Below are 113,300 nucleotides of genomic sequence, written 5' to 3' on the forward strand. Positions count from 1 at the left end.
CACGGCATCGACGTGGTGCAGCCGAAGGGGGAGGGGTGCTGCGGCGCGCTCGTCCACCACATGGGCCGGGACGAGCAAAGCCACGCCTTCGCCAAGCGCAACATCGACGCCTGGATCGCCGAGATGGACGGGGAGGGGCTGGACGCCATCGTCATCACGGCATCCGGCTGCGGCACCACGATCAAGGATTACGGCTTCATGTTCCGTGAGGACCCGGCCTATGCCGAGAAGGCGGCCCGGGTGTCGGCGCTTGCCAAGGACGTCACCGAATACGTCACGTCCCTGACGCTCATGGAGCCCGTGCGCGAGACGGACCTCGTGGTGGCCTATCACTCGGCCTGCTCCATGCAGCATGGCCAGGCCATCCGCACCGAACCGAAGACCCTGCTGAAGAAGGCAGGATTTACCGTGAAGGATGTGCCGGAAGGGCATATCTGCTGCGGCTCGGCCGGCACCTACAACCTGCTCCAGCCGGAGATCGCCGCCCAGCTCCGGGCCCGGAAGGTGGCCAATATCGAGCGCACCAAGCCCGACCTCATCGCCACCGGCAATATCGGCTGCATGACCCAGATCGGCCAGGGGACCGGGATCCCCATCGTCCATACGGTCGAGCTTCTCGACTGGGCGACCGGCGGCCCGATGCCGGAGACCCTGGAGGAAGCCGGCTTCGGCAAGCGCTCCGATCATCCGTTAACCATCGCGGCAGAGTAAGGCTGCTACACTCTTACGCAACGAAATTTTGTTTCCAAACAGCCCCTGCTTGGGCTAAAAGTTAGGAAAGTGTGAATTTCAGGACGTAAGAGCCGGCATCATGTCTTCGGGATGGACGTCTTTCAGGAACCGTTTTGGCAAAAAGCAGGATGAGGCCGAGGCTGTGTCTCTCCCGCCGCAGCAGGGTGGCGGAGCGGCTGCCGCCCCGGCGCTTCCGGCTTCCGCTGCCCCGGAAAAGGCCGAGCCGATCATCGTCCGGCCTAACGGCATGCTCGACTCCGTCGGCCAGAAGAACGAGCTGATCCGCGTTCGTTTCGCCAACATGATCGACCGGCTGGAGGAGCTTCGGAGCCTCAAGAAGGACTTTGCCCTCCTGAACGAGCCGGTGAACGATCTGATCAGGCACTATCCGCAGCTCCAGTCGCGGCTCATGGAAACCGAGGCGGTGCTCAAGCAGGAAACCGAGACGGCCCAGTCCCTGCGCCGCGAGCTGGGGGATCTCGGCAGCGTCCATGCCCGGACGGTGGACGACCTGAACGCCGCCGTATCCCAGCTGCGCAAGGCGGAATCGAAGATCCGCGAGCAGGACAGCTTCATCGAGGACCTGCGCCTCAACGTGAAGGACAAGGAGGCGATTGTCGCCGACTTGGAGAATCAGCTCGCCATCGAGACCGAGCGGGCCCGCAACATCACGGAAGAGAATCAGGCCCTGCGCCTGGAGGCCCAGGAGGCCGACCAGACGGTGGCCCGCGCCGAGCGGGAGCTCATCGAGACCCGCGAGCGCAATGGCTTGCTCGACCATAATCCATCAATTGTGCGACCACAGGAACCAACACACGATACTTCGATCACTGAAAAACGCTTCGGGTGTTGTGAGCACAATCTATCCGGTGAGTGACAACAGCCATATTGGATCAGTCCGGTCTTCTACTAACAGACATTCTTACTCACCATCTGATTTAGGACGGTTGGCGGCTGATCGAACCTAAAAGACCGCGAGACATTTGTGTTCCAGACCATGTGGTTGCCGAGCAACAGCGGTGATTTCAGCAAGAAAGTGACCGCAAACCTTGTTGATCTCTAGTTGTGATGGTGTTGACGGAAACTACGCTTCCACTAGCTTGGCCGCCGCACAAAAGTGCTTACAAACTTTTTGGGGGCTACATGGCTTTCGACGATACCCTGACCAGCGGCGCGGCTGGCGACACACTGCGCGGCGGCTCTGGCGACACGCTTTATATCGTCGATCACACAGGCGTGTTCACTATCGAAGAGATGCAGTACACTAGCAACGATACTGTTAGGACTTCACTGAACACCTACGATCTTGATCAAGGGCAGGGCTGGAATATTGAAAACCTTGAGTTCTCCGGTTCGGGAAACTTCAATGGTTCCGGCAGCATGAACAACAACAGCATCACTGGTGGCGTCGGCAACGATACGCTGATCGGTGATATGGGCTCTGATACTCTTGTTGGTGGCAAAGGCGATGACCGTCTGATCGGGGGCAGCTACTTCCCTCCGATGCCTCCCAACCCAAATGAGTCCTATAATGACGATGGTACTGTTGACCGCCTCGAAGGCGGCGAGGGCAACGACAGTTACGTCGTCGGTCGCGGCGATGTGGTTGTTGAGGGAGCAGATGCCGGTATCGACACAGTCGAATATCGCGCTACCACCTACGATCCTTACAACCCGGTCACCAGCTATACGCTCACTGACAATGTCGAGAATCTGACCTATTTCGGGATTGGTCCGGGCATCAGACTCGTCGGAAACGATCTGGACAACGTGATCAAGGTCGACACCGGTGCCAGTGGGTCTGTGACCCTCGACGGCGGCGCAGGCGCTGACACCCTCATCGGCGGCAATGGTTCTGACACTTATATCGTGAACAGTGTCGACGATGTCGTGATCGACAATGGCGAGCAGTGGAGTGGCGACGACACAGTTATTACTACTCTTAACGAATACACCCTCGCCGATGACGTTGAGAAACTGACATTCAATGGCACTGGCAATTTCATCGGGCATGGCAACGAGAACGAGAATACGATCACGGGTGGTGACGGCAATGATACGCTGATTGGTGGCGGCGGTTGGGACAAGCTGATCGGCGGAGCAGGTGATGACACCTACGTCGTCGAGAGCAATAGTGAGATTTCAATCACGGAAGACGTGGACGGTGGAACCGATACAGTTGAAATCGCTGGCTCTGGTGGCGATTTCTGGCTGAACGAGAACGTCGAGAACGCTATCGCAAAGGATCAAGGTGTTTTTCGCCTGTTCGGGAACGATCTCGACAACGTCCTGACTACGGGCGACGGTAATGATGAAATCCGTGGCGGTTTCGGTGACGATACTATGTCAGGTGGTATGGGCAACGACATCTACTATGTCTCCAATGTAGGCGATGTGGTCGTTGAAGGTGCCAATGGTGGGGTTGATACTGTGATCTCCGCTTTGGAGAATTACACTCTGGCAGCTACCATCGAAAATCTCATCCTTGCTGGTGGGGATTACTCTGAGGGCGTCGTTGACGGACTAATCAACTCCAATGGCAACGGCAACGATCTAGCCAACGAGATCACTGGTAATAATGGCAACAACGTTATCAACGCTCTTGGTGGCAACGACACCGTTTTCGGTCTCGGGGGAGACGACACGATAAACGGCGGGTCTGGCGACGACAAACTCTATGGTGGCGATTACTATAGTGGCTTCGGGTTTGGCAACGACGTGATAAATGGGGAGGACGGAAACGACTCTGTCTTCGGCGGCTTTGGAGCCGACTCTCTGAGCGGGGGAACTGGCAACGACACACTTACCGGTTTCGATGGCAACGACATGCTCGATGGAGGAGAGGGCAATGACTGGCTCTATGGCGAATCCGGTAACGACGCCGTTACCGGCGGGAATGGGGATGATGGCCTTCTCGGTGGGAACGGCATTGACATTCTGAAAGGTGGCGATGGAAGCGATACCCTTTCAGGAGGCAACGGCAGCGACTCCCTCGACGGTGGAGAGGGCTACGATTACGTAGACTTCAACGGCGCTCGGACTGACTTCACTTTCACCAAGAACGCCGATGGATCGCTTACCATTACCGACACATGGACGTTCGACGGCGACTTGGGGTCGGATACAATCACTGGGGTTGAAGCCCTCCACTTCCGCGATGGCATCCTGACGATTTCCGACCTTCTGAAGATGCCAGAGGGCCAGATCACGTTCCCACAGGGTCCGAAAGGCGATCCCGGTCCGCAGGGGCCACAGGGTCCGCAGGGACCACAAGGTCCACAGGGTCCGACTCCGGCTCCTGCCAAGCAGTCCGATTTCATCGGCAACAGCCGCAGCAACTCGATCTACGGCAACGAGATCGACAATGCGATGCATGGTATGAAAGGTGACGACAAACTGTTCGCCTATGATGGCAATGACACTATGATCGGCGGCAACGGCAACGACGCTCTGTACGGCGGTGACGGAAACGATGCCTTCGTGTTCGATTACAGGCCGAATGCAAATACCAACAAGGACGCTATCAAAGACTTTGAGGTTGGTCAGGATGAAATCTGGCTCGACTCTGCCGATTTCGAGAAGGTCGGCAAAGACGGTGCCCTGAAGGCTGGCGCGTTCTGGACGGACAACACCGGCAAGGCCCATGATAAAGATGATCGGATCATCTACGACAAGAACAGCGGTGTTCTTTATTATGACGCCGATGGATCGGGCAAAGGTGCAGCGGTGGCGTTTGCCACGATCAGTAAGAACCTGAGCTTATCCCATAAGGACTTCCTGATCATCTAACGACAGAAAGCCCCGCTTCGGCGGGGCTTTTTCAATTCAAGGGTTCCAAGACAAAGGCGCGGCTACTGTTGCCGCCTGCCCTTCAGTGACGAGGTGGTAGCAGGCGTTCTTGCTTATGAGCCGTAGGAACACTTGTCGGGACATCGGTCATCACCATCGCGAATCAACGGGCACAGATCGGCTGACCTCCTGCGACCACAGGAAATCGCTTCGTGATTTTCGTCTAACAGAAAAGCCACACCTGCCTTCCTGACCACGATCCGTCAAATAAACGACCGCGCGATTACTTGGCTGCCTGACTTTCGGCTGAACAGAAATTTCCCTTTAAGGACAATATGTTACCTGAAATGTGACCCTTGGCAGGGGGCGTCTCCAAGCCTATGATTTTGGCTTGCCCGCTGGTGGGCATGAGAGATGCAACAATGTGACGCGCATAGCAAAACACCCCTGAAAGCCGCCGTAGGAAGCGGTTCGCAGGGGTGCTCTGATTTTGGGGCCTATCTGAATTAAGCAATCAGAGATTAGCCCCAACATCAGAGCCTGCCAACCCCCTTTCGGGGGGAATAGCGGAGCTTTGCCTGCTCGTCGCCGAAAGGTGACTGAGATGGCCTACACTTCCCGTTGGAGTGGCAATTTCTGGATTCCACGCCCGGCCCGTGAGCGGATGGAAGACCTGATCCAGCGTTACATCCCTACGAAATGGTGCGAGGACGCACGCAAGCTGGTGATGTGCCTTGCTGAGAACCACGCCCTGCGTGATCCCGACGAACCGTTCATGATCTGCCGTGAGGGTCTGGCCAAGAAGCTTGGCATCAAAGATTGGACTATGCGCAAGCTGATCCCGCTCTTGATGCGGGCAGGCTTCGTGGACCGGCTTGAGCACGAGGGTCCAACCCATCGCCCTCTCTACGATGGTAAGGGTAGGCCGGTGATCGGCAGGAACGGCAGGCCCGTGGTGCACAAGGTTGCCTATGTCTACCGGTTTCAGTTCACCTTCAGGCAGATGTTCCAGCGCGCCATCGGCTGGCTCAAGGCTCGGAAATCGAGCCCTCCGAAAAATAGGGTAGGATTATCCTCTACAGTTAAGGATAAGGCTCCAAGTAATAATCTTTCAGGGAATAATCATTCCCTGTCTTTCGGAGGAAATAGACGGAGCCCGTTGACGGAGCCCGATGTTCCCGAAAACGAGAAGGGCATGAGCGAGCGTTTGGCTGAGGCGTTGCGCGGGTTCAGGGGCAGACTCTAACGCGATGTCAGAGGCTGATCACCCTCTCCGCTATTGGATCGACCGGCGTTGGGCGTGCGATCCCAAGCTCGTCGGCCTGCGCGAAGGTGACCCGGTTGGCCTTGGCCAAGCGGCTTACGACACCATAGAGGTGCGCCCCTGAAGTGCAGGGGGCACCGGCTCTGGCTCGCGACGGAAGGGCGCGGGTAAGGGACGGAATGAGCGTGTAGCCGGGGCGGGTCTACTCGATCCGACAGACCTGTCAGACGAAAGAGGGAGCACGGCTCCCTTATTCGCCTCTTGGGTTGTCGCTTCGCAGCGACCGAAGCTTAGTGTCGCCGAGCAAGCAGATTAGTCACTGCAACACCTTGGTCGATTGTGTCGATAACAGCGTCGATCTCCATGCAGATTCCAGCGGGCATCCGGCTTGCCAGCGCACACAGACGGGTCCGCAGAGCGGTCACAGTGCGCATGGGCACGCTCGCAGCGATTCTGCTATCCCTGAACTCAAAATCTCGGAGGTATGTTTTTCCGCGCCCGAGCCACCGGGCAGCAAAGTCACGCTTACTACGTGTTAGACCGATTTCACGCATTCTGATGTAAATTCTTAGCAACATATAGCCCGTCATGGATACCCCTAGATAAATAAGTGTAGGCGCAAAGCATATTCATTGAATTCAGCGGTGCCACAACGAAGGAAGTTACTATGACATATGCTGAAGTTAACACCGAAAATCAATTGATTGCATCGAACTTGATCCTCAGATATTTAGCGGATGATCGGCAAAGCGTTTGGACTATTCATGAGGCGTGCGTATCCGCGCGAACCATGGCGAATCGCACGAACGTCCCACCCGATGCCCTCACCAAGCGATATTTAATCGAACACCCGGATCGGGGCTTTTCATTCTCGGTGCGAGCAGTGTGGCGTTGCGGCACGCTTATGCAGCCTACCGCCACCCACGTTGCATTCGAGCAGTATTGGGATAACAGTGACACTCTCGGCGGTCCGGATGGAGCGCGGCTTGCGGTAAACGAGTGGCTGCGATCACTCCCTCTATGAGAGGTGAGGTGGAAAGCTAAAGATCACTCTTTTCAAAGCTCAGATCGAAGGTCACTAACCTTCTTGGCACAGGCCGATTGTGCATCGCGAATTTTTGCCTGCGCCTTTTTCATTTTCTCGGCGCGTTTGCGAGAGTCAGAGAGAGACATGGGCGGGATTGGCTTCGTGGTACCTGCCGAAGGAGATGAGGGTTTCTGAGGCTTCGCCTCAACGAGTTCAAAGTAGCGCACATTGTATTTAGGCTGCGCAGCGGATCGAACATGCGTCTGAGAGCGATAAGGTGATGATTATCTTGGTGTGGCAAGCCTCCCTGATTGCCACACCATCTGAGGCAGGGAGCATCATTGAACCCATCATCCTACGCGATGTTACTGTCGCCATCGAAGCTCGATCAGTTCGACCTCACAACCCGGTTTCTGGCGACGCAATTCCTGTAGGACGAGAGTTTCCAAGGCTTGCAGAGGACGGCCTGACCATGTGCTGTGGGTCCATGCGCCGCCTGCGTTGCGGCGGTAACGGTACCGGACGATAGCGAGAGGTCTGATTGTCACGAGGCACGTCCGTTCACTGTGCAGCGGCTTCTGAGGACTCACTAACCCTCTTAGCAATCTTTGACACCGTAGCGCGGCTGCACCCGGTTGCAGCTTGAATTTGTGACCATGACGAGCCAGCCTTGAGCATGGTAGCAATGCCGCTATTTCGGGCGATGTTCTCCTTGCGCCCCTTGTAGAGGCCCGACTCTGCCGCGCGTTTCTGGCCTTGCATCTGGCGACGCCTGCGGTCCTCGAAGTCCTTGCGGGCTACAGCCGCGAGCATATCGAGCATCATGCCGTTGATTGCGTCGAACATGCGGGCGGTGAAGTCGTCGGAGTTCGCCTTCGCCATCATCCATGAAGTCGGTAGGTCCAGTGCCACAACCCGAACACGACGGGCGGCGAGTTCAGCCTTCAGTTTCTCCCAATCAGCAGCGTTTAGACGACTTAATCTGTCCACCTGCTCCACGAGCAAAATATCCATTGGTCTCGCATCGGTAAGCAGGCGGAACAGTTCAGGGCGGGCAAGCTTCGCGCCACTTTCATTCTCGACGTAGAACGCCGCGACGGAAAGACCATGTTCGGCTGCGAAGGTTTCGATGTGCTGTCGAGCGCGGTTTGCATCTTGCTGGTCAGTGGAAGCCCGGAGATACGCCCGCACAAACATGAAGTCCTCGACCGGTTCACTTAGTATAGTTCACATATATTCGGTTCACTTTGAATGGTCAAGCTTCCGATATTGAACCAGTTCTAGGCCAGTGCAGGATAGGGTTGCCCAAGTTGAACCAGCCGTTCGGCAGATCATCGCGAGCAATAACGAATACAAGCCAATATACGTTCGCCATAATGCTTTTCGGTCAATTGCGGGGTGCTCGAAGCGGACACCACAAATTGCTAAGACATGAGTTGGCGTAGAGCGTATGTCGAGCGCGGCTATTCCAAGTGTCCTTTAGGCATCGCAGTGTGTATCCTGAGCCGAACGATGCCTTCCACTACAAGCTATATCGGCAGGGGCGGGGTAGATAAGTGGCAAGTGATATTGGATATGGCATTCTCGGCCTTGGCGCTCTCATCCTTGTCTTGAATGTTGCTTCCTGTTTCAAGGGCGAGAAGCCTCCTCCGAAGCCACCAACAGCCGAGCAGTTTGCGGAAGCCAAGCGGCAAGGCGAACTTGCCACGAAGGTGAACGACTACACGATCAAGGTCGCCGAGCAATGTCCGCTGAAACAGATCGGATGCATCGAGGAAGTACGTAAGGAATTTGACCTGAATTGGAATTACTATAACGACAACCGGAGTGTATACGACTGCGCGAAGCCGTATACCGATCTTTGCGTGTACGTGACTGCGCGCCATGCAGCTTCAGAACATTTGTCACAAAAAGCGGAGCACGAACGCCAAGAGGAGTTGGCTTCCATCGAGCGCAAGCACAGAGAGGAAGCCGCAAACCGACATCGCATCACAAGAGAAGCCACTGACCAGTACCTGCGTGACAATCCGCAACTTTATGATCGCATGTTCAAATTCCAAGTGCAGAGGCATTTCCTTTGCTCCGGTGATGTTGGTCGGAGCTTTGGGCGAAAGGACTGCTCAAAGAAACTGGCAGAGACATTTGGGCTCGACTGGGACCTGTTTCGTACCAATCCATGCGACAGTGATTTCGGGCGTGCGACGCCCATGCAGTGCGCGCAAGCCGAAGTTCTTGAGGCAACAAAGGAGGCGGTCGGAAAAGAGATCAGAAAGCGCGAAGCTCAAGATTAGTGCTTCAGGTGGAAGCGGACCACCCTGCCTGAGTTGTCAGGGATAATCGCCTGAATTCGTGAGATTTCAAGCGGACTGGATTTAGGCCGAACAGGGCACCATGAATGGGACTATCGGGCTTCGGACTCCTCAGTGTCGGACATATCGCACGTGCCATTCAAAAGGGCTTGTGCCTGCGTGATCCAGTCGATGGCGGCTTGTGTCAAACGGCTCGCTTGGTCGGGCTGGTTGTGGCGCGTGAACCAGTCGAAGACTCAAACGGTCAGATAGAGTTTCCGGGGCTTTGGCCATCATGAACTGGATTTGCCGAGTGGACCTCTGATACTGGGGCGAGCGCCATGTAGTTTATCATGCTGCCGCGCCAGTTTGTACCCAAGGTCACTTCTGTCCATCCGACATAAAAAGGGGCGGTTCTGGCCGCCTCTTTCTCTTTGTCTATTGTATAAGATTCAGCTTCTCGGCTGGCGCAACTGAGCCCCATACTTCGTGACGATAGTTTGGACTACATTGCTGCACTTTTCCCACCTCTCTGCCATTATCTGCCGGACCAGCACCTCGGGACCACTCACAGTACGCATCTCGTGTCCGCAGGAATAATAGATGTCGTTAGAGGCTTCTCTGTGCAGCCGAGCTACGGCGTGCCGAAACTGGTCCAGACGATTTACCACCTTGACGAGTTCCGACTGTAATTGGGACATGCTCATTCTTTGGAAATCAAGCACAGGGAGAACTGGGACCACCTCAGCCGCTAACGCATGCTGACGATTGATCTCCTTGTGGTAACCATCTAAAATTTCCAAGCGAGCTTTTGCGAATTTGATCACCAAGCTCTTCGCATACTCAATCCCTGTATCATCCAACTTCGGTAGTGCGTATTCTGCGAGAATCCTTCCGGCAGTTTCAGACCCATTTAAAGTCGCTAGCAGGCCCCATGCTACCGCTACAGGGAGGTCAACTCTCGGTTCGTCATTGTACGACATCCCGGTATACTGAGGTGACGGGAAGTCAAATCTGTACTTGTTGTAGTGAAGAACACGAGCCATCATCATCTCTTGAGCTACAGGCTGGTTGAATAATGCTCCTGCCTGTACCAGAGATGCCGTTATGAAAGGGAATTTCTCGACTTCTTTTTGCGACATCTTGCCGTTCAGAAAGTGTTCGTACCTTGCATGAGGGTCAATAAAGTTTTTGCAGTCAAGAGTTGCGATCCAAAACTGATACTTGATGAAGTCGCTCACATCATGATCGAGATCAAACCTTTTTGGATCAAACTTAGGGATCACCCCATAATCTTTTCTTGACCGCTCGGCTTCCCATCCGCTGATACTATTGAAGCGAACGCATTCGGCTTTTGCTTCTTTCGTGATCGCGATAAGGTCTATAGGGAGTGGCCGATCACTTTTTGCTTTAAAGGTAGGGTCGGACAACACTTGCTGGACAGATGGATGCAGCGCTAGTTCCTGCTTGAGCGAGTTGACACGCTTCAATGCACCCATATCCAGTTCGGGTTTACTACTTCCATTCACTCCATTGCCAGCAACTATGCTGACGCGATCTCCACTTTCTGCGCTCAAGTCGCCCACAGATTGACCCGGCATTCCTCTAGTATCGGTATTCAGGGTGCCTGAATGACTCGCGCTAGCCTTCGGCTCGGTTTCCGCAAAACGCTGCACTGCTGGCTCAGGGATTGTAAGTGGCGATGCAGCTTTGGCATCTGGAACAAGAGCAGGCGCGACTTGACCTCTAGCTTCAAGCGATTGTGTTGGTCTCTGGACCGCTACTGAGACAGTTATGTTTGATTCTGCCGAACGATTGCTCGGCACGAGGTTATTTGGCCTTGCCGCCACCGCTACAGACTTCGTCTGATCCCAAACCTGCTCAACATAGACCTCGCCCTTGGAGAGGTACATATCTGCCGGAACTCGTCCAGAATTGATCATGTCTTGCTTGAACCGCTTAGCATCGGCAACATGATGGGGACCGCTGACAATCGCAAACCACCCATTGCTCGACCGAATTACCCGTACATCAGGAAGAGACCCGGTATAGGATCGGGCAAGCTCAATTGCTTCGTCCTCGTCCTGCCTTCCGGCTACAACAACCCAACGGGATGAGCCAGACAACTGAAGCCCGTTACCGGGCAGGACCGGAGCCAATGTGCTTGCCGATGGAAGCGCAACCTGTTTGGTATACCGGCTATGGACCCATCCGAATAGACAAGGCCCGGTGTACGCCTGCCGAGCGAGCCAAGGGGTGGCAACGTTGCAACTCTCCTTAGACTGCGGTGCTCGCGGGTAGACTACCGCAAGCCAAGGGCCTGTCTGGTGGCAAACGTATATCCATTGCCCGTTATGGACCCTATCAACCTCATAGTACGGCTTTCCGCCGGGTCCGCTTCTTACCGAGAGAAAACCGTCGCCATTTGGATCAAGGCCCACAATCTGTCCGCCCGCCTTACAGGCGAACGCAGACGGATCACCGCCTGCAACAACTGGTACGTCCATCGTCGGACCGCCCATAGCCGCAAATGCTTGTGCCGAATACAATAGCGCGGCAGAAGCCGCTGATGCGAAAAAATTTATTTTCATATTTGCCCCGCGTCCGGCCTGTTTAGCCGTTACTTTTGACCGCAGGGTAACCCTTCAGGGTTTTATAAACGGTGAACTATTTTCATCCACGAGTTTTTGACGCGCCCTTGAGAATTTTCTTCAATAAGAACCCGGCCCATCGACAAAACTTCAAAGCCCAAACCGCTGGTTCTTCATAGCGAAGTTGGTGGAGCCTGCTCAATGCAGGCGAGCACTTATATCTGTCCTGTGGGACGATTGTGCGTGACATGATGTACTTCCAGTCAGCCTTCGGGGTCTGTGTGCCCCGTGAGACGACCCCTGCCCAAGTTGCTCGCGTTCTCCTGAACTTTCTGAACGATCACCCGGAGCGTCACCATGAAGAAATTCGTATCTTAGCGATTGATGCGCTCCGCAGGGTTTGGACGTGCAAGCAATATTTCCCGGAGCGTCAGGCTTAGGGCCTAATTGATCAGGGCCACGGCAGAACTAAGGGACGCCTATCTGTTTGAGGATGACTCATTACATCAGGATTGGAACGGGCTTCACGAATGCTGTTCCTTAGACTCGCTTTCTGCTCAGTTCGTGTACAGGCGTGGAGATTGGGGAATAGTCGGTCAAAAGGTTCGATAGACCTGTCGGGGTTCAACTTCTCAGGATACTTTGCGATGTACCAAGCTTGGTGGGCCTGAGCTTCAATGGGCATTGTGCCTGTGGCTAGGAAATAGTCGTGCCATCCAATATACAGAACGTGATCATTCTGCTCATCCGTGAATCGAGTTAGAAGCTCTTCGTCGTCTCGCTCCACCCATTGCTGTCCACGACGGCGCGTCGCGTGCTTAAATGCGTTCCAATACTGGCGCTGGAGCCGGCGCAACTCCTCAATGTCGAGATCAGAGGCCGTTGCGAGAATATGGTTCTTGAACGGCTGCCTCCCCGACTTTTCGGCATAGAACTCGATTACCTCACAGCCGCCACCAGCAAGGCAGTGGACGGATACAGGATCGAGGTCGTCAAGATACAGGGCAAGTGCGGACCCAAGCTGCCGTCTGGCTCCTTCGAATTTCAGCAAGACTTTACCTCCGCTGGCTCTTAGCATCGTCATTGCTCAGAACCGCTGACATGACTCTCTAGCTAAGAGCCGGATGCTTGTGTGTGAAGGACGTGGTAAGCCTAGAATGCGCGTTGCGGCGGCTTTTGTATTTCACATTGTCCATATTCAGTTCCGTTGACCGATTTGATTGTTCGAGAAAATTGGAGGTTCGTTCGATCAATCATCCATCTAACAGTTCTTTCATCAACTAAAACACGGTCGGGCGTAAAGGCAGCATTCACTGTTCTGCTATGACCCGAGCTAACAATATGGATTGATACCGTTCCAGCGGATTCATCAGTAGTGAAGTTTATACGAACCGGACCTACGGAGCCGCCGTCTAAGACACAAGCAAGATAGGTTGGCTGAGCCAGCGCGACAACTGGCAGAACTCCCAAACCAACGGCTGCGAAAACGGCAATGAATATCTTCGTTTTCATGATGTGTCCCCTCGTTTGGCGAGACTATCATAGCGGTTTCATACACCTGAGTTCGGGCTGAAAGTTGTTCGCATAAACGCACAAGGGTGTTCGGCCTAGTGCTTGATCTTTATGCCTGATCTGTATCATCGGGTACAATATTCTTTTCACGCTTTCTCAGATGCTCGTATGCATCCTTGAGGAAGAGCGTCCAGTTGGCTTCGACATCGGCTTCTATGATCTGAGCACGGTACGACCTTGGCGCATCGGGATACCAGCCAGTGCGGGTGATGATCTCCCTGACCATCTGCATGGCCAGCGCCTTCACCTCATCGTCGGTCGGCATTCCCGTGTTCCTCATATGTTCACGTGTTCCGATGTGGATCGGGGCGGCGCGTTTTTCAATCTTTCTTTCGACCCTGAGCACAACAATGTCTCGCCCCTGACCTTTACCCTGACCACCTTGGCTTGAGCGAAGCGAAAGCAAATTCATTTTTATTTTGAGTTCTTGAGGTGCGAACTGATATGGGTAGCAAGACCTGATTTCAGGTCAACAAATGGACTTCGTCCTTATTGTATATATACAATTGTCTCTATCTCTATCAATTCTTTAATTATTACAATAATGACTTCAATTAATAAGAAGTGATATAAGTAAGAATATCATTTTATAAGAAAGTTATTTCTAATGACGCGTAGGTCCAAGTTCTTCAAGTCAATTGAGAAATCAAAAAAGCGCACTGGTCCCTTGCCCGGTGTTCCTGAGCACGACAAGATTGGCGTGATCCAATTTCAGTTCATGGACAACGGGCCGAAGCCCGGTCGTGGCAAGAGCGAGCACGTGCTCAAGCTGGAACTCTATTGTGAGGGTCGGTTCGTGATCGAGAAGCCGACCCGCACCCTCACATCGGGGCTCTATGACCCGCAGGCTGTGATCGACTGGGCGGATGACAAGGTCGCTGAAGGCAAGCTCGATGATGCTCAGCGTGGGTTCTACAAGAACCTGTACGATGCTGCGGTGAAGGCCATCAATGACCCTGACACACATTGGGTGAAGCTCGGCTACATCGAAGACCGCACCTACAAGCACTATCGCCATCCCGGTCAGGCTGTGATGGTTTGGAAGAAGTTCAGCGGCCCGCTGGAAGTGGCGTTGCTCGCCAATGATCGGACGTACGAGCCCGACGCGATGATCTTCGACAAGTATCGTGAGAAGGGATCGTCTAGGCGCGTCGCCTACGGCTTCTATGACCCATTCAAGCTTTATGACCAAGCTCAGGCCGAGAAAGCTTTCCAGCAGGCCGCAGAAGCGAAAGCTGAGGCCATTGATCCTGCTGAGGCTGCCTTCCAGCGTGACATCGCGGGGTTCATGCAATGAACATGAGCAAAGATGAATTCGACCGCAAGTGGAACGGGGGCGAGGCACGCCAGAAGAAGCGTGAGGCGACAATCATACGGAAGCTGCGCATGGAGGGTTTTGGCTATGTCGTCACCGTGCCCGTGCCCAAGTATGACATGTCGAGCTTTCAAGCGATGCAGAGGCTGGTCGAGGGTAGGATCGTACGAAACAATGAGATCACAGCATGGTTGCAAGAGCACGTTGCTGAGAATGCCGTGACGAGCCGTGGAGCGCATTATGGTTCTAAAAACGAGAACGATGCCTTCATGTTCAAGCTGAGGTTCGGCTAATGACCCAAGACGAAATCCAAGCCATGCTCGAACTCATGGCCGAGCTACAGGCTGAGAACGAAGACCTAAAAGCGAAGCTGGCCTATGCTAATGCGCGCCTCAACATGGGCGTGCCCGTAGAGCAGCAGAAACCGGCCTACAGGCCCGTTTACCTGCCCGATGGCACTGAGCGACCTACTGGCAACGCAGGCCAGCCCTTGCTCACGCCAGAGGAGTTATATCGCATCGTGAACGGCAGATAGTTTGAAATCGTCAACCCACATCGTATCTGCGATAGTAACAGACATTGCTTACTAGTAATTTTTGTAAAGCGTGAATTTTAGGGAGGATTTTTGTATAGTGGATATTCAAGGACCTAAATAATATTCGGCTTCTGTTCTTCCGACGAATTCTATGCCTGATGCGCGGAGGTTCAGGTTCACGCCATCCTTGCGGGTCTTCAAGCCCTTACGCTCGAACCGGTAGCGTACCTTGCCACCGACCATAATCACGTCGATTGTGCCCGCAACTTGATCAAAGTCTGTCCGCTGAACGAATTGCTGAAGCGCGATGCTGAGCTTGGCGCGGATGGGCAGCATGTCCCGGTGGTTCTGCTCAATCGCTTCTTTCCACCGTGCTTTGTCTTCATCGGTGGTGGCTGCGTTCAGCCATTTCCTGTGAACGCTTTCGTCCCACTGCAACACCCTGAGCTTGGCTCGAAGCTTGATGATGGTTTTCTCCACATCGTCGCGCTGATCCTGCTGCGCCAACAGTTCGGTGTGGTGCTCCTTCAGAAGTTTCGCTTGATCCTGATGCAGCCGGATTTCCGACCGCTGCTCTCGGAGCACCTTGTGAAAGTCTTCCAAGATCGGATCCTCTTCGTCGAGGATGGCGACCTGACGCAGGATATTCTTCTGCTGCCGTTCGAGTTCTCCAATCCTCTCGGCATAGGCAACCAGATTGCTCTCCACATCCCGAAGCTGAGCGTCGGTCTCAGGGTTGGCGAACAGTTCGTGCAACCTGTATTCTTCGACGTGATGAAGGAGTTGGATTTCGACTGACCGGGCATTGAAGTAGGTTGAGCCAAGGCTGTCACATTTGATGCCGCTGGCGATCCCGGTGCTGGCATTGGCGCAGCGATAGTAGATTTGGGTTTGGGTGGCATTGTGGGCCAGCCGCATCGGACCACGGCACCGGGCACAGAAGGCCAGCCCAGCGAACAGGTTGCTGTAGGCTGTTCCTTTCCGGCCCTTTCTGCCGGTTTTCCTGCGAGCAGCCTGAGCCCGTGCAAACAAGGCGTCGTCGATCACGGCGGGGTAGTGATTCCGAATTGGATCACCGGCAGGAATTTTGCCGTGGCCCTCTCGGTGATAGGGCTGCAACTCGCCCAATACGGCCCGAGACGTGAGCAAGTCGCGAACCGATGCGGCGTGCCAACCACGGGCTTCACGGCCCGCACGGGGTTTGCCTTTGAGCTTCTTGGAGAATGGCGGCTCGGCCCGTTCGTTCAGGATGCGGGCGATTCCGGATGTGCCGATGCCGTTGGCGCTCATCTCGAATATTTCGACCAGAACCCGGACCCGGCTCTCGATGGGCTCGTAGCTCTGACCGTCCGAACTCAGTTTAAGCCAAGCCGGGCACAAGGCATGCCGCAAACCCTTCTCGCGTCGGGTCTTCCAAGCTTCTTTCGTGCGATGTGATTTCATTGCGCTTTCTTCGTGCGCACGGCTCATCACGATCAAGCTGCCGACAAGCTGCATCGGGTCATCGACCGACCGTTCATCGTAGATGCGCTTGTCCTGTAAAGTTGCAACAATGATGCCGGATTTGAGCAGGTTTAGGAATTCGGGCAGGGCCTCGCCGATCCGGTCACGGCTGATTCGGTCGAGTGATTCGACCAGCAGCCACGAGCCGCGCGGAATGCGGCCATCTTCAACCGCGTCCAAAAACCTGCGCAATGAGCCCTTGTCGCGATTCTTGCCGCGAAAGCCCGACATACCCAAATCGGTGTAGGAAGTGCGTAATGTCAGCCTGTTCTCAGCAGCAAAAGCCTCAGACATGCGGGTCTGACGCCGTAATGAGTCACCCTTCATCTGCTCAGGGGTGGAAAATCTGACATACGAAAATGCATCGGGCATAGCCAATCCTTGAGGAAAGTCTGCTGTAGCATATTCGGAGAGTTATGCGATCACGAGGTCAAGCGCCTTCAGAAGGTGGCCGAGGAGCAGAACTACCGTCTCTCCAGCCTCGGCAACCGCTATGGAGAGCTGGAGACGCAGCTCGAATCCACCCGCCAGCGCGCCTCCGAGCTCGAGACCAAGCTCATGGCCGAGCAGGTGCTGCGCCAGCGCCTGGAAACGCAGATCGATTCCGAGCGTTCGGCCCACCAGACCGATCTCTCCTCGCTCGACATGAAGATCGAGGGCCTGACCTCGCGTCTGTCGGCCACCGACAAGATCCTGGCCCACACCCGCGACCAGCTGCGCGACAAGAACGAGGCCCTGCGCGGCGTCGAGCGCAATCTGAAAGAGACCACCATCGAGAAGAACACCCTCGACCGGCGCCTGGAGGCAACCCAGCAGGAGGTCGAGCGGCAGGTGGCCGTGGTCAACGAGCTGCAGCGCTCGCGCATCGAGCTGCAGGAGCGTGTCGAGATGCTGGGCAAGGCCATCGCGGCCAAGGACTTCCAGATCGAAAGCTCCGACAACAAGGTGGCCAGCCTCTCCGAGCGCATCGACCAGCTCACCAAGCGCTTCGAGCAGGATCGCAGCGCGCTTGAAGCTGCCAACCGGCGCCTCACGGAAGAGCTGCAGAACGAGAAGGCCGAGCGCTCCCTCGTGCAGGGCGCCCTCGAGATCGCCCGCGAAAGCCGCACCAAGATCCAGAAGAAATACGTGGCCCTGCGCAAGAAGACCCGCCTCGACACGCAGGAGGATGATCCGACCCTCTTCGACGAGGAAGAGGTCGAGACCAATGTCCGGCCGCTCAAGTCGCCGGACGCGGAATAATCAAGCTACCTCCAGGCCCCGCAGCGATGCGGGGCCATTCTTTTTCAGCGGCTGCATCCTGTCCATGCGCGACGCGCCCTGGCGAATGATCCAAGGTGCTCCAGTTTGGGTCCATTACGGAATCTCATCGGCTCCGAGGCCGAACAAGGATCATCGCGATGGCCCAGCATCCAGCAATCGAGTCCGGCCGTGTTGCCGTCGTCACCGGAGCTGCCAGCGGCATCGGCCTTGCCGCGGCCAAGCGCTTCGCGAGTCTAGGGATGAAGGTCTGCCTTGCGGATCTCGCGGGCGATGCTCTTCGGCGCAGCGCCGAAGAGGTGGCAGGCGTTGCGGAGAAGGCCGAGAACGTTCTGGCCGTTGCGGCCGACGTCAGCCGGCGTGAGGAAGTCGAGCGCCTGAAGGACACGGTATATAAGGCTTTCGGCGAGGTCGCCGTGCTGATGAACAATGCCGGCACCGAAGGCGGCGGGCAGATCTTCGGCGATCCGCAGCGCTGGCGCGCCATTCTGGAAACGAACCTCTGGGGCGTGATCAACGGCGTGCAGGCTTTCGCCCCTGCCATGATCGAGCAGAAGAGCCCATGCGCCATCGTCAATACCGGCTCGAAGCAGGGCATCACCACGCCGCCCGGCGACACCGCCTACAATGTTTCGAAGGCCGGCGTGAAGGTCTTCACCGAGGCGCTGGCGCATGAGCTGCGCAACACGCCCGAGGCCCAAGTGACGGCGCACCTGCTCATCCCCGGCTTCGTCTATACGGGCTTCACCAAGGCCAGAGGCATCACCGAGAAACCCGCCGGGGCCTGGGCCCCGGAACAGGTCATCGATTTCCTGCTGCCGGCACTGGAGCGGGGCGATTTTTACGTGCTGTGCCCGGACAACGAGACCACGCGCGAGATGGACGAGAAGCGCATCCGCTGGGCCGCCGAGGATATCACCGAAAACCGTCCGCCCCTGTCGCGCTGGCATCCGGACTACAAGGATGCCTTCGCCCAGGTGATGAAGGGCTGAGCGGCGGTGGATGCCTCATCTGCGAGCTTCGACGCTGCGGCCTTCCGGGAGCATGTAAAGACGATCCTGGATCGGCATGCGAGTGCTTTCGACGTGCCTGAGGAACGTCATGCCCTTCTGCGGCGGCAGATCGCGAGCGGCGATGAGATTCATTCCCGCCGCACGTTCCCAGGCCATGTCACCACATCGGCGTTCATCCTCGACGCGAGGGGCGAGAGGATTCTGCTGATCCATCATCGGTCTCTCGGTCGCTGGTTGCAGCCCGGCGGGCATTACGAGGCACCGGAGGATCTGGCTGTTTCGGCCGTGCGCGAGGCCGTGGAGGAGACCGGCATGGCGGTGCTCGTGATCGATCCCTGGCATCGCACCTCCGGGCTTCCCATCGACATCGACAGCCATCGCATTCCTGCTCGTCCCGAACGGGACGAGCCGGAGCATTGGCACCACGACATCCGTTATGTGGTGAGAGCCCATGAGAGCGCGGCCCTCAGGCCCGATCTGCGGGAGGTGCATGGGGCCGCGTGGCGTGAACTCCAGGAACTGGAGGCCATTGCGCCGCAGGCCTTGCGGAATATGCGCAAGCTCGGTCTCGCGCACCCCTAACAAACCCGACCGCCATGCTTACATCTGTCTCCGACAACCCTTGAAGGAGGCTTGCCATGAACGATCAGGAACGCCAGGTCATCAGCGACATCTTCCGACGGCTCGAACAGGTGGCGAACCAGCCGCGCGATCCTGAGGCCGAGCGCTTCATCGCCGAGAAGCTGCGCGAGCAGCCCTACGCGCCCTACGCGATGGCGCAGGCGGTCTATGTGCAGGAGCAGGCGCTCGCCAATCTACAGGCCGAGAACGAGCACCTGCGCACCGAGCTCGATCAGGCCAGCCGGCGGCCGCAGCAGGGCGGCTTCCTGTCCAGCATCTTCGGCGGCGGCTCCCGCCCGCCGGGGCCGGCCTACAACACCCCGCCGACCCGCCAGGCTTCGCCCTGGGGACAGCCGCAGCATCATCCGCACCCGCATCATGGCGCGCCTCAGGGCGGCATGATGGGCGGCGCGCCCGGCCCGTGGGGCGGTGGCGCGATGCAGCGCGGCGGCGGTGGCTCGTTCCTGGGAACGGCGCTCACCACGGCGGCCGGCGTTGCCGGCGGCATGATGATCGCCAACGCCCTGACGAGCGCCTTCAGCGGCAACAGCAATCCGGTGAGCGATGCGGCATCTGCGGCCGGCCTCGGAGGCGCCGATCAGGCTGCCGACGCCGGCAATGCGGGCATCACGGATTCGCTCTACCAGGATGCGAGCAGCCAGGATTCCGGCCAGGACTTCGCCGATTTCGGCGGCGATGGCGGAGATGCGGGCGATTGGGCCTGATCGGCTTCCAAGCACTATGCGCCCTCTGACCGGGCGCTACACTCAGAAGCAAACGGCCGGGGAAGCCCGGCCGTTGTCGTGAATGGATGATGTCGCCTCGCGCGATCAGAGCACGATCACGCTCGCGCCGACCTTCACGCGGTTGTAGAGGTCGACTACGTCATCGTTGAGCATGCGGATGCAGCCCGAGGAGACGGCCTGCCCGATGGTGTGCGGCTCGTTGGTGCCGTGGATGCGGTAGAGCGAGGAGCCGAGATACAGAGCGCGAGCGCCGAGCGGGTTGTCCGGACCGCCCTCCATGAAGCGCGGAAGGTCGGGGCGGCGGCGCAGCATCTCGGCCGGCGGACGCCAGGACGGCCATTCGCGCTTCATGGAAACAGTCTGGCGCCCGCTCCACTCGAAGCCTTCGCGGCCGACGCCGATGCCATAGCGGATGGCGCGGCCACCGTCCTGCACGAGGTAGAGGAACTTGTTGTTGGTATCGACCACGATCGTGCCAGGGCGTTCTCTGCCCTGGTAGGACACGATCTGGCGCTGGAACTGCGGTGCGATCGCATAGTCGATGCTGTTGTCGTAGCCCGTGCCGTTGCCGTAATCCTGCGGCAGGGATGCGGTTACGCTGCCGGTGGTGCGCACGTCATACGGGTAACCGGTGCGCTCGCTGCGATAGACTTGGGTCCGGGACGAAGGACGCGTGACGAGCGGATAATCCTCCGCATAGCCGTCTTGGGCGCGTGCGTAGGGATAGCTATCGTACTGGGAGGAGATGTAGGTGTTGCCGTAGAACTGTCCGGCGCGGCCCATCGGCTGCGCCGAGGCCGTGGCCGGCAGGAGGGCGGCCAAAAGCATTGCAGAGCAAGGGATCCAAGCACGCATTGAAGTGTCCTATAGCTGTGTTTTGCTGAGTAAACGGCAAGCGCGGCTTTTGTTTCCGTCAAGCTCGCATGAATTTAAGCGCCGAAGTCAGGACCGGTTTCCTGTCGATGCCGAGAAAAGAGAGATGAAGCTTTGAGGAAAGTGCTGTAAGAGCCTTCGCTTCAACGGCGCTCATCCCGGACGCCGCTTCTCACATCGTCGTGAAATCATGAAATTCGGTCCCGCCCTGCGGGCGGCCTCGGGCATCGCGGTTCTGTCCATCATGGATGCGGTCATCAAGGGAATGGCCGCCTTTTACCCGATCTTCCAGGTGGCTTTCCTGCGCTTCGCCTGCGGCTCTCTCATCGTGGCCGCCGTCGTGTCCGTCATGCGGCCCGGCTGGCCGAACCGCGAGACGGTTCTGGCCAATTCCCTGCGCTCGGTCATCGCCGTCGTCACGGCCGTCAGCTTCTTCTATGCGCTGGGCCAGCTGCCCCTGGCCGAAACCCTCGTCCTGTCGTTCCTCTCGCCCATGTTCATTGCCCTCTTCGGGCTCCTGATGCTGAAGGAGCGGGTGGATATCCGGATCATCGGGGCCATTGCCATCGGGTTTGCCGGAACGCTCATTGTGGTCCTAGGGCAAACCGAGGAAGCGAATTCCGCGCGGTCCTGGACCGGCGTCGCCGCAGCGCTGACATCGGCCGTCACCTATGCGCTCAGCCTCGTGCTGCTGCGCCAGCGCGCGCAGCGGGACAAGTTCCTGCACATCGTAGTCTTCCAGAATATCGGCCCGGCGATCCTCGTTGCGCCCTTCGCGCTCTTCGTCTGGCAGCCGCTCGATCTCATGCACCTGGGCTGGTTCATTCTCATGGGCCTGTTGGGCTTCACGGGCCATATGCTCATGGTCACGGCCTATGCCAAGGCCGAGGCGGCGCGGCTGGCGCCGCTCGAATACACCGCCCTGATCTGGGCGGTGCTGATCGGCTATGGAGTGTTCAGCGAGATCCCGACCTGGGCGACCCTCGGCGGCGGCCTGTTGATCGTCGCCGCGGCTGCGATGACGTCCAAGCGCTAGCTTAGAGACTGCGCATCGAATGGATCCCAAAAGTGCAATCCACTTTTAGGTCCGATGCTTTAAGCAGCTTTCTGCGCTGCTGCACCGAAGATCATGCAGGTCTCGGTGCCGTGGGCGAGAAGGCGCCCCTTGGCATCGAAGAGCTTGCCCTCGGAGGTAGCCAACGTTCCGCCGCGGTGGATGAGGGTGCCCTCGCAGGTGACCTTGCCCATGTTCGGCAGGATCGGGCGCACGAAGTTGAGCTTCATCTCCACGGTCGTGTAGCCCTGGCCCGCTGCGAGCGTGGTGTGGACGGCGCAGGCCATGGCGCTGTCGAGGATGGCCGAGGTCCAGCCGCCATGGATGGTGCCGAGCGGGTTGAAGAAGCTTTCCGTCGGCTCGCCCTCGAAGGTCACCCGGCCTTCCTCCACATGGGTCATGTAGACGTTGGTCGATCGCGAGAAAGGAGGCGCCGGATAGCGGCCCTCCAGCATCCCGCGCAGGAAGGCGAGGCCGGGCTCCGCCGTCAGCACATCCCGCGATACGATTCCATGAACCCGCTCGAGCATCGCTCTCTCCTCTCTGTGTAGATACACGATACGGGAAGGAGCAAGATCCTGCAACGGCTTTCAAGCCGGGTGGGAAGCCTTCCTCAGGGCCCGCATCGCCTTGCGGGCCTCATCCCCTTCAACGTCCTTGAGCCGAGCCTCCACTTGGGACTGGGCCTGCTGCCAGAGGGGGATGGCAGCCTCCAGAAGGGCTTGGCCCACAGGGGTGAGCCTGTGCCGGACACCGCGTCCCTTGTCGGAGATCGGCTCAATCCAACCATTCTGGGTCAGGACCTTCAGGTTGCGCACGAGAGTGGTGCGCTCCAGGCCCAGTCCCTCAGCCAGAGCGGTCTCAGACGCTGTCGTTCCATGCCCGATGGCCCCCAGGATGCCGAACTGGGGCAGCGTCAGGCCCAGGGGGCGCAGGGCTGCCTCGTAGGTGCGGCTCAGGAGACGCGCCGTCATGCGGGCGTGAAGGGCAAAGCAGCTCCGGCCAATGGCTTCCAGATCGGTCATGAAATGATCATGACCCGCCGCTATAGAGCGTCAAGGCTTCTTTTCCGGGCTTGACCATGAGTCAGGTCTCTTGACTCCCCATTGGCTTATGCCTATCTCGCGGCCAGCGTTAGCACTCACCAAGAGACAGTGCTAACAGCCGAGAGACCAGGGTACGGCCAGAGGGGCCGTGCCAACAGTCAAAGGGGAAGTTCCATGAAGTTCCGTCCGCTGCACGACCGTGTCGTCGTCCGCCGCATCGAAGCCGAAGAGAAGACGGCCGGCGGCATCATCATCCCGGACACCGCCAAGGAGAAGCCGCAAGAGGGCGAGATCGTCGCCGTCGGCCCCGGCGCCCGTGACGAGAGCGGCAAGGTTGTCGCCCTCGACGTGAAGGCCGGCGATCGCGTCCTGTTCGGCAAGTGGTCCGGCACCGAAGTGCGTATCGACGGTCAGGATCTCCTGATCATGAAGGAATCCGACATCATGGGCGTCGTCGCGAAGTAAGTTCGCCAAAGGCCCTTTCCTGAATTTTTTGAACATACCTGGAGGCAAAGCCCATGGCTGCCAAAGACGTTAAGTTCTCCTCCGATGCCCGCGACAAGATGCTCCGTGGCGTCGACATCCTCGCCGATGCCGTGAAGGTCACCCTCGGTCCCAAGGGCCGTAACGTCGTGATCGAGAAGTCCTTCGGCGCTCCGCGCATCACCAAGGACGGCGTCACCGTCGCCAAGGAGATCGAGCTCGCCGACAAGTTCGAGAACATGGGCGCCCAGATGGTGCGCGAAGTGGCCTCGAAGACCAACGACATCGCCGGTGACGGCACCACCACCGCGACGGTTCTGGCCCAGGCCATCGTCCGCGAGGGCGCCAAGGCTGTGGCCGCCGGCATGAACCCCATGGACCTCAAGCGCGGCATCGATCTTGCCACCGCCGAGGCCGTGAAGGACATCCAGGCTCGCGCCAAGAAGGTGAAGTCCTCCGACGAGGTTGCCCAGGTCGGCACGATCTCGGCCAACGGCGACAAGGACATCGGCGAGATGATCGCCCATGCCATGCAGAAGGTCGGCAACGAGGGCGTGATCACGGTCGAGGAAGCCAAGACCGCCGAGACCGAGCTCGACGTCGTGGAAGGCATGCAGTTCGACCGCGGCTATCTCTCGCCGTACTTCATCACCAACGCCGAGAAGATGGTGGCCGAGCTCGAGGATCCCTACATCCTCATCCATGAGAAGAAGCTCTCCTCGCTGCAGCCCATGCTGCCGATCCTCGAGGCTGTCGTTCAGACCGGCAAGCCGCTGCTGATCATCGCCGAGGACGTCGAGGGCGAGGCTCTCGCCACCCTGGTGGTCAACAAGCTCCGTGGCGGCCTGAAGATCGCCGCCGTGAAGGCTCCGGGCTTCGGCGACCGCCGCAAGGCCATGCTCGAGGACATCGCGATCCTGACCGCCGGTCAGACGATCTCCGAAGACCTCGGCATCAAGCTCGAGACCGTGCAGCTCCCGATGCTCGGCCGCGCCAAGCGCGTCCGCATCGAAAAGGAGAACACCACGATCATCGACGGCGCCGGCCAGAAGGCCGACATCGAAGCCCGCGTGGCCCAGATCAAGGCGCAGATCGAGGAGACCACCTCGGACTACGACCGTGAGAAGCTCCAGGAGCGTCTCGCCAAGCTCGCAGGCGGCGTCGCGGTGATCCGCGTCGGCGGCGCGACCGAGGTCGAGGTCAAGGAGAAGAAGGACCGCGTTGACGACGCCCTGAACGCCACCCGCGCTGCGGTGGAAGAAGGCATCGTCCCCGGCGGCGGCACGGCTCTGCTGCGCGCCAAGGGCGCTGTTGCGAAGCTCAAGACCGACAACCCGGACGTCCAGGCCGGCATCAAGATCGTGCTGCGCGCTCTCGAGGCTCCGATCCGTCAGATCTCCGAGAACGCCGGTGTCGAAGGCTCCATCGTGGTCGGCAAGATCAACGACAACACCTCGTCCGACACCTTCGGCTTCAATGCCCAGACGGAAGAGTTCGTGGACATGCTCCAGGCCGGTATCGTCGATCCGGCGAAGGTCGTGCGCACCGCTCTGCAGGACGCCGCTTCGGTGGCCGGCCTGCTCGTAACCACCGAGGCCATGGTTGCCGAGGCTCCCAAGCGCGAAAGCGCTCCGGCAATGCCGGGCGGCGGCATGGGCGGCATGGGCGGCATGGACTTCTAAGAAGTCCAGGCACCACAGCCTGAGAATAAAAGAAGCCCCGGATTTCTCCGGGGCTTTTTTGTTGTCTGAATATTTCAGATCAGCTTCAGGCTGCCTTCTTCACCAAGCCTTCTGCCTCGAGTGCCTGCTGCACGGCGGGACGCGATGCGACACGGGCCTGGAAGGCCTGGAGGTTCGGGAAGGACGAGATGTCGATGGCGTGGAAGTTCGTCCAGTTCACCACCGTGAAGAGGTAGGCGTCGGCAATGGTGAACGTGTCGCCCATGAGGAAGGGCTTCTTTGCGAGCGTCTCGTCGAGATAGGCGAAGCGGCTGGCCAAGCGTTCCTTGGTGGCGGCCTTCACGGCGTCCGGGGTGGCCGGGTTCCAGAGAGGACCGAAGCCCTTGTGGATCTCGGTGCTGATGAAGCCGAGCCACTCGAGCAGGCGGTAGCGCTCCATGCTGCCCGGGGCCGGGGCAAGGTTCTTCCCGGGCTGGTGGTCGGCCAGGTACTGGATGATGGCGCTGACCTCGGTGAGCACCGAGTTGTCCTCCAGGCCGAGGGCCGGAACATAGCCTTTCGGGTTGACGGCGAGATAGTTCGTGCCGGCCTCCGTGGTGCGGTTGGCCAGGTCCACCTTCTCGATGGCGATGGCAACACCGGCCTCGCGGGCAACGATGTGGGGAGCGAGCGAGCAGGCGCCCGGATAGTAGTAGAGCTTCATGGGTTTTCTCCAGGGTTGAAGAGGGTTCAGGCGGTGGCCTTGAGGGACGTGGGAGCAGTGGCGAGCGCCAGCGGGCGGGAGGGCTTCAGGGCATAGGCCCCGTCGCCGAGAAGGGCTTGTGCAACGGAGAGCACGATCAGGTAAAGCGGATATTCCCACCCGCCGCCTGTGGCTGAGAACACCCAGCCGTTGCCGATATGAACCCAGGCGGCGCCGATGAGAACCGGCAGCAGACCGAGTGCGACCCAGCGGCTCTGGACGCCGAGGACGAGGAGGATACCACCGATGAGTTCCGCCCAGAAGGTGGCATAGGCGAGGGCGCCCGGCAGGCCGAGGGATTCGAAGTACTGCGCCGTGCCGGCGAGGGTGAAGGTCATCCACTTCAGGATGAGGCTGTGGGCGATATACATGATGCCCAGCGACACCCTGAGAAGCAGGGCGGCGTAGTCGGAATTGGTCGGTTGAACGTGTGACATTGCAAATCTCCATGCAAGTGCATATGATTTGATGCAGATGCATGAAACTGTCAATCTTAATGCAATTGCATTGAAAACAGGAAAGCTTTGCGGCAATGCAAGAACCACCTCCGGAGCCATCCGCCTCCGTCATCAGAGCCTGGGGCCGCCTGATCAGGGCCGAGCGCATTGTGGTGGGGCGCATCGAGGCGGAGTTGAAGAACGCCGGCTTCCCGTCCCTGCACTGGTACGATGTGCTGCTTGAGCTGAAGCGGGGACCGGAAGGCCGGCTCACGCCCCGCGAGATCGAGGAGGCTGTGCTCTTCGAGCAGTACAATCTCTCCAGGCTTCTCGACCGGATGGAGAACGAGGGGCTGGTGCGCCGCATCCCGTTCCCGGGCGACAAGCGGCGCCAGCTGATCGAGATCACCGAAGAGGGCAAAGCCCTTCAATGGCGCATGTGGAGCGTCTACGGGGCGGCGATCAACCGCTTCATCAGCGCCAAGCTCACCGACAAGGAAGCCGGACAATTGTCGGCTCTGCTGCTCAAGCTGATCCAGGAATGACCTGACCGCATAGCTCAACCGTTCAGCCCATCACAAAACGATCTGCCGCGCTGCGCGTTCATGTGTATACGGCTAAGCGATAGCTGGCTAAGCGAGGGCGTCACGTGAGTGCAGGACAATCGATCCAATCGAAAGGACGTCAGGTTTTTCTGGCGGTGCAGCTGATCATTGCCTGCTTCGGGCTCTCAGCCTTGTTGCCGGCGGCTGCCGACACCGAGCCCCGTCCGAGTTCGGCCTCGATCCGCACGCCGGATTTCGACGAGAGCGTCCGTTGGTACCAGGACAAGCTGGGCTTCCGGCTGCTTGGCAGCCAAAGTCTCGTGCCAGGACGCAAGGCGGTGCTGGAGCGCAGCGGCTTCCTGCTGGAGGTCTCCGAGGCCGACCATATCCTGCCCCAGGAGCCCGACTCGACGGCCTCCGTCCAGGTCACTCCGGTCCCCGTCGTCAGCCTGCTCGTGCCGGATGTGGACCGTGAGGTGAGGCGCCTCGACGAAGCCGACGTCGACATTCTCCAGCCGCCGCAGGACGACTTGGACGGAACCTACAGGACGGCGCAGATCCGCGACAACGGCCGCCACCGGATCGAGCTGCGCGAGCCCCTCGACGACCCGTCGCGGTTCCACCCGATGGGCCGGTGAAACACAAAATACCGTCAAGCTTCTGGGAATAAGAGGCTCCGGCCGGTGTCTTAGAGTGTGTGGTCACACCTGACCTCGGAGGACACCCATGAAACAGATCCTGCGCCCTGCCATCCTGGCCGGAGCCCTCATTGCCGCGTCCGTTGCTCTTGCCCAGACGGCCGCACCCGCGAAGATTGCGGATACCAGCAAGGGCAAGGCCCTCGTCGATGCCAAGGGCATGACGCTCTACACCTTCGATCGCGACACGGCCGGCAAGTCGGCCTGCAACGGCCAATGCGCCCAGAACTGGCCGCCGCTGATGGCTGCAGCGAACGCCTCCGCATCCGGCGATTGGAGCGTGGTGACCCGTGACGACGGCTCCAAGCAGTGGGCTTACAAGGGCAAGCCGCTCTATCTCTGGGTGAAGGACACGAAGCCCGGCGAGGTCACGGGCGACGGCGTCAACAATGTCTGGCACGTCGCGATGCCGTGACGCTTGCCGAGACCGGCGGTTCATTCTTGAATGATGCCGCCATGTGAGAGCTGACCTTGGACGAGATCGCCTCCCTGCTCGAACCGCAGATCCCGGCCCTGAGGCGTTACGCCTGGGCTTTGCTGCGCGACCATGAAGCGGCGGACGATCTCGTTCAGGATACCCTCGAGCGGGCGATCAGCCGGTGGGGCCAGCGCCGCCACGAGGGCGACCTCAGAGCGTGGCTCTTCACCATCGAGCGCAACCTGTTCCTCAACGGCTTGAGGCAGCGAAAGGCACGCGGAACCCAGGTGGGCGAGGACGCTCTGAACGACGTTCAGGCTCCTGGGACTAACCCTGAGAGCCATCTGGGCCTGCGCGACGTCCTCATGGGCCTTGATGCCCTGTCCGAGGAGCAGCGCTCGCTTCTGCTGCTGGTCGGCGTCGAGGACCTGTCCTATGAGCAGGCCGCAAAGGTGTTGGGAATTCCCCTTGGGACGGTCATGTCGCGCCTGAGCCGGGCGCGGGCACGGCTGCGGGAATTCATGGAGAACGGGCGTAGCACCGTCTTGAGGAGAGTGAAGTGACGGGCGAGCGACCCATCGGAGAAGACGATCTGCAGGCCTATGTGGATGGGAGGCTCGCGTCGTCCCGGCGCGAGGCGGTGAAGGCTTATCTGGACGATCATCCCGCCCTGGCCGATCAGGTGAAGCAGGAGATCGACCTGCGCGAGGCGCTGCGGGCCCGGCTGGCCTTCAAGGCCGCGGAGCCTGTTCCCTCGCGCCTACGAGTCGCCAATCTTGTGGCCGCGCAGCGCCGTCCGATGCACAGGCGTGCTGCGGCAGTTGCTGCTGTGGTGGGTCTTCTCATCGGCGGCATCCTGGGGGCGGCGGGTGGGGTCTGGTGGTCCGGCGCAAGTCATGTGGCGGGGGCGAGCGTTGCCGGCAATGCCATTGCGGCGCACCGGATCTATGTCAGCGAGCGTTTGCACCCCGTTGAAGTGCCGGCCGAGCAGGAGGCGCATCTCGTGCAATGGCTGTCCCGTCGCGTCGGCAAGCCATTGACCGCTCCGAACCTGACAGCGCAAGGCTACCGTCTTATCGGCGGGCGGCTTCTCCCGGACAGCGGCGAGGCGGCCGCCCTGTTCATGTACGAGAATGCGGGCGGCAACCGTCTCACGCTCTATGCGCGGTCCGGCGGAGCCGAAGCGCAGACGTCGTTCCGCTTCGAGTCCCGCGACGACGTATCCGCCTTCTCCTGGATCGATAACGGCCTGTCCTACGTGGTCACCGCAAAAGCGGAGCGCGCGCAGCTGCTCCCCATCGCGGAGACCATCTATCAGCAGTTTGAAGCTCCAGGCGATCCGGCGAAAGGACGCCTTTAGCATTCCTTCTCGATGATCAGGCGAACACCGCCGGGTCAGGTCCGACGCGGCCCGAGGCGCTGTCGAGGCGCTCGATAGCCTGCATGTCGTCTGCATCGAGCTGGAAATCGAACACGTCGATGTTCTCGCGGATGCGCGATGGCGTCACGGATTTTGGAATGACGATGAAGCCGTTGTCGAGGTGCCAGCGCAGGATGACCTGAGCGGGCGTCTTGCCGTATTTCCGGCCGATGGCCGCGAAGGTGTCTTCCGCGAGGATCTTGCCCTGCCCGAGCGGGCCCCAGCATTCCGTGGCGATGCCGTTCGCCTTGTGGAAGGCGCTCAGTTCTGTCTGCTGGAACCGCGGATGCAGCTCGATCTGATTGACGGCAGGGGTCACGCCGGATTCGTCGATCAGGCGCTGCAGGTGCGGCACCATGAAGTTGGAGACGCCGATGGATTTCGCCCGCCCGTCCTGCTGCAGCTTGATCAGGGCACGCCACGTGTCGCGGTAGGCCTCGCTGCCCGCCACCGGCCAGTGAATGAGGTAGAGATCCACGTAGTCGAGCTTCAGGCGCGCCAGGCTCTCGTCGAAGGCGCGCAGGGTGCTGTCGTAGCCCTGGCGGTCGTTCCACACCTTGGTGGTGATGAAGAGCTCCTCGCGGGCAACGGAGGTCGAGCGGATGGCCTCTCCCACGCCTTCTTCGTTGCCGTAGATGGAGGCCGTGTCGATGGAGCGGTAGCCGGCCTCGATCGCGCCTGCGACAGCGCTCTTGGCTTCCTCGTTGGAAACCCGCCAGACGCCGAAGCCCACTTGCGGCATCGCGCTTCCATCGTTCAGGCGGATCATGGGGGTGGTGGACATCAGCTGCTCCGTGGATCGTGCGGCAGGGAGGTAGGGCCTCAAAGCCGATAAGCAAATAGTGATGATTCAGCCCCGCCGACAGTCCGGAACCGGCATGGATACCCTGCGTTCCAAGCTTGGCAACCATGCCGCGACGCAGGAGCTGCGCCTTGTCCACTCCAGAAGCACGGAAGGGCACGCCCGATCCGACCCTCGATGAAGGTGAGTTCCGCAGACGGTTTCTCCAGCAGTTCCAGGATCCGGCTTTCGAGCCGCTTTCGAGCGAGTTGCAGCGGATCACCGATGCGGCCTGGGATGCGTACAGCCATCATCGCAAGAGCCCGAAGACCCGCAAGGCGGGACCGGGCTTCGCCGATCCGGATTACGACCTCGCCGTCGATTGGATCGCCGCCAAGGACGCCATCGACGTGGCCCAGAAACGGCATGAGGACGCGAACGGTCCGGCCCGCTTCCTCCTGATCGCAGCCTCGTCCCGCAGCGAGCACACATGCCCGGGCGAGATGTCCAAGAGCTATCGTCTCGTGGAGACTGCCTATCAGGTTCTCGCAAGCGCTGAGAATGCGGAGGTCGAGGTGCTGGAACTCAGCCGGCTCACGGCGGAGTACGGGCGCCACATCCATCCCTGCAAGGCCTGCTTCTCCACGGCGGCGCCTTTGTGCCACTGGCCGTGCTCCTGCTATCCCAACTACTCGCTCGGGCAGACGCATGACTGGATGTACGACATCTATCCGAAATGGGTTGAGGCTCATGGTGTGATGATCGTCACGCCGGTGAACTGGTATCAGGTCTCATCGCCCCTGAAGCTGATGATGGACCGGCTCGTCTGCGCCGATGGCGGCAACCCGGACCCGACCTCGACCGAGGGCAAGAAGACCGACATCGCAAAGGGCATGGAACTCAAGGGCTGGGATTATCCCAAGCATCTCGAAGGCCGGCTGTTCTCCGTCATCGTCCATGGCGATGCCGAAGGCACAGGCGATGTCCGCCGCAGCCTGTCCGACTGGCTGCGCGCCATGGATCTCATCCCGGCCGGCAGTGCCGCGGAACTCGACCGCTATATCGGCTACTGGAAGCCCTATGCTACCAGCCACGAGGAACTCGATCACGATGAGGCGGTGCAGGATGAGGTGCGCAACGCCGCCTGGACGTTGCTCGAAGCCGTGAAGGCCAAAAGGGCGGGGAGCCTCGTCACGGCTGGGCAGAATCTGAAGGAGCCGCGGCAAAAATAGGTCTCAGACGAGGAGCATGACGCCGCTTCAGATGATGTGGAAGTCGGCGGCGCTCAGCTTCAGGTGCTTGTTGAGCACGGCAAACTTGATTTGTGCGAGGCCGCCGATTCCATCCTGATCGTAGAACAGGTCGCCGGATTGCTTGTCGTAGACGATCCGATCTTTTGAATCTTTGGCTGCCGTTCCAATGGTGAAGGCCGACTTATGCATCTTGCCCTTCCTGATGCCTCGGAAGATCGCATCCTCGAGGTAGATCAGGTCGCTGACAATGTTGAAGTCCGTAATCCGGTCGATGTTGGCGGCGGACGGGGCATCCGATAGGGCAGAATTGAAGTGGAAGATGTCCCGGCCCGCTCCGCCTCCAAGCCTGTCGTCGCCGGCGCCGCCATAGAGCTTGTCGTCGCCTGAGGCACCGGTGAGGGTGTCGGATCCGTATCCCCCCTTCAGGATGTTGCGCGCACCGTTGCCGATCAGCGTGTCGGATCCATCGCCTCCGGTGGCGTTCTCGATCACCACATTGGGCCCTATGCAGACCGACTCGCGCGTCGACGTTCCGTCGCTGAACTTGATGGAATCGCTGACGGAGCTGAACCAGCCCGAGCGCAGATCGATGATGCTGTTTGTGGAGCCGCGATACACCATGGTGTCCGTCCCGCCCGCGTCGTAGATCGTCTGCCAGTACTGCTGGCCGGCGTAGAACGTGTAGGTGGTGCTGCCGGCGTTCGTTTTCGTGTCCCGGCCGTAGAGATGCTGGATGGCCAGCATGTCGAGATGCATCGGTGTCGTCGGATAGAAATGCGGCGTGGCAGTGGCCGACCATGGCGCCGAGTTATAGCTCATGATCGTCGAGAAATGATGGTTGTACTTGGATGGAAGCAGATACGAGTTGTAAATGGACGGCTCGAAGGAATGCTTCAGGCCGAGGGCATGGCCGACCTCGTGCAGAAGCGCATAATAGGCATAGGTACCCGGCTTGTTCGCGTCGGTGCCGGAGGTGTTCCAGCTGTTCGCGTTCATCCAGATGTCGCCGGCTCGAGGAACATCGGCCGGCATATAGGCGTGGCCGTCGGCGCCGGGAGGGCCAAAGAGGCTTTTAGCGAAGCGGATCTCACCCACGGAGTTTTGACTGTCGGAGACGCGGGAAACCGTCAGGCCTGAAATGGCAGCCCAGGTGTCGATGGCCTTGCGCGCGCCCTCGATCTCGACCGCGCTGAACTGAGACCAGTTCCTTTGCTCGCCATAGACGGAATAGGAATTCGCGAACCAGGCCGTTCCCTGCGGAACGCTCCACGTGATGTGGGTGCCCGCTCCAGCGCTTGGAGATCCCCACTTGTCGCCGAAGATCAGCCCTGTCGCGAGGCCCGCAACAATGGACGAGACACGGCCGGTATCGAGCGAATTCTGAGATGGATTGGCCATGGCTGCCCCCAGTCCGGCCGCGAAATTGTTGCTAAGGTTATAACCTAAATAACGTTGGCGCAACTTGGTATAGCGCGAAAAGGCCGGGCTTTCACCCGGCCTTCTGGGATGTTGTGCTGCAGCTGGCGCTTACCAGGAGGTCAGAACCGAGCCTTTGAACTTTTCTTCGATGAACGCCTTCACCTCGGGGGTGTGGTAGGACTCGACCAGCGCCTTCACCCACGGCTTGCTCTTGTCCTCGCTGCGCACCGCGATGATGTTGACGTAAGGACCCTTGGGGTTCTCGCGGGCGATGGGGTCCTTCACCGGGTCGAGGCCGCCTGATGTCGCGTAGTTGGTGTTGATGACCGCCGCGTCCACGTCGGCGAGCACGCGGGGCCCCTGGGCGGCTTCGATCTCGACGAACTTGATCTTCTTCGGGTTGTCGGTCACGTCGAGAGGCGTCGGCTTGTAGCCCGTGCCTTCCTTGAGCTTGATGAGACCCTTGTCCTGCAGGAGGATGAGGGCGCGGCCGCCATTGGTCGGATCGTTGGGGATCGAGATTGTCGCGCCGTTCGGCAGCGCGTCGAGGCTCTTGTGCTTCTTGGAGTAGATGCCGATCGGGAAATTCACGGTGAGCGCCACGCTCTCGATCTTGTAGCCGCGGTCGGCCACCTGGTTGTCGAGATAGGGCTGGTTCTGGAACGAGTTCGCCTCGATGTCGCCGCCGGCGAGCGCCGTGTTCGGCACCACGTAGTCGGAGAACTCGACGATCTTGATGTCGAGGCCCTTCTTAGCGGCGATCGGCTTCACGGCCTCCAGGATCTGCGCGTGCGGACCGGGCGTCGCGCCGATGCGGACGGTCTGCGTCTGCGCGAGAGCCGGCAGGGCGGCGAGAGACAGGATGGCGGCGAGGCCAAGTTTCTTCAGAGACATCTTTGGTACTCCTTGTGCGAACGTTTGAATGATCAGGCGTGGCGGATGCGCTTGTTGAGGTGTCTGGCGAGGCGGTCGCCGATGCTCTGCACCGCCTGGACGAGGACGATGAGAACGACCACCACGGCGAGCATCATCTCGGGCATGAAACGCTGGTAGCCGTAGCGGATGCCGAGATCGCCCAGGCCTCCGCCGCCGACCGCGCCCACCATGGCCGAGAAGCCGAGCAGCGACACGATGGCGAGCGTCAGGCCGAGCACGATGCCAGGCAGGGCCTCGGGGATCAGAACCTTCAGCACGATCTGCAGCGGGCTTGCCCCGAAGGCGCGCGCCGCCTCGATGAGGCCCTGATCCACCTCGCGGATCGCACCTTCAATCAGGCGTGCGATGAACGGCGTGGCGGCAATGGTCAGCGGCACGATGGCCGCATTGGTGCCGATCGACGTGCCGGCGATCAGACGCGTGAAGGGAATGATCGCGACCACCAGAATGATGAATGGCGTGGAGCGTGTGGCGTTGACGATGACGCCGAGCACGCGGTTGATCCACGGCGCCGCGAACAGCTCACCCTTGGCCGATGTGGCGAGAAACACGCCGAGCGGCAGCCCGAAGAGGGTTGCGATCAAAGCCGAGACCGCAACCATGTAGAGGGTTTCGCCGGTGGAGGCGGCGATGAGGTTGATCATCTCAGGCGACATAGCCGAGGACCTCCGTGTCGAGACCGTGCTTCTTCAGGAAATCGAGGGTAGTGGATACCGACGTTTCCGGTACGCCGACCACCAGCGTGCCGAAGGGGCGCCCTGCAATCTCGTCGACGGAACCGGACAGGATGTTGGCTTCGATGTTGAGATCGCGGGCGAGCCGCGCGAGGACCGGATCCGTTGCATGAGGGCCGCGGAAGCCGATGCGGATCACCGCTTGGCTGCCGGGTGTCGCCTCAGACCGCAGGCGGCTTGCCACATAGGGCGGGAGCGCGCGACCGGACTCGTCGGCCAGGAAGGAGCGGGTGACCTCGTGCTGCGGCCGCGTGAACACCTCGAACACGTCGCCCTGCTCGACGATGCGGCCGCCCTCGATCACCGCGACCTCGCGGGCGATGTTGCGGATCACTGCCATCTCATGGGTGATGAGCAGGATCGTCAGGCCAAGCTCGTCATTGATGCGCGCGAGCAGGTCGAGAATGGACCGGGTGGTTTCCGGGTCGAGGGCCGAGGTCGCCTCGTCGGACAGCAAAACCTTGGGCTTGGTGGCGAGCGCGCGGGCGATGCCGACGCGCTGCTTCTGGCCGCCGGAGAGTTCCGAGGGATAACGGTTGCGCTTGTCGGAGAGCCCGACGAGGGCGAGAAGCTCTTCGACCCTGGTCCTGATCTCCGCCTTGTCGAAGCCTGCCACCTCGAGCGGCAGGGCGATGTTCTGGGCGGCCGTGCGGGAGGACAGCAGATTGAAGTGCTGGAAGATCATGCCGATGGAGCGGCGTGCATGGCGAAGCGCCGCCTCGGGCAGGGCCGCGATGTCGGCGCCGTCCACGATCACCTTGCCGGAGGAGGGCTTCTCCAGGCCGTTCACCAGACGAATGAGGGTGGACTTGCCGGCGCCGGAGCGGCCGATCACCCCCAGGATGGAGCCCTGCGGCACCGCGAGATCAGTCTCGCGCAGGGCCGTCACGGGCTGGCCGTCGCGCCCGGGAAAAACCTTCGAGACCTTTTCCAGGCGCACGATGGGCTGGGCCGGGATCAGGCGCTGGGATGGCGTGTCGCCGATATAGCCAAGGGGGACGTTCATGAACTCGTCTTCGGGATCTGTCGTCGGGTGTCGACCTGACACATGGGAGATCGCGTTCTCCATGTCAACGGTTTTGTTCTTTTAACAGGACAGTTTGTTTTGTAGAACGTTCAGGCGCTTACAGCGCCCTGTCGTTATTGTCACAAGGCTGCTATCGCTGGCCCAAGGAGGAAGTTCCTCCTTTCTTTCGCCACAAGCGCCATTGATCCGGCTGCCTTGAGTTTCTAAGAGCCGGGGCAGGGACCCTGGCAGGAGATGCGTATGATCAAGGCGAGCCTCGCGCTGGCACTTATAGGACTGGCCGTCTTAGCGGCCTCCGTATCCGGAGCCGTGGCCGTTCCGTTCTATCTGCCCCTCTCCACCCTGGCTCTGGCCGGGGTGATGTTCATCGGGCGAGACATCCCGAAATTCCTGCGCATCTTCCTCGTGATGCTCTCGGCCACGCATCTCGTGCTCCTCGCGCTGATCCTCGGCGCTCGGGCCGGTGTCATCACCGGGGACTACACGGGCTACGTTCCGCCGCCGTCTGCTGCCCTCGGTGCGACGGCGTTCGGTGCCCTCATTTACGGTCTTTCCTACATCCCTGTGGTGCGTACCATCTGCCGCATCGCCGACCGCTACCTCGAATCCCAGGCCGATAGCATCATCCGCATCCCGTTCATCGGGCTCGTGCGGGCACGGGAGGGCACCATCGGTACCTGGATGATCGGCTTCCTGATTGCGATCAACCTTGCCCAGGTCGCCCTCAACGTCCGCCTCAGCTTCTTCTCGCGCGACATGTTCAATGCGCTCGAGACCAAGGATGCGGCGGCCTTCTGGTATCAGCTCTTCGTCATCTTCACGCCGCTTGCCGCCGTCTTCGTGGCCATCGCGCTCACCGAAGTGCTGCTGCAGAACGTGCTCACCATCCGCTGGCGCGCCTACCTCAACACCTATTATGTGGGCGAATGGCTGGGCGACGGCGCCCATTACCGGATGCAGCTGATCGGCCGCGGCGCGGACAACCCGGACCAGCGCATCTCGGAAGACCTGCGCAAATTCGTCGAGAGCACCTATTCGCTCTCCGTCGGCCTCATGAACCAGGCCGCGACCCTGGTCTCCTTCGTGGCGATTCTCTGGACGATCTCGGCCGGCTTCACCTTCCCTGGAACCAGCGTGGAGGTGCCGGGCCTTCTGGTGTGGGTCTGCGCCGGCTACGCCATTCTCGGCACCTGGGTGACGCACCTGATCGGCCGGCCGCTCATCGGCCTCAACTTCGAGCAGGAGCGGGTGGAGGCGAACTACCGCTTCTCCCTGGCGCGCCTGCGCGAATACACCGAGCAGGTGGCGCTTCTGTCCGGCGAGCCGGCCGAGCGGGAGGGCATCGCCCGGCGGTTCGGGCAGATCGTCGACAACTACATGCGGATCGTCATCCGCCTGATCAAGCTGAATACTTTCACCTCGGCCTATTTCCAGGCCAACGTGGTGGTGCCCTATATCCTCACCGCACCTTACTACTTCGTCGGCAAGATCTCGCTCGGCCAGATGCAGCAGGTGGTCGGCGCCTTCTCGCGGGTGGAATCCGCACTCACCTACTTCATCACCATCTATACGACGCTTGCGGACTACAAGGCCGTGCTCGACCGCCTCACCACCTTCGAGGGCGCTATCGCGTCCGCCCAGCGGGTCGGCGGCGAGAGCAAGCTCGCCATCTCGCAGGCCCCAGGCCGTGAGCTGCGCCTGAAGAACCTCGACGTGCGCCTGCCCGACGGCAGCGCCCTGCTGCACACGGACGCTCTGAACTTCCGGCCGGGAGAGCGCACGCTGATGACCGGCCCGTCAGGCTCAGGCAAGTCGACCCTGTTCCGCGCCATCGCCGGCATCTGGCCCTTCGGCGAGGGCGAGGTGCTGGTGCCCGAGGGGCAGACCATGATGCTCCTGCCGCAGCGGCCCTATATTCCCATCGGCAATCTGCGCGATGCGGTGACGTATCCCGGGGAAGCGAATGCCTATAGCGACGCCGACATCGCGGAGGCTCTGAGGGCGGCGAAGCTGCCCCAGATCGTGGATCGTCTCGACGAGGAGCGGGCCTGGGCCCAGACCCTGTCCCTGGGCGAGCAGCAGCGCCTTGCGGTCGCCCGTGCGCTCCTGGCCAAGCCCGACTGGCTGTTCCTCGACGAGGCGACGGCTGCCCTCGACGAGCCCACCGAGGCGGAGGTCTATCGGATCATCCAGGAAAAGCTGCCGAACACGACCGTCGTCTCCATCGGCCATCGATCGACGCTCGCGGCCTACCACGACCGGCGCATCGACATGAAGAAGAGCGAGAACGGCCTTTCCACACCCGTCGATCTGCGTCAGGCCGAGCCTGCGGAATAGCCTAAGGCGTCATCCCGGACGGCGCAGCCGATCCGGGATCGTTGGACCAGAATGGCGCTTTATCCTGCATGCGGTCCCGGATCTCCGCTGCGCTTCGTCCGGGATGACAGCGTTCCCACGCATAACAAAAAGGCCGGCGTAGAGCCGGCCTTTTTCATTCAAACCCGGCAAAGGTCTTAAAGCGCGCGCTCCAAGACCAGCTGGCCGCCGTTCTGGGTCTTGATGATCAGGTTGCGGCCTTCGATGTCCCATTTGCCCGACGAGCGGAGTGCCACGAGAAAGGACTGCTCGATGGCCATGGCGGACTTGTCGCAGCTCTTCTTCGTCAGGGCGAACGGGCCGACGGCCAAGACCTGCTCGCGCAGCGGATAGGCCGCGGTGGCATAGGTGTTGCAGCCGGCAAAGCCGGTGGCGCGCATCTGGTCGTCGAGCCTGAAGCTCGGACGCTCGCCGGTGAAGGGCCTGCCGTTCAGGCTGACAGCCACCCAGGACGAATTCAGCGGGAAGACCTTGCCCGTCTGGCCGGGCTGCGGAACCTTGGTGTCCACCTGGCGGGTCGGGCCGACCGGGCGGCCGAGGGTTGCGGCGGCCGATTGGGCATGAGCTCCCGAGACGGCGGCCATGGCCGCCAGGAATGTCGCAAGTCGAAGCGCGTTCATCGGAACCTCTACAACGGAAAACGCCCGGACCATAAGGAACCTTGCGCGCCGAGGCAACGCCCAAGGTGGTCACAGGGTGAGGTTGTCCTAGCCCCGAGTGAAAAATCGCACCTAGCCAATGCGGTTCAACAGCCGCTCGGTGAGGGCGTTTGTGGGGCGGAACAGATAATCGAAGGCCCGGACGGAGATGTCCTGGGCTCCGAGGTTCTGCAGGGCCGTCACGATGTCGAACACCTTGGCGGTCCGGCAATGGAGCACGATCTCGCGGCCCGAGGCGTTGCCATAGGGGAGGGTCGCGCCGTGCTCCCTGGCGAGCGGCGCCACGCCTGAGGCCTTCGCCGGATCGAGGCACGCCCGCACCTCGCGGCTGGTGCGCGCTTCCTCCTCGGCGGCGATACGCGTCAGCACGGCCGTGGCGGCGGCCTTGGCCCGGTCGGTCCAGGGTGCTCGAGCGGACGCGACGAGATTGGCCTCGGAGCGCAGCATCACGCCGTCGTCGAGGATCTTCAGGGCATTGGCCGCAAGGGTCGCGCCGGTGGTGGTGATGTCGACGATCAGCTCCGCGGAGCCTGCGCCCGGCGCGCCTTCCGTGGCCCCCAGGCTCTCGACGATGCGGTAGTCGGACACGCCTTTCTCGGCGAAGAAGCGACGGGTGAGGTTCACGTACTTGGTCGCGACCCGCATCTTGGTGCCGTGACGGGCTCGGATGTCGGCCGCCACCTCGTCGAGGTCCGCCATGGTACGCACGTCGATCCAGGCCTGCGGCACGGCCACAACCACATTGGCATGGCCGAAGCCGAGAGGCGTCAACAGCTCGACGGCTGCATCCGCATCCGGGATCTGCTCGCGGATCAGGTCCTCACCGGTGATGCCGAGATGCGCCGTGCCCGAGCTGAGCTGGCTCACGATCTCGGAGGCCGAGAGGAAGGCCACCTCCACGTCGGGCACGCCCGCCAGGGTGCCGCGATAATCGCGGGCGCCGCGGGACTGGGTGAAGACCAAGCCGGCGCGGGCGAAGAACGCGGCCGCGTTCTCCTGCAGGCGTCCCTTGGAGGGGACAGCGAGGATCAGGGGAGTATCGGTCATCAGGGCCTCCCCACGATGCGGTCGAGCCAGAAGGAGCAGCCGACTGCCGGGATCGGCGCCTCGGCGCCCAGGTGCTCCAGCAGGCGGTCGTAGCGCCCGCCGCCGACCACCGGCCTGCCGTCGCTGCGGCGCGGGTCCTGCACCTCGAAGATGAAGCCCGTGTAGTAGTCGAGATTGCGCGCGAAGGTGGCAGCAAACGAGAAGCGGCCCACGTCGAGGCCGCGCGCCGCCATGAACCCGGTGCGCTCCTCGAGCAGGGTCAGGGCCGGGCCGATATCCATGCCTGCGTCCCTTGCCAGGGCCCGGACTGCGTGGGCCGCCTGATCCGGATCGCCGCTGATGGCGAGATAGCGCTCCAGCACCTGCCTGGCCTCATCGGTGAGGCCGGTGCGGTTGGCCGCGCGGGCCAGGAAGCGCTCGGCGATCTCGCCCGCGCTGCGCCCGCCGACCCGCGCGATGCCGGCGATCGACAGAATGTCCTCGACGAAGGCCTTGGCGGCCTGGGGAGCCTGCCCCTCGATGGCGGCGAGAAGGCCCGCGTGCTCCTGGCCGCCCGAACCCTCGGGCTCGGCGAGGCTCGACAGGCCCTGGCCCGACACGATGGCCCGGATCACGCGCCGCTTGGCCGCCGGTGCAATCCCGAGGGCATCGATCAGGGCGTGGAGGAGACCCATGTCGCCGAGTTTCACCACGGGGGCGGGGCCGCCGATCCGGGCGAGCCCTTCCAGGGCCAGCGCCAGGATCTCCGCATCCACGGCCGACACATCCGTCCGGCCGATGGACTCCAATCCTGCCTGCAGGAATTCGCCGCTCTCGTTGGCACGCATGCGGAAGACCGGGCCGCCATAGGAATAGCCCAGGGGCTCGGCGCCGCGCTGGGCGAGATGCTGGAGACAGACCGGGATGGTGTATTCCGGTCGCAGGCAAAGCTCCGTCCCGGCCGCATCCTGCGTCACGAACATGCGCCGCCGGATATCCTCGCCCGACAGGTCGATGAACACGTCCGCAGGCTGGAGGACCGGCGGCTCGACACGCGCATAGCCTTCGCGCTCGAACAGCGCGATCAGCGCAACAATGGCATCCGTCTCCGTCACTGGCTTGGCTCAATCCCTTATGCTGGCATGCTCTCTAGCAATGCCCGGGCAGGAAGGCGATTGTTTTTGGACGGAAGGGTGAACGGAGGAGGGGCCCTGAACCTCCCCGGTGTCGTCCCCGCGCAGGCGGGGATCCATAAACGCTGACGCCTCAAGGAGGGCGAGGAGCGTCGCGCCTTGTTCTGCCTCGTCGGCGGTTATGGATCCCGGGCTCCGCTCACGCGGCCCCGGGATGACGGTGCCAGGCAGGTTTGCCCGATCCCGGATCTGCGCTGCGCTTCGTCCGGGATGACGTTCCATGTCAAAGAACCAGCACCTTGTGGCCCGCAGCGTGAGCTGCGAGCCTGAAGGTCAGTCGAGGGTGGCGTGTCGTGCAGCCCGGCTCGATGCTATGGTGTGGAAGGTGAGAGCCAAGCTGCTCGTCACGCACGGTTTGTTTCAGCGGACCTGGATCAAGCCAGGATCGGCCACCCGCGATCACAGGCGTGCGAGACCTGCGGTGGGACCGCTCCTCACCCCGCATCTGCGACGCCTCGCGAGCGCGCCCCTCGTCGGGCGAGGATGTCCATAGCTATAGCCCAGCTTAGGACCAAAATCAAGAACAAAATGAGAACAAACCCTCACTCTCTCCGTGATGGCCGGGCATGTCCCGGCCATTCCGATGATCTAATGCGCTGTACACTTCCAATCGAGATCACCGGCACAAGGCCGGTGATGACGTCAGCGGGTGTCATTTCCGGGAGGACACGCAGCCCAGGGGAACGAAATCCATGGCGTTGCGCCTGATCGTGGATCCCCTTCCCGCACTGCGTACGCTGGGGATGATACCGGCACGCGCAGGCCTCCGACCATCAGGATGAGGGGTGGAGATTGACGGTGACGAAACGTGAATGGCCGGGACAAGCCCGGCCATGACGATAGGGGTGGTAGGGCAGATAAACTCAGTGCTTCTCGGCCGTATCGCTTTTGGCCTTCGTCGTCTTGCGCTTGCTGTCGGTGCTGGAGCGGTTGACGTATTTGACCTTCTTGGGCTCCGACTGGCCGCCCTTCTCCGAGCCGCCCTCATCGCCCAGGAGCGTCGGGGGCAGGAAATGGCGGGCCGCTTCCGTTACGACACCCGCGACGGCACCGGCTGCGGTCTGCGTCAGGTCGACGGCGTCCGAGCCTGCATCGGCGACGGCCGTACCGGCCTTCTTGGCAGTGCGGGTCCTGGTGAGGGCGGCGGCGGCTGCGCCGGCGGCAGCGATCAGGGCGTCGGCCAGAATCTCGCGGCCGAGGGACGAGTTGATCAGGTCCATCAAGCCGGATTTCTTGGCGGACTTCGCCAGCTTCGTGCCGGTGCTCTTTCCGGAGCCCTTCTTGGACTTAGTCGTGCTCTTCTTCTCCTTGGCCTTCGCCATGTTCATCTCCTGATGGTCAAGCTTGCCAGTCAACCCCGATGGAACCGCGGCGGTTCCCGAACGGCCAAGGTTATCCGAAGTGACGGGCCAGAACTTCGCGCACGGCCTCGACCAGCTTGTCCTCCGAGACGGAGAACTGCGCCGGGCGAGCGGCCTTCCACTCCTCGTTGGACGCAATGGCCCCTGCCGCCTTGGCGCCTTCGATCAGGTCCTTGATCTCGACCTCGCCGCGCTCGCGCTCGTTGGAGCCCTGAATGATCACGCAGGGGCTCTGCCGGCGGTCGGCATATTTCATCTGGGCTTTCATGCCCGAGGAGCCGAGATAGAGCTCGGCCCGGATGCCGGCCTGGCGCAGGGCGGAGACCATGCGCTGGTAGGCGGCGACCTGGTCCTTGTCCATCACGAGCACCACCACCGGGCCGGGCTTTTCGGAGCCCGACACGATGGGGCTTTTGACCATCTGCAGGGCCGAGAGCAGGCGCGACACGCCGATGGAGAAGCCGGTTGCCGGAACGGGTTCGGAGCGGAAGCGGCCGACGAGGCCGTCATAGCGCCCGCCGCCGCCCACCGAGCCGAAGCGGACGGGACGCCCGTCCTCGTCCTGAACCTGGAAGGTCAGCTCGGCCTCGTAGACGGGGCCGGTGTAGTATTCGAGGCCGCGCACCACGGACGGGTCGATGGTCACGCGATCCTCGTAACCGGAGGAGGCGACGAGCGATGCGATCTCCGCGAGCTCATCCGCGCCTTCGAGGCCCCGTGCGGAGGAGCCGACGACCTTGCGCAGGTTCTCGACCGTTGCCGCATTGTCCGCGCCCTTGGCGGCGGTGAAGGCCAGAACACGCTCGATGGCATCAGCCTCGAGGCCTGCGCCCTTCGTAAAGTCGCCGCTCTCGTCCTTGCGGCCTGCGCCCAGGAGTTGGCTCACGCCTTCGGGGCCGAGGCGGTCGAGCTTGTCGATGGCGCGCAGCACCGTGAGGCGCTGGCCAGCCCCGTCCTCGCCGCCGAGGCCGATGGCCTCGAGCACGCCGTCCAGAACCTTGCGGTTGTTGATCTTGATGATGAAGTCGCCGCGCTTGAGGCCGAGCCGCTCCATCGTGTCGGCGGCCATCATGCAGATTTCCGCATCGGCCGCGACCGAGGCCGCGCCTACGGTGTCGGCGTCGAACTGCATGAACTGGCGGAAGCGGCCGGGGCCCGGCTTCTCGTTGCGGAACACCCAGCCGGCCCGGTAGCTGCGATAGGGCTTGGGCAGGGCGTCGAAGTTCTCGGCCACGTAGCGGGCGAGCGGCGCGGTCAGGTCGTAGCGCAGCGACAGCCATTGCTCGTCGTCGTCCTGGAACGAGAACACGCCCTCGTTCGGCCGGTCCTGGTCGGGCAGGAACTTGCCGAGGGAATCCGTGTACTCGACGAAGGGCGTCTCGACCCCCTCGAAGCCGTAGAGCTCATACGATTCACGGATCGCCGCCAGCATGCGCTCGGTAGCGGCGAGGTCGGCGGGGTTGCGGTCGGCAAAGCCGCGCGGCGCGCGGGCCTTGATCTTGTCGGCCTTGGACATGGTTTCTTACAGCAGCCGTTGGAATGGGAAAAACGTGCTGCGGTCCTACTCCCTGCGGCGGGGAGGGGCAAGGGTTTCGCCAAAACAGGTCATCCCGGACGAAGCGCAGCGGAGATCCGGGATCGCGTGACGAGTCCAGCGCTGTCATCCCGGGGCCGCGCAGCGGAGCCCGGGATCCATAACCGCTGACAGTGCAGAACGAGGCGCGATGCTGTTCGCTCTTTTCAGAGACGTCGTGGTTATGGATCCCCGCCTCCGCGGGGATGACACTGTTGAGTTTTGGGCACCACGTCCTCTATGCGATCCCGGATCGGCTGACGCCGTCCGGGATGACGCCTCGTGTAGGGAGGCTTTACGCCACCGCCTTGATCACCTTGGTGAGCTTGTCGACGATCTCGCCGATCTGCTCCTCGGTGATGACGAGCGGCGGCGAGAGGGCGATGGTGTCGCCGGTGACGCGCATCATGATGCCGTGCTCCTGGAAGCCGCGGTCCATGGCCTCGAAGGCGCGGGCGCCGACAGCATCTGGGCGCGAGGCGAGGTCGATGGCGCCCACGATGCCGATGGTGCGGATGTCGAGCACGTTCGGCAGGCTCTTGAGGCCGTGGATCGCATCCGCCCAGACCGGCTCCAGGGCTTTGGCCCGCTCAAAGAGCTTCTCGTCCCGGTAGATGTCCTGGGCGGCCAGCGCCGCCGCGCAGGCGAGCGGATGGCCGGAATAGGTGTAGCCGTGGAACAGCTCGATCATGTGCTCCGGACCCTTCATGAAGGTGTCGTAGATCCGGTCGCTCACCATCACGCCGCCCATAGGCACGGCCCCGGAATTCACACCCTTGGCGAAGGTGATCATGTCCGGGATGACGCCGTAGCGCTCGGCGGCAAACGCGGTGCCGAGACGCCCGAAGCCGGTGATGACCTCGTCGAAGATCAGCAGGATGCCGTGCTTGTCGCAGATCTCGCGCAGGCGCTTGAGATAGCCCTTGGGCGGAGCCAGCACGCCGGTGGAGCCGGCCATGGGCTCGACGATCACGGCGGCAATCGTGGAGGCGTCGTGCAGGGCCACGATGCGCTCCAGCTCGTCCGCCAGATGCGCGCCCCATTCGGGCTCGCCGCGGGAGAAGGCTTGCTGCTCGCGGTTGTAGGTGTGGGGCAGGTGATCGACGCCGGCCAGCAGCGAGCCGAAGAACTGGCGGTTCTTGACGATGCCGCCCACCGAGATGCCGCCGAAGCCGACGCCGTGGTAACCGCGCTCGCGGCCGATCAGGCGCGTCTTGCTGCCCTGGCCCTTGGCGTTCCAATAAGCGAGCGCGACCTTGAGGGCCGTGTCCACGGCCTCGGAGCCCGAGTTGCAGAAGAACACGTGGTTCAGGTCGCCGGGGGCGAGCTGGGCGAGACGGGAGGCCAGCGCAAAGCCGCCTGCATGGCCGAACTGGAAGGCCGGCGAGTAGTCGAGCTCCTCGGCCTGGGCCTGGATCGCCCGGGTGATCTCGTCCCTATTGTGGCCCGCGTTGCAGCACCAGAGGCCGGCGGCGCCGTCGATCACCTCGCGGCCTTCGGGCGTGTAGTAGTACATGCCCTTGGCGCGGGCGATCATGCGCGGGCGCTGCTTGAAGGAGCGGTTTGCCGTGAACGGAAGCCACCAGGCCTCTAGATCGTTGGGTGCGAGGGAGTCGTTGGCGGCTCTGGATATCTGCGCGGTCATGGCTTGTCCCCGGAAATGGCTGGCGGGGAGCCTAGCAGCCGTTTCCGGGCGCGGCAAAAGGATCTTTGCGCCGAGCCATGAGCAGGGCGCAACCCTGAGAGCATCGTGCAGAAAAGTGGACCCGGTTTTCGCTAGCGCGGCCCGCTGGGTCCGGTCACACGATGCTCCCATCAAAAGAAAGCATCGGACTCAATCCCAAAAGTGCAAATCCACTTTTGGGCCGATGCTTTGCGCTACATGGTCATGCCTGTCGCTTCATAGCCGGCAGCATCGAGAGCCTGAGTCACTTCGAGGGCCTGCGCCTTGGTGACCACATGCACGCGTCCATGGTCCAGATCCACCTCGACCTTGGCGCCGGGGTCCAGCCGCTGGATCGCCTTGGTGACCGAATTGACGCAGCCCTGGCAGGTCATTCCCTGAACCTGCATGAGCAGGTCCTTGCGAGGCTCTTCCATCGATACGCCCTTTCCAAACTGTCTGACCGGTACTGAGCGAGCAACGCGCGGTTGCGCAAAAATGTCCATTGCGGGAATACGAAACTTGCCTCGCGATTCGCCGTGATTCACATTCGGTTAAGACACTGATTCGGGCATCAGCCCCGAGCCAGGGGAGCGGGGGCACCCATGGTCACCAACAAGAAAATGAATCCGGTCCTGAAGGGCCGGAAGGCGGCTTTGCTCGCCTTCACGCCGGCCATCTTCATGGCGTCCGCTTCGGCCTATGTGCCGATGGAGGCGGGCCTCGTCATGCCGGTCTTCGCCGCTCTTATCACCATGGTTGTCGGCGGTCTCTTCATCCTCCGGCAGCAGGCTGAGGCGGGCAGGCTGAACGGGCCTGAGCCCGAGGCAATCCCTGCCGCTCCGCTCGCGCCGAGCCCGGCCAAGGCTGCGAAGCAAGGTCCGGCATGCCTTTTGCGCGATCTCGCCAGAGCGGCGGGCGCGCCGGAGAGCGCCGCGCTGGCTGCCCCGGCGCTGCGCGGCAAGCCTGCCCTGACGCTTGTGGGAGGCTCCGTCGTCGGGTCCGATCGCTTCCCTGAACCGTCGCTCCTGCCTTCCATCCGCAGGCTCTCGGCCGATGAGACGAGCCGGATCAGGCTGGTCACCCAGGCCTTTGAGGCGGACCGGATCGAGATGCACCTGCAGCCCATCGTGTCGCTGCCGCAGGGCAGGATCCGCTTCTATGAGGCCCTGGCGCGGCTGCGTCTGGCGGACGGGACCCTGCTGGCGCCGGTGGAGTTCCTGCCCATCCTGGAATGCTCCGGCCGCGCGGCCGATTTCGACCGGCGGATCCTGATCCGCGCCATGGCGGTGGCCCGCCATCTCATGGCCCGCGGCAGCGAGGCCATCGTGGGGGTGAACCTGTCGGCCCACGCCATCGTCGAGCCGGGCTTCCTGTGGTCGCTGGCCGGCCTGCTCGATGCCTCACCCGAAATCCTCGGCAGGGTCGTGCTGGAGCTGCCCCAGCACAGCTGGCGCCATCTCGATACGGATCTCAGGGCCGCGCTTGCGACCCTGCGGGAGCGCGGCATGCCGTTCTCCCTCGACCGCGCCGCCGATCTCCGCTTCGATCCGCACGCTCTCGCGGATCTGGGTGTCCGCTTCATGAAGCTGCCGGCCGATCTGATGATCAGGGCCGCCGAGCAGCAGGACGGGCGCTATGCGGGACCGGAGCTCGACGTGCGGGATTTCGCCTCCGCCCTGCGCCGTCAGGGCATCCGGCTGATCGCCGAGCGGGTGGACCGGGACGACATGGTGCCGGTTCTGACGGAGCTTGGCGTACCGCTCGCCCAGGGCTTCGCTTTTGCGGCGCCGCGACCGGTGAAGCCGGAGATCGCCGGCGAGCAGGACCTCCCGCGGGCCTTCGGCCTGGAGGATGCGCCAACCCGCCTGCGCCGCGCCGGTTGACTTGGAAGTCGCTACGGCCTACCCGCCGGGGCTCCGAACAAGTGAGCTCTCATGACCGCCTCGTCCCTTCCCCTTCACGTCGAGGGGCTTCAGCCTCTCGCCGACCGCTACGATCTCATCCTCTGCGATGTGTGGGGCGTGCTGCACAACGGCGTCAAAGCCTATGAGTCCGCAAGCGACGCGCTCACGCGCTTTCGTGCCAAGGGCGGCCGGGTGGTGCTCGTGTCCAACGCCCCGCGCCCCGGCGCCTCGGTGGGAACGCAGCTCGACGGGTTTCAGGTGCCGCGCTCGGCCTATGATGCCATCGTCACCTCGGGCGATCTGACCCGGCTCGCCATTCAGGAACGCATCGACAAGGTGGTGCACCATATCGGCCCGCCGCGCGACATGCCGATCTATGGCGGTCTCGACGTGCGCTTCGGCTCCATCGAGGAGGCGGATTACGTGGTCTGCTCCGGCTTCGACAACGACGAGGAGGAGACGGTCGAGGATTACTGCCCGCAGCTCGAGGCCATGCGCCGGCGCAACCTGCTGATGGTATGCGCCAATCCCGATCTCGTGGTCGAGCGCGGCCACATGATCCTGCCCTGCGCAGGCACCATCGCGCTCGCCTACGAGGAGATGGGCGGCGAGGTCTTCTATGCGGGAAAGCCCCACCGGCCGGTCTATGAGCGGGCCCTCACTGTCGCGTCCGAGCTCGCTGGCCATCCCATCCCGAAGGAGAGGATGCTGGCCGTCGGCGACGCGATCCGCACCGATATCGCGGGCGCCGTGGGCTTTGGCATCGACGCCCTGATGATCGCCCGCGGCATCCACGCGGAGGAGTTGGGCCTGCACAAGGGCGACCTCGTGTCGGATCACGTGCAGGATTGGGTCGGCCGGCAGCCGGTGCGGCCGACGGCCTTCACGGACGTCCTCTCCTGGTAAACAGCATCAAGGGCCTTTGTAGCCCGGTCCGGCACCCCGACATTTCTTCAGCTCGTAGTCCCAAGCGCCACCAGCGTCTAAGCAGTAGTCTATCTTCCCGTGCTCAGTCTGGTCCCAGATGTACAAAGCCAGCCACAAGAGCCCGAAGGTCGCGAGGACAAGCGCAAAAGCTTTGAGCATGAGCATTCCGGATCAGTTCATCGAGAGCATGCAACAATGTAGGCTTGTTCTTCAAGGCCACGAGGCGAACAGGCTTGACCCATCGGGTGCTTTTCGACAGGGTCGCGCGGCACCGACCAGTCCGAGATGAGTTCCGAGGTTCTTCCCTGATGCCCACCTCCTTCGCGATCTGCCGCGATGGCGAGCCTGTGCCCGAGAGCCTCAAGGGAGCCGTCGCGGCCATCGGCAATTTCGACGGGGTGCATCGCGGGCACCGGCACCTCCTCGACATGGCTCTGAACTCCGGGCGGCCCGCTGCCGTCGTGACCTTCGAGCCGCATCCGCGCACTTTCTTCCAGCCCGACCGGCCGCTGTTCCGCCTGACGCCGGAGGCCGTGAAGCTGGCGATCTTCGCGCGGCTCGGCCTCACAGGGGTCTTTGAGAGAGAATTCAATGGATCCCTCGCCGCGCTCACGGCCTCGGGCTTCGTGGACGTGCTGGCGAAAGACCTGGAAATGTCCGGCGTCGTGATCGGGCACGACTTTCACTTCGGCCGGGGCCGTGAGGGCAATCCGGAGCGGATGATGGAGCTGTGCCGGGAGCGGGGGCTCGATTGCATCATAGCTCCGGCCATCGTCGAGGGCACGGAGCCGGTCTCCTCCAGCGCCATCCGGGCTGCCCTGGAAACAGGCGACATCGCCACGGCCAACCGGCTCCTCGGCTATCGCTGGTTCGTCCGCTCCGAGGTCCGCCATGGCGACAAGCGCGGGCGTGTTCTCGGTTATCCCACGGCCAATATGCGCCTTCCCGACGATTGCCGCCTGCGCCACGGCATCTATGCGGTGCGGGCATCGGTTGGCGGCACATTGGTCGATGGCGTCGCCAGCTTCGGCCGCCGCCCCACCTTCGACAACGGAGCGCCGCTCCTCGAGGTGCATCTGTTCGACTTTGCCGGCGATCTCTACGGGCAGATCCTGGACGTGGAGTTCATCGGCTGGCTCCGCGGCGAGGAGCGGTTCGACGGTGTCGAGGCGCTGATCGCCCGGATGGACCGGGATTCCATCGAGGCGAAGCGGATGCTGGCCGAGGACAAGACGGTTTCGATGATTGGGTAGGTCAATCGTCATCCCGGACGCCGCAGGCGATCGGGGATCGCGCAAACCAGTCCAGCCCTGTCATCCCGGGGCCGCGTAGCGGAGCCCGGGATCCATAACCGCTGACCAGGCAGAACGAAGCGTAACGCTGCCTGCCTATCTTAAAGCGTCGTGTTTATGGATCCCCGCCTGCGCGGGGATGACAGTGTGGAGGTTCCGGCACTCCATCCTGCACGCGATCCCGGATCTTCGCTGCGCTTCGTCCGGGATGACGGCCTTCACGATGCAGGCTTCAGCGCCTGCGCGGCCATGGCGTAGCCGCCCATGGCTCCGTCGACGAAATGGATGTGGTCGGCTCGGGTGGGCGAGGGGACGAAGCAGGTCATGAGGGCCGCCTCCTGCCGGTGCAGGCCATGGCGGGCGATGCCTTGCTGCTCCGCTTCCTGCAGAAGAGCCTCAAGCCGGTCGGCGAGGGCGAGCGTGCAGTCGAGCGTCATGCGCAGGCCATCGTCGAACTTGCGAAAGTCCGTGTTCTCGACGAGCTGGTGGCGGTATTGGGCGGGGTCGAAGCCGCCCAACGAGCGGCCCGTCCGGAAGATCATGAACGCGGCCAGGCGCCCGGCTGCGAGCCGCACCAGGGGCCGCAGGCGGAGGCCGCGTGCCCCCAACGTCTTGGCTTCGATCCCGAAGCCCTGGAACGGGGACGCGAGCGGAGGCCCCTTGTCCGGCAGCGGGCGGCCGGCTTCCTGGCCCTCGGCCAGGGCGAGCACCTGGCTGATGAGCGTGTTGAACGCCCCCATGTTGGCTTCCAGGGTCGGCAGGATGATCAGGGAGAGAATGACGCCGCGTTCCGGCCTGATCTCATCGAAGCGGCAGCTCAGACCCGAGAGGTCGGGGAGGGTGCCCGATGGAGCCGGTGGAATGGTGAAGGCGCCGCTCTTCATCTGCCGCTCGGCATAGGCCAGGCCGCCGCCAGCGAACATGGCATAGGACACGTCCGGCGAAGCGGAGAACCGGGCGATCCGGACGTCGTGGCCCTGCGCCCTGATTTCGGAGACCGGCACGAGGGCGATGCGCAGCTCGAAGCCGAAGGCATCCCGCACCCAGGCCGCGACGGCGCTCAACGCGTCCCGTGCAAGGTCGACCTGCGAGGCCGGCAGGGCGAAGCTCGCGCCATCGCCGCCGAACACGAAGGGGAATTCGCTGGTGCCGAGCTTGTTGGCCACCGCCGCGATAACCGCGGCGGCAGCCGTGTTGACTTCCTTGTAGCGCCCCGCCTGGATGGCCGAGGTGGAGCGCACGATGTCGCTGAGGCCGAGCACCCAATCGTCCGGAACCGGCATGTATCGTCCCGGATCGGTCAGGTCGGAGAAGTGGTCGAAAACCGGCAGGCGGGCGTAGAAATCGGCGCCCGTCCCGGTGTCCCTGTCCTGTCGGCTCGGCTCCATGGCGGGGCCTTAGCCCGTGACCTCGCCCTCCGGTGCGCCGCGCCCCAGCTCATCCGGCAGCGGATCGCCCTCGGCCACGAACCGCATGGACACCGAGTTCATGCAGTAGCGCTCGCCGGTCGGGGGCGGGCCGTCATTGAACACGTGGCCGAGATGGCCTTCGCAGCGGGCGCAGAGGATCTCGGTGCGGACCATGCCGTAGCTGGTGTCGCGCACGAAGGCGACATGCGAGCGGTCGATGGGGTCGAAGAAGCTCGGCCAGCCGGTGCCGGACTCGAACTTGGTGCCGGCGTGGAAGAGCGGAAGCCCGCAGAGGCGGCAGCAATAGGTGCCCTTGTCCTTGGCCTCGTTGAAGATGCCGCAGAAGGGCCGCTCCGTGCCGTGCTCCAGGAGCACGCGGCGTTCCTCGTCGTCGAGGTTGTTCACCAGCGCGCGGAACTGCTCGGGGGTTGGCGGGGAGAGGTCGAAGCCGGCTTTCGAGCGCCGTTCGGCCGTGGTGGTCGAGTCTGCCATGGTCTGATCCTTCCTGCCCGTCGCTTGCTGGACATTGTAAGGCTGGTTCCTGCCCATAAATAGGGAGCCGCTCCCGGAATCACCACGCTTTATTATCCGCCCCGGCGCTGCTAAAAGGCTCCCCATGCCCATGGTTTCTCAGGCCCTGCCGGCGGCCCGGATAGGCGCGGCGCGAATTATCGGCCCGGCTTTCGCATGACCTGCGAAGGTCCGGGATCCTAGCCGTTCGCCCTTCAAGAGAAGCCTGATGCGCCCGCCTTTTCACCGGGCCACACGAGACCTGATTGACCGTCATGACCGACAAGCCTCAAAGCGCCGCCCGCGACTATTCCGAAACCCTGTTCCTGCCCCAGACCGAGTTCCCTATGCGGGCCGGCCTGCCGCAGCGGGAGCCCCTGCTCCTGCAGCGCTGGAACGAGAAGAGGCTCTATGAGCGCCTGCGCGAGGTCCAGAAGGGCCGTCCGCGCTTCGTGCTCCATGACGGCCCTCCCTATGCCAACGGCAACATCCATATCGGCCACGCCCTCAACAAGATCCTGAAGGACCTAGTGGTCCGCTCGCAGGGCATGCTCGGCTTCGACTCCAACTACGTGCCGGGCTGGGACTGCCACGGCCTGCCGATCGAGTGGAAGATCGAGGAGGAGTATCGCGCCAAGGGCAAGAACAAGGACGATGTGGACATCGTCGAGTTCCGCCGCGAGTGCCGGGCCTTCGCCGAGAAGTGGATCGACGTGCAGCGCGAGGAGTTCAAGCGCCTCGGCGTCGAGGGCGACTGGACGAACCCCTACCAGACCATGAGCTTTGACGCGGAAGCGCAGATCGCCCGCGAGATCATCAAGTTCGCCGTGAGCGACCAGCTCTATCGCGGCTCGAAGCCAGTGATGTGGTCCTCGGTCGAGAAGACCGCGCTCGCCGAGGCCGAGGTCGAGTATCACGAGAAGACCTCCACGACGATCTGGGTGAAGTTCAAGATCACCAACACCCTCAATGGCGATCTCGACGGCGCATCCGTGGTGATCTGGACGACGACCCCCTGGACGATCCCGGCGAACCGCGCCATCGCCTATGGCGAGAACATCGCCTATGGCCTCTACGCGGTGACGGAAGCAGCCGACGACAACTGGGCCAAGGTGGGCGACCGTCTCGTCATCGCGGACAAGTTGGCGGCCGAGGTGTTCGCGGCGGCCCGCGTCGCCGGATACGAGCGCGTCAAGGACGTGCTGCCGGTGATGCTCGAGCGCTGCGCACATCCGTTCCGCGGCCTTGAGGGCGCGAACGGCTATTGGGATTATCCGGTCCCGGTGCTGCCGGCCGACTACGTCACCGACGATGCCGGCACGGGCTTCGTGCACACGGCGCCCGGACACGGCGCGGACGACTACAATACCTACGTGAAGCACCGCGACCTGTTCGTTTCCTGCGGCATGAAGGAAGTGCCGCACACGGTCTCGCCGGACTCGTCCTACTTCCCGCACGTGCCGATCTTCGCGGGCGAGCGCATCTATGACGACAAGGGCAAGGATGCGGGCGCCAACGAAGCCGTGATCAAGAAGCTTGTCGATGTCGGCGCGCTGATCGCGCGCGGGCGCCTCAAGCACCAGTATCCCCATTCCTGGCGCTCGAAGGGTCCGCTGATCTTCCGCAACACGCCGCAATGGTTCATCTCCATGGACAAGCCGCTCGACGACAAGGGCGATACGCTCCGTCAGCGCGCGCTCCATGGCATCGAGTCCGTCGAGTGGGTGCCGGAATCCGGCGAGAACCGCATCAACGGCATGATCGCCAACCGCCCCGACTGGGTGGTGTCGCGCCAGCGCGCCTGGGGCGTGCCGATCGCGGTCTTCGTGAAGAAGAACAGCAACGAGATCCTCAAGGACGAGCGCGTGAACGACGCCATCGCCGAGGCCTTCGAAAAGGAAGGCGCCGATGCGTGGTATGCGGATGACGGCTCGCGCTTCCTGAAAGCCGGCGGCTACGACCTGAGCGATTTCGACAAGATCAACGACATCCTCGACGTGTGGTTCGATTCAGGCTGCACGCACGCCTTCGCGCTGGAGAAGCGCGAGGACCTGAAGGTGACGCGCAAGGTTGATGGCGGGCCCGATCAGGTCATGTACCTGGAAGGCTCGGACCAGCACCGCGGCTGGTTCCACTCGTCGCTGCTGGAGAGCTGCGGCACGCGCGGTCGCGCGCCCTACGACATCGTCGTCACCCACGGCTTTACGCTCGACGAGCAGGGCCGCAAGATGTCGAAGTCGCTGGGCAACACGGTCGCGCCTCAGACCATCATCAAGGATTACGGCGCCGACATCCTGCGTCTCTGGACGGCATCGGTGGATTACTGGGACGATCAGCGCATCGGCCCGGAGATCATCAAGACCACGGCCGAAACCTACCGCAAGCTGCGCAACACGATCCGCTGGATGCTGGGCTCGCTGGCGCATTTCCGCGATGCCGACAAGGTGGCCTTCAACGAGATGCCGGAGCTGGAGCGCTTCGTGCTCCACCGCCTGGTGGAGCTCGGCGGCGAGGTGCGCGAGGCCTATGGCAACTACGACTACAAGCGTGTCGTCGCCCTGCTGACCTCGTTCATGACCACCGATCTGTCGGCGTTCTATTTCGACATCCGCAAGGACGCACTCTACTGCGACCCGATCTCAAGCAAGGTGCGTAAGAGTGCGCTCACCGTGATCGACGAGACCTTCCGCTGCGTGGCCACCTGGATCGCGCCGATCCTCGCCTTCACGGCTGAGGAGGCGTGGCTCGAGCGTTATCCTCACGCCGAGTCGGTCCATCTCGAAACCTTTGCCCAGGCGCCCGAAGAGTGGCGCGACGAGGCGCTCGCGGAGCGCTGGTCGAAGGTGCGCCGCGTGCGCCGTGTCGTCACAGGCGCGCTGGAGATCGAGCGTGCGCAGAAGCGCATCGGTGCAAGCCTGGAGGCTGCTCCTGTCGTACACATTGCGGATGAGAGCCTGCTCCAGGCCGTGCAGGGCCTCGACCTTGCCGAGATCTGCATCACGTCCGGTATCCGGGTGGTGCAGGGCGAGGGGCCAACCGATGCCTTCCGCCTTGAGGACGTGAAGGGCGTGGCCGTCGTGCCGGCCCTCGCCGAGGGCCGCAAATGCGCCCGCTCGTGGAAGGTCACGCCCGAGGTCGGCACCGATCCGGACTACCCGGACGTGACGCCCCGCGACGCGGCGGCCCTGCGGGAGTGGGACCAGCTCAAGGCGGCGGCGGAATGAGCAAGGCGAACGAGACGGGCGCGCCGCTCCCGCAAACCGGGGCGACCTCGCAGCCAGGTCCGCAGCGCTCCGGCGCTGCGGCGCGGCCACGCAGCCCGCGGGGCTCCGGCAGGAAAAGCACGGTCGGCCGGGGCCTCTCGACCGCCGCGATCCTCGGCTTCTCCGCGGCCCTGATCACCCTCGTGCTCGATCAGGCGACCAAGCTCTACACCCTGTTCGTCTTCGATCTGCCGGTGAAGGAGCCGGTGGAGTTCGCGCCGTTCGTCAACCTGATCGTGGTCTGGAACCGCGGCATCTCCTATGGGCTGTTCCAGCAGAGCTCGGAGCTCGGCCGCTGGGTACTGGTCGTGATCTCGATCCTGGCCGCCATCGGCCTGTCCGTCTGGATCCGCCGCACCTCGGCCAAGCTCCTGGCGGCTTCGCTCGGCCTGATCGTCGGCGGAGCCATCGGCAACGTCATCGACCGGATCGCCTACGGGGCCGTGTTCGACTTCATCCAGTTCCACATCGGCTCATGGTCCTGGTACGTGTTCAACGTGGCCGATGCCGCCATCGTTGCGGGGGTGGTCGGTTTGCTCTATGACTCCTTCGTGCTGGAAGGGCGTCGGGCAAAGAAATGATGTTGCACGGCCTCCGGCTGCCATATGTTCGCCAGAATGAGCGATCAGGCCTTCCGGCCACAACGAGAAATTAATGGTGGGTGCCATGAAGGGAATGAAAATCGTAGGGTGCGCAGGGGCTCTGGCGCTTCTGGTCGCCGCTACCGGCGCTTCGGCGCAGGAGGGCGAGACCGTCAAGAGCCTGCTCGGCAGCATCGGCATCATTCCCAAGGAGAAGGACCCCATCGTTTACAACGAGCGGGCACCTCTCGTGCTTCCGCCGAGCATGAACCTGCCCGCTCCGGCTGCGGGCGGTGGTGCCGAGGCCCGCAACGGCAACTGGCCCAAGGACCCCGACGTGGCAGCGCGCCGCAAGGCGGCCGCCGAGGCCCGCACGCCCTGGACCAGCTCCGAAGCCTACAAGCTCAACGAGGGAAAGCGGCTCGCCATCGATGAGATGCGTGCCAGCCGCAACCCGAACAACATCACCACGACGGCTCCTGTCCGCTCCGGCTCGCAGGCCGATATGAGCCGCCTGACGCCGGACGAGCTGCGCTCCTACTCGACGTCGGACGACAACGTGAAACTTCAGGGCGATGGCCTGGAGCGGCGCTACCTCAGCGATCCCCCGGGAACGCTGCTCAAGGCCCAGGGCGGCGGCAAGCTCAAGGCATCCGCCGACCCCGTGGTCAACGGCGATCCCGACAGCCCGCAGGCCTTCATCCGCCAGCAGCAAGAGCGTCGCCGGCAGTAGCCATCCTCTCTTCTCTCTTTTTCAGGCGAACGGGTTCCACCCGCTTCGCCTGAAAACGTTATGGGGTCCTGAAAAGCCAAGCCTGGTTTCGCCTACCAGCGCGAACCGTCTCCCCACCGGAAAGTTTCGCGGCTTCGCTTGCGTACCCCCTTAATTTGACTATTCCCGTGGGTCTGATCCTGCGAAACGATTTGATGTCGCCAAGGTTGAAACGTCATGGACACTGCCTCTAAGCCCATTCTTCGCGCCGACGCCGCTTCCTTCGGGCGGACGGAAGGCAGTGGCCCGAACCTGTCGTCCTTCACCCTCGATAACGGCCTCGACGTGGTGGTTATTCCCGATCATCGCGTTCCTGTGGTCACGCATATGATCTGGTACCGCAACGGTTCGGCGGACGATCCGATCGGCCAGTCGGGCATCGCGCACTTCCTCGAGCACCTGATGTTCAAGGGCACGCAGAAGCATCCGGCCGGCGAGTTCTCCAAGGTCGTGTCCGGCCTCGGCGGTCAGGAGAATGCGTTCACGTCCTTCGACTACACGGCTTACTTCCAGCGCGTCGCCCGCGAGAACCTCAAGACCATGATGGAGTTCGAGGCCGACCGGATGACGAACCTCCTGCTTGAGGAATCCGTCATCGCTCCGGAGCGGGACGTGGTGCTGGAAGAGCGCCGCATGCGGGTCGAGACCGACCCTTCGGCGCAGCTGTCCGAGGCCATGGCCGCCTCGCTCTTCGTGCATCACCCCTACGGCATTCCGATCATCGGCTGGATGCACGAGATCGAAACGCTCAACCGCGATCACGCGCTCGACTATTACCGACGCTTCTACACGCCGGAGAACGGCATTCTCGTCGTCGCCGGCGATGTGACCGAGGACGAGGTGCGGCGCCTCGCCGACACCACCTATGGCCGCGTCTCGCCGCAGGGCAAGCGGCCGGTCCGCGTGCGTCCGCGCGAGCCGGAGCCGGTGGCGGCCCGTCACATCACCGTGGCGGATCCCAAGGTCGAGCAGCCCACCATGCAGCGGCTCTATCTCGTGCCGTCCTGCCGAACGGCTTCGCAGCGCGACTGCTACTCGCTCGAACTGCTCGCCGAGGTGATCGGCGGCGGCCCGACCTCGTATCTCTATCGCAAGCTCGTCATGGAGCGCGGCATCGCGGTGAATGCGGGCGCCTGGTACATGTCCTCCGCCATGGAGGATACCCGCTTCTGCGTTTATGCGGTGCCGTCCGAAGGCGTGTCGCTGCAGGCGCTGGAAGAGGCCGTCGATCAGGTGCTCAAGACGATCCCGTCCGAAGCCCTGGATGGGGATTCCATCGAGCGCGCCAAGACGCGCCTCGTGGCCGAGACGATCTATTCCACCGACAGCCAGTCATCGCTCGCGCGCATCTACGGATCGGCGCTCGCCATCGGCGAGACCATCGAGGAGGTGCGCCGCTGGCCGGTGGAGATCGAGACCGTTCTCAAGGACGATCTGGCCTCCGCGGCGGAGCGCTATCTCGTCCCCCGCCGGTCCGTGACGGGCTACCTGCAGAAGTCGGCTTCTTGAAGCCGCCTGCCCAGAATTTGAGGTCACAATGACAGCTTCTGTCGAAACCCTGTCCTCGTCCCCGACCCAGGTGAAGGCGCTGACCTCGCCCGGCGGCGTCGAGGTCTGGCACGTCGAGTCCGACGTGGTGCCGCTCATCGCCGTGTCGTTCATCTTCGAGGGCGGCTCAGCGCACGATCCTGAGACCAAGCCGGGCGTTGCGCAGATGCTCGCGCGCCTCCTCGACGAGGGCGCCGGCGAATACGATTCCGATGCGTTTCAGGAGCGCCTGGCCGCGCGTGCCATCGAGCTGTCCTTCAATGCCGGCAACGACGCGCTCGGCGGCTCATTGAAGACCCTCGTCAAGCATGCGGACGAAGCCTTCGAGCTGCTGCGCCTGGCACTGGCCGAGCCGCGCTTCGATCAGGATTCCATCGAGCGCGTGCGGGCCCAGACGATTGCGGGCCTCAAGTACCAGCAAAACGATCCCGGTGTGATGGCGACCCGCCGCTTCTTCGAGGAAGGTTTTGCCGGCCACCCCTACGGCCGCCCGACCTCCGGCACCCCAGAGAGCGTCGCGGCGATCACCCGCGATGATCTCGTGGCCATGCATCGGACGATCATCGCCCGCGGTCGCGTCAAGGTCGCGGTCGTCGGCGCCATCGGGGCCGACAATCTGTCGGCCCTGCTCGACAGGGTGTTCGGCTCCCTGCCCGAAGCGAAGCCTCTCGGCATCATCGAGCCCGCGACGCTGCAGAAGATCGGCTCGCGCATCGTGGTCGATCTCGACGTGCCGCAATCGGTCATCCGCTTCGGCATGAACGGCCTCGCCTGGCGCGATCCAGGCTTTATCCCGGCCTATGTGCTCAATCACATCCTTGGCGGCGGCGCCTTTACGTCGCGCCTGTTCCAGGAAGTGCGCGAGAAGCGCGGCCTCGCCTACAGCGTCGGCACCTCGCTGGTGAGCTACCGCTCCGCCGCCATGACCTGGGGCTACACGGCCACGAAGAACGAGCGCGTCGTCGAGGCGCTCGACGTCATCACCGATGAGATGGCGAAGCTGACGAGCGAAGGCCCTTCGGACGAGGAGCTGCAGAAGGCCAAGGACTATCTCGTCGGCTCCTATGCGCTCGGCTTCGACACCTCGACCAAGATCGCCCACACCCTGGCGCAGATCGCCTTCGAGGGGCTCGGCATCGACTACATCGCGCGCCGCAACGCCCTCGTCGGTGCGGTGACCCAGGCCGACATCCGCCAGGCGGCCGAGCGCATCTTCGGCGACGGCCGGATGCTCACGGTGATCGCCGGGCGGCCGACCGGGGTGTGAGGCTGCCGTCTCCGGACAGCGAGCTTGTCCCAAGGGTCCGTTCCCAAGACTCCGTCTTGAACTCCGCTTCCGTCGTCATCACCGGCCTAGTGCCGGTGATGACGCGGGAGACGTCATCCCTGATCGTCTTTCACGACAGAGACTTCGGCTCGGTGCCGCGGCTCTAGCCTCAGGCCTGGCTCTGCCCTAATCTTCCGCTCCAACTTGCAACGAGTCGGAGTACGCCATGCCCCTGCAGCAATCGATCGATCTTGCCCTGGATGCCACCATCGGGGAGGGCGGTCTGCCGCAGACAGCGCTGGACCAGGCGCTCGCGCTCGTGGGCGAGGCCATGGAGCGACTGGCGCAGGACGATGCCTCCGGCCGCCTGCCGCTGCTCCACATGCCTCGCACCACCGAGGATCTGGCGAGCATCCGCGAAGCGGCCACCTTCCTGCGGGACGATGCCACCGACGTGGTGTTCCTCGGTACGGGCGGCTCGAGCCTCGGTGGCCAGACCCTGGCGCAGTTGAAGGATTATGCGGTGCCGGGCGCCGGACGCTTCACCGAGAGCCCGCGGGTCCACTTCCTCGACAACCTCGACCCCATCACCTTCGACCGGGTGCTCCACAAGCTGCCGCTCTCCTCGACCAAGTTCGTGTCGATCTCCAAATCCGGCGGCACGGGCGAGACCCTGATGCAGACGATCGCCGTGCTCACGGCCCTGGACAAGGCGGGCTTGAGCGCCCACCCCAAGGATGTTTTCCTCGGGCTGTCCGAGCCGCGCAAGGACGGCAGCCGCAATGCGCTGCGCGATCTGCTGGAGCCTGAAGGCGTGCGGTTCCTCGAGCATCACACGGGCATCGGCGGGCGCTATTCGGTGCTCACCAATGTGGGCCTGCTGCCGGCCGCCGTGCTCGGCCTCGATATCGGGGCGATCCGCCAGGGTGCGGCTGACGCGTACGAGCCGTTCCGCAGCGGCGCTGCCGCGAAGGACGCGCCGGCCGCGCTCGGTGCGGCTCTCAACGTTGCCATGGCCCGCGACGGCAAGGGCATCACGGTCGCCATGGCCTATGCGGACCGGATGGAACGCTTCACCCGCTGGTGGGTGCAGTTGTGGGCCGAGAGCATCGGCAAGGACGGTCACGGCACCCAGCCCGTGGCCGCCATCGGGCCGGTGGACCAGCACAGCCAGCTCCAGCTCTATCTAGCGGGTCCCAACGACAAGCTCTTTACCGTCATGACCACGGGCGTGGCGGGCAAGGGGCCGCTCATGGACGAGAAGCTCGCCAAGCGGGCCGGCGAGCCGGGCTTCGGCGGCAAGCATATCGGCGACCTCGTGGCTGCACAGGGACGCGCCACCGCCGACACCCTGGCCAAGAACGGCCGCCCGACCCGCCAGATCCATGTCGAAAAGCTCGACGAGCGCGCCGTGGGCGAACTGCTCATGCACTTCATGCTGGAGACGATCCTGGCCGGCTATGCGCTGGGCGTCGACCCGTTCGACCAGCCGGCCGTGGAAGAGGGCAAGATCCTGGCGAAGCAGTACCTGGCGCAGGGGTAGCTCTCACTGTGCGTCATCCCGGACGAAGCGCAGCGGAGATCCGGGATCGCTGGACGAGAGTGGCGCTTGAACCTCAACGCCGTCATCCCCGCGCAGGCGGGGATCCATAACCACGACGTTTTCAGAAAGGCGGGCAGCGTTACGCTTTGTTCTGCCTCGCCAGCGGTTATGGATCCCGGGCTCCGCTCTGCGGCCCCGGGATGACAGAGCCGGACTGGTTTGCCCGATCCGGATCGGCTTTCGCCGTCCGGGAGGACGATTTGGGTACGGGAATAACATCGCGCGTTCTGGTTTCCGCCGCCTTCAGTGCTTATCTTCCCGTCATCGAATCTGAAGGTTGAACGCCCTCATGCACGTCCGCCGCCTCGATCCCATCCTCGTCGACCGCATCGCTGCGGGCGAGGTTGTCGAGCGCCCGGCGGCGGCCGTGAAGGAATTGGTCGAGAACGCCGTCGATGCGGGCGCCACCTCCATCGAGATCACCGTGGAGGCGGGCGGGCGCCGCCTGATCCGCATCGTCGATGACGGCCGGGGCATGACGCCCGAGGACCTGGAACTCGCGGTCGAACGGCATGCCACGTCCAAGCTGCCGGACGGTGACCTGTTCGCCATCAACACCCTCGGGTTTCGCGGCGAGGCCCTGCCATCGATCGGGGCGGTCGCGCGGTTGTCGATCACTTCCCGCACGGCGGAGGCTGAGACCGGCAGCGCCATCGTGGTGGAGGCCGGCGTGAAAAGCCCGGTGCGGCCCGCGTCTGCGCCCAAGGGCACCCGCGTGGAGGTGACGGACCTGTTCTCCGCCACGCCCGCGCGCCTGAAGTTCCTGAAGAGCGACCGCTCCGAGGCGCAGGCCGTGACGGAGATCGTCAAGCGGCTCGCCATCGCGCATCCCACCGTCCGCTTCACCCTGTCGGGCGAGCACATCACGGCCTTCACCTATCCGCCGGAGGAACCCGGCGAGCACGGTTTCCTGCGCCGCCTGTCACGGGTGCTGGGTTCTGAGTTCCACGAGAACGCCATGGCCATCGGGGTCGAGCGCGAGGGCGTGCGGCTTTCCGGCTTTGCCAGCCTGCCGACCTATCACCGCGGCACCGGCACGGCGATCCACTTCGTGGTCAACGGGCGGCCCGTGCGCGACAAGCTGCTCCTCGGCGCCGTGCGCGGCGCCTATGCGGACGTGATGGCCTCCGACCGGCATCCGGTGCTCGCCATCATGATCGACCTCGATCCGCGCAGCGTCGACGTGAACGTGCATCCGGCGAAGACGGAGGTGCGCTTCCGCGATCCCGCCTTCGTGCGCGGCTTCGTGGTGGCGGCCCTGAAGGAAGCGATCACCCGCCATGCCTTCCGCGCCTCGTCCACCGGCGGCACGCGCACGCTGGAAAGCCTGCGCCCGCAAGGCGCGCTGCCCATGCGTTCCGCTTATCCGCACCGCACCCACGCGATCCGCCCCACTGGCGCCTTCGCCAACTGGCAGGCGCCGCTCGATGCAAAGGAGCAGCCCTATGCATCCGCTCCGGGCCTTGCCGAGCGGCAGGCGAGCCTGCCGGATCTCGCCGCGCCTTCCGCCGACAGCCGCGCGACGCTGCATGAAGTGGAGGGGCAGACCGAGGAATCGCCGCTCGGTGCCGCGCGCGCGCAGCTGCATGGCACATATATCGTGGCGCAGACGCAGGACGGCATCGTCATCGTCGATCAGCATGCGGCGCATGAGCGCCTCGTCTACGAGCGGCTGAAGCGCGAGCGCGCCTCGTCGGGGATTGGGCGGCAATTGCTGCTGATCCCCGAGGTGGTCGATCTCGACCCCATCGATGCGGACCGGGTGCTTGCGGACGCCGCCGTGCTGGAGGGGCTCGGTCTCGTGGTCGAGCCGTTCGGCCACGGCGCGCTCCTCGTGCGCGAGGTGCCGTCGGCGCTCGCAGGCGGACGCATCAAGGCTCTGGTGCAGGATGTGGCCGATGCGCTCGCCGAATGGGGGCAGGGTGCTGCAGGCCCGCTGGAGGAGCGGCTCGACGCGGTGCTCTCGCGCATGTCCTGCCACGGCTCGATCCGCGCCGGGCGGCGCCTGCGGCCGGAGGAGATGAATGCGCTCCTGCGTGAGATGGAGTCGACGCCGCTGTCGGGCCAGTGCAACCACGGGCGCCCGACCTATGTCGAACTGAAGCTGAGCGACATCGAGCGCCTGTTCGGACGGCGCTGACGCGTTTCTGATCGAGTTCTCCCTTTAGAAGAACGCGCGGTGGTCAGATGCTGGTCTGCCAGAGCTTGAGGTTCTTGCGCGCCGGTTTGGCTGCAAGATGGGCCGGCATGGCGGCCTGATCGAGGCAATCTTCGAAGGTGAGCGGCCGAGGCGCTTCCACGCTCATGGCTGCATCGGCCTCGTCGGCGCTGAACGCGATCCCGGCGAAACCGCCCTTGCGCCAGCACACCCGCGCCCGGCGGACCTGCAGGTCATGGGCCGCGATGAACAGCTCGAAGGTCTCCGGCAGGTCCATCTGCGGCTTCAGGGCAATCCTGGCGCCGCCGGTCGAGATGTCCCGCACCGTGCAGGGGATCATCGCGTCGGGTCCCAGCATGATCTGCGCCGGGTGATGGGCAGGAAAGCGCCTGGCGTGCCGGCGGTTATCGGTAGCGATGGCAGGGACCATGGAAGAGACCTGGGACAAATGGCCAATGAAGCTTTGCATTAACCACTTGTTAACCAGCTACTCAAGTCCCTCGAAAGGGGTATCCCCGAAGGGGTTGGGGATTGTGTCTGTCCTGGAGCATCGGATCGATCCCAAAAGTGCGGATCCACTTCCGATGCCTTAACGCGACGGACCCTTCCGCTCCGCCGAGGCCGCCCAGATGTTCAGGTTGCCCTCGCCGGCAAAGCGGTCGATCTCCGCCAGCTCGTCCGCCGTGAACGACAGGTTCTTGAGAGCGCCCACGCAGTCGACGACCTGCTCGGGACGGCTCGCGCCGATAAGCGCCGAGGTCACGCGCCCGCCGCGCAGCACCCAGGCGAGCGCCATCTGGGCCAGTGTCTGCCCGCGCTGCTCGGCGATGCCGTTGAGCCCGCGGATGCGGGCAAGGTTGTCCTCGTTCAGGAAGGTGGTGCGCAGGGACTTGCCCTGCGCGGCGCGGCTCTCCTCAGGAATGCCGTTCAGATATTTCGTCGTCAGCATGCCCTGGGCCAGCGGCGAGAACACGATGGAGCCCATGCCGACACCGTCGAGGGTGTCGAGGAGCCCATCCTCCTCGATCCAGCGGTTGAGCATGGAATAGCTCGGCTGGTGGATGATGCACGGCGTCTTCAGTTCACGCAGGATCGCGACGGCCTCGCGGGTGCGCTGGCTGTTGTAGGAGGACAGGCCCACATAGAGCGCCTTGCCCTGCCGCACAGCGGAATCCAGCGCCAGCATGGTCTCTTCCAGCGGCGTGTCCGGGTCGAAGCGATGGGAATAGAAGATGTCGACATAGTCGAGTCCCATGCGCTTGAGGCTCTGGTCGAGGCTGGAGAGCACATATTTGCGGCTGCCCCACTCGCCATAGGGACCCGGCCACATGCGGTAGCCCGCCTTGGTGGAGATCACCATCTCGTCGCGCAGGCCGTGGAAGTCATGGCGCAGGATGTCGCCGAACAGGGTTTCGGCCGAGCCCGGGGGAGGGCCGTAATTGTTGGCGAGATCGAAATGCGTGATGCCGAGATCGAAGGCGGTGCGGCAGATCTCCCGCGCGGTTGCGGCGGACTTGTCCTCACCGAAATTGTGCCAGAGCCCGAGCGAGATTGCCGGAAGCAGCAGCCCGCTGCGGCCGCATCGGTTGTAGATCATCGACTCATAGCGGTTCTCGGCGGGCAGGTAGGCCATCGAAATCTCCAGCGCAGCAAAAGGGCCGAGGGCTTACATAGCGCGCTTGGCGCGCATTCAACAATGCGAGCGCTGCGTCCCTTCCGACTAGAACCGTGTCACCACGCTGATGCCGAGCCCTTCGAACCGGTCCATGGCCATGAGGGCCGCGGGTGCGTCCTCCAGGCTCAGATGCTGGCCGACGAGCTTTTGCGGCGCGAGCTTGCCCGTGCGGATCATCGCCATCATGTCCTGATAGCGGAAGGCCTGCATCCCATGGCTGCCGTACATCTCGAGTTCATGGGCAATGACCTGCGCCATCGGCACGGCTGCGCGGGCATGATCGCCCAGCATCAGCCCGATCTGCACGTGACGCCCGCGCCGACGCAGATTGGCAATCGAGTTGTAGCAGGTGACAGGGCTGCCCAATGCATCGATGGAGACGTGCGCACCGCCCTTCGTGATCTCCCTCACGGCGCCGATCACATCGGCGGAATCCCGGGCATTGATCGTCGCCACCGCGCCCATCTCCCGCGCGAAGGCAAGTTTTTCATCGGTGAGATCGACCGCGATCACGTTCGCCCCCATGGCGCTTGCGATCATGATGGCCGACAGCCCCACACCGCCGCAGCCGTGAACCGCCACCCACTCGCCGGGCTTCACCCGGCCCTGATCGACGACGGCGCGAAACGATGTGACAAAGCGGCAGCCGAGGCTTGCCGCGGTGGCGAAGTCGAGTTCCTCGGGCAGCGCAACGAGGTTCGTGTCGGCGTAATCCACCGCCACATATTCCGCGAATGATCCCCAGGCGGTGAAGCCCGGCTGGAACTGCTGCTCGCAGACCTGATGGTTGCCCGAGTTGCATTCATGGCAGTGTCCGCATCCGCCGACGAACGGCACGGTGACGCGGTCGCCCTTCTTCCAGCGCGTCACCTGCCTGCCCGTGGCGAGCACCGTGCCGGCAAGCTCGTGACCCGGCACATGCGGCAGCACCACATCGGCATCGTGCCCCATCCAGCCATGCCAGTCGCTGCGGCAGAGCCCGGTCGCCTCCACCTTGATCACGACGCCTTCCGCCGAGGGTGTCGGATCGGGCACGTTCTGCACGCGCGGCGGCTGACCGAACTGCTCGAAGAGAACCGCTTTCATGATGAGCCCTTCCTCCGCGACGATGGATAAGGCGGTATAGAGGTTGAGAGAGAGCAGGGCAAACGCGAGAGCGAGCGACACTCACCGCTATCGTTGGATGCGTCCTCTCCCCTGTCATCCCCGCGCAGGCGGAGATCCATAACCACGACGCCTCAGGTAATAGCGATCAGCGTCGAGCTTTCTTCTGCACCGTCGGCAGTGATGATCCCGGGCTCCGCTGCACAGCCCCGGGATGACAGTGCAGCCTTCACTCTTGCTCAGATCACGAAGAAATCGTGGTGCGTCAGCTTCAGGTTCTTGGACAGGGTGGCGATCTTCACCTGGGCCTTCGAGCCGGTGCCGTCCTGGTCGTAATAGAGCGCGCCCGTCTTGTTGTCGTAGATGATGCGATCTTCCTGGTCCTCGGCCGCATCGCCCTTCACGAACATATCCGCCTTGAACTTCACGCCCTTGGTCGAGCCCTTGCCGAGATTGGTGAAAATTTTGTTCTCGAGTTGGATGGAATCGTATTTCGGGTTGAAGTCGTAGATCCGGTCCACGTTGCTGGTCCTGTTCGGCTTGGTGTCGAACACGAACACGTCCCTGCCGGTGCCTGTTCCACCGTAGAGCTTGTCGTTGCCTGCGCCGCCGTGCAGCCTGTCGGAGCCCGCATCACCCTTGAGCGTATCGTTGCCGGAAGAGGCTTTCAGCACATCGTTGCCGTCAAGGCCCCTCAGGGTGTTCTTGCCCCCATGGCCGATGATCTCGTTGGCAGTGTTCGAGCCGGTGAGATTGGCACCTGTCTTCGACGAGACGTCCAAGAGCTTCAGCACCTCGATCTCGGCTGAAGCCGAGAGCGTATAGGAGCTAGCAGCCAGCACCGTGTCGCGCCCGCCGCCGGCACTCTCGGCGACGATATCGCCTACCCGCACCTCATAGGTGTCGTTGCCGCCTGACCCGTGCAGCTGGCTGGCGCCCTTGCCGATCAGAGTGTCGGCATGTGCCGATCCGATGATCCCTTCGATGGATGTCCACGTGTCGCCGTCGCCCGAGCCAATCGTTAAGCCAGTGCGCACGCCCATCGACGACGAAGCAAACGAGACGAAATCGAAGCCGTCGCCGCCATCAAGCACGTCGGCTCCTGCACCGCCGTCGAGCGTATCGTTGCCGAACCCACCCCGCAAAGTATCGGCCCCTGCGCCACCATCGATCCGGTTGGCGCCGGCATTGCCGGTGATCGCATTCGCCAGGGTGTTGCCCGTCAGGGCAATGGAGGCGGAGCCCGTGGCGGTGAGGTGCTCCACATGAGCGCTCAAACCATAGCTGACGCTTGTCCTGACCGTATCGATGCCCTCACCGGTCTTTTCGATCACCTGATCGCCGGCATTGTCCACCACATAAGTGTCATTGCCATCCGCGCCCGCCAGCCTGTCCGCTCCCGCGCCGCCGTCGAAAGTGTCGTCGAAGGCCGTGCCGATGTAATGGTCGTTCCGAACGGTGCCTATGAGCGAGATCGCCTTGTCACGCGGATCGACGATCTGGATGCCGCTTGAGAGATGCACGGCAATGCGACCGTCTGCTAGCAACGATAGTCCGTTGAGAGAGAACTCGCCCTCTGCGGCCGGCTTACTCACGAGCAGCTTATCGCTCACCCGTTGGCCCGCTGCATTGAAGATCGACAACCGAACTTCCATGTTGGAGTGACCAAAGATGGGAACGACCTGGGCGGCCAGTGCAAAGCCGCCACCGGGGAGAGCCAGAACGTTCGGAGCGCCTACCGAGGCGGCCTCCGTGGAACTCGCATAGAATGCCGCAGGCTCATTGTTGATTGGTGTGCCTGAAGCGTTGTAGACTTGATATTTAACTGTGACGATTGGCTCTGAACCTGCCGCATCGGCCCTGCCCATTTCAACCCACGTCACAACAAATCCACTGCCTGCAAGGGCTGTCACCTCAAGCGACTTCAGGCCCAGATTGACCATGACTGGAATGGAAATCGGGTCGGAAAGACTAGAGCTGCCGGCGGCTGAAGGATCCAGGATGCGGATGTGATTGGTCGTCTCATTCACCCGAAGCACGACCGCCACTTTGCCGTTCGAGAGAGTGGCTAAGTCGGTCACGGATGTAAAATCATCGGCCCGGTAGGGATAAGATGAAGTGGAAAATGCGGTGGCACCCAGGCTTACCGGATCCGAGAGAACGCCATCTGATCCTCGAATCCGGAAAAAGGCCTTACCGTCATAATCCAGATAGGTAACGAGAAGGCGCCCGTCACTCAGACCTATGACGTCATCAGAGCGATAGGAGCCAATCGCATAAGGCTCTCTGGGTTCATACCCGGCAATGGATTGGGGTGGGCCAAGGGGCTCCAGATCGGCATCGTAGAGTCCCAGCCAAGCGTTCCTGGGAGCTCGGTCCGTACTGGCCTGAACGGACCAGGTGATGCCGATGCGACCGTCGGGGAGTTCGGTCGCAACGGGGTTGATCGCGGCCCTTCCCAAGAAGTTATTGTACCATGGGTGAAAGTCCGGAGAGACAAGGATCCTTTCTCCCTTGAGGGAGCCGTCCGCGTTGTAGATCCAAGCCATCAGCTGGACGCTTTCCCACGTTGTCCCGGCTTTGCCGATGACGAGGAAAGTGCCGTTCCTGAGTGCCGTCATATGCGATTGGTAGACCCCTGCAGGAAGGTCAATCTTAGATCCCCAGAGGAACGGTTCAGACATGGTAGCCCCATTGCGATCAGAACAAGACGCCTCCCCGGCGCGGTGACGCAATGTTATGCAGAATCAGCGATAGGACAACCGTCTTGCCGTGGGAGGAGCAAGCTGGCGCGCTCACCCCCTGAACCGCCCGAACACCACCTTGGTCTCCCCGTAATCCCTCCGCTCGATCTCCTCGAAGCGCTCCGGCAGCGAGACCTCGACGCCTTGCGCCTCCTCCACGATCACAAGCGCGTCCGGCACGAGCCAGCCGCCTTCGGCGCAGGAGCGCAGGGCTTTGGGAGCCAGATCCTTGCCGTAGGGCGGGTCGCAGAACACGACCGAGAAGGGCGCGTTGGGCGCGGCCTCGCCCATGCGGGTGGCGTCGCGGCGGAAGAGGCGGGTGGCGCCGCCGGCGCCGAGCGCTTCCACGTTCTCGCGGATGATGCCGCGGGCCTGCGCACCGTCGTCGACGAAGAGCGCGAAGCTGGCGCCGCGCGACAGCGCCTCCAGCCCCAGGGCGCCGGTGCCGGCGAACAGGTCGAGCACGCGCGCGCCCTCGAGCGGGTCGTCGTAGGAATGCTGGAGGATGTTGAAGAGCGTCTCGCGCAGGCGATCCGAGGTCGGGCGGATGGCGTCCGAGCTCGGCCCCTTGAGCGAGCGGCCGCGCCAGCGCCCGCCCACGATTCTCATGGCCTAATCCCTGTCAGCGACGACCGCGCGGGCCGCCCTTGGAACCACCTTTGTTGAAGCCGCCTTTCGAGGCTCCGCCCTTGGACGCGCCCCGGGGGCCGCTCTTGAAGCCGCCGCCGGCACCGCCTCTCGGTCCGCCACGCGAAGGGCCGTCGCCCCGGGGAGGGCCGCGACGGGGACGCTCGTCATCGCCAGGGGCCCGGAAAGGACGGTCTCCCTCGGAGCGGCGTGGACGGTCATCGCCGCCCTCACGAGAGCGGAAAGGCCGATCCCCCTGGGGCCTGCCAGGGCGATCCGTGCCACCTTCGCGCGAGCGGAAGGGGCGGTCGCCCTGAGGCTTGCGGGGACGGTCCTCGGAACCCCCATCACGGGAGCGGAACGGTCGGTCGCCAGCCGGGCGGCGCGAGCGGTCGTCGTCGCGGCGCGGCGGACGGCTTGCGCCCTCGCGCCTTGCCGGTGCCGCATCGCGGTCGTCACGACGGCGAGGACGATCCTCACCGGGCGTCGCGCCACGGCCCCTGCGCGGAGCGGGCGTTTCCTCTTCCTGGGGCTGGCGCACCAAGCGCTCCACCCGGACCTTGCGGCCTTCCTTGGAGGTAATCGCGCCGACGCGTTCGCGCTGGCGCTCCCCGGCTGCGGCACGGGCTTCGCGTGGATCGGCGCCGCGACGGGGCATCTTCCTGCTCGGGGCATCCTCGTCGGTTTCGCCGGCGCGCCACACGGTTTTCTTCACGTCGAGACGCGAGGGGAACTTCCTCGGCTCTTCCTCGTCACGTCCGCGACGTTCGCCGTCACGGGCGCGGAACGGCCGTTCGTCGTCGCGACGGCGGCGCGGGCGCTCGTCGTCGCGGCCGCGCGTGGACCGGGCCGGGCGCTCGTCACGATCCTGGTGTTCCTTCTTCGACGAGCCGAAGGGCGCGATGGGCTCGCGCACCGGGCTCTCGAAATCCACCCCGGCCTCGACAGCCAGGGCGGCGCCGAGCTGGTCCTTGAGCACCTTGGTGCGGACCTCTTCCACAAGGCCGACTTCGATGTCGCCGAGCTGGAACGGCCCGAAGGACATGCGGATCAGGCGGTTCACCTGCAGGCCCATATGCTCCAGGATGCGCTTGATCTCGCGGTTCTTGCCCTCGCGCAGGCCCATGGTGATCCAGGCGTTGTCGCCCTGCACCCGGTCGAGGCGCGCCTCAATGGGGCCGTAGTCGATGCCATCGATGGAGATGCCGTCGCGAAGCTTGTCGAGGTCGGCCTGGTTCACCTCGCCATGGGCGCGCACCTTGTATCGGCGCAGCCAGCCGGTGTCGGGATGGGCGATGACGCGGGCGAGCCCGCCGTCATTGGTGAGCAGCAGCAGCCCTTCCGTGTTGATGTCGAGCCGGCCCACCGCCACCACGCGGGGCAGGTCCTCGGGCAGGTTGTCGAACACGGTGGGGCGTCCCTCCGGGTCCTTGGCCGTGGTCACGAGGCCGCGCGGCTTGTGGAACAGCCACAGGCGCGTGCGCTCCTTGGTGGGCAGGGGCTCGCCGTCCACGGTGATCGTGTCGGCGGCCGTCACGTTGACCGCGGGGCTCTCCAGCACCTTGCCGTTGAGGGTGACGCGGCCTTCCGCGATCATCGCCTCCACGTCGCGGCGGGAGGCGACGCCCGCGCGGGCGATCACCTTGGCGATGCGGTCCTCGACCGGCTCCTGGGGCTCGGCCTGCACAACAGGCTGCTCCTCGCGGGCGCGGCGCGGGCGATCCTCGCTCCCGTGGTCGAAACGGCGTGGACGCTCGTCGCTGCCACGGCCCCGGAAGGGGCGGTCACCCTCCTCACGACGGGGACGGAAGGGCTTGTCGCCGCCTTCGCCGCGAGGGCGGAACGGCTTGTCGCCGGCGCTGCGGGCGCGGAAAGGCTTGTCGCCGCCCTCGGAGCGGCGGGGGCGCTCGTCATTGTCCCGGCTGCGGAACGGCTTGTCTCCCGCAGGGCGCGGGCGAAAAGGCTTGTCGCCATCGCGGCTGCGGAACGGCTTGTCTCCGGCGTCACGGGGCTTGCGCGGGCGGTCGCCGGACGTTGGGCGGCCACGGTCGGAGCGTCCCGGCGGACGGCCCCTGCGATTATCGTCGTTGCTGTCGGTCATGGGAGCCTGATAGCAGAGGTGTTCAAGAGAAGCGAGGGCCAAGGGAACCACAAGGGTCATGGAGAACCACAAGGGTCATGGAGGTCCGCGAGACTGATGGACAACGCCGATCACAAGCCGCTTGATCCGGACCAGGCCGATCCCATGAGCGTGGCCTTCGACGAGGCCCGCGCTGCGGCCGCGCGCGGAGAGGTGCCGGTGGGGGCGGTCGTCGTCAGGGACGGGCGCATCGTGGCTTCCGCGGGCAACCGCCCGCGGGAGCTGCGCGATCCCTCCGCCCATGCCGAGATGCTCGCGATCCGCCGGGCCTGCGAGGCGCTAGGCGACGAGCGTCTCTCCGGCTGCGACCTCTACGTGACCCTCGAACCCTGCACCATGTGCGCCGGGGCGATCTCCTTCGCCCGCATCCGCCGGGTCTATTACGCCGCCCATGACCCGAAGGGCGGGGCGGTGGACAGCGGCGTGCGCTTCTTCGACCAGCCGACCTGCCACCACGCCCCGGAGGTCTATGGCGGCATCAGGGAGAGCGAGGCGGCCGCCCTGCTGCGGGAGTTCTTCGAGGGGAGGCGGTGAGGCGAGCCCGCGGTTCGATCTCAGATGACGAAGAAGTCGTGCCAGTAGAGCTTCGCCTTGTTGGTCAGCGTGGCGATCTTCACCTGAGCGGAGCCGCCGGTGCCGTCCTTGTCGTAGTACAGCACGCCGGTCTTCTTGTTGTAGATGATCCGGTCCTGCGTATCCTGCGCCCGTGAGGCTTCCACGAACATGTCGGCCTTGAACTTCATGCCGTTGGACGAGCCTTTCCCCAGCTTGGTGAAAATGGCGTTGTCCAGATGGAGCGAGTCATGGCGCGAGCTGAAGTCGTCGATCTTGTCCACGTTCGTGCTCTTGTTCGTCCGCGTGTCGAACACGAACACGTCCTTGCCGGCCCCACCCCGCAGCTGATCGTTGCCCAGCCCGCCGGAGAGCACGTCATTGCCCGCCTCTGCCCGCATCACGTCGCCTCCGCCTTGGCCTTGGAGCCGGTTCCTGCCGGCATTGCCCAGGATGGTGTTGCCGTAGTCGGAGCCCGTCAGGTTCAGGGCTGTCGCAGCCGCAGCCGCGCTGGTCTGAAGCACCTCGACCTCCGCATCCGCCCGCAGGGCAAAGGACGTGACGGCAACCACCGTGTCCGCCCCTCCGCCGGCCCCTTCGATCACCTGATCCGAGCCGGAGACCGTGTAGGTGTCGTTGCCGCCTTGGCCGCTCAGCCAGGCAAGGCCCGAGCCGAAGAAGCTGTCGGTGAAAGCCGAGCCGGACAAGCCCTCGATCCCGGCATAGACATCGCCGGCAGCCTCGCCTGCCGAGCCTCCCGACAGGCTCGCGGTCACGCCGGAGGCCGCATGCGCGAAGGACACGATGTCGAAGCCCGAGCCGCCGTCGATCGTGTCCGCACCCGTATCGCCACGGATGAGATCGTCACCCCCGGCGCCAGCCAGCGTGTCGTTGCCCTGGCCGCCATCGATGGTGTTCGCCGCATTGTTGCCGATGATGCGATTGGCCATGAGATTGCCGGTGAGGCTGATCGCAGCTGTGCCGGTTCCGATCAGGGCTTCGATGTGATCGCCCAGGATGAAGCCTACACTGCGCAGGCAACTGCATCGGCGTCTTCGACGAGCCCCATCGGCCCTGAAGTTTATGTCGGCCTGTATTTGTGCGAGGTCGCCGCATTGGTGCAGGAGCTTCAAAGGGAGGCGGTGCGCCGCCTCCTCAATCGGAACTGTTTCCGAGCGGCGAGCCAGACCCGGTCTGGCGCAGGATGCTCTAGATCACGTAGAAATCCGCGTAGGTGACCGTGGCGCCCTTGTTGACTGTGGAAATCTCCACGGCCTTGATCTTCGAGCCGGAGCCGTCGGCATCGTAATAGATCGTGGCTTTTTTCTTGCTGTAGATGATGTAGTCGTCCTTGTCCTTGGCCTTTTCCAAGGCAAAGAAGTCCTTCTTGATCATCGCGGGCTTTTTTTCCGAGCCCTTCTTGCCGAGCTTGGTGAAGACCTTGTTCTCCAGCCAGATGCTGTCGAACAGGTTGCTGAAGTCGGTGATCTTGTCCTTGTTCGTGCTCTTGTTCGGCTTGGCATCGAAGACGAAGACATCGAACCCGCCACCGCTCGTCAGAACGTCGTTGCCCGCCCCGCCCCAGATCGTGTCGTTGTCGGTGCCGCCATCGACAGTGTCGTTGCCGCCGCCGGCACGGATCTTGTCCTTGCCGCCCAGGCCATAGAAGGTTTCCGACAAGGAGCTGCCGATATGCGTGTCGTTGCCGTTCGTGCCGGTCCAAGTGGTGCCGGGAGGAGGTGGCGGCGGTGGAGGAGGCTCGCCGACACTTCCGGGCGTGATCACAGCCGTGGCGTCTTGCCCTTCCCGGCCGATCACCTCGACGATGTACTGATTGGGTAGGCCGCTCTCGCCGTCGCTCTGCCAACTGACCGCATAGGTGCCGCCGGACAGTTCGGTGATGGACGGGTCCCACTGATCGCCGGCCGTGTTGGCGCCGACGAGGGTGGTGGCGATCATGGTGCCGTCCGCTTTCCGGCCGGCGGTGTACACGTTCTCGTCCCCGTTCGTCTCGACGACGAACGCTATGGCAAATCCCCCGTCTGCAAAGGCCTTGATGACGGGATTCCCCTTGAGGACGCCATCGGGCTTGTCGAAGCTGAAGGTCTCGCCGACGGGCTGGCCTGTTGTCCGGTAGACTTGGGTCTTGATGACACTGTTGTTCGACCAGGCGACGATGAACCCGACGAACCCGTAGGCAGCAATCGATGGCTGAACCCCAGCGGGGTCGCCTGAGATGAAGTCGACGGGGAAATCGACAGGTCCGTTGGGTCCGGGTAGGAGAACGTAGAGATTGGCTCCACCTCCGGTCGTGTTCGGCACGACCATGGCGGCCACGAACGATCCGTCCGCCATGAACGCCGTGCTGTTTGTCCCGTCGTTCGGCAGTGGCCAGATGCCGCCATGAGAGGCCGATATCCAGCCCGCCCCAGCCGGGATGCAGATATTGGCGATCAATCCCGTGAAAGCCCCGTTCTCGAAAGTGCCCGATCCTCTGTAGAGCACCGCAAAGCTGCCGTCCGATAGGGCGTGAAGTTCAGGCGCCTCTTCCGAAGTGGCATTCGGGCTGAACGTCAGGAGCGCGCCCGAGGCGGACATGTTCGTGCCGAGCACCTTTCCGACCACCGCCGCTCCAGAGCCGTCGCTCTTGACCCAGGCTACCACGGTGCGACCGTCGCTCAGGGTCTCGGCCGTAATCTCCCGGTACGAGGCACGTGCCGTGTAGTCGATCAGGAAGTGCTGACCCGAAGCCGTGCCGTCGGCGTTGAAGAGCTGACCGTAAACGTAGGCACTCCCGTTCATATCGAGATCCGTCCAGACAGACAGGAAACGGCCATCGGCATAGCGAGTGAGATGGCCGCTCGTGCCGGTCGATCTCAGGCTGATGAAACTGTCAAGATTGGTCGCCATGTCGTGCCCTGCCCTTCCAGCTTGACAGTAACTATATTCAGTATCTCCCATCCTAGGCTCTTACAAGAGCAATCGTCGTGCGGCGACACACAAGAGCTGAGCCTGCCTCAGCGGGTTAAGCAGCCGTCAACTGGTTCCGATCCAAGCAAAAAGCCCGGAGCGATGCGCCCCGGGCTTTTGCCTCAGCTCATGGAATCAAGTTTAGCGGTTGGTGTCCGTCGTACCAGTGCGCGAGACACCGGCGCTGCGGTCGTCGTCGACCTCGACCTCGGTCTTGCGCACGGTGTCGGAGACCGTTTGGGTGCGCTGGTCGGCGTCCTTGCGCACCACCACTTCCTCAACCACCCGGGCTTCCTTCGAGACGACGGCTTCTTCGGCCCGCTCTTCCATCTCGATGGAGCGCTCGCGGAAGAGATCGCCATCGTTCACCGAACCGGAGCGCATGGTGCCCTCGACCGGACGGCGCTCGACGGACACGTGTTCTTCTCGGAGGGAAACCTGCTCCTGCACGGGGCGCTCGGTGACGTGGGAGCGGATGCGGACGCGGCCGTGGCTGACGTCGCGCTTGCCCACATGCAGCTCTTCCTCGGCAACCGGAATCACCTCGTCGCGATCCGAGCTGCGGCCTTGAGCGTACAGGCCATCATCCTGAAGGCCGTCGCGATCCCGCATGGCGGTGCCTTCCGTCATGCCGGAGCCCAGCATGCCTGCCGACGTCGTTGCCGTGCCGCCTAGATCTGCCATGCCCGAACCTTGATGGCTCCAGCCTTCGGACCGCCAGGCGTCCTGCCGCTCGTCGAGATCGAGCACATCGTCGTCATCGAGAATGTCGACCACGCGATCAACCTCGTCATCGTCGCAGCGCACGGCAATGAGAGCATGGCCGCGGCGCACGCCTTCCGCATAGGCGCGGGCGTCGTCGTGCGGCACGCCGTTCGTGGTCAGGTAGTTCTCGACGCGATCATGATGCGACCCGCTGGAGCTGTTATCGAAGCCGCTGGTGCCGTCCCAGGTGCGATTGTCGCCGGAGGCGGTGAACAGGCAGATCTTGCCCTGCGAAATGCCCGATTGCTCCAGCTCGCGGACGATGGAGGAAGCTTGAGAGTCGCTGCCGAAGAGGCAGGTTACAGTCTTGGCCATTGCACAAATTCTCCATGAGCCGCTGAAGCGGCACGGTTGCTACGCGTTTTGATGCTTTACGACAGCAATGCCGCATCACTGAAAACATCGCGGCATCAGACGCATTGACCTATCAATTGTTGCTCGTCGACTTCGTTCCTAAGGACAAGCTGATCGCGCGTACTTTCATGTATTCGTGTTCGTGTCATCGTCGACCGGCACGCGCTCGATCACGGCGCGCTGCTTGCGGAGCTCCACGGTCGTCTCGACGTCTTCAGTGGTTCTGCGCCTGTGAAGGTGCAGTTCTTCTTTCAGGACAAGGCGCTTTTCGACGACAAGAACCTCCTCGAGGATGGGGATGATCGTCACGTCGTTTTCGGTTCGGATTTCAGGAGCATGATCGACGATCCGATCGACCGGAACGCGCGTCACTTCAACGGTCTCGCCTTCGAGCGTGGCCTTGACCAGCTCTGTCTCGACATCGACGCTGGTCCGGACGCGAACCTTGCCTGTTGTGACCGTCCGCTTGTCGAGGCGAAGTTCCTCTTCCACGATGGGGATGACTTCTGTGTCGGACAGTGAGTCCTGAGCGTTCGGCTGGTCCGAAATATGCTTGGCCATGAAAGGGATCCCGTCTGCAGCGGTGAACGTGCCGCTTGCATGACAGGTTCCTCCCATCGGCAGTGCGAAGATCGATGCGGATCGTCAGGCTTCAGCTGAGCAGGAAAGCCTGCAGCGCCTCCAGGGTCGCACTCGGGTTCTCTTCGGCCACGAAGTGCCCCGATGTCACGCCGATTCCATGCGCCTTGGGCGCGAAGCTGCGGCGCCAGATGTCGAGCGGCTTCTGCGCATGGCCCATGGGGCCGCTTACGAGATAGAAGTCGCTCCAGATCACGTATGTCGGGCAGGAGATCGTCTTGCCGGCGGCAAGGTCGGCTTCATCGGCTTCGACGTCCTGCGTGGCGCCGGCGCGGTAATCCTCGCAGAAGGCATGAATGCGGGTGGGCTCGTTGCAGCTCTGCCAATAGGCCTCCAGGGCCTGGTGATCGAAAGCGCTCAGGTCGCCTGCGGCGGACCATAGCCGCATCAGTCCTTCGAAATACGGAATCGGATCGCGCCCGATCTCCTCCTCGGGCGTCGGGTAGGGTTGGGAGAGATAGCCCCAATGCGCTTCCGGTATCGCGCCGGCCCGCATCTGCTCCCACACATGGTAGGTCGGCAGGATATCGAGGAGCGCGAGGCGCTCGACACGGCTCGGGTGATCCAGCGCGAGCCGGTAGCCGACACGCGCGCCGCGATCATGGCCGACGACGGCGAAGTGTACATGGCCGAGGGCTTCCATGACCTCAATGACATCGCGCCCCATCGACCGCTTGCAGTAGGTCTCGTGCTTTGCATCCCCCTTGGGCGCCGTGGACCAGCCATAGCCGCGCAGATCCATGCAGACGACCGTGTGGGTCTCGGCGAGCGCCGGGGCCAGGTGGTGCCACATGGCATGGGTCTGCGGAAAACCGTGCAGCAGAACCAGCGGTTTTCCATTGCCCTTGCTGCGCGCGAAGATGCGCCCGACCTCGGTGTCGATCCAATGGCTCTGGAAGCCGGGGAAGAGATCATCGCTCATGGGCAGCCGCTCAACGTTATGGAAGGGCCTCGATCATAAGCTAGAGCGCAGATTCGCAAAGTTGATGAGCCGGCGCTGGAAAATGAGGCGCAACCCGAACGGGAGAAAACTTACCTAACGTCATCAGTCAAGAGAGGTAGGGGCGTTTTCAGCCCTGCTCACGCTCCACGGCGCGCCAGCCGATGTCCCGGCGGCAGAAGCCCTCGGGCCAGTCGATCCGGTCCACAGCCTCGTAGGCCTTCCGCTGGGCCTCGGTGATGGAGGCGCCGAGGGCGGTCACGTTGAGCACCCGTCCGCCGCTGGCGGCGATCCGGTCGCCGTCCTGCTTCGTGCCGGCATGGAAGACGATCACGTCGTTGAGTTCCTCGGCCCGGTCGATGCCTCGGATCTGCGAGCCCTTCTCGACCGCGCCCGGATAGCCCCTCGCGGCCATTACGACGGTCAGCGCCGCCGCGTCCGACCATTGCAGGGAGATGCCGTTCAAATCGCCGTCGCAGGCGGCGAGGAGGGCGGTCGCAAGGTCGGATCTCAGGCGCGGCAGCAGCACCTGGGTTTCCGGATCGCCGAGGCGGGCATTGTATTCGATGAGCTGCGGCCCGTCCTTGGTGAGCATGAGCCCGGCGTAGAGAATGCCCCTATAGGGCGTGCCCCGTTCGTTCATTCCCGCAAGGGTCGGCTCGATGATCTCCCGCATGACCTGCGCCTGCAGCTCCGGCGTTAGCACGGCGGCGGGCGAGTATGCGCCCATGCCGCCCGTGTTCGGGCCCTCGTCGCCGTCGAACACGCGCTTGTGATCCTGAGCCGTGCCGAAGGGAATCGCCCGGGTGCCGTCGCAGAGCGCGAAGAAGCTCGCCTCCTCACCTTCGAGAAAGGCCTCGACCACCACCTCGGCTCCGGCCGCGCCCAGACCGCCGCCGATCATCATGTCGATGGCGCCTTCCGCCTCCTCGAAGGACATGGCGACCACCACGCCCTTGCCGGCCGCAAGCCCATCCGCCTTGACGACGATCGGCACGCCGTAGCTGCGCACGTAGGCTTTGGCCGTCTCCGCATCGGTGAAGCGGCGGTAGGCAGCCGTGGGAATGCCGAACTCGGCGCACAAGTCCTTGGTGAATGCCTTCGAGCCTTCGAGCTGGGCGGCAGCCTTGCTCGGCCCGAAGGCCTTGATGCCGGCGGCCTTCAGGTCGTCCACGAGGCCGGCCACCAGGGGAGCCTCGGGCCCGACCACCACGAAACCGATTGTCATGACCCGGCAGAACTCGATCACCACCCGGTGATCCGTCACATCGAGCACCACATTGGTGCCGTGCTGCGCCGTTCCCGGATTGCCGGGGGCGATGAGGAGCTTGTCGCAGAGGGGGCTCGCCGCGAGGCTGCGGGCCAAGGCATGCTCCCGTCCGCCGGAACCGATGAGAAGAATGTTCATGGCCTAGGCCTCCCTCGTAATGCCTGCGCTCTTAGCGGCTCTCAGGCCGCTCGCCTACCCGGAAACTACGCAGCAGGGGCATGTTCGAAGGGCGCGGCGAAATGCTCAGGGGATAGCGCGCCGTTGTCGCCGCCTGTTGTGCCCGAGCCCTTGGCAGACCCCATGGGGGCGGATTAGGTTCACGGCATGTTCGCAGACAAAGCCCCTTCGAATGCCCAGGAATGGTCGGTCTCCGATCTCGCGGGCGCCCTCAAGCGCACCCTGGAGGATGCGTTCGGCCATGTGCGCCTGCGGGGCGAGGTGTCGGGGTATCGTGGGCCGCACTCGTCGGGGCATGCCTATTTCTGCATCAAGGACCAGAATGCCCGCATCGATGCGGTGATCTGGAAGGGCGCCTTCTCCAAGCTCAGGATCCGCCCCGAGGAGGGGATGGAGGTGATCGCCACCGGGCGCATCACCACGTTCCCAGGCTCGTCCAAGTACCAGATCGTCGTCGAGAGCCTGGAGCCCGCCGGCATCGGGGCGCTCATGGCGCTTCTCGAGGAGCGCCGCCGGAAGCTCAACGCGGAGGGGCTGTTCGCCCCCGAGCGCAAGCGGCGGCTACCGTTCCTGCCGCAGGTAGTCGGAGTCGTCACCTCGCCGACGGGCGCCGTGATCCGCGACATTCTCCACCGGCTGGAGGACCGCTTCCCGCGCCGGGTGCTGGTGTGGCCGGTGCGCGTGCAGGGCGACACTTGCGCGGCCGAGGTCGCCGCCGCCATCCGGGGCTTCAACGCCCTGGAGCCCGGCGGAAAGATCCCGCGTCCCGATGTGCTCATCGTCGCCCGCGGCGGCGGCTCCATCGAGGATCTGTGGGGCTTCAACGAGGAGATCGTGGTCCGCGCCGCGGCCGAGAGCGACATCCCGCTCGTCTCGGCCGTGGGCCACGAGACCGACACGACCCTGATCGACCACGCCGCCGACGTGCGCGCGCCGACGCCCACGGGCGCAGCCGAGATGGTGGTGCCGGTGCGCGTCGAGCTCATGGCGGCCGTCAACGATCTCTCCCGCCGTCACGTGGAGGCGGCGCTGCGGCTCGTCGAGCGGCGCCGCTCGGACCTGCGCGCTACGACCCGAGCCATGCCGGGCGCGGAGGCGCTGTTCTCGCCCAAGCGCCAGCGGCTGGATCTCGCCGCCACCAAGCTCTATCCGGCGCTCTCCCGCAATGCCCGCGGGCACGAGGAGCGGCTGCTCAAGCTGGCGCGCCAGCTCGCCCATGTGTCCCCGGTGGCGAACGTCGCCCGCATGCGCGCCCGTCTCGATGCGGTGGGGCCGCGCCCCCACAATGCGGTCTGCCGCTCCATTCTGCTGAAGGGTGAAACGCTGAAGCAGACTGGAGAAAGGCTTGCTGTTTCCCGCCAGACTCTTCTGCGAGCCGAGAGGACGCGCCTCGCGCAGGCCTCAGAGACCGCCCAGCGCGTGGCCGAACGGCTTGGGCCCGCGCTGCAAGGCCAGGTCGCCCGCAAGGCCGACCGGCTCGAGGCGGTGTCCAAGCTCTTCGACAGCCTGAGCTACAAGTCGGTGCTCAAGCGCGGTTTTGCCTTGGTTCGCGATGCGGAGGGGCGGCCCATGAACTCGGCGGAAGCCGTGCATGACGGCCAAGCGCTGGTGCTCGAATTCGCCGACGGAAAAGCCGATGCCACCGGCGGGCGGATCGGCTCGCGGCCGAGGCCCGCGAAGCCGAGGGTCGTGGCCGTCGAGGAGCAGGGCGCCCTGTTCTGAGTTAAGGTTGGCAATCGGCCGATGCAGCCCTTATGTGAGGGGTAGGCGCAACGCATTCCGTCGATGTTTTCATGTTGAACAAGTTCGAACGCAGCGGCGGCGAGGCCGTCGTGCAATATCTCGACAGCAATCTCAGGGTGGTGAAGCCCGGGGCATATGTGCGCTGTGCCGTGACGGGGGCCGAGATCCCCCTGGACGAGCTCAAGTACTGGAGCGTCGAGCGTCAGGAGCCCTATGCCTCGCCCGAGGCGGTGATGATGCGGCTCACCGGGCAAGCCGCATCCCGGAAATAGGCAAGCGCCTCAAACGACACGCAGGCGCCGCTCGTTGATGCGCCGCATCAGAAGATTGCGAAGGCCGGTTTCGTTCTCGATCCGCAGCCGAACCGGCAGGGCCGTCAGCGCGGGCCACGCTGCCGAAGCGTCGGCCATCCGCACAAGATCCTTCTCCGTCGTGACAGGCAGGAGCCCGAGAGCCTCGGCTTCCTGACGCAAGGCGGCCACTTCCTGGGGCTTGAAGGGATGGTGGTCGGGGAAGGCGTGGGTCACGTCCACGATGGCCCCGCAGGCGTGCAGGGTGTCGAAGAACTTCTCCGGCCGCCCGATCCCGGCAAACGCCATGACCCTCCGGCCCTTGAGCGCCTCGGCGGCTTCCGGCGCCGGCTCGAGCGATGCCGTGAAGACGCGCTTGCCGTGTTCGTCCGCCTCGAGGGCGACCTGCCGCCCCGGCTCACCGTCTCCGATCACCAGAACGGCGTCGACCAGCGGCCATTGCGCCCACATGGGGGCCCTCAGGGGCCCGGCCGGCAGGAGCAGGCCGTTGCCGAGGCCCGTAGCGCCGTCGACGACGGCGATGGCGCAATCCTTGATCAAGGACGGGTTCTGAAGCCCGTCATCCATGACGACGACCGTGGCGCCGATCTCGTAGGCAAGCCGCGCTCCGGCGGGGCGGGAGCGGGACACGATGGTTCGGGCGGTGCGGGACAGGAGAACAGGCTCGTCGCCGATCTCGGCCGCCCCGTGCTGCGGCTGGACCCGGACCGGACCTGCGAGGCTGCCACCGTAGCCCCGGGAGAGAAAGATCGGATTTTCGCCTGCGCCGTCCAGGACCGCCGCTATGGCGATGGCCGTGGGCGTCTTGCCGGCGCCGCCCGCCGTGAAGTTGCCGATGCAGATGACCGGCAACTCCACCTGCTCGCCGCGCCGCTTCATTCGACTTGCCGCAACGGAACCATAGATCAGGCCGACCGGGCGCAGCAGGTTGGCTTGCAGCGAAGGAGAGGGTTGCCACCAGAAGCGTGGCGCCCGCATCAGCGACGGGCTCCGAGCTTGGCCTGCACGATGAAGGGCTCCACGGATTGCATCGTCCGGTCCACGGCGCCGCCCAGTGCCTGCACGGCGTCTCCGGCCGCGCGGGCCATGTCCCGGGTCAGGGCGGCGTTGCCGAGCATTTCGCTCACCGCCCGCGCAAGGGTGTTGCTGTCCTTCACCATCAGGGCCCCGCGGGACCGGTCGAGCGCATCGTAGATCTCGACCGCCGAATGAACATGAGGTCCGTGCAGGATGGCGGCTCCCAGCTTGGCCGGTTCGATCGGGTTATGCCCGCCGATCGGCACGAGGGTTCCGCCCATGAGCACGATCGGAGAGAGCCGGTAGAACAGCCCCATCTCGCCCACCGTGTCGATCACATAAACGTCCGTTGCCCGGTCGGGATGCATCCCTTGCGAGCGACGGCCTGCCCGCAGGCCTGCCTGACCCGCGAGGGCGGCCACTTCAGGACCCCGGTGCGGATGACGCGGCGCGATGATGGTCAGCAGGTGGGGGTGACGTTTCGCCAGGGCGCGGTGAACGGCGATGATGGCGCCTTCCTCACCCTGGTGGGTGCTGGCGGCAAGCCAGACCGGCCGTCCCGCGATGAGCCCCGAGAGCTGCGCCACCACGCGCGGGTCGGCCGGCGGCGGAGCCGCGTCGAACTTGATGTTGCCGGTCACGACCACCCGGGGAGCGCCGAGACGCGCCAGTCGCTCCGCATCCTCGGCGGTCTGGGTCAGGCAGAGGGCGAAACGCTCGAGCAGGCCCCGGATGATGCCGGGCATCTTCTGCCAGCGCTGGTACGACCGATCCGACATGCGGCCATTGACCATGACGAGCGGGATGTCCCGCTCCGAGAGTGCCATGATCGTGTTGGGCCAGATTTCCGATTCAGCGATGAGGGCCAAGTCCGGCTGCCAGTGATCCAGAAACCGCTTTATATAACGTGGCACGTCCAGCGGCACAAACTGATGCACGGCGCCGGGCGGGAGCCGCCGGGCGATCAGGGCGGCCGAGGTCTTCGTGCCCGAGGTCACGAGGACCGCGAGACCGCGCTGCGTCATGCGCTCCACCACCGGCAGGAGGGACAGGGTCTCGCCAATGCTGGCGCCATGGACCCAGATCAGGTGGCCCTTGGGCCTCTGCCGGCTGGGGTGCCCCTGACGCTCGCCGAGACGGGTCTTGTCCTCACGGCCCTTGCGCTGGCGCCAATAGAGGAGGCCCAGAACGGCGGGTTCCAGGATGGACACGACAGTCCGGTAGGTTCTGAAGGTGAACGGCAGCGTCATGCCCGGGAGCCTCCCGCCAGCATGGGGGTGGCCTTGGCCCCCGGATCCCTGGAGCCGACCAGGGCATAGGCCCGCTCATGCACCCGATCCAGCTCCCGCTCGACACTCTGCCTCAGGCGTTCGAGCGCCTGCTCGTCCGCATCTCTCGGCACCGGGACGGGCTCTCCCAGCACGATGGCGCCCCGGCCGAAGGGCAGGCCGATGCTGGCCCGGTCCCAGCTGTTGAAGTCGATGCGGCGGCTGGTCACCACGGCCACGGGCACGATCGGCCGGCCGGACAGCTGTGCCAGGGTGACGATGCCTAAGCCGCACACGCGGGAAATCTTCGGGATGTCGGCGGTCATCACCACCATCTCGCCTTCGCTCAAGGCCCGCAGCATGGCCCGCAGGGCCTGGGCGCCGCCCTTCTTGCGAATGTCGCGCCCGCGCGCGCCTGAGCCGCGAATCGCCCGGACGCCCAAGTGACGCAGGGCGATGGCGTTGAACTCGCCGTCGCCCGAGCGGGAGACGAGACTCGCCGCCCGGTCCTGCGGCCGCTTGGCGAAGTGGATCATGAAATGCTGCCCGTGCCACATGGCGGCGATCACGGGCATCTCGATCCGGTCATAGGCATCCGCCGGCTCCATGACGAACCGGCTCGTGCGCTGCACGAGCTTGAGATAGCCCGCGACCAGGAAGCCTATGGCTTCCTGCACCGCACGGGAGCGGGTGATGCGCTTGATGAGACCCATCGTGTCCGGGTCAGCCCTGCTGCGGGTCCAGCAAGCGGTGAAGGTGGACGATGAAGTAGCGCATCTGCGCGTTATCCACGGTCGCCTGCGCCCGGGCTTTCCACGCGGCATGGGCCGAGGCGTAGTTCGGGAAGACGCCGACGATGTCGAGGTTGGACAAATCCTTGAACTCGGTGGATTCGAGGCTGGTGAGCTCGCCGCCGAAAACCAGATGCAGGAGCTGCTTGCCAGGCGTGTCGGTCATGGTGATAGGGCTCTTCTGACGAGGGTTGTGATGATTGAGGCTTGAGGAGCCAACGATGTTTCAGGCTCTCATGGCTCCAATAGCACGAGGATGCAACCGTGACGCAACGGCAATCATTTCATCGTGCGAAGGGTTGGGCTTGTTATAGGCCGGGATCGAACCATCGAGGCCCGTCAAGCGGCCTCCCGCCTCCTGCAGGATGAGATCGGCGGCGGCGATGTCCCAGTCCTGGGAATGGGCCGAGACGAGGCCCACATCGATGGAGCCCTCCGCCACCCGGGCGAGCCTGAGGGCCAGCGACGGAACCTTGGGCAGGCGCTCGACGGGATTGATCTGCCGCTCGAGCCGGTCGACGAGGGGCTTGGGGCCTGCCACCCGGACCGCACCCGGGAAGGTGTCCGCCTCGGGCAGCTGCAGCCTGACGCCATTGCTCCAGGCCCCTTCGCCCAGCCGTGCTTCATAGAGGCGGTCATGGATCGGGGCATGCAGGATCCCCAGAACGGGCTTGCCGTCCCGCACCAGGGCAATGGAGATCGCCCAGTCCGGATGGCCCGAGGCGAAGGCCCGGGTGCCGTCGATGGGATCGACGATCCACACATAGCTGCGCCCGAGCCGCGCCGGATCGTCCACCGTTTCCTCGGAAAGCCAGCCGGCCTCGGGGAGCAGTTCGGAGAGCTGGCCCTTCAGGTAGGTGTCGAGGGCGATATCCGCCTCGGTCACCGGGGAGCTCCCGCCCTTGTACCACAGCTTGGCGGTACTCTGCGCGCCGGCGCGGAAATAGGGCACAGCCAGGTCTCCCGCACGGCGGGCAGCGTCGCGCACGGCCGGGGCAAGGGACGACAGGGAAAGGGGTGAAGGGGACAGCATCGAACCTGAGATGGGGATTCCGGGCGGAGATACCATATCCCACCGCACCGCCCCCGGCCTTTTCCCGAGCAATAGGGACGAGGTCTTAAAACGGTCTTGAGAGATCTAGATCAGGCAGTCCAGGACCATGGCCGCGAACAGGATCAGGCCCGCATCACGGTTCGACCGGAAAAGCCGCAACGCGCCGGCACCATCGTTCCGGTCGATGCGCGCGACCTGCCAGCCCAGGTGAAGGGCGAAGAGGCTCAAGCCCGCGAACGACACGATCCCGGCTCCAGCCTGCATGAAGGCGGCGGCGATGAAGACCACGGTCAGGGCATAGCAGATGCCGACGCCCTGCTTCACCCCCTCGCCGAAGAAGCGGGCGGAGGACTTGATCCCGACGACCTCGTCATCCTCGATGTCCTGCAGGGCATAGATGGTGTCGTAGCCCACCACCCAACTGATGCTGCCGAGATAGAGAAGGATGGCAGCCCAGCCCATTGAGCCGAAGGCGGCGGCCCAGCCCATCAGGGCCCCCCAGGCGAAGGCGAGGCCCAGCACGATCTGCGGCATCCAGAAGAAGCGCTTCATGAAGGGATAGAGCGCCACGACGCCGAGGGAGGCGAAGCCGGTGGCGATGGCGAAGCCGTTGAACTGGAGCAGGACGATCAGGCCGATGAGGCCCTGGAGGGCGAGGAAGGCCAGGGCGCCCTTGAGGGTGATCTGTCCCGAGGGCAGGGGGCGCTGGCGGGTCCGCTCGACCTTGGTGTCGAGATCCCGGTCGACGATGTCATTGTAGGTGCAGCCGGCCCCGCGCATGGCCACGGCGCCGATCAGGAAGAGCAGGCAGTGGAGCGGATCGGGCCACGGCTGGCCGGCATCAAGCGCCGCGAGCGCCGCCGACCACCAGCAGGGCAGGAGCAGGAGCCACCAGCCGATGGGGCGCTCGATCCGGGCGAGGCGCAGGTATGGCTTGAGGGATGGCGGCGCCCACCGCTCGGCCCAATGGCCTCTGACGGCATCGGGCAGGGAGGACGCGGCAGGGCGCTCCATGAGGCGTGGATGCGAGGCTTAGAGGGCGCCCTTCGGGATCGACAGGGTGCCGGTCAGGCCCCCACCCATCTTGCCTGCCATGCCGCCCTGCTGGGCTTGCTGGGCCTGCTGCTGCTTGGCGCGCTTTTCCATCTCGGCCATCTTGGCGGCGGCCCCGCAAGCTTGGCCCTTGATTTCCTGGGAGCGCTTGTGGTCCTTGGTGAAGCCCTCGACCACCTGGTCGGGAATCTGGCACCAGTCCTTATTGTCCGTCATCCACTTCTGACCGGCGCTGCCGTTCGTCACGAGCTTGGTGAAAATGGAGCAGGCGGCACGCGGGTCGACCTGCTTCTTCTTGCCGCCCCCGTCCATCAGCTTGTTGATCTGCTGCACGAGGCCCTGCCGCTCCTGCAGGATCTTCTGCCCTTCCTGGCAGGCGCTCGACTGCGCGAAGGCAGGAGCGCTCATGAAAAAGCCCGCGACGGCAAAGGCAGCCAGAAGATGCGAACGGATATGCGCCATGCCAAAATTCCCTCAAAAAGCTTGCGACGTCTCGCGCGCCTGCGTTCTGTTATCAGGTGAAAGGCCGTCAGGCCAAGAGGCGAATGGTCGCCTCGGCCTTAAGCTGTGCCATCCCGCACCTGAATTTCCCGTGACCATAACGGCCGCCCCTCTCCCTCGGGGCAGAGGAAATTGATACAGCATGGGCGGCTCAGTTCAAGGTTGTCATGGCTGAATACGACTTCAACGCTCCCCGCCTCTTCGTCGAGGCGCCCCTCCAGGCCGGCGCCAGGGTCGCTCTCGACCGGGGACAGGCCAACTACCTGCTGAACGTCCTGCGCCTGAAGAACGACGATTCGGTCCTGATCTTCAACGGGCGGGACGGGGAGTGGCGAGCCGAGGTCGCGGTGGAGGGCCGCAAGGCAGCCGATCTCGTCTGTGCGGAGCGGATCCGCGAGCAGGGCGCCGCGCCCGACATCATCTATGCCTTCGCGCCCCTGAAGCACGCCCGGCTCGACTATATGGTCCAGAAGGCCGTGGAGATGGGAGCGGGGGTTCTCCAGCCTGTCCTGACGCAACGGACCCAGAGCACCCGGGTCAACCTTGACCGGATGCGCAGCAACGCCATCGAGGCCGCCGAGCAATGCGGGATCCTGTGGATTCCGGAGGTGCGTGAGGAGCGGACTTTAGAGCGTTTTCTCAAGGACTTGGAGACGGAGCGGCTGGTGATCTTCTGCGACGAGGACGCGCCCGTTTCGAACCCGGTCGAGGCCATGGCCAAGCTTGGGAACAATCAAGCTGGTCTGGTTGTTATCGTGGGACCCGAAGGAGGGTTCACCGATCAGGAGAGAGCGCTTGTCGCTGCCCGCGAAAGATGTGTTTGCGTATCGTTGGGACCGCGAATCCTGCGTGCCGACACAGCCGCTGTGGCCGCACTCGCGCTCGTTCAGTCCGTGCTCGGCGACTGGAACTGACCTTATCGTCCGACGACGGCTCAAGCCGATCTGCCTTTAGCTTCATAAGCTTAGCAATTTCGCCTCGACCCGCCCCATTCCGGCCCCATTGAGCCGGAGTTTGGGCCGGTCGCCGCAGGCCGATCCGCATGCGCGAGGATCATTTCTAAAAATAAAAGAAGGACACGAGGAAATGAGCTGGGATTTCAAGTTCGGCATCGAGGAAGAGTACTTCGTCAACGATGCCCCCAGACGGGATATCGCCAAAGGCAAGATCAGGGAGTTCTTCGCCGCCTGCCGGGAGCAGGTTTCAGGCGACATCGAACCCGAAATGCTGGAGCCGCAGCTCGAGATCGCCACCAAGCCGTCGCTGGAACTCGCCGACGCCCGCGCCCAGCTGGCCGGCTTGAGAGCCTCCGTCGGCGCCGTGGCGCGCGACTTCAACCTGTCCATCATGGCCTCCGGCACCCATCCGCTCGCCGTGTGGTCGCGCGTGCGCCCCAACGCGCAGCCGCGCTACGGCAAGGTCATGCACGACCTGCAGATGCTCGGCAGCCGCACCGTCCTGTGCGGCATGCATGTCCACGTGGAGGTGCCCGATCTGGGCATGCGCGTGGACATCATGAACCGGATCCAGCCCTTCCTGCCGCTGCTCCTGGCGCTCTCCACCTCCTCGCCGTTCTGGCAGGCGCAGCGCACGGGCCTGCTCGGCTACCGGCTGGCGGCCTATCGCGAGCTGCCGCGCACCGGCTTCCCGGACCTGTTCGAGAACGAGCAGGATTACCAGCGCTACATCGATACCCTCGTGGCCGCCCGGGCCATCGAGAATTCCAGCTATGTGTGGTGGGTGATCCGGCCGTCCCTGAAGCACCCGACCCTGGAGCTGCGCGTGGCCGACAGCTGCACGAGGGTCGACGACACCATCGCGATCGCGGCGCTCTATCGCTGCCTCGTGCGCCGCCTTAGCCTCGATACGAATCTCAATGCCGGGCAGACCGGCGCCTCGCGGGCCATCAACGACGAGAACGGCTGGCGTGCCCAGCGCTACGGCATCCACGGCAGCTTCGTCGACGAGAAGACCCGCATGGCCAAACCGGTGCGCGAACTCCTGGACGAGACCCTGGATCTCGTGGCCGAGGATGCCAAGGAGCTCGGCTGCCAGCGCGAGCTCGATCTCGCCCGCTGGATCGTGGCCCGCGGCACCAGTGCCGACCAGCAGCTGACGCTCTACACCGAGGCAGTCGGCCGAGGACTGTCGAACCGGGATGCCCTGGCCGGCGTGGTCGACTGGCTGAGTGCGGAGACAATGGGAGAGCCGGCCTTCCGGCATTGATGCGGGCCCATCGTGCGGCTCTGGCCCGCACGATGCGCTGGAGCCCTCATCGTTTTGTGCATGGGTCCCGCATTGCACCTTGGCGTTAAGCCCCTTATTGAGAGCCGACGCTTAAGTCGGCGCGCCTTGAACGCGCTTTTTGATGAGGTGATGCATGGCGCGGGACGTATCCGATACGACCCCCATTGGTGCGCGGTCGGAACTCGTGGAGTGGATCGCCTCCGGAGAAAAGCCGCGTGAGTCGTGGCGGCTCGGCACCGAGCACGAGAAGGTTCCTTTCTATAAGGCCGATCTGTCCCCCGTTCCCTATGACGGGACTAAGGGCATTCGTGCGCTGCTGGAGGGCATGCAGGAGCGCACCGGCTGGGCTCCGATCATGGAGAACGGCCATCCCATCGGCCTTGCCGATGACCGGGATGGCGGCGCGATCTCTCTGGAGCCCGGCGGGCAGTTCGAGCTCTCCGGCGCCCCGCTGGGCAACCTTCACGACACGGCCCGCGAGACGGCTCGGCATCTTGCCGACGTGAAGGCTGTGGGCGAACAGCTCGGGATCGGCTTTCTCACGCTCGGCATGAGCCCGCTCTGGACACGGGCCGAGACGCCCGTGATGCCGAAAGCCCGCTATCGCATCATGACGAACTACATGCCGAAAGTGGGCTCGCTCGGCCTCGACATGATGTACCGCACCTCCACGGTGCAGGTGAACATGGACTACGCGTCCGAGGCCGACATGGTGAAGAAGCTGCGCGTCTCGCTGGCGCTGCAGCCGATCGCAACCGCCATCTTCGCCAACTCGCCCTTCACGGACGGCAAGCCCAACGGCTATCTGTCCATGCGCTCCAACATCTGGCTCGACACGGACAGGAACCGCACGGGCATGATGGGCTTCGCCTTCGAGGAGGGCTTCGGCTACGAGCGTTATGTGGACTGGGCGCTCGACGTGCCGATGTATTTCGTCAAGCGCGACTCGACCTATCACGATGTAGCGGGTGCATCCTTCCGCGATCTCTTCGCCGGCAAGCTCGCGCAGCTGCCGGGCGAGCGCGCCACGCACTCGGACTGGGCGAACCACGTCTCGACCCTGTTCCCCGAGGTGCGCCTCAAGCGCTATCTCGAAATGCGCGGCGCGGATGTGGGCAACCTCGAACACATCGTTGCGCTCTCGGCCTTCTGGACCGGCATTCTCTACGACGACGCGGCGCTCGACGGCGCATGGGAGCTGGTGAAGGCATGGAGTGCCGAACAGCGGGAGCAGTTGCGCGCGGACGTGCCGAAGCTGGCCCTCAAAGCCAGCATTGCCGGCCGCACCGCTCAGGATGTCGCCCGCGACGCGCTGGCGCTCTCGCGCGCCGGTCTGGCACGTCGCGCCTGTCTTGATGAAGCAGGTCAGGACGAGACGAGGCACCTCGCCTACGCGGAGGAGATCGTCGCTTCGGGCCGCACGCAGGCGGAGCGTCTGCTCGAGCGTTACCACGGCGCATGGGGCGGATCGGTGAAGCTCGCCTTCAGCGAGTACGTTTTCTAAACGAGAGTCGCCCGATCAGGCGGCTTTCTCGCTGGCGACGCGGTTGCGCCCGTTCTGCTTGGCGCGATAGAGCGCGGCATCCGCCAGCGTGATCAGGTCGTCCGGGCGGATGCGGGAGCGATCCAGGCTTGGGATCCGCGTGGCGCTGCCGATGCTGATGGTGAGGATGCAGTTCGGAGGATTGGCGTCGTGCCGCACGCGAAGGGACTCGACCTTCGCGCGCAGATTCTCCGCGATGGTGGCCGCGTCGGCCTCGTCCGCTCCCGGCAGGAGAATGGCGAGTTCCTCGCCGCCGTAGCGCGCCGCCAGATCGCCAGGGCGGCGGGCCGCCCCGGAAATGGTCTTCGCAATGTTCCGCAGGCATTCGTCCCCGGCCTGGTGCCCATAAACGTCGTTGTAGGCCTTGAACTGATCCACATCGATCAGGAGCAGGGACACGGGGGTTTTCTGGCGCGCGGCGCGAAGCCATTCCACCTCGAGCTGCCTGTCGAAGGCTCGGCGATTGGCCAGGCCCGTCAGGCCGTCGGTGGTGGCCAGGATAGCGAGCTCCGCCTCCGCATTTTCCCGTCGTCGAAGGGCTCCGGCGAGGATCCATCCGAGCGACCCGATGGTGAGGACGAGCAGTCCGATGATGCTGCTGCGGAACACGAACTCCTCGTTCCATCGGGCGAGCGCCTCATCGCGACCCACGGCGGCAATCACCCCGACGGGAAAGATGTGGTTGCGCTGATAGCCGCCCATGCGGACAAGTCCGTCGATCGGGGAGGTGTAGTCGTAGTTGCCGGAGCCTTTCGCGTTTCTGAATTGCGGGTCGTCGAAGATGTTGGATCCGATCGCCCGCTCGATGTAGGGATAGCGCGACAGGATGGTGCCGTTCTGGTGAAGGAGGGTGATCGAGCCCTGCGAACCGACATCGAAGCGGCCGAAGAAATTTCCGAAATATCGCGGCGGGATGCTCGCCTGGACAATGCCGCCGAAGCTCCCATCGGGCTTGTTGAAGCGTCGCGAGATGGTCAGGGTCCAGTCGCCGCCGAGCGGATCGCGGATCAGGGGACCAGCGAACCAGTCGCTGCTGGCTGCGGTTCTGTGATGCTGGAACAAGGCAAGGGCGCCGATATTCACCCGGCCGCGGTGCCCAGGCAGGGAACTGCTCAGAAGAGTCCCGTCCTCGTCGAAGATCGTCAGAGCTTTGATTCGCTGAAGCGGTTGCACCCGCTCGACCAGAAAGACGTCCAGTCGCGCGACGGCATCGGGCAAGGTGCCGCCCGTCTCGACCCGGTCCACCACATCCACCAGGAGCGCGTCCGCGAGTTCGAACGTATCCTGGGCATGCTGGGTCAGGGACTTGGCGAGATTCAGGGTTTCGGCTTGGATCCGGGCGAATTCGTGCGCCCGGTCATGCCAGTAGCGCCAACCCTCCAGGCCCAGGATCACAAGGCAGACCACCAGCACGAAGACCCGGAGGCCTCGCGCCGAGGATCTCGGCCTTTCCTGAGCGAATGTGGTCATGACGCGTCCACCATAACGACCCAAGCTAGCCTGAGGCTAACTTCAGGCCGAGGATCCCGGAGACGATGAGGCCGATGCAGACCAGGCGCATCACGGTGGCCGGCTCGCCGAAGAGATGGATGCCGAGCAGGGCGGTTCCAACGGTTCCGATCCCGGTCCAGACCGCGTAGCCCGTTCCGACCGGCAGGGTCTTGAGGGCGAGGCCGAGAAGCACGACGCTGACCACCATGCTGAGGGCCGTCAAAAACGAAGGAACCAGCCGGGTGAAGCCGTCGGTATATTTCAACCCAATGGCCCAACCGATCTCGAACAATCCGGCAAGCGTCAGCCAAGTCCATGCCATGACAGGACCTCCGTCATAGGCAGGGCCGTCCCTACCGTTTGTCATGAAGGCGAGGTCGTCCTCGCCCCTTCGGATATAGAGGGTCCGGAAAACGTTCTCAACAAAATCCGGGCGCGGCCAAAGGTCAGCCTATGAATTTAGTTACCGGCGTCGGATGGCTGGGCGGCGCGGCCCAGGGCAGCATAGGGGTCGAACGGGGCGTAGATCTGGTGTTTCCACTCGTCGCCGCAATTGATGCAGATCGAACGGACCATGTGATTGCTCCGCTCCAGGCGCCTGAGGAGTTTCTGCTGCCGCTCTAAGGCCTCGTTCACCTCCGGTTCGGTCCCGGACGGGCGGACGGTGAGCCGAAGCGGCTTGTCCTCCGGCGCAGCTTGAGCCAAGGCCGGACCCGTGAGCAGAAGGAGGCTGGCGGTCCATAGAAGGCGGGTCATCGGGTATCCTGCGGCTGATTTGGCTCTTCCGACTGGACTCCAGGCGACACTGTTTCGTCAAGGCGGGATCGCCGCCCTGAGACCTTTGGCTGCGGCGGCGTCGCCCGCCGCAGCCCTGCCCGTATTTCAGAACCGCACGCTCAAGCTGCCCCGCAGGGTATGCTCCTGGTCGCGCTGCCCGATGGCGCCGTCATACATGACGCCGACGGTGACCGTCTCGCTCACCTGCCAGTTCAGGCCGGCCTCCACCACGAGGCTGTCGCGATCGATGGGCGCGCCGACCACGAGGAACGGCGTGGGGAACCCAGCGACGGAAAAGCGCGCCTCGGGGGCTACGTCGCCGAAGGCGTGGCGCCAGCCGAGCATGCCCTTGAAGGTCACGGTTCCGGCGCTCGTCGGCATGGTTGCGACGACCCGTGCTCCGAGGGTCGAGTAGGTGGTGTCGAACGCGGCCACCTTGCCGGTTGCCTGGAAGGGTGAGGCATTCTCCACCACGTCGTGGCTGCTCACATGCACGTGGGCCAAGCCCACGAACGGCTCCAGGGTCACGTGGTCCGACAGGCGGAACGTGTAGCCGACCTCCCCGAAGACCTGCACGGAATCGGCCGAGGTGTCCGTGTCGCCGCCGCGGAAGCGGCCGGCTACGGCCCCACGGGCGAGTTCGATCTCGTGATGGGCGTAAGCCACGCCGCCGCGCAGGGTCCAGGCCCCGAAGGCGGCGGAGCCGTAGGCGCCGATGTGGAAGCTGTCGATATTGCCCGACGCGGCGGCCGCGTCGATGTCGAAGGACGTGGCGAGGTATCCGGCCGCCATGCCGAGGCGGTAGGGGGTGCCGAGACCCGCATCCACGCCGACCACCATGCCGCCCGTCATCCGCTCCATGGCCGCGGAGGTCGGCGTCGCGTCGGTGCGCCCGAAGGAGCCGAGCACCTTGCCCCACACGCCCCAGCCGGTTCCCCGCGAGGCCGGAGCCTCTGCCACGGGAGCGGCCACCGGCGTGCGCCGCCCGGGAAGGTCCGCCGCGTATTGAACCGGCTCCGAGTCGATCGCCACGAAGGACGGAACGGCCCCCATGGCATCGGAGGACGAGCAGCGCAGGCGGCAGAGGATCGCCGCGCGGAACAGGTTCTCGTGGTGCAGAATCGTGATCGGCGGCGTGGTCTCGGGCTGCAGGGGAGGGACGGGCCTGGGATTGGGGTTGCCCGGATCGCTCGGGTCCTGCCCCGGGTCGTTCCCCGGAAAGACGGGGAGCAGCTCGAGATAGACGTTGTTGGCATCCTTGGTCAGGAGCGGCTGGAAGAAAATCAGGTCGTCCACGCCGCTGAACTGGCCCGTCACGCCCCGCTGCGCCGTCAGGATCGTCCAGCGCCCCGGCGAATACGTTGCCCGCTCGGCATGGACCTCGACGGTGCCGCCCTGGATGGTGGCGCGCCCGTTCGCCACGATCCGGTCGCTCTCGAAGCGGTTGTTGAGGTCGACACGGTAGGTGGTGCCAGCCGCGATATTGACGTCGCCCCTCACGTTCAGGGTGCGGATGTCGCCGACGCCTGCGCGGCTCGTGGCGCCATCGACACCCGGAGACAGGATGCTGCCCGACAGCGCATCGATGCTGCCGACGGTGCCGGTGCCGCCGAGCGTCGCGCCGCCATGTACCGTCATGTCGGATCCGCCCATGCTGCCTGTCACGAGGAGCGTGCCCTCCCGCACGGCCCAGGGCATGGCGGTGTTGTTGTCGTTCTGCGTGGTCCAGGTGGAGGTGTCGACCTTCTCGAACCGCTCGAAGTCTCGATATCTGGCGCTGGCGCCGATCTCGCGCACGTCGAAGGTCGCATTCGCCCGGCCGCCGAGCCTGAACGTGTCCGTGCCCGCGCCTGCGCGCACATGGCCGTCGATGGTCGAACTCGCGCCGATGAGGAGCGAGTCGTTGCCATCGCCCAGATCGATCGCCGTGCCTTGTGCTGCTTGCGTGCGGATCGTGCCGAAATTCTCGATCATCTCCGATCCGTGCCGGCCGCGCACGGCCACCTCGTCACGACTCGCAATCGTGCCGCCGTCCCGGTTGATCACGGTGTTGGCCTGACCGGCATTGCTGATGATGTACAGCCCCTCGCCGTCATTGCCCAAGCCCTGCACGGTGCCGCGGTTCTCGATCCGGTTGGCGTCGCCTTCGATCTTGATGCCGCGCGCCTCGAGACCCGATGCGGTGATCGTGCCGTCGTTGGTGATCGTGCCCCCGGTTCCGATAAGCCGGATGCCATCGGCCGTGTAGCCGCTGGTCTCGATGGTGCCGCTGTTGCTGATCGCGACATTCCGGGCCGTGTTCATCGTGCCGCCATCGGCGCGGATGCCCTCGCCGCCGGCGCCCGTTGTGCGGATCGTGCCCGAATTGACGAAGCTGTTGTTGTGGCCCTCCGCAATCATGCCGCGCGCGGAGGAGCCCGACGTTTGGACGGTGCCGCTGTTGCGCAGAACGTTGTTCTGGCCGCGCGATCAGGGCCTCCGATGATCTTCCGTGGGTCGAGACATTGCCCGTGTTGACGAGGGTGTTCCTGCTGCCCGTGGCTTCCAGGCCATCCACCGAGTTCTGCGTCGTCGAGACCGAGCCGTTGTTGGTGATCGTGCTGCCGTCATCCTTGGCATAGATCGCGTTGTAGGCCTGATCCGCGTTGCAGCCGGTCACAGTGATGGTTGCCCCGTTGGCAACGGTCACCGTGCTGTTGCCCTCCACGCGAATGGCGGCCCCGCTGGGTTGCATCGTAGTCCCGGCCTGCACCTCCACAGAGGATGGCGCGTTTTCCCGTGCCCAGTAATGGTCAGTCGTCGTGCCCGAACACACCACGCGCGTCACGCCGTTGACGACGCTCGACGTGCAGGCGGCCTGCGCCGAACCGATGGAAGCCGCCGCGGCGAGGCTCAAGGCCAGAATGCTCGTTGCCGAGGGCCTGCCGAGAGATGGAATGGTGATGGCGGCCGAACAGGCGCTTGGCCGCTTGCGGCGCGTTGAAAACCTCGACCCAGTACCGCCTCGGCTCGACATGGCGCTTCTCCCTACCGTTATTGTGTAACGGGGTCAGCTAGGGAGGGCGGATGTGCGGGGTACTCCCCGTTCAGGGAGGAAAACGGTCCTGGCTAAAGGGCAAGAGCCAGAATCATGTGCGTTTTCGCACATGGCGGGTATGGGAGGAGCCCGGCCGGAAGCCGGGCTCTGTCTCAATCAGATCTGCCTCACGGCGCCCTTGGCGGCGCTGGTTGCCAGCATGGCATAGGCCTTGAGGGCCGCCGACACCTTGCGCTTGCGCGGCTGAGCCGGCTGCCAGCCTTTAGCGTCCTGCTCGGCACGGCGGCGCTGGAGTTCCGCCTCGCCCACCGCGAGCTGGATCCGACGGTTCGGAATGTCGATCTCGATCCGGTCGCCGTCCCGCACGAGGCCGATGGTGCCGCCCTCGGCGGCTTCCGGCGAGGCGTGGCCGATGGATAGGCCCGAGGTGCCGCCCGAGAAGCGCCCGTCGGTGATGAGCGCGCAGGCCTTGCCCAGCCCCTTCGATTTCAGGTAGCTCGTGGGATAGAGCATCTCCTGCATGCCCGGGCCGCCGCGCGGTCCCTCGTAGCGGATGACCACCACGTCGCCGGCCTTCACCTTGCCGTTGAGGATGCCGCTCACCGCATCATCCTGGCTCTCGAAAACCACGGCAGGGCCGGAGAACACCAGGATGCTCTCGTCGACGCCGGCCGTCTTCACGATGCAACCGTCGAGCGCGAGATTGCCGGAGAGGACCGCAAGGCCACCGTCCTTGGAGAAGGCATGCTCCGCGTCGCGGATCACCCCGGAGGCGCGGTCCGTGTCGACGCTGTCGTAGCGGCTCGCCTGGCTGAACGCGGTCTGCGTCGGCACGCCGCCCGGCGCTGCGCTGAAGAACTCGTGCACCGCGTGGCTGTTCGTGCGCCGCACGTCCCAGCGGTCGAGAGCCGCCTTCATGCTCTCGGCATGAACGGTCGGCACCGAGGTGTCGAGGAGGCCTGCGCGGTCGAGCTCGCCGAGGATGCCCATGATGCCGCCGGCCCGGTGCACGTCTTCCATATGCACGTTGGCAATGGCCGGCGCGACCTTGCACAGCACCGGAACCCGGCGCGACAGTCGGTCGATATCCGCCATGGTGAAGTCGACTTCCGCCTCATGGGCGGCGGCGAGCAGATGCAGCACCGTGTTGCTCGATCCGCCCATGGCGATGTCCAGCGTCATGGCGTTCCCGAAGGCGGCAAACGATGCGATGGAGCGCGGCAGCACGCTCGTGTCGTCCTGCTCGTAATAGCGGCGGGCGAGGTCGACGATTAGGTGGCCGGCTTCCACAAACAGGCGCTTCCGGTCCGCGTGGGTGGCGAGCGTCGAGCCGTTGCCCGGCAGCGACAGGCCGAGCGCCTCGGTGAGGCAGTTCATGGAATTGGCCGTGAACATGCCCGAGCACGAGCCGCAGGTGGGGCAGGCGGCGCGCTCGATAGCCTTGATGTCCTCATCGGCGATCGTGTCATCGGCGGCCGCCACCATGGCGTCCACCAGGTCGAGCTTCTTGGTCACGCCGTTGAGTACGACCTTGCCGGCCTCCATCGGCCCGCCGGAGACGAAGACCACCGGGATGTTGAGGCGCATGGCGGCCATCAGCATGCCGGGGGTGATCTTGTCGCAATTGGAGATGCACACCATCGCGTCTGCGCAATGGGCGTTGACCATGTACTCGACCGAGTCCGCGATCAGCTCGCGCGAGGGCAGAGAGTAGAGCATGCCGTCATGGCCCATGGCGATGCCGTCATCCACCGCGATGGTGTTGAACTCCTTGGCGACGCCGCCCGCCTTCTCGATCTCCCGCGCCACGAGCTGGCCGAGGTCCTTGAGGTGGACGTGGCCCGGCACGAACTGGGTAAAGGAGTTCACGACGGCGATGATCGGCTTGCCGAAATCGGAATCCTTCATGCCCGTGGCCCGCCAGAGGCCGCGAGCGCCCGCCATGTTGCGGCCGTGGGTGGTGGTGCGAGAACGATAGGCTGGCATAGTTTCCCCTACAGATTTGAGGTCTTGTTCGACTGAAATTGCGAAACTTGCAAGAAAATTTGCCATTCCTTGTGGTCGCGCCTGCTGTGCCGCAATGGAATTGCTGAGGGCCGAGCTTGCTGGAAAGGGGCGGCCGTCCTTGATAAGGCTCGACCTGAAAGGAAAGCGGATGGATCAGACGGCCTCCAATCGATCCTTGCGTCAGGTGGTCGCCCTCGTGGCGGCGCTCAACCTAGGCTATTTCGGCATCGAGTTCGCGGTGGCTCTCGCCATCGGGTCGGTGTCGCTCTTTGCCGACAGCATCGACTTTCTGGAGGATGCCTCCATCAACCTCCTCATCCTCCTGGCCTTGGGCTTCACCTTGAGGATGCGGGCCCGGGTGGGGATGCTGCTCTCCGCCGTCATCCTCGTGCCGGGCCTCGCCACCTTGTGGATGGCCTGGGAGAAGTTCTGGGCTCCGGTCCCGCCTGAGCCGGTGATCCTGTCGCTCGCCGGGGCAGGGGCTCTTGCGGTCAATCTCGCCTGCGCGCTTCTGCTCGCCCGCTACCGCCACCACGGCGGCAGCCTCACCAAGGCGGCGTTCCTGTCCGCCCGCAACGACGCCTTCGCCAATGTGGCGATCGTCGCCGCAGGGCTGGTGACGGCGGCCACGCTCTCGGCTTGGCCTGACCTGATCGTCGGTCTCGGCATCGCGGCGGTCAATGCCGATGCAGCCTGGGAGGTCTGGGAGGAGGCCCGTGAGGAGCACCGGGCTGAAACGCCTGAAGCTTGAGGTGCGTTGTCCTGCCTGAGCGCTTCTCAAGGTAGGATCGTACCATGCTGAGCAAAGACGACCTGGATGCCCCAGCCCATCTGCAATATGAGCCCATCGGCACAGCCGGCCAAGGCCATCCCAGCGATGTGAGGGAGTTCACCACCCTGCGGGAGGCGGTGCACTGGGCCATGAACAACGAGGCCCCGGCCGGCATGGAGGCCGTGATCCGTGCCAATTCCGGCGCGGTGCTCGGGCCCCGGCATCTGGAAGAGATCTGGTCGAGCCTGCAGGGGCCTTAGATCCAGCCCAGGCTCAGGGCCCCGACGGCGAGATACCGGCCGGTCTTGGCGAGCGCCACGAGCGGAATGAAGATCCGCAGAGGCTCCCGCAGCAGCCCCGCCACGATGGTGAGCGGATCGCCGATGATCGGCACCCAGCTCAGCAGCAGGGTCCACTGGCCATATTTGTGATACCAGGCCTCCGCCTTGGCCATCTGGCTGCGCTTGACCGGAAACCAGCGCCGATCCTCGAAGTCGGCCAAGAAGTGGCCCAGAAACCAGTTCACGACCGAGCCGAGAATGTTGCCCGCGCTCGCGATGAGAATGAGCACCCACCAGGTGTAATGGTCGGCCACGAGCATCGCGAACAGCACGGCCTCCGACTGGAACGGAAATATCGTGGCCGAGAGGAAGGCTGCGGCGAACAGGGCGCCGTGTTCGGCAAGATGCGGCATGAGGCGGGATGACCGGAGGGAGAGGATAGCGTGAGAGCCTAACGCAGGAGCGTTGGCATGCTTCCCGCGCTGGCGCAATCGTGAGCCGCTTGCATCGACCTCTCAACCTGAATACCTACGGCCCATCGTGAGGCCGAAAGCCATCGGCCGAACCGTCTCGTTGCAGTCCTCCGGGCTCTCAGGAAACCTTCACTTGGATCAGTTCGACGTTGTGGTGATCGGCGCAGGCGCCGCCGGGATGATGTGCGCGGCGGAGGCCGGCAAGCGCGGGCGGTCCGTGCTGGTCGTCGACCATGCGGCCAAGCCCGGCGAGAAGATCCGCATCTCCGGCGGCGGGCGCTGCAACTTCACCAATCTCAACGCCGGCCCTGCCAATTTCATCTCGCAGAACCCGAGCTTCGCCATTTCGGCCTTGCGCCGCTATACGCAGCGCGACTTCATCGCCCTCGTGGAGCGCTACGGCATCGCCTATCACGAGAAGACCCTGGGACAGCTCTTCTGCGACGGCTCGTCGAAGCAGATCGTCGATCTGCTGCTGAACGAGATGCGGCAGGCCAACGCGGAGCTTCGGCTCGCGACCTCCGTGGAATCCGTCGAGAAAACCCCTGACGGCTTTTCGCTCAGGCTCTCGCAAGGGGCGGTGCAGTGCCGCTCGCTTGTGGTGGCGAGCGGCGGCAAATCCATTCCGAAGATGGGCGCCACCGGCTTGGGCTACGATCTCGCGCAGCAGTTCGGATTGAAGATCGTCGAGACGCGCCCCGCCCTCGTGCCGCTGACCCTGGAGCCCTCGATGCTGGAGCGGCTCACGCCGCTTGCGGGCGTCGCCGTCGATGCGGTGGCAGGCTGCGGCAAGACCCGGTTTGCCGAGGCGCTGCTCTTCACCCATCGCGGCTTGAGCGGCCCCTCCATCCTGCAGATCTCCTCGTATTGGCGCGAGGGCGACGAGATCACCCTGTCCATGCTGCCGGGCGTCGACCTGTTCGAGGAACTGCGCGCGGCGCGGGTGCAGAACGGCCGGCAGGCGCTGCAGACGGCTCTCTCGACATTCCTGCCCAAACGCCTGGCGCAGCTCATTGCCGAGACCGAGAAGGGCCCGGCCAACCTGGCGGATTATTCCGACAAGCGCCTGCGGGCTGTCGAGGAGGCGGTCAACCGCTGGCGCTTCAAGCCGGCGGGCTCGGAGGGCTACCGCACCGCCGAGGTGACCCTCGGCGGCGTCGACACCCGCGAGCTCGATTCCCGCACCATGGAAGCCAAGGCGGTGCCGGGCCTCTATTTCATCGGCGAAGTCGTGGACGTGACCGGCTGGCTCGGCGGCTACAATTTCCAGTGGGCCTGGTCCTCGGGCTGGTGCGCCGGACAGGCGGCCTGACGCCTGCGCCGGTTGTTCCAGATCAGCGGGATGCCGGCGCCGTCGCGATGTCGAAGTGCAGCACGTCCTCACGAGTCCCGAGTTTCTCGTAGAGCGCGATGGCCGGGTCGTCGCCGTAATCCGCCTGCACATAGATCACCCAGGCGCCACGCTCCATAGCGATCCCGCGCAGATGCTCGATGAGCGCGGTCGCGATGCCCTGCCGCCGATGCTCCGCATGGACGGCAAGGTCATAGATGTACACCTCGCGCCGCGCCTGCTCGAACTTGTCGAGCTCATAGGCCACGAGCCCACCTAAAACCTCTTCGCCTGCCAGCGCCACCACGGCGAAGATGTGCTCCTTCGCGAGCAAACCCTCCAGGTAGGCGTCCTCGGGCTGATGGCCCGTATAGCTCTCGAGGTCCGCGAAGGCCTGTCCGAACAGGACGTTCAGCCGGCGAAGAACCGGAACGTCTGTTGGACCGAGCCGGCGGATTGTGACGGGTGGCAGGAGCATCTCTCAAGCATAGCACGGTCGCAGCAGCGGTTAAGACCCCTGCGGCCTCACCCCTGCGCATGTGCGCTAGGACATAGAGCCTTCCTGTGAGGAAAGTTTTCAACCCAAGGTTCATTGAGCTTGGTACGCCACTTATCGATATAAAGTTTCAAAATAAGAGCCGACAAGGACATGTGCAATCAAAGGGGCTCTAGGTGAACACAATGATGAAGTCTCTGCCCATCCTGACCGCCGCCTTGTTGGCAGGTCTTGTCGTCACTTCGGAGGCCAATGCCCGGAAGCCCGGTCTGTCGTTCAACGGCCGCAACCTCAACGGCATCTCGGAGAACGGCCGTAACCTGAACGGCATCCTGCTGAACGGACGCAACCTCAACGGCCGTAATCTCAACGGTGCTGCCCGTGAGGGCGCCGTTGCCGGCCAAGGCGTGCACGCCACGGGCGTCATCCTGAAGGATGGTGCTCGCGTCACGCTCAAGTAAGCCCGAGCTAGAGAACCCTCGTTGCTCCCCTGCGAGGGTTCTCCTGACATCCGCCGGAGAGTGACGTGCCATGCATGCGCCTTTGCCGATTGCCCTCAGCACCGTTCTGCTCCTGGCCTCTTCCTCAGAAGGGCAGGCCCTGAATGGCCGCCTGGAAGCGGACAGGGGCGAGTTCAGATTGCGCCTCGATGAGGGACGGGTGCTGGAGCGGGAGGCATTGGCCGGAGCCCGCATCGTCACGCAGAGCGGCGAGAAGACGATCCATGTCCTGATCGATGCCGTTGAGACGGACGACGAGGTGCCTGGCGGCCCCGTCGTGCTCTACCGGTTTCTCGTCGAGGATCCTGTCGGGCGGACTTTCCAGAACGCATGCATGGCCGATGCACGCGGCCGGCAACTGGGTCTGCCCCTTCAGAAGGAGACAGGCGTCGACTTCACCTGCACCAGCGGCGCGGAGGGAAAGTGCATCCTCATGGGCTACCGTCCCTGGGATGACCGGGCGGATGTGCCGATGCAGGATCTGCATGCCGCCTGCGTCCACATGATGCGTGCCGATTACGGCGGCGACAACCGTCCTGCAACGCACGACGGCACGCTTGTCGATGTCTACGACCGTTTCGGCATCCAGAAGCCGGATCGTGTCGATCCGCTGCCGTTCGAGGCCGCGTGGGGCAAGGACGGCGCCGTCTGCGTTGCCCATCCCCGCATTGCCGAGAACGTGAGTCTCAATGAATTGGCGCAACGCTATCCAATCCTCGGCGACGCTTTGGGACCAGAGGCTTGCACGGAAGAAGCGATGCGCGATCATCCGGGCGCGCTTCTCTTCAATCGGTCCGCCCCAACAGGTCCCTGACGCTCGCCGCCCTTGAAACTCGGTGGAGCGAATCCAGTTGATGCTCCATCCGCCGCCATGGCCGCGGCGGCATCCTCATCGTCCAATCTGGAGATCTCTCATGCAGCAGCGTCGGCTTGGCGAATTGCAGGTGTCCGCCCTCGGTCTCGGCTGCATGGGCATGTCGGAGTTCTACGGCAACGGCGACGAGGCGGAGTCCATCGCCACCATCCATCGCGCCATCGAACTCGGCGTGACCTTCCTCGACACCGCCGACATGTACGGCGTCGGCCGCAACGAGGAGCTCGTCGGCCGCGCCATCGCGGACCGGCGCGACAAGGTCGTGCTCGCCACCAAGTTCGGCAACGTGCGCGGCCCCAACGGCGAGCGGCTCGGTATCAGCGGCAAGCCCGACTACGTGCGCCAGGCCTGCGAGGCGAGCCTGAAGCGGCTCAAAGTCGATGTGATCGATCTCTACTACCAGCACCGCGTCGACCCCGAGACGCCGATCGAGGACACGGTGGGCGCCATGGCGGATCTCGTGCGCGAGGGGAAGGTGCGCTACATCGGCCTCTCGGAGGCCGGCCCCCAGACCATCCGCCGCGCCCACGCGGTTCATCCGATTGCGGCGTTGCAGACCGAATACTCGCTGTGGAGCCGCGATCCCGAGGACGAGATCCTGCCCACGGTGCGCGAACTCGGCATCGGCTTCGTGCCCTATTCGCCCCTCGGCCGCGGCTTTCTCACCGGGCAGATCAAGAGCGTGGACGATCTCGCGGAGGATGATTTCCGCCGCAACTCGCCGCGCTTCCAGGGAGAAAATTTCCAGAAGAACCTCGACCTCGTGGGCGAGATCGAAACCATGGCCCGCGAGAAGGGCTGCGCGCCTTCGCAGCTCGCGCTCGCCTGGGTGCTGGCGCAGGGCGACGACATCGTGCCGATCCCCGGCACCAAGCGCCGCCGCTATCTGGAGGAGAATGCGGGTGCGCTCGACGTGACGCTCACGGACGAGGATCTCGCACGTATCGACCGCATTATCCCGCCGGGCGCCGCCGCCGGGACGCGCTATCCGGAGCCGGCCATGAAGATGGTGGGGCTGTAGGCTTCACGCAGCCGATGAGGTGCCGACAGGCAAAGACTCGAGCGCGCCCGCCTCGTCGATGCGCCGCACGAGGTCGTCCACTTCGTCTTCGGTCTGGTAGATGCCGAAGCCGAGGCGCAGGCGCTGGCCGCGCACGTCGGTCACCACGCGCAACTCCTTCAGGTCGTTGTGGATGGCCTGCGCGGCAGGCGTCTGGAAGGTGAGGAAGTTGCCGCGCCGTGTTTCGTCCGCCGGCACCACGAGGGCCGCATCTTCGAACAGGGCCGAACTGCTGACCCGGCGCAGGAAATGCTGCTGCAGCGCCTTGGCATGGGCGTGGATGATGCCGGGCGTGATGCCCTCGTCCGCGAGCCAGCGCATGACCGCGTTGAAGCGGTAGAGTCCCGACGGATCGAAGGTGGCGCCCATGAAGCGCCAGCCGTCCTCGCTGTAGCCCACCTGTCCGCTCTGCGCGTTCGTGAGATTGCCGAAGGCGGCATACCAGCCCGTATCGCGCGGGCGAACGCCCCAGCCCGGCGGGCAGTGCATGAAGCATGCGCCTTCGCCCGCCATGGCGTATTTGTAGCCGCCGGCCATGTAGAACACGCGATCCGCGATGCTGCCGAGATCCGTCGGCCGCGCCATAAAGCCGTGATAGCCGTCGATCACGATCATGGCGCCGTCGCGGTCGCACTCCGCCAGATGGCGCCCGTCCAGGGCGAAGCCGGAATTGAAGAACACCTGGCTGACGAACACGAGATCGTAGCCGGACTTTGCGGCAGCGTGGAAGCGATCCTCGAAGGTCGCGAAGGGCTCCGCCGGAACGCGCGTCACGTCCACGAGGCGCTCCTCCTCGAGGCGCGCGATCTGGCGCGTGAAGGAATGGAACTCGCCGTCGGAGGTGAGAATGCGGATCGGCCGGTCGGCAGGGAAACACGAGAGAATGCGCTTCAGAAGCTCGTGCGTGTTCGGCGCCACCGCGATGGTGTGCCGGTCCGGCAGGTTTAGATGGCCGGCTACATGGCCGCGGAACTCGTCGAGTACCGGTCCGAGAATGTGCTCCCACTTGTCGTCCATGAGGCGGGCGGCATCGTCCCAGGCCTGCAATTGCGCGTCGCGCGTCACGTCGGGCCAGGGGTGATGGCTGTGGGCTGCGAAATGCAGGCGATCGGGTTCGGTGCCGAGGAAGCGGGAGAACTGGGGACGAAGATCAAGCATGATGCTCTCAACCTGATTAGAGCTTGCCGCGTACGGACCAGAGTTCAGGGAAGAAGTATTTTTCCAGCGCCTTGCGCAGGTAGCCGACGCCGCTGCTGCCGCCGGTGCCGCTGCGCATGCCGATGATGCGCTCGACGGTCTTCATGTGCCGGAAGCGCCATTGCTGGAACGCGTCCTCGAGATCGACCAACTCCTCGGCGAGTTCGTAGAGATCGAAGTGCTCGCCCGCGTGGCGGTAGATCTCCTCCCAGATCGCCTCGACGCCGGGATGCGCCGTGTAGGGTTGGGTCACGTCGCGGTCGAGTACCTCCGCGGGAACGGCATAGCCACGCCGGGCCAGCAGGCGTAAGGCCTCGTCGTAGAGGCTCGGGGCCTGGTAGGCGGCGTCGAGCTGCTCGGCGAGGTCGCTCCGGTGCCGGTGCGGCGCCATCTTCACCGCGTCCTTCGCCCCGAGCTTGAACTCGACGAGCCGGTACTGCCAGGACTGGAAGCCGGAGGATTTGCCCAGCGCCGGCCGGAAGCTGAGATAGTCCGACGGCGTCATGGTGGAGAGTACCGTCCAGGCCTGGATGAGCTGCTCCTGGATCCGGTTGATCCGGGCCGTGCACTTGAAGGCCGGCTGGAGCTCGTCGGCCCGGATGTGGGCCAGCGCCGTGTCGAGCTCCCGGTTCAGGAGCTTGAGCCACAGCTCCATCACCTGGTGGATGGTGATGAAGAGAAGCTCGTCATGTTCGGCCGTGAGGGGCGATTGGGCGGAGAGGAGGGTGTCGAGCCGGAGATAGTCTCCATAGCTCATGCCATCGGAAAAATCGGTGTGGATTCCGTCTGTCGCTGCCGACAAGTCTTTCTCTCCCTGATCGTTTCCGCTTGGGTGCGGATTATCGTCCTGCCGTAGGGGCGTACAACGAAAGTAGGACATTGCGGCGGGCTTGTCACGTCGGCGTGACCATCGGACCCAAAAGTGGATCTGCGCTTTTGGGATCCCCGATGCTCCTTCCTTGATCGAGAGCATCGTTGGGTCCGCACGATGCTCCAGCCGGAATTGGCTTTCCGCCTCTGAGACGGTAGGTTGCCGCCCCTGAACGATCCCCATGGAGAGACCCGCATATGACCGCTACGCTTCCCGACCGCCTGGCTTCGAACCCGGACAGCCCCTACTACGACGAGGAGCTGCTGGCGAAGGGGATCGGCATCCGCTTCAACGGGGCCGAGAAGACCAATGTGGACGAGTATTGCGTCAGCGAGGGCTGGGTCCGGGTCACGGCCGGGAATGCCAAGGACCGCTTCGGCAACCCCATGACCATCAAGCTCAAGGGCAAGGTCGAGCCCTACCTCAAGACGCAGGAATAAGCCTTCGCGCATCGTCCGGAAAAGCGGACCCGGTTTTCCGTAGGAAACGGTGTGCCCCCTAAGGAAGGGGCCTCGGACCAAAACGGCTTCCGTTTTTGGGGCCGAGGCTCCCGTGCGAGGAGGTCCTGCCGTCGGCGCAGGGCTGGACGTGCCATGAGGCCCGCTCCAAGATGAAGGACAAGCTCGTCGGTCGAGGTCAGATCCTCGGGAAAGGCTTGTCCTGAATGGCGCCAGTGAAGGCTCTGGTTATCGTTGCACTGGCTTGCGTTCTTGGCGGGACATCATACGCCCATGACTGGTACCCGGCTTGGTGCTGTGACGAGCACGATTGCCGCGAACTGGTAGAAGCCCGGGGTGAGACAGTGACGGAGACTTCCGAGGGCTGGCGGCTCTGGGATGGGCGCCTTGTCCGGCGCGAGCACGCCAAGATGTCGCCGGACGCCAAGTTCCACCTCTGCGAGGAGCCGACGACCAGGGCCATCATCTGCTTCTTCGCGCCGCAAGGCGCTTCGTGACCCGCTGTTCCGAGATTCCGAATCAGAGGCAGACCACAAAAAGGAAGCGCCCGCTCATGGAGGGGGCGCTTCAAGGTCCGACCCGTAGGGGCAAAATGAGGGTCGTGAACCTCTCTATTCGTAGAGTAATCGGGCTAAATTGTGACAAAACATGGCGTCAACTGAGCATGTCAAGAGAATAAGCGCGCTATTCTGACGCAAAGGATTGTTTATTTGCGAACTATTTGACCTTGATCGGCCAGATCGGATGGTTTATTCCAAGTTAACCGTAGGGGCAAAATACGGTCACAAGGGTCGCGAACACAGTCAAACAACAAGGCTGGGCGCGGCCCTTTGTCGTTTTTATTCTTAGGAACTTGGTCCGTTACTTGGAGGCGCTGCGGACGGCCTGCAGGCGCTCCATGGTCGCGCGGATCTCCTCGGCCGCCTTCACTCCGCGGATGCCGATCACCCCACGGTCGACCGTCCGGCCGTCGGCATCTTTCCTGCCGTTGAAGAAGGCGTCCCTTTGCTCCTTGGACATCTTCAGGAGGGTGCGGGCCTCGGTTTCGATCCGCCACTCCTCGGACCAGGTGCTGACGGGCTGGCCGGTGAGTTCGGAGATGGCTTCGGTATCGCGGGAGTAGGTCATGCCGGACAGCATGGCAGCAAGGGGTGAAGAGAGCGTTGATCGGATCTGCTGCTTAACTGGTAAAGCGGGCGCCGTAGTGAGTTCCGTCCGTCCACACCAGTCGCGTCATGGCTGTCGCACCCGCATCGGGGATCTCGAGCTCGAACTCCAAAGGAACGTCCGCGGAGCCGGAAATCACCAGCCGGACGCCCGACTGCGACAGGTCCCACACGGAACATTCGATGCATGCCTTGCTCTCCGTATCTCGGATCCACCCTTCCAGCATGGTGGCGAAGCGTGCGTCCGATCGACGTTCGGGCAGTCCGAGGCTCATGCGCGGGATTCCATGATTCGAGAGGATCCCGTTATAGGCAGGCGGGCTGGTGCGAGGCTATCCAGTGCCCGACTGCCGGGTTGAAGGCGGTGACCGGCCGATTAAGCCGGCGACGCCGCACCTCATGCAGGCTCGAGCGGCCCGTCGATGATCACGTGCGGGCACAGGCGCGAGCAGCGCTCGATCCGTCCATCCACCCGATAGATGGTCTGCAGGAGGGTCGGGGTGATCACCGTCTCCACCGGGCCGCAACTCACCATGGTGCCGGCATCGATCACCATCACCCGGTCGGCGACGCGCAGAACCTGGTTGAGATCGTGGATGGCGAGCACCACGCAGATCTCCCGCTCCCGTGCAAGCGAGCGAATGAGCGCCAGCACCTCCACCTGCCGGTGGAGATCGAGGGCGCTCGTCGGCTCGTCGAGCAGGAGGATCTTCGGCTCGCGCACGAGGACCTGGGCGAGCGACACCAACTGGCGCTGCCCGCCGCTGAGCTCGTTCAGGCCTTTGAACGCAATCGGTTCGATCCGCAGGCTGAACAGCACGCGGTCGACCTCCTGGAGATCCTCGTCGGTCACCTTGCGCGGCGTGCCCTGCTTGCGGGCGAGCAGCACGGCTTCATAGACGGTCAGAACCGTGTTCACCGAGGTGTCCTGCGGCATGTAGCAGACAGGGCTTGGACCGGGTCTCAAGGCGGCGTCGTCGATGCGGATGTCGCCCGGCCCGTCGAGCAGGCCGGCGATGCGCCGGAACAGGCTCGACTTGCCGGCGGCGTTCGGGCCGATCACGGCCGTGACCTCGCCGCCCTTCAGCACCGGCGTGGTCACGCCGGAGAGGACCTCCTGCTTGCCGTAGCGGACGCCGACTTCGGTCAGTTGCAGGGTCGCTACCATGCGCGCCTCCGGGTGGACATGATCAGGCTGAACAGGAACGGCACGCCCACGAGCGCCGTGATGATGCCGATGGGAAAGATGGTGCCGGGCACGATGGACTTGCTGATGACGGAGGTGAGCGACAGGATCGCGGCACCCGACAGAACGGAGGCCGGCAGGAAGTAGCGCTGATCCTCGCCCACCAGCATGCGGGCGATGTGCGGGCCGACGAGCCCAATGAACCCGATGGTGCCGACGAACGCCACGGGCACGGCGGCAAGCAGGCTGATGACCATCATGGTCTCGAGCCTGACCCAGCGCACGTTGACGCCGAAGCTCGCCGCCTTGTCGTCGCCGAGACGCAGCGCGGTGAGCGCCCAGGCGCGGCGCATGAACAGCGGAAGCGAGATCGCAACCACCGCCGTGGTGATGGCAAGCTTCGGCCATGTGGCGCGGGTGAGGCTGCCCATGGTCCAGAACACCACGGCCGACAGCGCCTGTTCCGATGCGAGATACTGCACCAACGCGAGCAGCGCGTTGAAGGTGAACACGAGGGTGATGCCGAGGAGCACGATGGTCTCGACGGTCACGCCGCGCCGCTGGCTCATGAAGTGGATGAACAGGGCAGCGAGCATGGCCATGATCAGCGCGTTGATCGACACGATGTAGTCGATGGCCCAGGGCAGGAAGCTGACCCCGAACACGAGGGCCACCGAGGCGCCGAAGCTCGCTGCCGCCGAGATGCCCAGCGTAAAGGGGCTGGCGAGCGGATTGTTGAGGATGGTCTGCATCTGCGCGCCGGCCGCGGACAGCGCAGCGCCGACCACCACCGCCATCAGCGCCACCGGCATGCGGATGTCCCAGATCACGACACTGATCTGCTCCGAGACTTCCGGCGATCCCATCAGCGCCAGCACGACCTCGTGCATCGAGTAGCGCGCGGGGCCCAAGCCCAGATCGGCAATGACGGAGAGAACGAGAACGACGGCAAGCGCAAGAAGCACGAGCTTCTTGCGCTGCACGAGGACGCGGTAGGCACCGCGTCCTTTGACCATGGCAATGGCAGGGGAGTGGGCCAAGAGCCTTATTCCTTGTCGGAGAGAGAGACCCAGTAGCCGGTCTTGTAGGGCACGGGCAGAAAGCGCTCGTAGAGCGTCTTCATGGTGGCGTCGGGGTCCACGTCCTTGAACAGGTCCGGATGCAGCCACTTGGCCATCGCCTGGATGGCGACGAACTGATACGGGCTGTTGTAGAACTGATGCCAGATCGCGTGGACGTGATTGTCCTTCACGGCCTTCACGCCGGTATAGGCGGGGCGCTTCATCAGGCCGGCGAGCTTGGTCCTGGCCTTCGCCTTGTCCGCGCCGGAGCCGACGCCGACCCAGGCGCCGCCGGGCACGTAGAGTTCCCAGTTCGAGCCGGTGACGATCACGTGGTCGGGATTGGCCGCAATGATCTGCTCGGGGTTCACGACGCCGAAGGTGCCGGGGATGATCTTGGCAGCCATGTTCTGGCCGCCCGCCACTTCCACGAACTTGCCGAAGTTCTCGTTGCCGAAGGACATGCAGCAATCGTCCGAATAGCCGCCGGCACGCTCCACCATCACCAGGGGCTTCGCCGGATTGGCCTTAGCGAGGCGCTCGGTCACGAGATCGATCTGCTGCTTGCGAAACGCGATGAACTCTTCGGCGCGCGCTTCCTTGCCGAACAGCTTGCCGATGAGGCGCATGCTCGGGTCGGTGTTCTCGAACGGCTTTTCGCGGAAGTCGACGAACACCACCGGGATGTCGATCTTGGCGAGCTTCTCGATGAGCTTGGCGTCGTCCGTGGCGGTCTTCGCCTCGATGTTGAGAAGGATCACGTCGGGCTTCAGCGCAACGGCCTGCTCCACGTCGAAGGTGCCTTCCTTGAAGCCACCGAAGGTCGGGATCTTCTCGATCTGCGGATACTTGGCGAGATAGTCCTTGTAGCCGTCGAGATCCGCCTTCTGCAGATCGTCGCGCCAGCCGACCACGCGCTTGAACGGCTCATCCGTGTCGAGGGTGGCGACGAAGTACATTTGCCGGCCTTCGCCGAGGATCACCTTCTCGACGGGCGCCTTCACCTCGACCTTGCGGCCGGTGATGTCCGTCACGGTGATCTTGTCGGCGGCATGGGAGGGAGCGGGCAGGAACCCGACGAGCGCCAGGGCGGCACCGAATACCAGTTTGGAGAGTTGCATCATGCGTCTCGCAGCGGTTGGGAAAGCGGGCCTCTCCTAGGTTCGATCCCATAGTCATGCAAGCAATATCTTTTAGAATTACTTTAATTAAAAACAGTAATGCCGCAGTTTAAAACAGTTCTATTCTGCAGTTTACAATCGTTCCAGTTTGACGACGCCATGGTTTGCTTCTAGAGGAGCGCCGGAATTCATCTTCACCACGAGTTTCTCATGAATGCGAACTACACGCTCCGGGACGAGATCCGCGACTACTGGTCGGCGCGCGCGGCCACCTTCGACGAGCAGGTGGGGCACGAGATCTTCTCGGAAGGTGAGCGGCAGGCGTGGCGCGACCTGTTCCTGCGCCATCTCGGCGAAGGCGCGGGGCGCCGGGCGCTCGATCTCGCCAGCGGCACAGGCGTGATCTCCCATCTGCTGCACGGCCTCGGCTTCAACGTCACCGGCCTCGACTGGTCGGAAGCGATGCTGAACCAGGCGCGTGCGAAGGCGGCGCGGCGCGGCGCGGATATCCGTTTCGTTATCGGTGACGCCGAGAGGACGCTTGAGCAACCGGGGAGCTACGACGTGCTCGTCACGCGGCATCTGGTGTGGACGCTGGTCGATCCGAAGGCGGCGTTCCGGGAATGGCACTCCCTCCTGAAGCCGGGCGGCCGGCTCCTCATCGTCGACGGCGACTTCGTGTCGGATAGCTTGGTCAAGCGCATGATCCGGCTCGTCGAGAAGCTGGTGCCGGGACTCGCTGGCGCTCCGCATGCCCCGAATGCCATGCGCGAGACCCATGAGCGCATACTGAAGCGGGTCTACTTCTCGAAGGGCGCGCAGGCGAAGGAAGTGGCGGCCCTGCTGCGCGAGGCCGGTTTCGCGCAGACCGTCATCGACCGGGATCTCAAGCCGATCCACCGGGAGCAGGCCAAGAACCTTCCGCTGCTCAAAGGCCTTGAGCGCGCGACGCAGCATCGTTACGCGGTTCTGGTCGTGAAGGCCTCGGCCTGAAGGCCATGGTCAACGGAGCCTGATCGTGCTCTCCTGAAGCAGGCTTCAGGAGAGGCGAATGACCTGGCTTCGTCTGTGCTTTCTCATCCTTGGCACCCTGCTGACGGCGCCATGGACCCAGGCGCAGCAGGGCGTGGATGCGGCAACACCCGAGGGGCTGCCCGCCATCGGCAAATGGATGCTGACGGCCAAGGGTGTTCCGTCCGACTGGCTCGGCGAAGTCTATCGCGGCAAGAACCTGCGCGAGCCCATCAACGTCATCGTCATCGACGAGGGTGCCTCAAGCGCGGAGGATGCCAAGGCGCGCCTTCTCGCCGCCGCCGCTCGTGCAGGGTATCCCGTGCGCTTCGGACATTCGGCCGGCTATCAGGGCTTTATCGGCGGACAGTTCCATCGCCAGCTGCCGCAGGGCAGGGATGACGCTTTCTCCAACGACATCTTCGAGATGAGCAACAACCACGGCCGCATCTTCGGGCCGCATGTGTTCGAGAAAGGCTATCTGTTCACGGGCGCCTTCAGCCGCGAAGAGGTCGACCCGTTCCGCGACCCTCCGCACCAATACGGCTCGTTCAACCGGGCGCGGGACGACTTCACGCAGAGGCTCGATCGCCTGACCGATTTCAAGGTGAGCGGCTTCGTCAGTCTCGGCAATGCGCTCATCGACGATCCGAAACTTACCACCGGCGATCACGACGGCATGGCGGTGGTGGTGCGTGCAGGACGGTAAATGTCATTCTCCTCGTCATGGCCGCACTTGTTGCGGCCATCCACGTCTTACGCCGTCAAAGACGTGGATCCCCGGGACAAGCCCGGGGATGACGAGGGTTGTGTCATCCCCGGCGGCCGCAGGCCGGGAAGGGGATCCATAGCGCCGAGTGTGCGGGTGGATTCCCTTCCCCTCCGCTGCGCTCCGGCCGGGAATGACACCGGCAGGGCGATGGTGAGAAAGCTACCCCGCCAGGAAACCTGCCAGCGCCCGTGGGTCCACATTGCCGCCGCTGATGATGATGCCGACGCGCTTGTCCTTGCAGGACACCAGATCGTTCAAGGCCGCGGCCGCCGAGAGGCAGCCCGTGGGCTCCACGACGATCTTCATGCGCTCGATGAAGAAACGCATGGTGTCGACGAGCTGCGCGTCGGACACGGTGAGAATGTCGTCGACGAGCGCGCGCATGAGCGGGAAGGTCTTGGCTCCCACATAGGTGGTCTGCGCCCCGTCGGCGATGGTGGTGGGGACCGGGATCTTCACGATGGAGCCTGAGCGGAACGACTGCTGCGCGTCGTTGCCCGCCTCCGGCTCGACCCCATAGATGCGGCAATCCGGCGAGAGCGCCCTCGTGGCGAGCGCGGAGCCCGCGAGCAGACCGCCGCCTCCGGTGCAGACGAAGAGCATGTCGAGAGGGCCGACCTCCTCGAACAGCTCCTTGGCGGCCGTGCCCTGGCCGGCGATCACGTCCTCATGATCGTAGGGCGGGATGAGGGTGAGGCCGCGCTCCTCCGAGAGCCGGCGCCCGATGGCTTCGCGGTCTTCCGTGTAGCGGTCGTACATGACCACTTCGCCGCCATAGCTCTTCGTGGCCGCCACCTTCATGGCGGGCGCGTCCTGCGGCATGATGATGACGGTGGGTACGCCCTGGAGCTGCCCGGCATAGGCGATGGCTTGGGCATGGTTGCCGGACGAGAAGGCCACCACGCCGCGCTTCTTCGCCTCCGGCGACAGCTGCGCGATCGCATTGTAGGCGCCGCGGAACTTGAAGGAGCCCCCGCGCTGA

At 63.7% G+C, this 113,300-nt stretch carries 108 protein-coding genes (2 of these 108 only partly in view); 49 read left to right on the plus strand and 59 right to left on the minus strand.

What is annotated here, in order from left to right:
• The 4 genes from glcF to MA07_RS23075 form a co-directional block, all read left to right on the plus strand.
• A protein-coding gene (glcF, locus tag MA07_RS23060; RefSeq protein WP_036357378.1) for a glycolate oxidase subunit GlcF crosses the window boundary here: on the plus strand, nt 1-711 show its 3' portion. It extends 645 nt beyond the left edge of the window; only the last 711 of its 1,356 coding nucleotides appear in the window; its start codon lies off the left edge, out of view; its stop codon occupies nt 709-711.
• 163 nt (nt 712-874) lie between these two features.
• On the plus strand, nt 875-1,609 hold the full coding sequence (locus MA07_RS23065; RefSeq protein WP_152568989.1) for a hypothetical protein: 735 nt from the start codon (nt 875-877) through the stop codon (nt 1,607-1,609).
• A 266-nt stretch (nt 1,610-1,875) separates the two neighbouring features.
• Entirely contained in the window at nt 1,876-4,521 is a 2,646-nt protein-coding gene (locus MA07_RS23070) for a calcium-binding protein (RefSeq protein ID WP_036357383.1), read from the plus strand.
• A gap of 604 nt (nt 4,522-5,125) precedes the next feature.
• Complete coding sequence (locus tag MA07_RS23075; protein ID WP_152568991.1) at nt 5,126-5,767, plus strand: hypothetical protein; 642 nt, start codon at nt 5,126-5,128, stop codon at nt 5,765-5,767.
• Between the two features lie 1,606 nt (nt 5,768-7,373).
• Here MA07_RS23075 and MA07_RS23080 read toward each other — a convergent pair.
• Nucleotides 7,374-8,009, minus strand: coding sequence for a recombinase family protein (locus tag MA07_RS23080; RefSeq protein WP_036357389.1), 636 nt, complete (start codon nt 8,007-8,009; stop codon nt 7,374-7,376).
• 359 nt (nt 8,010-8,368) lie between these two features.
• On the opposite strand from MA07_RS23080, the gene MA07_RS23085 reads away from it, so the two are divergent.
• Entirely contained in the window at nt 8,369-9,103 is a 735-nt protein-coding gene (locus MA07_RS23085; protein WP_036357392.1) for a hypothetical protein, read from the plus strand.
• Between the two features lie 449 nt (nt 9,104-9,552).
• Here the strand turns inward: MA07_RS23085 and MA07_RS30280 are convergent, their stop codons facing one another.
• The 4 genes from MA07_RS30280 to MA07_RS29795 all read right to left on the minus strand — a co-directional run bounded on the left by MA07_RS30280 (nt 9,553) and on the right by MA07_RS29795 (nt 13,675).
• Nucleotides 9,553-11,043, minus strand: coding sequence for a hypothetical protein (locus MA07_RS30280; protein ID WP_160195483.1), 1,491 nt, complete (start codon nt 11,041-11,043; stop codon nt 9,553-9,555).
• 1,099 nt (nt 11,044-12,142) lie between these two features.
• On the minus strand, nt 12,143-12,742 hold the full coding sequence (locus MA07_RS23095) for a hypothetical protein (protein ID WP_152568992.1): 600 nt from the start codon (nt 12,740-12,742) through the stop codon (nt 12,143-12,145).
• 101 nt (nt 12,743-12,843) lie between these two features.
• A complete protein-coding gene (locus MA07_RS29790) occupies nt 12,844-13,203 on the minus strand; it encodes a hypothetical protein (RefSeq protein ID WP_152568993.1) in 360 nt (119 codons plus the stop codon).
• A gap of 109 nt (nt 13,204-13,312) precedes the next feature.
• On the minus strand, nt 13,313-13,675 hold the full coding sequence (locus tag MA07_RS29795; protein WP_152568994.1) for a hypothetical protein: 363 nt from the start codon (nt 13,673-13,675) through the stop codon (nt 13,313-13,315).
• A gap of 384 nt (nt 13,676-14,059) precedes the next feature.
• Between MA07_RS29795 and MA07_RS23105 the strand changes: the two genes are divergently transcribed.
• From MA07_RS23105 to MA07_RS23115, 3 genes are read left to right on the plus strand one after another with little or no spacing between them, the layout of a single operon-like run.
• Nucleotides 14,060-14,560 (plus strand): hypothetical protein, encoded by a 501-nt coding sequence (locus MA07_RS23105; RefSeq protein WP_152568995.1) that lies wholly within the window; start codon nt 14,060-14,062, stop codon nt 14,558-14,560.
• Nucleotides 14,557-14,871, plus strand: a complete 315-nt coding sequence (locus MA07_RS23110; protein WP_152568996.1) for a hypothetical protein — start codon at nt 14,557-14,559, stop codon at nt 14,869-14,871. Before MA07_RS23105 ends, MA07_RS23110 begins: the two co-directional genes overlap by 4 nt.
• Nucleotides 14,871-15,113: a hypothetical protein gene (locus MA07_RS23115; protein ID WP_036357411.1), complete on the plus strand. Its 243-nt coding sequence runs from the start codon at nt 14,871-14,873 to the stop codon at nt 15,111-15,113. The genes MA07_RS23110 and MA07_RS23115 overlap by 1 nt, the downstream gene beginning before the upstream one ends.
• A 105-nt stretch (nt 15,114-15,218) precedes the next feature.
• Here the strand turns inward: MA07_RS23115 and MA07_RS28095 are convergent, their stop codons facing one another.
• A complete protein-coding gene (locus MA07_RS28095; RefSeq protein WP_081929133.1) occupies nt 15,219-16,988 on the minus strand; it encodes a recombinase family protein in 1,770 nt (589 codons plus the stop codon).
• A 9-nt stretch (nt 16,989-16,997) separates the two neighbouring features.
• Here MA07_RS28095 and MA07_RS23125 point away from each other — a divergent pair, with 9 nt between their 5' ends.
• The 4 genes from MA07_RS23125 (at nt 16,998) to MA07_RS23140 (ending at nt 20,235) form a co-directional block, all read left to right on the plus strand.
• Complete coding sequence (locus tag MA07_RS23125) at nt 16,998-17,858, plus strand: hypothetical protein (RefSeq protein ID WP_280114256.1); 861 nt, start codon at nt 16,998-17,000, stop codon at nt 17,856-17,858.
• Between the two features lie 158 nt (nt 17,859-18,016).
• Nucleotides 18,017-18,868: an SDR family NAD(P)-dependent oxidoreductase gene (locus MA07_RS23130; protein WP_036357414.1), complete on the plus strand. Its 852-nt coding sequence runs from the start codon at nt 18,017-18,019 to the stop codon at nt 18,866-18,868.
• A gap of 6 nt (nt 18,869-18,874) precedes the next feature.
• Nucleotides 18,875-19,471 (plus strand): NUDIX domain-containing protein, encoded by a 597-nt coding sequence (locus MA07_RS23135; RefSeq protein WP_052003457.1) that lies wholly within the window; start codon nt 18,875-18,877, stop codon nt 19,469-19,471.
• 56 nt (nt 19,472-19,527) lie between these two features.
• A complete protein-coding gene (locus MA07_RS23140) occupies nt 19,528-20,235 on the plus strand; it encodes a DUF2076 domain-containing protein (RefSeq protein ID WP_036357417.1) in 708 nt (235 codons plus the stop codon).
• Nucleotides 20,236-20,340: 105 nt separating this feature from the next.
• Here MA07_RS23140 and MA07_RS29230 read toward each other — a convergent pair whose 3' ends face one another.
• Nucleotides 20,341-21,084, minus strand: coding sequence for a L,D-transpeptidase (locus MA07_RS29230; protein WP_244445338.1), 744 nt, complete (start codon nt 21,082-21,084; stop codon nt 20,341-20,343).
• Between the two features lie 235 nt (nt 21,085-21,319).
• Between MA07_RS29230 and MA07_RS23150 the strand changes: the two genes are divergently transcribed.
• Nucleotides 21,320-22,165, plus strand: coding sequence for a DMT family transporter (locus MA07_RS23150; protein ID WP_052003458.1), 846 nt, complete (start codon nt 21,320-21,322; stop codon nt 22,163-22,165).
• 59 nt (nt 22,166-22,224) lie between these two features.
• Here MA07_RS23150 and MA07_RS23155 read toward each other — a convergent pair whose 3' ends face one another.
• Together MA07_RS23155 and MA07_RS23160 are read right to left on the minus strand one after the other, a co-directional pair.
• On the minus strand, nt 22,225-22,713 hold the full coding sequence (locus MA07_RS23155) for a PaaI family thioesterase (protein ID WP_036357424.1): 489 nt from the start codon (nt 22,711-22,713) through the stop codon (nt 22,225-22,227).
• Between the two features lie 60 nt (nt 22,714-22,773).
• Nucleotides 22,774-23,208: a MarR family winged helix-turn-helix transcriptional regulator gene (locus tag MA07_RS23160; protein WP_036357427.1), complete on the minus strand. Its 435-nt coding sequence runs from the start codon at nt 23,206-23,208 to the stop codon at nt 22,774-22,776.
• Nucleotides 23,209-23,403: 195 nt separating this feature from the next.
• Here MA07_RS23160 and groES point away from each other — a divergent pair, with 195 nt between their 5' ends.
• Together groES and groL are read left to right on the plus strand one after the other, a co-directional pair.
• Nucleotides 23,404-23,694 (plus strand): co-chaperone GroES, encoded by a 291-nt coding sequence (gene groES, locus MA07_RS23165; RefSeq protein ID WP_036357429.1) that lies wholly within the window; start codon nt 23,404-23,406, stop codon nt 23,692-23,694.
• A gap of 53 nt (nt 23,695-23,747) precedes the next feature.
• The gene (gene groL, locus MA07_RS23170; protein WP_036357432.1) at nt 23,748-25,394 is read left to right on the plus strand and encodes a chaperonin GroEL; all 1,647 of its coding nucleotides are present in this window, start codon (nt 23,748-23,750) and stop codon (nt 25,392-25,394) included.
• 85 nt (nt 25,395-25,479) lie between these two features.
• Here groL and gstA read toward each other — a convergent pair whose 3' ends face one another.
• Both gstA and MA07_RS23180 read right to left on the minus strand, forming a co-directional pair.
• Nucleotides 25,480-26,097, minus strand: coding sequence for a glutathione transferase GstA (gene gstA / locus MA07_RS23175; protein WP_036357434.1), 618 nt, complete (start codon nt 26,095-26,097; stop codon nt 25,480-25,482).
• Nucleotides 26,098-26,123: 26 nt separating this feature from the next.
• On the minus strand, nt 26,124-26,573 hold the full coding sequence (locus MA07_RS23180) for a DoxX family protein (RefSeq protein ID WP_052003459.1): 450 nt from the start codon (nt 26,571-26,573) through the stop codon (nt 26,124-26,126).
• A gap of 95 nt (nt 26,574-26,668) precedes the next feature.
• Between MA07_RS23180 and MA07_RS23185 the strand changes: the two genes are divergently transcribed.
• The 5 genes from MA07_RS23185 to MA07_RS23205 all read left to right on the plus strand — a co-directional run bounded on the left by MA07_RS23185 (nt 26,669) and on the right by MA07_RS23205 (nt 29,594).
• Nucleotides 26,669-27,118, plus strand: coding sequence for a MarR family transcriptional regulator (locus MA07_RS23185; protein WP_036357437.1), 450 nt, complete (start codon nt 26,669-26,671; stop codon nt 27,116-27,118).
• 104 nt (nt 27,119-27,222) lie between these two features.
• A complete protein-coding gene (locus tag MA07_RS23190; protein ID WP_160195484.1) occupies nt 27,223-27,756 on the plus strand; it encodes a VOC family protein in 534 nt (177 codons plus the stop codon).
• Between the two features lie 88 nt (nt 27,757-27,844).
• A complete protein-coding gene (locus tag MA07_RS23195; RefSeq protein ID WP_036357444.1) occupies nt 27,845-28,231 on the plus strand; it encodes a hypothetical protein in 387 nt (128 codons plus the stop codon).
• A gap of 56 nt (nt 28,232-28,287) precedes the next feature.
• Nucleotides 28,288-28,797 (plus strand): sigma-70 family RNA polymerase sigma factor, encoded by a 510-nt coding sequence (locus tag MA07_RS23200; protein ID WP_036357447.1) that lies wholly within the window; start codon nt 28,288-28,290, stop codon nt 28,795-28,797.
• Nucleotides 28,794-29,594, plus strand: coding sequence for an anti-sigma factor (locus MA07_RS23205; protein WP_036357451.1), 801 nt, complete (start codon nt 28,794-28,796; stop codon nt 29,592-29,594). Before MA07_RS23200 ends, MA07_RS23205 begins: the two co-directional genes overlap by 4 nt.
• 16 nt (nt 29,595-29,610) lie before the next feature.
• On the opposite strand, the gene MA07_RS23210 is transcribed toward MA07_RS23205, so the two are convergent.
• On the minus strand, nt 29,611-30,438 hold the full coding sequence (locus MA07_RS23210) for an aldo/keto reductase (protein ID WP_036357454.1): 828 nt from the start codon (nt 30,436-30,438) through the stop codon (nt 29,611-29,613).
• A 125-nt stretch (nt 30,439-30,563) separates the two neighbouring features.
• On the opposite strand from MA07_RS23210, the gene MA07_RS23215 reads away from it, so the two are divergent.
• Complete coding sequence (locus tag MA07_RS23215; RefSeq protein ID WP_036357457.1) at nt 30,564-31,667, plus strand: flavodoxin family protein; 1,104 nt, start codon at nt 30,564-30,566, stop codon at nt 31,665-31,667.
• 27 nt (nt 31,668-31,694) lie between these two features.
• Here MA07_RS23215 and MA07_RS23220 read toward each other — a convergent pair whose 3' ends face one another.
• The 4 genes from MA07_RS23220 to MA07_RS23235 all read right to left on the minus strand — a co-directional run bounded on the left by MA07_RS23220 (nt 31,695) and on the right by MA07_RS23235 (nt 35,783).
• Complete coding sequence (locus tag MA07_RS23220; protein ID WP_036357460.1) at nt 31,695-33,086, minus strand: M10 family metallopeptidase; 1,392 nt, start codon at nt 33,084-33,086, stop codon at nt 31,695-31,697.
• Nucleotides 33,087-33,215: 129 nt separating this feature from the next.
• On the minus strand, nt 33,216-34,001 hold the full coding sequence (locus MA07_RS23225; protein WP_036357463.1) for a MetQ/NlpA family ABC transporter substrate-binding protein: 786 nt from the start codon (nt 33,999-34,001) through the stop codon (nt 33,216-33,218).
• A 32-nt stretch (nt 34,002-34,033) separates the two neighbouring features.
• Nucleotides 34,034-34,699: a methionine ABC transporter permease gene (locus MA07_RS23230; protein ID WP_036357464.1), complete on the minus strand. Its 666-nt coding sequence runs from the start codon at nt 34,697-34,699 to the stop codon at nt 34,034-34,036.
• Nucleotides 34,689-35,783, minus strand: coding sequence for a methionine ABC transporter ATP-binding protein (locus MA07_RS23235; protein ID WP_036357945.1), 1,095 nt, complete (start codon nt 35,781-35,783; stop codon nt 34,689-34,691). The genes MA07_RS23230 and MA07_RS23235 overlap by 11 nt, the downstream gene beginning before the upstream one ends.
• Before the next feature lie 261 nt (nt 35,784-36,044).
• On the opposite strand from MA07_RS23235, the gene MA07_RS23240 reads away from it, so the two are divergent.
• Nucleotides 36,045-38,141, plus strand: a complete 2,097-nt coding sequence (locus MA07_RS23240) for an ABC transporter ATP-binding protein/permease (RefSeq protein ID WP_200879421.1) — start codon at nt 36,045-36,047, stop codon at nt 38,139-38,141.
• A gap of 176 nt (nt 38,142-38,317) precedes the next feature.
• Here MA07_RS23240 and MA07_RS23245 read toward each other — a convergent pair whose 3' ends face one another.
• The 7 genes from MA07_RS23245 to MA07_RS23275 all read right to left on the minus strand — a co-directional run bounded on the left by MA07_RS23245 (nt 38,318) and on the right by MA07_RS23275 (nt 46,092).
• Nucleotides 38,318-38,800 (minus strand): META domain-containing protein, encoded by a 483-nt coding sequence (locus MA07_RS23245; RefSeq protein ID WP_036357466.1) that lies wholly within the window; start codon nt 38,798-38,800, stop codon nt 38,318-38,320.
• 111 nt (nt 38,801-38,911) lie between these two features.
• Nucleotides 38,912-39,886, minus strand: coding sequence for an ATP phosphoribosyltransferase (gene hisG, locus MA07_RS23250; protein ID WP_036357469.1), 975 nt, complete (start codon nt 39,884-39,886; stop codon nt 38,912-38,914).
• Nucleotides 39,886-40,980 (minus strand): ATP phosphoribosyltransferase regulatory subunit, encoded by a 1,095-nt coding sequence (locus MA07_RS23255; protein WP_036357472.1) that lies wholly within the window; start codon nt 40,978-40,980, stop codon nt 39,886-39,888. The genes hisG and MA07_RS23255 overlap by 1 nt, the downstream gene beginning before the upstream one ends.
• A gap of 941 nt (nt 40,981-41,921) precedes the next feature.
• The gene (locus MA07_RS23260) at nt 41,922-42,380 is read right to left on the minus strand and encodes a hypothetical protein (RefSeq protein WP_036357474.1); all 459 of its coding nucleotides are present in this window, start codon (nt 42,378-42,380) and stop codon (nt 41,922-41,924) included.
• 70 nt (nt 42,381-42,450) lie between these two features.
• Nucleotides 42,451-43,935, minus strand: coding sequence for a histidine--tRNA ligase (gene hisS, locus MA07_RS23265; RefSeq protein ID WP_036357477.1), 1,485 nt, complete (start codon nt 43,933-43,935; stop codon nt 42,451-42,453).
• A gap of 352 nt (nt 43,936-44,287) precedes the next feature.
• Nucleotides 44,288-45,637, minus strand: a complete 1,350-nt coding sequence (locus MA07_RS23270; protein WP_052003460.1) for an aspartate aminotransferase family protein — start codon at nt 45,635-45,637, stop codon at nt 44,288-44,290.
• A gap of 233 nt (nt 45,638-45,870) precedes the next feature.
• Entirely contained in the window at nt 45,871-46,092 is a 222-nt protein-coding gene (locus tag MA07_RS23275) for a heavy metal-associated domain-containing protein (RefSeq protein WP_036357480.1), read from the minus strand.
• Nucleotides 46,093-46,260: 168 nt separating this feature from the next.
• Here MA07_RS23275 and MA07_RS28100 point away from each other — a divergent pair, with 168 nt between their 5' ends.
• The 3 genes from MA07_RS28100 to MA07_RS23295 all read left to right on the plus strand — a co-directional run bounded on the left by MA07_RS28100 (nt 46,261) and on the right by MA07_RS23295 (nt 49,742).
• Nucleotides 46,261-47,541 carry an EAL domain-containing protein gene (locus tag MA07_RS28100; protein ID WP_052003461.1) on the plus strand — a complete coding sequence of 427 codons (1,281 nt, stop codon included), beginning with the start codon at nt 46,261-46,263 and terminating at the stop codon, nt 47,539-47,541.
• A 51-nt stretch (nt 47,542-47,592) separates the two neighbouring features.
• The gene (locus tag MA07_RS23285; protein ID WP_036357484.1) at nt 47,593-48,468 is read left to right on the plus strand and encodes a TIGR01459 family HAD-type hydrolase; all 876 of its coding nucleotides are present in this window, start codon (nt 47,593-47,595) and stop codon (nt 48,466-48,468) included.
• 329 nt (nt 48,469-48,797) lie between these two features.
• A complete protein-coding gene (locus tag MA07_RS23295) occupies nt 48,798-49,742 on the plus strand; it encodes a bifunctional riboflavin kinase/FAD synthetase (protein ID WP_036357490.1) in 945 nt (314 codons plus the stop codon).
• Between the two features lie 257 nt (nt 49,743-49,999).
• Here MA07_RS23295 and MA07_RS23300 read toward each other — a convergent pair whose 3' ends face one another.
• Nucleotides 50,000-51,169, minus strand: coding sequence for a DUF3095 domain-containing protein (locus MA07_RS23300; RefSeq protein WP_036357493.1), 1,170 nt, complete (start codon nt 51,167-51,169; stop codon nt 50,000-50,002).
• A gap of 9 nt (nt 51,170-51,178) precedes the next feature.
• Nucleotides 51,179-51,682 (minus strand): peptide-methionine (R)-S-oxide reductase MsrB, encoded by a 504-nt coding sequence (msrB, locus tag MA07_RS23305; protein WP_036357957.1) that lies wholly within the window; start codon nt 51,680-51,682, stop codon nt 51,179-51,181.
• A gap of 293 nt (nt 51,683-51,975) precedes the next feature.
• Here msrB and ileS point away from each other — a divergent pair, with 293 nt between their 5' ends.
• From ileS to mutL, 7 genes are all read left to right on the plus strand, one after another.
• Entirely contained in the window at nt 51,976-54,924 is a 2,949-nt protein-coding gene (gene ileS, locus MA07_RS23310; RefSeq protein ID WP_081929135.1) for an isoleucine--tRNA ligase, read from the plus strand.
• 149 nt (nt 54,925-55,073) lie between these two features.
• On the plus strand, nt 55,074-55,544 hold the full coding sequence (gene lspA / locus MA07_RS23315; RefSeq protein WP_036357960.1) for a signal peptidase II: 471 nt from the start codon (nt 55,074-55,076) through the stop codon (nt 55,542-55,544).
• A gap of 85 nt (nt 55,545-55,629) precedes the next feature.
• A complete protein-coding gene (locus tag MA07_RS28105) occupies nt 55,630-56,277 on the plus strand; it encodes a hypothetical protein (protein WP_152568997.1) in 648 nt (215 codons plus the stop codon).
• Between the two features lie 216 nt (nt 56,278-56,493).
• Nucleotides 56,494-57,825, plus strand: coding sequence for a pitrilysin family protein (locus MA07_RS23325; protein ID WP_036357497.1), 1,332 nt, complete (start codon nt 56,494-56,496; stop codon nt 57,823-57,825).
• A 28-nt stretch (nt 57,826-57,853) separates the two neighbouring features.
• On the plus strand, nt 57,854-59,131 hold the full coding sequence (locus MA07_RS23330; protein WP_036357499.1) for a pitrilysin family protein: 1,278 nt from the start codon (nt 57,854-57,856) through the stop codon (nt 59,129-59,131).
• Nucleotides 59,132-59,357: 226 nt separating this feature from the next.
• Nucleotides 59,358-60,674 carry a glucose-6-phosphate isomerase gene (locus tag MA07_RS23335; RefSeq protein WP_036357502.1) on the plus strand — a complete coding sequence of 439 codons (1,317 nt, stop codon included), beginning with the start codon at nt 59,358-59,360 and terminating at the stop codon, nt 60,672-60,674.
• Nucleotides 60,675-61,023: 349 nt separating this feature from the next.
• Nucleotides 61,024-62,874, plus strand: a complete 1,851-nt coding sequence (mutL, locus tag MA07_RS23340; RefSeq protein ID WP_052003463.1) for a DNA mismatch repair endonuclease MutL — start codon at nt 61,024-61,026, stop codon at nt 62,872-62,874.
• A 43-nt stretch (nt 62,875-62,917) separates the two neighbouring features.
• On the opposite strand, the gene MA07_RS28110 is transcribed toward mutL, so the two are convergent.
• From MA07_RS28110 to MA07_RS23370, 6 genes are all read right to left on the minus strand, one after another.
• Nucleotides 62,918-63,322, minus strand: coding sequence for a PilZ domain-containing protein (locus tag MA07_RS28110; RefSeq protein WP_160195485.1), 405 nt, complete (start codon nt 63,320-63,322; stop codon nt 62,918-62,920).
• A 159-nt stretch (nt 63,323-63,481) separates the two neighbouring features.
• Complete coding sequence (gene mgrA, locus MA07_RS23350; RefSeq protein WP_036357509.1) at nt 63,482-64,525, minus strand: L-glyceraldehyde 3-phosphate reductase; 1,044 nt, start codon at nt 64,523-64,525, stop codon at nt 63,482-63,484.
• 87 nt (nt 64,526-64,612) lie between these two features.
• Nucleotides 64,613-65,653 (minus strand): zinc-dependent alcohol dehydrogenase family protein, encoded by a 1,041-nt coding sequence (locus MA07_RS23355; RefSeq protein ID WP_036357969.1) that lies wholly within the window; start codon nt 65,651-65,653, stop codon nt 64,613-64,615.
• 257 nt (nt 65,654-65,910) lie between these two features.
• Complete coding sequence (locus MA07_RS28115) at nt 65,911-67,752, minus strand: calcium-binding protein (RefSeq protein WP_160195486.1); 1,842 nt, start codon at nt 67,750-67,752, stop codon at nt 65,911-65,913.
• A gap of 714 nt (nt 67,753-68,466) precedes the next feature.
• Nucleotides 68,467-69,024 (minus strand): 16S rRNA (guanine(966)-N(2))-methyltransferase RsmD, encoded by a 558-nt coding sequence (gene rsmD / locus MA07_RS23365; RefSeq protein ID WP_036357511.1) that lies wholly within the window; start codon nt 69,022-69,024, stop codon nt 68,467-68,469.
• A gap of 13 nt (nt 69,025-69,037) precedes the next feature.
• Entirely contained in the window at nt 69,038-71,143 is a 2,106-nt protein-coding gene (locus tag MA07_RS23370) for a pseudouridine synthase (RefSeq protein ID WP_052003466.1), read from the minus strand.
• A 96-nt stretch (nt 71,144-71,239) separates the two neighbouring features.
• Between MA07_RS23370 and MA07_RS23375 the strand changes: the two genes are divergently transcribed.
• Nucleotides 71,240-71,716 (plus strand): nucleoside deaminase, encoded by a 477-nt coding sequence (locus MA07_RS23375; RefSeq protein WP_036357514.1) that lies wholly within the window; start codon nt 71,240-71,242, stop codon nt 71,714-71,716.
• Between the two features lie 20 nt (nt 71,717-71,736).
• Here the strand turns inward: MA07_RS23375 and MA07_RS31265 are convergent, their stop codons facing one another.
• From MA07_RS31265 to purD, 6 genes are all read right to left on the minus strand, one after another.
• Nucleotides 71,737-72,684, minus strand: a complete 948-nt coding sequence (locus tag MA07_RS31265) for a calcium-binding protein (RefSeq protein ID WP_152568998.1) — start codon at nt 72,682-72,684, stop codon at nt 71,737-71,739.
• Nucleotides 72,685-72,943: 259 nt separating this feature from the next.
• Nucleotides 72,944-74,644, minus strand: coding sequence for a hypothetical protein (locus tag MA07_RS28125; RefSeq protein WP_052003468.1), 1,701 nt, complete (start codon nt 74,642-74,644; stop codon nt 72,944-72,946).
• Nucleotides 74,645-74,845: 201 nt separating this feature from the next.
• The gene (locus tag MA07_RS23390; RefSeq protein WP_036357517.1) at nt 74,846-75,784 is read right to left on the minus strand and encodes a YsnF/AvaK domain-containing protein; all 939 of its coding nucleotides are present in this window, start codon (nt 75,782-75,784) and stop codon (nt 74,846-74,848) included.
• A 165-nt stretch (nt 75,785-75,949) separates the two neighbouring features.
• Nucleotides 75,950-76,384 carry a YsnF/AvaK domain-containing protein gene (locus MA07_RS23395; protein WP_052003469.1) on the minus strand — a complete coding sequence of 145 codons (435 nt, stop codon included), beginning with the start codon at nt 76,382-76,384 and terminating at the stop codon, nt 75,950-75,952.
• A gap of 91 nt (nt 76,385-76,475) precedes the next feature.
• Nucleotides 76,476-77,384 carry an alpha/beta hydrolase gene (locus MA07_RS23400; protein ID WP_036357519.1) on the minus strand — a complete coding sequence of 303 codons (909 nt, stop codon included), beginning with the start codon at nt 77,382-77,384 and terminating at the stop codon, nt 76,476-76,478.
• Between the two features lie 148 nt (nt 77,385-77,532).
• A complete protein-coding gene (gene purD / locus MA07_RS23405) occupies nt 77,533-78,810 on the minus strand; it encodes a phosphoribosylamine--glycine ligase (RefSeq protein ID WP_036357522.1) in 1,278 nt (425 codons plus the stop codon).
• Nucleotides 78,811-78,996: 186 nt separating this feature from the next.
• On the opposite strand from purD, the gene xseA reads away from it, so the two are divergent.
• Both xseA and MA07_RS23415 read left to right on the plus strand, forming a co-directional pair.
• Nucleotides 78,997-80,571 (plus strand): exodeoxyribonuclease VII large subunit, encoded by a 1,575-nt coding sequence (xseA, locus tag MA07_RS23410; RefSeq protein ID WP_036357526.1) that lies wholly within the window; start codon nt 78,997-78,999, stop codon nt 80,569-80,571.
• Nucleotides 80,572-80,642: 71 nt separating this feature from the next.
• Nucleotides 80,643-80,864, plus strand: a complete 222-nt coding sequence (locus tag MA07_RS23415) for a DUF2093 domain-containing protein (protein WP_036357528.1) — start codon at nt 80,643-80,645, stop codon at nt 80,862-80,864.
• A gap of 9 nt (nt 80,865-80,873) precedes the next feature.
• Here MA07_RS23415 and lpxK read toward each other — a convergent pair whose 3' ends face one another.
• The 7 genes from lpxK to MA07_RS23450 form a co-directional block, all read right to left on the minus strand.
• The gene (gene lpxK, locus MA07_RS23420) at nt 80,874-81,881 is read right to left on the minus strand and encodes a tetraacyldisaccharide 4'-kinase (RefSeq protein ID WP_036357531.1); all 1,008 of its coding nucleotides are present in this window, start codon (nt 81,879-81,881) and stop codon (nt 80,874-80,876) included.
• A complete protein-coding gene (locus tag MA07_RS23425; RefSeq protein WP_036357534.1) occupies nt 81,881-83,170 on the minus strand; it encodes a 3-deoxy-D-manno-octulosonic acid transferase in 1,290 nt (429 codons plus the stop codon). Before MA07_RS23425 ends, lpxK begins: the two co-directional genes overlap by 1 nt.
• Complete coding sequence (locus MA07_RS23430) at nt 83,167-83,901, minus strand: lysophospholipid acyltransferase family protein (protein ID WP_036357537.1); 735 nt, start codon at nt 83,899-83,901, stop codon at nt 83,167-83,169. The genes MA07_RS23425 and MA07_RS23430 overlap by 4 nt, the downstream gene beginning before the upstream one ends.
• A 10-nt stretch (nt 83,902-83,911) precedes the next feature.
• Complete coding sequence (locus MA07_RS23435; RefSeq protein ID WP_036357541.1) at nt 83,912-84,145, minus strand: DUF4170 domain-containing protein; 234 nt, start codon at nt 84,143-84,145, stop codon at nt 83,912-83,914.
• A 60-nt stretch (nt 84,146-84,205) separates the two neighbouring features.
• Entirely contained in the window at nt 84,206-85,012 is an 807-nt protein-coding gene (locus MA07_RS23440; protein ID WP_200879422.1) for a 3'(2'),5'-bisphosphate nucleotidase CysQ, read from the minus strand.
• Between the two features lie 105 nt (nt 85,013-85,117).
• A complete protein-coding gene (gene ubiA / locus MA07_RS23445) occupies nt 85,118-86,047 on the minus strand; it encodes a 4-hydroxybenzoate octaprenyltransferase (protein ID WP_036357544.1) in 930 nt (309 codons plus the stop codon).
• A gap of 18 nt (nt 86,048-86,065) precedes the next feature.
• The gene (locus MA07_RS23450) at nt 86,066-86,548 is read right to left on the minus strand and encodes a hypothetical protein (protein WP_036357547.1); all 483 of its coding nucleotides are present in this window, start codon (nt 86,546-86,548) and stop codon (nt 86,066-86,068) included.
• Between the two features lie 206 nt (nt 86,549-86,754).
• Here MA07_RS23450 and MA07_RS23455 point away from each other — a divergent pair, with 206 nt between their 5' ends.
• The 3 genes from MA07_RS23455 to MA07_RS23465 all read left to right on the plus strand — a co-directional run bounded on the left by MA07_RS23455 (nt 86,755) and on the right by MA07_RS23465 (nt 90,338).
• Nucleotides 86,755-87,501: a 16S rRNA (uracil(1498)-N(3))-methyltransferase gene (locus tag MA07_RS23455; RefSeq protein ID WP_036357550.1), complete on the plus strand. Its 747-nt coding sequence runs from the start codon at nt 86,755-86,757 to the stop codon at nt 87,499-87,501.
• 172 nt (nt 87,502-87,673) lie between these two features.
• Complete coding sequence (locus tag MA07_RS23460) at nt 87,674-88,813, plus strand: carboxylate-amine ligase (protein ID WP_036357554.1); 1,140 nt, start codon at nt 87,674-87,676, stop codon at nt 88,811-88,813.
• A gap of 154 nt (nt 88,814-88,967) precedes the next feature.
• On the plus strand, nt 88,968-90,338 hold the full coding sequence (locus MA07_RS23465) for a glutamate--cysteine ligase (protein WP_036357557.1): 1,371 nt from the start codon (nt 88,968-88,970) through the stop codon (nt 90,336-90,338).
• A 15-nt stretch (nt 90,339-90,353) separates the two neighbouring features.
• Here MA07_RS23465 and MA07_RS23470 read toward each other — a convergent pair whose 3' ends face one another.
• The 4 genes from MA07_RS23470 to MA07_RS23485 all read right to left on the minus strand — a co-directional run bounded on the left by MA07_RS23470 (nt 90,354) and on the right by MA07_RS23485 (nt 95,045).
• The gene (locus MA07_RS23470; protein WP_052003470.1) at nt 90,354-91,847 is read right to left on the minus strand and encodes a sensor domain-containing diguanylate cyclase; all 1,494 of its coding nucleotides are present in this window, start codon (nt 91,845-91,847) and stop codon (nt 90,354-90,356) included.
• 25 nt (nt 91,848-91,872) lie between these two features.
• Nucleotides 91,873-92,190: a quaternary ammonium compound efflux SMR transporter SugE gene (sugE, locus tag MA07_RS23475; RefSeq protein ID WP_036357559.1), complete on the minus strand. Its 318-nt coding sequence runs from the start codon at nt 92,188-92,190 to the stop codon at nt 91,873-91,875.
• Nucleotides 92,191-92,327: 137 nt separating this feature from the next.
• Nucleotides 92,328-92,624 (minus strand): hypothetical protein, encoded by a 297-nt coding sequence (locus MA07_RS23480; RefSeq protein ID WP_036357561.1) that lies wholly within the window; start codon nt 92,622-92,624, stop codon nt 92,328-92,330.
• Between the two features lie 126 nt (nt 92,625-92,750).
• A complete protein-coding gene (locus tag MA07_RS23485) occupies nt 92,751-95,045 on the minus strand; it encodes an autotransporter outer membrane beta-barrel domain-containing protein (RefSeq protein ID WP_036357563.1) in 2,295 nt (764 codons plus the stop codon).
• A gap of 401 nt (nt 95,046-95,446) precedes the next feature.
• Here MA07_RS23485 and MA07_RS23490 point away from each other — a divergent pair, with 401 nt between their 5' ends.
• Nucleotides 95,447-95,689: a hypothetical protein gene (locus MA07_RS23490; protein WP_036357566.1), complete on the plus strand. Its 243-nt coding sequence runs from the start codon at nt 95,447-95,449 to the stop codon at nt 95,687-95,689.
• A 149-nt stretch (nt 95,690-95,838) separates the two neighbouring features.
• On the opposite strand, the gene ilvD is transcribed toward MA07_RS23490, so the two are convergent.
• On the minus strand, nt 95,839-97,668 hold the full coding sequence (gene ilvD / locus MA07_RS23495; protein WP_036357568.1) for a dihydroxy-acid dehydratase: 1,830 nt from the start codon (nt 97,666-97,668) through the stop codon (nt 95,839-95,841).
• Nucleotides 97,669-97,837: 169 nt separating this feature from the next.
• Between ilvD and MA07_RS23500 the strand changes: the two genes are divergently transcribed.
• Both MA07_RS23500 and MA07_RS23505 read left to right on the plus strand, forming a co-directional pair.
• A complete protein-coding gene (locus MA07_RS23500) occupies nt 97,838-98,440 on the plus strand; it encodes a cation transporter (protein WP_036357571.1) in 603 nt (200 codons plus the stop codon).
• 44 nt (nt 98,441-98,484) lie between these two features.
• Nucleotides 98,485-98,721 (plus strand): hypothetical protein, encoded by a 237-nt coding sequence (locus tag MA07_RS23505; protein ID WP_036357574.1) that lies wholly within the window; start codon nt 98,485-98,487, stop codon nt 98,719-98,721.
• On the opposite strand, the gene MA07_RS23510 is transcribed toward MA07_RS23505, so the two are convergent.
• On the minus strand, nt 98,718-99,155 hold the full coding sequence (locus MA07_RS23510) for a YqaA family protein (RefSeq protein ID WP_036357577.1): 438 nt from the start codon (nt 99,153-99,155) through the stop codon (nt 98,718-98,720). The two genes, MA07_RS23505 and MA07_RS23510, sit on opposite strands and share 4 nt — an antisense overlap.
• Nucleotides 99,156-99,348: 193 nt before the next feature.
• On the opposite strand from MA07_RS23510, the gene MA07_RS23515 reads away from it, so the two are divergent.
• A complete protein-coding gene (locus MA07_RS23515) occupies nt 99,349-100,527 on the plus strand; it encodes an NAD(P)/FAD-dependent oxidoreductase (RefSeq protein WP_036357579.1) in 1,179 nt (392 codons plus the stop codon).
• Between the two features lie 22 nt (nt 100,528-100,549).
• On the opposite strand, the gene MA07_RS23520 is transcribed toward MA07_RS23515, so the two are convergent.
• A complete protein-coding gene (locus MA07_RS23520; protein ID WP_036357583.1) occupies nt 100,550-101,023 on the minus strand; it encodes an AAC(3)-I family aminoglycoside N-acetyltransferase in 474 nt (157 codons plus the stop codon).
• A gap of 203 nt (nt 101,024-101,226) precedes the next feature.
• Between MA07_RS23520 and MA07_RS23525 the strand changes: the two genes are divergently transcribed.
• The 3 genes from MA07_RS23525 to MA07_RS23535 all read left to right on the plus strand — a co-directional run bounded on the left by MA07_RS23525 (nt 101,227) and on the right by MA07_RS23535 (nt 103,436).
• Nucleotides 101,227-101,502, plus strand: a complete 276-nt coding sequence (locus tag MA07_RS23525) for a hypothetical protein (protein WP_036357586.1) — start codon at nt 101,227-101,229, stop codon at nt 101,500-101,502.
• 70 nt (nt 101,503-101,572) lie between these two features.
• Entirely contained in the window at nt 101,573-102,355 is a 783-nt protein-coding gene (locus tag MA07_RS28130) for an ADYC domain-containing protein (protein ID WP_052003471.1), read from the plus strand.
• Between the two features lie 100 nt (nt 102,356-102,455).
• Nucleotides 102,456-103,436, plus strand: a complete 981-nt coding sequence (locus MA07_RS23535) for an aldo/keto reductase (protein ID WP_036357589.1) — start codon at nt 102,456-102,458, stop codon at nt 103,434-103,436.
• Nucleotides 103,437-103,439: 3 nt separating this feature from the next.
• Here MA07_RS23535 and MA07_RS23540 read toward each other — a convergent pair whose 3' ends face one another.
• Both MA07_RS23540 and kynA read right to left on the minus strand, forming a co-directional pair.
• On the minus strand, nt 103,440-104,633 hold the full coding sequence (locus MA07_RS23540) for an aminotransferase class V-fold PLP-dependent enzyme (protein WP_036357592.1): 1,194 nt from the start codon (nt 104,631-104,633) through the stop codon (nt 103,440-103,442).
• A 16-nt stretch (nt 104,634-104,649) separates the two neighbouring features.
• Nucleotides 104,650-105,474: a tryptophan 2,3-dioxygenase gene (gene kynA, locus MA07_RS23545; RefSeq protein WP_036357595.1), complete on the minus strand. Its 825-nt coding sequence runs from the start codon at nt 105,472-105,474 to the stop codon at nt 104,650-104,652.
• Nucleotides 105,475-105,740: 266 nt separating this feature from the next.
• On the opposite strand from kynA, the gene MA07_RS23550 reads away from it, so the two are divergent.
• Both MA07_RS23550 and MA07_RS30285 read left to right on the plus strand, forming a co-directional pair.
• Nucleotides 105,741-105,983 carry a DUF3297 family protein gene (locus tag MA07_RS23550; RefSeq protein ID WP_036357599.1) on the plus strand — a complete coding sequence of 81 codons (243 nt, stop codon included), beginning with the start codon at nt 105,741-105,743 and terminating at the stop codon, nt 105,981-105,983.
• Between the two features lie 362 nt (nt 105,984-106,345).
• A complete protein-coding gene (locus MA07_RS30285) occupies nt 106,346-106,498 on the plus strand; it encodes a hypothetical protein (RefSeq protein WP_160195487.1) in 153 nt (50 codons plus the stop codon).
• A gap of 364 nt (nt 106,499-106,862) precedes the next feature.
• Here the strand turns inward: MA07_RS30285 and MA07_RS23560 are convergent, their stop codons facing one another.
• The 5 genes from MA07_RS23560 to MA07_RS23580 form a co-directional block, all read right to left on the minus strand.
• A complete protein-coding gene (locus tag MA07_RS23560; protein ID WP_081929149.1) occupies nt 106,863-107,129 on the minus strand; it encodes a hypothetical protein in 267 nt (88 codons plus the stop codon).
• A gap of 52 nt (nt 107,130-107,181) precedes the next feature.
• Nucleotides 107,182-107,442, minus strand: coding sequence for a PilZ domain-containing protein (locus tag MA07_RS23565; protein ID WP_036357609.1), 261 nt, complete (start codon nt 107,440-107,442; stop codon nt 107,182-107,184).
• A 122-nt stretch (nt 107,443-107,564) separates the two neighbouring features.
• On the minus strand, nt 107,565-108,335 hold the full coding sequence (locus MA07_RS23570; RefSeq protein ID WP_036357612.1) for an ABC transporter ATP-binding protein: 771 nt from the start codon (nt 108,333-108,335) through the stop codon (nt 107,565-107,567).
• Nucleotides 108,329-109,393, minus strand: a complete 1,065-nt coding sequence (locus tag MA07_RS23575) for an iron ABC transporter permease (protein WP_036357616.1) — start codon at nt 109,391-109,393, stop codon at nt 108,329-108,331. The genes MA07_RS23570 and MA07_RS23575 overlap by 7 nt, the downstream gene beginning before the upstream one ends.
• 5 nt (nt 109,394-109,398) lie before the next feature.
• Complete coding sequence (locus MA07_RS23580; RefSeq protein ID WP_081929138.1) at nt 109,399-110,538, minus strand: ABC transporter substrate-binding protein; 1,140 nt, start codon at nt 110,536-110,538, stop codon at nt 109,399-109,401.
• A 207-nt stretch (nt 110,539-110,745) separates the two neighbouring features.
• Between MA07_RS23580 and MA07_RS23585 the strand changes: the two genes are divergently transcribed.
• Both MA07_RS23585 and MA07_RS23590 read left to right on the plus strand, forming a co-directional pair.
• Nucleotides 110,746-111,528, plus strand: coding sequence for a class I SAM-dependent methyltransferase (locus tag MA07_RS23585; RefSeq protein ID WP_036357619.1), 783 nt, complete (start codon nt 110,746-110,748; stop codon nt 111,526-111,528).
• A gap of 58 nt (nt 111,529-111,586) precedes the next feature.
• Entirely contained in the window at nt 111,587-112,255 is a 669-nt protein-coding gene (locus MA07_RS23590; RefSeq protein WP_052003472.1) for a hypothetical protein, read from the plus strand.
• Nucleotides 112,256-112,477: 222 nt separating this feature from the next.
• On the opposite strand, the gene MA07_RS23595 is transcribed toward MA07_RS23590, so the two are convergent.
• A protein-coding gene (locus MA07_RS23595; protein ID WP_052003473.1) for a threo-3-hydroxy-L-aspartate ammonia-lyase crosses the window boundary here: on the minus strand, nt 112,478-113,300 show its 3' portion. It continues 179 nt past the right edge of the window; the window shows 823 of its 1,002 coding nt (coding positions 180-1,002); the start codon falls outside the window, past its right edge; it ends in the stop codon at nt 112,478-112,480.

This window comes from Microvirga sp. BSC39, assembly GCF_000739015.1.
GTDB lineage: Bacteria > Pseudomonadota > Alphaproteobacteria > Rhizobiales > Beijerinckiaceae > Microvirga.

Coding starts and splice junctions, on each gene's coding strand:
- MA07_RS23180 (WP_052003459.1), bottom strand. CDS start 26,573: ATGTCACACGTTCAACCGACCAATTCCGACTACGCCGCCCTGCTTCTC.
- MA07_RS29790 (WP_152568993.1), bottom strand. CDS start 13,203: ATGAAAACGAAGATATTCATTGCCGTTTTCGCAGCCGTTGGTTTGGGA.
- purD (WP_036357522.1), bottom strand. CDS start 78,810: ATGAACATTCTTCTCATCGGTTCCGGCGGACGGGAGCATGCCTTGGCC.
- MA07_RS23275 (WP_036357480.1), bottom strand. CDS start 46,092: ATGGAAGAGCCTCGCAAGGACCTGCTCATGCAGGTTCAGGGAATGACC.
- MA07_RS23470 (WP_052003470.1), bottom strand. CDS start 91,847: ATGACCACATTCGCTCAGGAAAGGCCGAGATCCTCGGCGCGAGGCCTC.
- ubiA (WP_036357544.1), bottom strand. CDS start 86,047: ATGGAGCGCCCTGCCGCGTCCTCCCTGCCCGATGCCGTCAGAGGCCAT.
- mgrA (WP_036357509.1), bottom strand. CDS start 64,525: ATGGCCTACCTGCCCGCCGAGAACCGCTATGAGTCGATGATCTACAAC.
- MA07_RS23160 (WP_036357427.1), bottom strand. CDS start 23,208: ATGACCGATCTGGAAGCCATTGGCCGGAGCTGCTTTGCCCTTCACGCC.
- gstA (WP_036357434.1), bottom strand. CDS start 26,097: ATGAAGCTCTACTACTATCCGGGCGCCTGCTCGCTCGCTCCCCACATC.
- MA07_RS29230 (WP_244445338.1), bottom strand. CDS start 21,084: ATGCTTTTGGCCGCCCTCCTGCCGGCCACGGCCTCGGCGCAGCCGATG.
- sugE (WP_036357559.1), bottom strand. CDS start 92,190: ATGGCATGGACTTGGCTGACGCTTGCCGGATTGTTCGAGATCGGTTGG.
- MA07_RS23520 (WP_036357583.1), bottom strand. CDS start 101,023: ATGCTCCTGCCACCCGTCACAATCCGCCGGCTCGGTCCAACAGACGTT.
- MA07_RS23435 (WP_036357541.1), bottom strand. CDS start 84,145: ATGACCGACACGCCTGGCAAGCAGCTCCTGCATCTGGTTTTCGGCGGC.
- MA07_RS23140 (WP_036357417.1), top strand. CDS start 19,528: ATGAACGATCAGGAACGCCAGGTCATCAGCGACATCTTCCGACGGCTC.
- MA07_RS23430 (WP_036357537.1), bottom strand. CDS start 83,901: ATGGGTCTCATCAAGCGCATCACCCGCTCCCGTGCGGTGCAGGAAGCC.
- MA07_RS23570 (WP_036357612.1), bottom strand. CDS start 108,335: ATGGTAGCGACCCTGCAACTGACCGAAGTCGGCGTCCGCTACGGCAAG.
- MA07_RS30280 (WP_160195483.1), bottom strand. CDS start 11,043: ATGATCAATTCTGGACGAGTTCCGGCAGATATGTACCTCTCCAAGGGC.
- MA07_RS28130 (WP_052003471.1), top strand. CDS start 101,573: ATGCATGCGCCTTTGCCGATTGCCCTCAGCACCGTTCTGCTCCTGGCC.
- MA07_RS23210 (WP_036357454.1), bottom strand. CDS start 30,438: ATGTCCACCACCCCCATGATCCGCCTGAACGATGGAAGCGCGATGCCG.
- MA07_RS23540 (WP_036357592.1), bottom strand. CDS start 104,633: ATGCTTGATCTTCGTCCCCAGTTCTCCCGCTTCCTCGGCACCGAACCC.
- MA07_RS23460 (WP_036357554.1), top strand. CDS start 87,674: ATGAGCTGGGATTTCAAGTTCGGCATCGAGGAAGAGTACTTCGTCAAC.
- MA07_RS23285 (WP_036357484.1), top strand. CDS start 47,593: ATGACCGCCTCGTCCCTTCCCCTTCACGTCGAGGGGCTTCAGCCTCTC.
- hisG (WP_036357469.1), bottom strand. CDS start 39,886: ATGACCGATACTCCCCTGATCCTCGCTGTCCCCTCCAAGGGACGCCTG.
- MA07_RS23300 (WP_036357493.1), bottom strand. CDS start 51,169: ATGGAGCCGAGCCGACAGGACAGGGACACCGGGACGGGCGCCGATTTC.
- MA07_RS23500 (WP_036357571.1), top strand. CDS start 97,838: ATGGATCAGACGGCCTCCAATCGATCCTTGCGTCAGGTGGTCGCCCTC.
- MA07_RS23270 (WP_052003460.1), bottom strand. CDS start 45,637: ATGACCGCGCAGATATCCAGAGCCGCCAACGACTCCCTCGCACCCAAC.
- MA07_RS23335 (WP_036357502.1), top strand. CDS start 59,358: ATGCCCCTGCAGCAATCGATCGATCTTGCCCTGGATGCCACCATCGGG.
- MA07_RS23115 (WP_036357411.1), top strand. CDS start 14,871: ATGACCCAAGACGAAATCCAAGCCATGCTCGAACTCATGGCCGAGCTA.
- groES (WP_036357429.1), top strand. CDS start 23,404: ATGAAGTTCCGTCCGCTGCACGACCGTGTCGTCGTCCGCCGCATCGAA.
- MA07_RS23215 (WP_036357457.1), top strand. CDS start 30,564: ATGCCGCGACGCAGGAGCTGCGCCTTGTCCACTCCAGAAGCACGGAAG.
- MA07_RS23330 (WP_036357499.1), top strand. CDS start 57,854: ATGACAGCTTCTGTCGAAACCCTGTCCTCGTCCCCGACCCAGGTGAAG.
- ilvD (WP_036357568.1), bottom strand. CDS start 97,668: ATGCCAGCCTATCGTTCTCGCACCACCACCCACGGCCGCAACATGGCG.
- MA07_RS23390 (WP_036357517.1), bottom strand. CDS start 75,784: ATGGCCAAGACTGTAACCTGCCTCTTCGGCAGCGACTCTCAAGCTTCC.
- MA07_RS23155 (WP_036357424.1), bottom strand. CDS start 22,713: ATGCTCGAGCGGGTTCATGGAATCGTATCGCGGGATGTGCTGACGGCG.
- MA07_RS23375 (WP_036357514.1), top strand. CDS start 71,240: ATGGACAACGCCGATCACAAGCCGCTTGATCCGGACCAGGCCGATCCC.
- MA07_RS23425 (WP_036357534.1), bottom strand. CDS start 83,170: ATGACGCTGCCGTTCACCTTCAGAACCTACCGGACTGTCGTGTCCATC.
- MA07_RS23235 (WP_036357945.1), bottom strand. CDS start 35,783: ATGAACGTCCCCCTTGGCTATATCGGCGACACGCCATCCCAGCGCCTG.
- MA07_RS23535 (WP_036357589.1), top strand. CDS start 102,456: ATGCAGCAGCGTCGGCTTGGCGAATTGCAGGTGTCCGCCCTCGGTCTC.
- xseA (WP_036357526.1), top strand. CDS start 78,997: ATGTTCGCAGACAAAGCCCCTTCGAATGCCCAGGAATGGTCGGTCTCC.
- MA07_RS23440 (WP_200879422.1), bottom strand. CDS start 85,012: ATGCTGTCCCCTTCACCCCTTTCCCTGTCGTCCCTTGCCCCGGCCGTG.
- MA07_RS28100 (WP_052003461.1), top strand. CDS start 46,261: ATGGTCACCAACAAGAAAATGAATCCGGTCCTGAAGGGCCGGAAGGCG.
- MA07_RS23400 (WP_036357519.1), bottom strand. CDS start 77,384: ATGAGCGATGATCTCTTCCCCGGCTTCCAGAGCCATTGGATCGACACC.
- MA07_RS23550 (WP_036357599.1), top strand. CDS start 105,741: ATGACCGCTACGCTTCCCGACCGCCTGGCTTCGAACCCGGACAGCCCC.
- hisS (WP_036357477.1), bottom strand. CDS start 43,935: ATGTCCAAGGCCGACAAGATCAAGGCCCGCGCGCCGCGCGGCTTTGCC.
- MA07_RS23565 (WP_036357609.1), bottom strand. CDS start 107,442: ATGAGCCTCGGACTGCCCGAACGTCGATCGGACGCACGCTTCGCCACC.
- MA07_RS28125 (WP_052003468.1), bottom strand. CDS start 74,644: ATGGCGACCAATCTTGACAGTTTCATCAGCCTGAGATCGACCGGCACG.
- rsmD (WP_036357511.1), bottom strand. CDS start 69,024: ATGAGAATCGTGGGCGGGCGCTGGCGCGGCCGCTCGCTCAAGGGGCCG.
- ileS (WP_081929135.1), top strand. CDS start 51,976: ATGACCGACAAGCCTCAAAGCGCCGCCCGCGACTATTCCGAAACCCTG.
- MA07_RS28095 (WP_081929133.1), bottom strand. CDS start 16,988: ATGCCCGATGCATTTTCGTATGTCAGATTTTCCACCCCTGAGCAGATG.
- MA07_RS23355 (WP_036357969.1), bottom strand. CDS start 65,653: ATGAAAGCGGTTCTCTTCGAGCAGTTCGGTCAGCCGCCGCGCGTGCAG.
- MA07_RS23560 (WP_081929149.1), bottom strand. CDS start 107,129: ATGACCTACTCCCGCGATACCGAAGCCATCTCCGAACTCACCGGCCAG.
- MA07_RS23585 (WP_036357619.1), top strand. CDS start 110,746: ATGAATGCGAACTACACGCTCCGGGACGAGATCCGCGACTACTGGTCG.
- MA07_RS23070 (WP_036357383.1), top strand. CDS start 1,876: ATGGCTTTCGACGATACCCTGACCAGCGGCGCGGCTGGCGACACACTG.
- MA07_RS31265 (WP_152568998.1), bottom strand. CDS start 72,684: ATGGCCAATCGCATCATCGGCAACAATGCGGCGAACACCATCGATGGC.
- MA07_RS23450 (WP_036357547.1), bottom strand. CDS start 86,548: ATGGCGCATATCCGTTCGCATCTTCTGGCTGCCTTTGCCGTCGCGGGC.
- MA07_RS23465 (WP_036357557.1), top strand. CDS start 88,968: ATGGCGCGGGACGTATCCGATACGACCCCCATTGGTGCGCGGTCGGAA.
- MA07_RS23110 (WP_152568996.1), top strand. CDS start 14,557: ATGAACATGAGCAAAGATGAATTCGACCGCAAGTGGAACGGGGGCGAG.
- MA07_RS23525 (WP_036357586.1), top strand. CDS start 101,227: ATGATGAAGTCTCTGCCCATCCTGACCGCCGCCTTGTTGGCAGGTCTT.
- MA07_RS29795 (WP_152568994.1), bottom strand. CDS start 13,675: ATGAATTTGCTTTCGCTTCGCTCAAGCCAAGGTGGTCAGGGTAAAGGT.
- mutL (WP_052003463.1), top strand. CDS start 61,024: ATGCACGTCCGCCGCCTCGATCCCATCCTCGTCGACCGCATCGCTGCG.
- MA07_RS23245 (WP_036357466.1), bottom strand. CDS start 38,800: ATGAACGCGCTTCGACTTGCGACATTCCTGGCGGCCATGGCCGCCGTC.
- MA07_RS23230 (WP_036357464.1), bottom strand. CDS start 34,699: ATGTCGCCTGAGATGATCAACCTCATCGCCGCCTCCACCGGCGAAACC.
- MA07_RS23075 (WP_152568991.1), top strand. CDS start 5,126: ATGGCCTACACTTCCCGTTGGAGTGGCAATTTCTGGATTCCACGCCCG.
- MA07_RS23370 (WP_052003466.1), bottom strand. CDS start 71,143: ATGACCGACAGCAACGACGATAATCGCAGGGGCCGTCCGCCGGGACGC.
- MA07_RS23505 (WP_036357574.1), top strand. CDS start 98,485: ATGCTGAGCAAAGACGACCTGGATGCCCCAGCCCATCTGCAATATGAG.
- MA07_RS23325 (WP_036357497.1), top strand. CDS start 56,494: ATGGACACTGCCTCTAAGCCCATTCTTCGCGCCGACGCCGCTTCCTTC.
- MA07_RS23480 (WP_036357561.1), bottom strand. CDS start 92,624: ATGACCCGCCTTCTATGGACCGCCAGCCTCCTTCTGCTCACGGGTCCG.
- MA07_RS23510 (WP_036357577.1), bottom strand. CDS start 99,155: ATGCCGCATCTTGCCGAACACGGCGCCCTGTTCGCCGCAGCCTTCCTC.
- MA07_RS23395 (WP_052003469.1), bottom strand. CDS start 76,384: ATGGCCAAGCATATTTCGGACCAGCCGAACGCTCAGGACTCACTGTCC.
- MA07_RS23130 (WP_036357414.1), top strand. CDS start 18,017: ATGGCCCAGCATCCAGCAATCGAGTCCGGCCGTGTTGCCGTCGTCACC.
- MA07_RS23225 (WP_036357463.1), bottom strand. CDS start 34,001: ATGTCTCTGAAGAAACTTGGCCTCGCCGCCATCCTGTCTCTCGCCGCC.
- MA07_RS23580 (WP_081929138.1), bottom strand. CDS start 110,538: ATGATGCAACTCTCCAAACTGGTATTCGGTGCCGCCCTGGCGCTCGTC.
- MA07_RS23240 (WP_200879421.1), top strand. CDS start 36,045: ATGATCAAGGCGAGCCTCGCGCTGGCACTTATAGGACTGGCCGTCTTA.
- MA07_RS28110 (WP_160195485.1), bottom strand. CDS start 63,322: ATGGTCCCTGCCATCGCTACCGATAACCGCCGGCACGCCAGGCGCTTT.
- MA07_RS23260 (WP_036357474.1), bottom strand. CDS start 42,380: ATGGCGAAGGCCAAGGAGAAGAAGAGCACGACTAAGTCCAAGAAGGGC.
- lpxK (WP_036357531.1), bottom strand. CDS start 81,881: ATGCGGGCGCCACGCTTCTGGTGGCAACCCTCTCCTTCGCTGCAAGCC.
- groL (WP_036357432.1), top strand. CDS start 23,748: ATGGCTGCCAAAGACGTTAAGTTCTCCTCCGATGCCCGCGACAAGATG.
- MA07_RS23185 (WP_036357437.1), top strand. CDS start 26,669: ATGCAAGAACCACCTCCGGAGCCATCCGCCTCCGTCATCAGAGCCTGG.
- MA07_RS28105 (WP_152568997.1), top strand. CDS start 55,630: ATGAAGGGAATGAAAATCGTAGGGTGCGCAGGGGCTCTGGCGCTTCTG.
- MA07_RS23455 (WP_036357550.1), top strand. CDS start 86,755: ATGGCTGAATACGACTTCAACGCTCCCCGCCTCTTCGTCGAGGCGCCC.
- MA07_RS23080 (WP_036357389.1), bottom strand. CDS start 8,009: ATGTTTGTGCGGGCGTATCTCCGGGCTTCCACTGACCAGCAAGATGCA.
- MA07_RS23150 (WP_052003458.1), top strand. CDS start 21,320: ATGAAATTCGGTCCCGCCCTGCGGGCGGCCTCGGGCATCGCGGTTCTG.
- MA07_RS23295 (WP_036357490.1), top strand. CDS start 48,798: ATGCCCACCTCCTTCGCGATCTGCCGCGATGGCGAGCCTGTGCCCGAG.
- MA07_RS23590 (WP_052003472.1), top strand. CDS start 111,587: ATGACCTGGCTTCGTCTGTGCTTTCTCATCCTTGGCACCCTGCTGACG.
- MA07_RS23195 (WP_036357444.1), top strand. CDS start 27,845: ATGAAACAGATCCTGCGCCCTGCCATCCTGGCCGGAGCCCTCATTGCC.
- MA07_RS23220 (WP_036357460.1), bottom strand. CDS start 33,086: ATGGCCAATCCATCTCAGAATTCGCTCGATACCGGCCGTGTCTCGTCC.
- msrB (WP_036357957.1), bottom strand. CDS start 51,682: ATGGCAGACTCGACCACCACGGCCGAACGGCGCTCGAAAGCCGGCTTC.
- MA07_RS23415 (WP_036357528.1), top strand. CDS start 80,643: ATGTTGAACAAGTTCGAACGCAGCGGCGGCGAGGCCGTCGTGCAATAT.
- MA07_RS23485 (WP_036357563.1), bottom strand. CDS start 95,045: ATGATTGCGGAGGGCCACAACAACAGCTTCGTCAATTCGGGCACGATC.